This window comes from Streptomyces sp. NBC_00090 (assembly GCF_045160815.1).
GTDB lineage: Bacteria > Actinomycetota > Actinomycetes > Streptomycetales > Streptomycetaceae > Streptomyces.
On sequence record NZ_CP108224.1, the window covers coordinates 8,908,610 to 9,020,857 of the forward strand.

Sequence of the window (112,248 nt, forward strand, 5' to 3'; positions counted from 1 at the left end):
GGCTCTACCTGTACTCGACCGTGAGGGTCACCGGCGTGTCCCGGTTCACGAAGAGGTACGCGTTCCCGGTCGGCGCCGACGCGAACCCGAGGCGGAGCTGTGTGACCCCGCCCCGGTCCAGCGCCGCGAGCGCCGCCGCCGACAGGTCCGAAGACACCGCGCTCCCCGAGGTGAACGCGGCGATCTCCGCCCCGCCCGCCACCGAGGGCCCGGCCGACCAGTCGGAGGGCTCGACCGCGCAAGCGCCGAAGCAGCCCGTGCGCACGTCCACCACCAGTCGGTTGCCGGCCGGGGACGCCCACGGATCACCCGCGCCGCTCGACCGCGTGACGGTCAGCCAGGCCCGGGTGACCTCCTTCCCCGCCGGAATCCGCGAGGTGTCGAAGGAGACCACCGAACGGTTCACCCTGCCGTCCGTGCCCCGGCCGAGCGCGAGACCGTACAGGTCCTCCAGCGTGCCCACCGTCGCACCGGACCCGTCCGCCGCCGCCTTCACGTACCCGTCCTCCGAGTCCGTGCTGGCCAGCACCGTCCGCCCCGGCGCGGGCGGCGGCGTCGAACCGCCCCGGAGCGCCCGGACCATGCCCATGACCGCCTCGATCTGCTTCCCGCCGTGCCGCGCGTAGGCCGTGTCACCGAGGTAGCCCCACCAGTTCCAGCAGCCGTTGGGGTTCTCCAGGGTCGCCGTCGGCGCCGCCTGCGGGTACAGCACGATCATGTCGTTGGTGTCGGCGTACTCGTTCAGATACGCGCCCTCGACGAACCGGGTCCCGAAGACCTGGTACGCGTACCCCTGCTTACAGCCGTGCAGTGCCACGAGGAGCTTGCACCGCGCTCCGCCCGCGCAGGACGCCGGCACGTACGCGAATCCGTCCTTGCCCATCGAGAGCGCCGCCGCCGAACCGCCCGGCGCGTACACGTCCTGGTCGAAGCGGATCAGCGAGCCGCCCGTCCCGGACCCGGGCGCGGCGACCGACCCGAAGAGGTGCCCGAGCAGTGACCCCTCGGCGTCGATCCCGCAGTTGTTCAGGTAGGGACTCTGCGTCACCGTGCAGGAGTTGGGGCCGAGCGGGGTGATCCAGGCATGCCCCGCCGCCGTGGACCGGTCGTAGCGGACCCGGGCCCCGAAGCGGCCGTAGTAGTCGGCGAGCGCGTCCGCCACCGGTCGTTTCACGGTCGTGTCGCCGGAGCCGCTGAAGACGTACACCGGGTCGCCGGCGAGATTCGCCACCGGGTCGACGAGCCCCTGCGCGGACCGGTCGCGGGTGGCCTGCTCCAGAGCACCGAGCTGAAGGCTCTGCGTCGTGTCCATACAGGCGTTGAGCGCCGTGGGCAGCGAGCCTCGCGCGCAGTCGTACGGCCCCGACGCGAAGGCCGCCGACCCCTCGAACGTACCGGAGTACGCCACGTGCAACTGGGTCGCCATGTACCCGCCCGACGACACGCCGGCGCTGTACACGGAACCGATGTCGTACGACTGGAGCGTGCCTGGCACGGGCGGGGGAGCGGCGGCCCCGGCGGGGACGGCGGTCGGGAACACGGTCGCGGCGGCGCACAGCAACAACGCCGCGAGACGGCGCGGCCCGCGGGGGCGGGCGGGACGGGGTGAACGCATGGGGTCTCCCGGGCGGCTCGGTCCTGACGGAGGGTCGGCCGGGAGGCTACGGCCGGGCGGGAGGCGCCATCCATGGGCGAGGACGCCACAAACCGTCCCGCCCGGTATGGCGGCCCGTCACCTGGCCGCCGAAGCGACGACCCCGTGCGCTCTCCTCGGCCTCGGCAGCACCTACCGGATCCTCGGCCGGTACGACGAGGCGGTCACCCTCCTGACCGGGGCCGTCGAGGAGTTCCCCGAGGACGGGTCGCTCCGCGCCTTCCTCGCGATGGCCCTCCACAACACGGGCCACCACCACGACTCGGTCCGGCTCCTGCTGCGACTGCCGGCCGCGAACAGCGAGGGACCCGTCCGTGCGCGAGTACCGGCGGGCCATCGAGCACTACGCCGAGGACCTCGACGCGACCGAGTGACCACCCGGCCGTGTGACCCCCGGCCGCCGTCGCGCACCTGAGGGGCGTACGTCAGTCACCGCGCACCGGAGGGGCGTGTGCCACCCAGGGGCGTGCGTCAGTCGCCGCCCGCGTACCCCAGGGGGGTGCGTCAGTCGTTCACGGCGGTGAGGAGGACCGCCACGTCCTCCAGAGCGGTCAGCCCGTGCCGTTCCTTGGGGATCATCCGCAGTGCCCCCGCGGAGAGCTCCTCCGCCCACCCGGCCGCCGTCAGCTTCACCCGCCCCCGCAGCACCTGGAGGCTGGCGGCCGGTGGCGCGTTGTGCTCGTCCAGGGACGTGCCCGATGTCAGGGCGATGACGGTCTGCCGGAGCACCCCGTCGTGCATCACGACATGGGCGCTGCGCCCGTGCGGCGCGGTGCGGGCCGCGGCCAGATGCTCGTCGGCGAGCGCGGTGAGGTCCAGGATCATGTCACTCCCTGCGGGGTTCTCTCCTGCGAGGTGCGCGGACGGATAACCCCAGCCTCCCGTGTGGCGTCCGGGACGCAACTCGGGACCGCCGGTCGCGCGACGACCGCCACCACGAGACCGGCGACGGCGACGAACGCCCCCGCCGCCAGCAGGGCGGCGGACCAGCCGTACGCCGTGTAGAGCCAGGCCCCGGTGAGCGAACCGAGGGCCCCGCCGCCGAACGTCGCCAGCATGAAGACGGTGTTCACCCGGGCCGCCACCGCCCGGCCGATCGCGAAGATCCGTGCCTGGCTCGCCACCTGGCACGAGCTGACCCCCAAGACCAGCAGATTGGCCCCGGCCACCAGCGCGACGGGGGAGTACGGAGCGAGCCCCGCCACCAAGAGGCCGAGCCCCGCGGCCACCAGACCCCCGGTGGTCACCGCCCGCGCCCCGTACCGGTCGGAGAGACGTCCGGCCGCCGCCGAGAGCAGCGCGGCGGGCAGGGTCAGCACCCCGAAGAGCCCGGCGGCGCCCGGTCCGTACTCGAGGGGCGGGGCCGCCAGATGGAAGGCGAGCACGGCCCAGAAGACGCTGAACGCGGCGAAGACGCACGCCCCGAGCACCGCCGAGATCCGGAGCTCCCGGTGGGCGGAGAGGAGGCGGGGCAGCCCGGCCAGGAGCCGGAGGTGCGAGGAACGGCGCCGTGCGCCCTCCGGCACCTCGCCACCCGTCCCCATCCGCTCGGGCAACCGCTTCGGCAGGACCCACAGCAGCGCCGCCGTCGCCGCCGCGGCCAGCACGTAGGCCGCCCGCCAGCTCCCGCTAGCGTCGGTGACGGCCCCCGAGACCGTACGGGACAGCGTCGAGCCCAGCGTGAGGCCGAGGCCGACGAGCCCCACGACCCGTCCCCGCCTGCCCGGATCCGCGAGCACGGCGGCCACCGGCGTGAGGATCTGCGGCAGCACCGTCGTCGTGGAGAGGGCCAGCGTGGCGAGCGCCAGCGTGACCACGTCCGGCGCGGCCGCGGCGACGAGCAGCGCGACGCTCGTCAGCGCGAGCAGCACCGAGGTGAGCCGGCGCAGCCTTGCCGTGTCGGCGAGCGGCACGAGCAGCAGGATGCCGAGCGCGTACCCGACCTGGGCCGCCGAGGCGACCAGCCCCGCCGTCCGCTCCGAGACCTCCAGACCGCGTGCGACGGCGGCGAGCAGCGGCTGCGGGAAGTAGATGTTGGCGACGGTGACCGCTCCGGCCACGGCGAAGAGCGGGACGTTCACGGTGCGCGCGGGCGCGGGCGCGGGGACGGGAGCGGAGGCGGGCGGTACGGCGGCGGGGCTCGGTTCCACGGACTCTCTTCCGTATGGGGAGGGGGACGCCTCCAGGCTCCTCGCCGACACCCCGGTCGAACAAGATGCGATCATCAAATCGGCGTTGAGCCACACTCAACGATCACAAGGGGGGACCGATGCTCGAACGGTACGAACTGGAGGCGTTCCTCACGCTTGCCGAGGAGCTCCACTTCGGGCGCACCGCCGAGCGCCTCGGCGTCTCCACCGGCCGGATCAGCCAGACCGTCAAGAAGCTGGAGCGACGCGTCGGCACCCCGCTCTTCGCCCGTACCAGCCGCAGCGTCCGCCTGACCCCTGTCGGCCTGCGCCTGTACGAGGACCTCCTGCCCGCGTACCGGCAACTGCGCGCCGCGCTCGAACGCGCCACCGAGGCCGGGCGAGGCGTCCACGGCAGACTCCGGGCCGGTTTCGCCACGCCCTGGGGCGGTGAGCTGCTCACGGCCGCCGCCGACACCCTCCTCGGCCGGTACCCCGGCTGCGAGGTCACCGTCCGCGAGGTCCCGCTCGGCGGAGGAATTGGCCCCCTCCTGGACGGGACGCTCGACGTCCAGTTCGTCGCCCTCCCCGTCCGTGAGCCGGAGCTCACCACCGGCCCGGTCGTCCTCGCCTCGGACCGCGTGCTGCTCCTGCCGGCCGCCCACCCGCTGGCCGGCCGGACGTCCCTCGGCCTGGAGGATCCCGCCGGGCTGCCCCTGATCGCCCCCGAGGGCGCCAACCCCCGCTACTGGCGGGATCACCACTACCCCCGCCGCACCCCGTCGGGCGCCGCCGTCGGCCGGGGTCCGACCGCCGAGACCTGGCAGGAGGTCCTGTCCCATGTGAGCGCAGGCCGGGGCGTCGCTCCCGGGGCGGCGCTCGGCGCCCGCTACCACCCCCGCCCCGGCATCGTCTACGTCCCCCTGCGCGACGCCCCGCCCGTCGAGTACGGCCTGGTCTGGCCCACCGCCGGCGACTCCGCGCTGCTCAGGGCCTTCGTCGCGGCGGTCGGCACGCCCCGGCCCTGACACACGGGATACGCCCTACGGCGCGTCGGCGGGCGGCGCCAGCGCCCCCGTCAGATGGTCGTACGCCACGTGCGCGTGCAGACGGACCCCCGTGACGAGAGTGTCGTCGTCCGCGTAGAAGTGCGGGCTGTGGTTGGTGACGATCCCGCGTCCGCCGGGCACCGGCACCGGTCGGCCCGACGCGTCCAGGGCGGCGTCCTGGACGCCGAGCATCACGTACAGGCCGCCGAAGCGGCGTACGAACTCGGAGACGTCGTCGTACCCGAGCGTCCCGCCGGTCTCCACCACCCGCTCCGCGCCCACGACCCGGCGGAAGGTCGGCAGCGCCGACTCGACCCACGGCCGGCTGTTGTGCACGGGCGGCACGGGCTGCAGGTACTCCACCTCGGCCGTCGCCCCGTACGCCGCCGCCGAGTGCTCCACGAGCGTCGTGAGGCGCTGCTGGACCTCCGTCATGTCCGACTCGACGGCGCACCGGACCGTGCCCCACAGCGTCACCGTCTGCCCGATGATGTTGAAGCGGCCGACGTCCTCCACGTGTCCGATGGAGACAGTGACCGGGGCGAAGGCCGAGACCTGCCGGTACAGCTGGCCCACGCCCGTCAGGACCGCCCCCACCGCGGGCATCGGATCGACACCCTCCCAGGGCGTGGAGCCGTGCGTCTGCTTCCCGGTGACGACGACACGGACGAGGGTGGACGCGCCGTACTGGTTGCCGATCCGGTATCCCACGTACCCCTTCGGGTAGGGCGTCACGTGCAGTCCGAAGGCCATCGTCGGCACCGGATCGGCGAACGCGCCCGCCTCGACCATGGCCAGCGCCCCGCCCTCCTCGGTCACCGGCGGCCCCTCCTCGGCGGGCTGGAACACGAACAGCACGGTGCCCGGCAGCCGGTCGCGGACCCTGGCGAGCACCGTCGCCGCGCCGAGCAGCATCGCCGTGTGGCAGTCGTGGCCGCAGGCGTGCGAGACCGGGAACGGGCCGCCCGGATAGTCGGCGTCCACGACCTCGGAGGCGAAGTCCGTCCCGCACAGGTCCCTGACCGGCAGTGCGTCGATGTCCGCCCGCAGCGCCACCACCCTGCCCTCCGGTGCGGGTGCCGTACCGCGCAGGACGCCGACGACCCCGTGTCCGGCGATGCCGGTGCGGACCTCGTCGAGACCCAGCGCGCGCAGCTCGTCCGCCGCCAGCCGGGCCGTGTTCACCTCCCGGTTGGACAGCTCCGGATGCCGGTGCAGATGGCGCCGCCAGGCCACCACCCGGTCCGTCACCTCCCCGGCCCGCTCGTCCAGTTCGCCGTGGATCGACTCCGTACTCAACGGGGACTCCCTCTCGTTCGGCTGAAGTGCGCGACGACCGATGAGTTCCTCCGTGATCATCGGTCATAGATGATGTGGGTACGCGGCAGCCGCGTGTGCGGTCGAACGCGTACCCGCAGGACCCGCCGAGAACCGGACACGAGACACACACCGAGGAATCTTCCATGCGCACTCTCATCAGCACCGCTTTCATCTCCCTCGACGGTGTCGTGGAGGGTCCTGGCGGTGAGCCCGGCTATCGGAACTCCGGGTGGACCTTCAAGGACGTCGAGTTCCTTCCCGAGGCCTTCGAGATCAAGGGGCGGGAGCAGAAGGAGGCCGCCGCGATCCTGCTGGGCCGGACCAGCTACGAGGCGTTCAGCCCGGTGTGGCCCGACATGGAGGAGTTCGCCGACTACAAGGTGATGCCGAAGTACGTCGTCTCCACCACCCTCACCGAGGACGACCTCGTGTCGAACTGGGGCGAGACGACGATCCTGCGTTCGCTCGACGAGGTCGCCGCGCTGAAGGAGACCGAGGGCGGCCCGATCATCGTCCACGGCAGTGCCACGCTGAACCAGGCCCTGTCGGACGCCGGCCTGATCGACCGCTACCACCTGCTCGTCTTCCCGCTCCTGCTCGGCGCGGGCAAGCGGCTCTTCAGCGCCACGGACAAGGATGTCCAGAAGCTGAAGCTCGTCGAGTACGAGGCGTACGCCAACGGCCTGCAGAAGCAGGTCTTCGACGTCGTCCGCTGACACGGCGGCGGCCGGACCCGGCAGCTGTGCCCCACGACCAGGACCGCCTACCGCCTACCGCCTACCGACTCGGGTAGGCGGTAGGCGGTCGACGCCGGCCAGGACGGCGCGTCAGCGTCAGGAATTCATGGTGGCTCGGTCGGACTCACTGCGCAGAACGCAGAATTCGTTGCCTTCGGGGTCGGCAAGGACTGCCCAGCCTGAGCCGTCAGGGTTCCGGTGATCGGCGACAAAAGTGGCGCCGAGGCCCAGCAGCCGTTCCACCTCCTGATCGCGCGAGGCCTCAGGGCGCAGACACAGATGGATCCGATTCTTGATCGTCTTGGCCTCGGGCACCTGGTTGAAGTACAGCACTGGGCCCTCCGCCAGCAGCACCTCGGTCTCCCGGTCACCCGGTCTGACATCCGGATGCATCGGACGGCCCGTCACACTGCTCCAGAACCGCGCCAGCTCGTAGGCATCCGCACAGTCGATCGCCACGTTCTGCAATACCGAAACCATGCGCCCCAGCCTTCCTGACTTCCCCTCCGGACGCCACCGAGCTGCCCTCGTCGTTGGCGCACACGACCCCTCAGCCCACCGCGTCGGGCCCGCTGCGCGCGATGATCGAAGCCGTGTCCACCCCGGGCGGCAGCGTGCCGAAGGCGAGGCCGCGGTCACCGTCCAGGCGCGAGGCGCAGAACGCGTCCGCGATCGCCGGGTGTCCGTGCCGTACCAGCAGTGACCCCTGGAGGACCAGCGCGAGCCGCTCGACGAGCCGCCGCGCCCCGTACGCGGCGGACTCCGGGTCGCCGAGGCCCGCGAGGTCCTTGCGGAGCCCCGCGACCGCCGCGTCGAGCCGCCGGTCGGCGCCGGCGCCCCGGTCGACCTCCGCGAAGTACGCCTCCACCGCCTGCGGCTGACGGGCCATCGCCCGCAGCACGTCGAGCGCGGCGACGTTCCCCGAACCCTCCCAGACGGAGGGCAGCGGGGACTCCCGGTAGAGCCTCGGCAGCCCCGAATCCTCGACGTAGCCGTTGCCCCCGAGACACTCCAGCGCCTCGGCGGCGTGCGCGGGCGCCCGCTTGCACACCCAGTACTTGGTGACCGCGAGGCCCAGCCGCCGCAGCTGCTCCTCCTCCGCGTCACCGCGCGCCGCCCGGTCCACCGCCCCGGCCAGCCGCAGCGCCGCGACCGTGGCCGCCTCGGCCTCGACCGCCAGGTCGGCCAGGACGTTCCGCATCAGCGGCTGCTCCACGAGCCGCGCCCCGAACGCCTCGCGGTGCGTGGCGTGGTGCACGGCCTGGACGAGCCCGAGCCGCATCCCGGACGCCGAGCTGATCGCGCAGTCGAGCCGCGTCATGTTGACCATCCGGATGATGGTGGCCACCCCGCGCCCCTCCTCGCCGACCAGCCGGCCGAGGGCGCCCTCGTACTCGATCTCGGAGGAGGCGTTCGAGCGATTGCCCAGCTTGTCCTTGAGCCGCTGGAGACGGATCGCGTTGCGGCTGCCGTCCGGCAGGACCCGGGGGACGAGGAAGCAGGACAGGCCCCCGGGCGCCTGCGCCAGGGTGAGGAAGACGTCCGACATCGGGGCCGAGGTGAACCACTTGTGCCCGGTCAGCGCGTAGAGGCCGGGCTCGCCCGCCGGTACCGCCCGGGTCGTGTTCGCGCGGACGTCCGAGCCGCCCTGCTTCTCGGTCATCGACATCCCGGCGATGATCCCGCGCTTCTCCGTCGGTACCCGCAGACCGAAGTCGTACGACGACGAGGTGAGCAGCGGCTCGTACACCTCGGCGAGCTCCGGCTGGGCGCGCAGCGCGGGCACCGCCGCGTACGTCATGGAGATCGGGCACAGGTGGCCCGCGTCGGCCTGGCCCCAGACGAACACCTTCGCCGCGCGCGCCACGTGCGCGCCGGGGCGCTCGTCCCGCCAGGGCGCGCCGTGCAGCCCGTTGCGGACGGCCACGTCCATGAGCTCGTGCCAGTACGGGTGGAACTCGACCTCGTCGACCCGGTTTCCGTAGCGGTCGTGGGTGTGCAGGACGGGGGAGTTGCGCTCGGCGAGCCGCCCCCACTCCTGGGCCCGCTCCCCGCCGGCCAGCGCGCCGAGCTCGCGCACCTCGGTCTCGGCCCAGTCGGCGCCCTCCCTGCGCAGCCCCTCCAGGAGCGCGGGATCGGCGGAGACGTCGTAACCGGTCAGGGGCGGTGCCTGGTTGGTGACCTCATGCGTGGTCGGCATCGGGAACTCCCAGTGCTCGCAGGGTGAAGGTGACGAGTGCGGCTACGGTGCCGGGCCCGACGGACCCCTCCGCCAGCGGGCCGACGAGTGCCTCGGCGCCGGCGCCGACGAGCGCCGAGGCCGTCAGCGCCGGATCCTGCGGCGGCAGCTCGCCGCTCCGCACGCCCTCCGCGACGCGCTCGGCGAACACGTCCCGGAAGGCGCGCCGGAAGACGAGCCGCTCGGCGTCCACGGCCGGGTCGACCGGCTCGGCGAGCAGCGCGTAGGCGAGCCGCGGCGACTTCAGGGCACGCAGGGCGAAGGTCTCGATGACGGCGACCACCCGCTCGGCGGCCGAGCGGTGCCCGGGGTGCCCGGCCGCCTCGGAGACGGCCGTGACCTCCCGGCTCACCACGGTCCGGAAGAGCTCGACGGCAAGCTCGGCCTTGCTGGGGAAGTGGCGGTACACGCTGCCGGTCGCGATTCCGGCGCGGGCGGCCACGGCGGCCATCGTGCATCCCGCGTATCCCTGCTCGGCGAGGAGCCCGAGCGCCGCGTCGACGACGGAGGCGCGCTGGGCGTCGAGCCGGGCCTGGACGGCGGGGGTGCGTCGGTAGGGCATGGAAGGAGTGAAGCAGTGATTCACTGCTTCATCAAGAGGTCGGACGCCGACGCCCTCGTGTGGTGGCGGGGAGGCCGGGGTGGCCGGGCGACCGGTCCGGTCGGCGGTCCGTCGGGTCGGCGAACGGTGCGGTCATCGGCCGTCGGGGTCGGCGAACCGTTCGGCCGGCGGACGCCCGGTCAGCGGCCCGTCAGGTCGGAGAGCGTGAAGTCGTCAGGGAGTGGGGTGCCGAGCTCGTTGAGGGCCGTGACGAGCTTCTTCTCCTCGTACGTGAAGTGCGACTCCACCAGGGCGATCAGCCCGTCCAGCTCGCCGCGCACCCGCCGCACCTCGGCGGGGTCCGGGTCGGAGCCGGGCCCCGCGTCGCCGGTCGAGGGCAGTTCGTCGAGGAGGCCCTGGAGGCGCAGCAGGATCTCCTCCACCTGCTCGTGGTCACACCCCCGTCCGGGAGGGGACGGGGGTGTGCGCGGGTGTGCCGGGGCGCCGGGCGCCGGGGTGGGCGTCAGCCGGTGAAGACCTCGATCAGCGACCAGATCGCGAGGCCCGCCATGCAGACGCCGCCGACGCGCTGCACGGTCCTGAGCGGTACGCGCTTGGCGATGAACCGGCCCGCGACCAGGGCGAGGGCGGAGACGCTCATCAGTGCGGCGAGCGAGCCGATCGCCGTCGACCAGGTGCCGTTGGTGGCCGCGAGGTTGGCGGTGGTGATCTGGGTGAGGTCGCCCCACTCGCTGATGAAGACGGCCATGAAGGCGGTCGAGAAGACGGGCCAGAAGCCTGTCACCGTCCGGCCGCCCGTGTCGTCGTCCCCGTCGTCGCCCCCGCTGCGCAGCAGCATGAAGGCGCCGAAGCCGAACAGCAGGGCCGAGACCAGTTTGACGATCCAGCCGGGGAGCAGCCCGAGCAGGCTGCCGGCTCCCACGGCGATGGCGACGTGCGCCAGGAAAGCGGTCGAGGTGCCGATCCAGACGTACAGGGGACGCATCCGTGTGCCCATGGCGAGGGACGCGAACATCGTCTTGTCGGGAAGCTCGGCGAGGAAGATCAGCCCGAAGGCGGTGAGGATCGCCAAGGGGTCGAGGTGCATACCGGGGCTCTCTGCTCGGTCCGGGCCTGTGGGCTTCGCACGGCACCTCGGTGGGCGACGGGAGGACCACTCGGCCCGGCATGACGGACCACGCCCACGGAATCGCGGACGCGGTTGATGCCTGGCCGAAGGTCTCGCCCGTCCGCGTCGTGCGCGGACCCGGTCACCGGGAACCCGAGGGTTCCAGTGTGTCGACGACCGGTTCGCAGGGCTACTCCCCTTCGCTGTTCCTCAGTGTAACCGACTGGGGCGTGAGCGTGGGTAGACACTGTCTACTCGATCTTGGTAGACAGTGTCTATGAGTCATGGAGAGAGCGAAGAGAGCGCAGAGAACGAAGGGCCCGAGGCACGCGAGGAACGCGAGGACGGACTCCGTGGACGGCTCGTCCGGGCGGGCGTCGAGCTTGTGAACGCCGAAGGCGCCCAGGCGCTGTCCCTGCGTGAGATCGCCCGCCGCGCCGGCGTCTCCCACGGAGCCCCCCGCCGCTACTTCCCGACCCACCTGGACCTCCTGTCGGCCATCGCCCGTCAGGGCTTCGCCGAACTGGCCGCCCGCCTCGCCGAGGAGGACCGGGAGGACGCGGGGCCGCGCGAACGGATCGCGATCCTCGCCCGCGTCTACCTCGACTACGCGGGGGCCCGGCGCGGTATGTACGAGCTGATGTTCCGGCACGACCTGCTCGAAAGCGGCCGACTGGGACTGCGCGAGACGAGCCTGCCCCTCTTCGCCCACCTCACCGGCCTCGTAGCGCGCGTCACGGTCTCCGGATCGGGCGCCGACGCGGCCCTGCGCGCGGGCGCGCTCTGGGCCAACCTCCACGGCATCGCCCAGCTCTGGCACTGGGGCAGCCTCCGGCTCGCCACCGGCGGCGCCGACCCCGCCCCCTTCCTCGCGGCCGCCCTCGACGCCCACCTCGGCCCCGGGGAGCCGACGCCATGACGGAGACCGCCCGCCAAGCCCCGCCCGCAGACGGCCCCGTCCCCGAGACCGGCCCGGGGACCGCGAACACAACCGTCCCCGTGACCAGCCCTGTGCCCGCGCCCGGCCTCGTGCCCGCGCCCGGCCCCGGCCCCGTTCCCTCGCCCGGCCCTGTCCCTGCGCCCGGCCCCGTGACCGAGTCCGGCCCCGTGCCCCCGCGCCGGGCCTCCACCCTCGCCTGCAGCGTCGTCGGTGCCGCCGTCGTCGCCCTCGACGGCACCGTCCTCACCGTCGCCCAACCCGCCCTCCAGCGCGACCTCCACGCCGACGTCGGCCAGGTCCAGTGGACCAGCACCGCCTACCTCGTCACCGTCGCGAGCCTCCTCGTCTTCGCGGGGCGCCTCGGCGACCGCTACGGGCACCGCCGTGTCTTCGCCGTCGGCGCCCTCGGCTTCGCCGCCGCCTCCACCGGTATCGCCCTCGCCCCCGGCATCGGCGCCGTGATCGCCCTCCGGGTGCTCCAGGGCGTGTGCGGGGCGCTCCTCCAGCCCGCCACCCTCGGCATGCTGCGCACCGCCTTCCCGCCCGAGCGGCTCGCCACCCCGATCGCCGTGCGCACCGCCGCCATCGGCCTCGCCGCCGCGGCGGGTCCCCTCGTGGGAGGCGTGCTCGTCTCCTCGTACGGCTGGCGCTCGGTCTTCCTCCTCGGAGTGCCGCCGACCCTCGCGATCGGCCTGCTCGCCCTCGTCGGGCCGGAACCGCGTACCGACGGGGCACGGCGACGGCCCGCCTCCGGGATCACCTCGCTCGACCCGCTCGGCGCCGTCCTCCTGGCCACCGCCCTCGGCCTGCTCGTCCACGGACTCGTCGACGCGCCCCGCCCCGGCGGGACCGGGACGACCGTCCTCGTGCTCGCCGCCGCCCTGGCCGCCGGAGCCGCGCTCGTCCGGCACGAACGCCGCGCCCCGCACCCCCTCCTCCCGCCGGAGCTGATGAGGAGCACGCCCGTCCTCGCGGGGCTCGCCGTCCTCCTCGCCGCCTCGGCGGCACTCTTCGGAGCGCTCTTCGTCGCCACGTACTTCCTCCAGGACGTCCAGCGCCTCGACCCCCTCGACTGCGCGCTGCGCTTCCTGCCGCTCGCCGCGCTCATGGTCCTGGGCGCGCCCCTCTGCCCGCCGCTCCAGCGCCGCCTCGGCCCCCGGCTCACGGCGACCGCCGGCGCGGTCCTGCTCGCGCTCGGGGTCCTGCTGCTCTCCCAGCTCGACGCGACGGCCTCCGCCGCCTCCGTCGGCGGCTGCTCCGCCCTCCTCGGCGCGGGCTTCGTCACCCTCATGGTCACCGCGACCTCCGTCGTCGTGCACCGCGCACCCGAGGCCCACGCCGGAGTCGCCGGAGGCCTCCAGCAGACCGCGATGAACATCGGACCCGCGCTCGGCGTCACCACCGCGACCCTGCTGCTCGCCCTCGTACCGCAAGGCGGCTTCGTGCCGGACCGGGGCGCCGCCCTGCCCGCCCTCGCCGCGATAGCGGCCCTCGCCCTCCCCGCCGCCCTCGCCCTGCCGGGTGCGGCGCGCCACCGGGAGACACGCCCAGGGCCGAGGCCACCCCGGTCGGGACGACGGTTCTGCGTACGATCATGAAATGCCTGACGCCGGCCACCGGCGCCCACCCGGCAGGGCGGAGCGCCACCAGTTCAACCTCGGTCGTGCCCTGCCCTTCCTGATCATCGCCGTGACGTCCCTCGCCGATGTCCTCACCCCCGACAAGGAGCGCTTCGAGCGTCTCCTCGTCGCCGCACCCGCGCTCGCCGCCGTCACCTGGAGCGTGCGCGGGACGATCGGCATCGGGCTGCTCGCCATGGGCGTACGCGCGCTGCTCCACCTCGGCCGCTCCGAGACCCTCGTGCCCGAGCTCCTCGCCAGTGAGGTGCTGCTCGCCCTCGTCACCGCATCAGCGGCCTGGGTCAGCCGGGTCCGCACCCGGTACGAACAGGACCTGCGCGAGGTCACCGCCGTCGCCGAGGTCGTCCAGCGCGTCGTCCTGCGCCCGCTCCCCGACCGCCTCGGCCGGTTCGACCTGCACCTGCTGTACGTCGCCGCCGCCGCCAAGGCCCGGATCGGCGGCGACTTCTACGAGGCCGTCCAGGTCCCCGGAGCCGTACGGATCATGCTCGGGGACGTCCAGGGCAAGGGCCTTGGAGCCGTCGAGACCGCCTCCGTCCTGCTCGGCGCGTTCCGGGCCACGGTCAACGAGGCCCCGGACCTCGCCACCCTCGCCGACAAGCTCGACGAGGGCCTCGCCCGCTACGGAGGCTGGGACCCCGAGTCCGACGCGGCCGAACGCTTCGCCACCGTCGTCCTCGTGGAGCTGCCCGACGGCGAGGACGTCGCCCGGCTCCTCAGTTGCGGCCACCCCGCCCCGCTCGTCCAGCACGGATCCGAGGTCACACCGGTCGCCTTCGCCGACCCGTCCCTGCCCGTCAACCTCGCGGGCCTCGCCGAGAACCACCACCGGATCGAGGAGGTGCCCTTCGGCCCGGGGGACCGGCTGCTGCTGTACACGGACGGCGTCAGCGAGACCCGCGACCGGGCGGGCACCTTCTACCCGCTGCAGCTGCGCCTGCGCGGCTGGGTGCGGGAACCCGCCGCCGAGCTGCCCGAACTCCTCCATCGGGACCTCTCCGCCTACGGCGCCGACGGCCTCGACGACGATGTCGCCGCCCTGCTCGTCGCCCGTGCACCGGAGTCCCGCTGACCCTCTGGCCGAGCTTCGCGGACCCGCCCGCCCGACCTTCACGGACCACCCACCCGAGCTTCGCCGACCACCCGCCCGATCCCCGCTGACCAGCTGCCCCGCCCCCAAACATCGGGCGGGGGGCGTCTTGTGTTGTTCCCGCATGGTTGCGTGACACATGCGCCGTTCGTGCGCTCTGGCCGCTCTTGGCCTACATACGTGAGGCTTGCGACCGTCCGCATCGCGGACAGTCAGCAGTCCACTCGAGAGGAACGGGTGCACGTGCCCCAGGACAACCCCGTCACCACCGGCTCGTCCGAAGAGTTTCCCGGCTTCCCGGACGTCACGGCAGGCCTCACCGCCGCCGACACCGCCCGCATCGCCGGCAGTGGCCTCTGGGCCGCCGACGGAACGGTGAACCCCGACGCCGTCCGGCTCGGCCAGACCCTCGCCACCGCGCTCCTCGGCGGCGGCACCCCGGCCGCGGCAGGCGCCGAACCCCTGCTGCCGGCCGAACTCGCCGCGCACGTCGAGGAGGTCCGCGGCCTGGCCCTGCCCGCCTACCACCGCATCGAGGCCACGGACGGGGTCCGGCTCTCCGCCTTCAGCCTCCGGCAGCTCGGTCCGGGACCGCACCCACTCGTCGTCGTCCCGGCCGGCTGGACCCCCGTCGGCTGGCCGCTGTTCCTCTGGTCGTATCTCACCCTGGCCCGCAAGGGCTACCACGTCCTCGCCTACACGCCTCGGGGCCTCGGCATCCCCGGACTGCCCTCCACCTCCGAGGGTTTCATCGACGTCGCCGGACCCAAGGACTGGGCCGACGGCTCCGCCGTCATCGACTTCGCCGTCGAGCACCTCGCCCCGAGCACCATCGGATTCCTCGGCGAGTCCTACGGCTCCGGCATCAGCCAGCTCGTCGCCGCCCATGACGGCCGGGTCTCCGCCGTCGTCGCCCTCAGCACCTGGGGCAACCTCGCCACCAGCCTCTACGACAACGAGACCCGCCACATCGCGGCCGTGAAGGCGCTGATCGGGCTCACCGGCGGGCCGGTCGAGGACAAGTTCGACGAGGCCAACCAGCAGATCCTCGCCGACTTCCAGGCCGACAGGAACCTGGAGGAGGTCGTCAAGTGGGGCCGGCTGCGCGCCCCCGAGTCGTACCTGGAACTGACCAACGAGAACGACACGCCCACCTTCTTCTCCAACACCTGGCACGAGAGCCTCTTCGCGGTCAACCAGGTCCTGGAGACCTTCGAGGGCCTGCGCGTGCCCAAGCGGCTCAACCTCTGGATCGGTGACCACGCCGCCCCCGAGGGCGCGGGACTCATCGGCTTGGAGCCCCGCAAGGTCAACCTCCCGATGGCGGAGGCGTACGCCTGGCTCGACCACCACCTCAAGGGCGAGTCCAACGGGGTGGAGGAGTGGGAGCAGGTCAGCAACCAGGTGATGTTCACGTACGTCACCGAACCGGTGCTGGACCCCGGAACCGGCGAACCGACCGGGGAGAACCGGATCGTCGAGGCCGCGGTCCGCGAGAACCGCGCCGACTGGAGCCAGGTCACCACCGGCGTCGAGGTGTTCGGCCTCACCGGCGACGGTGCCGGCGGCGCCGACGGCCTGCTCGTGCCGCGCACGGGCGAGCAGGCACCGCCCGAGGAGACCGGCTGGCGGCGCGCGTTCGTCGCGGGCGTGGACACCGAGGCCACCGCCATGGACCTGCCGCTCATGAAGACCGGCCAGGAGGAGTGGGGTGGCAACCCCAAGATCTACGACACCCGCAAGATCGACCGCCGGCACGCCGTGGCCTGGACCACCGAACCGCTCTTCGCCCCCGAGGGGGACGGGCAGGCCGGTCGCCGGGTCAGGGGCATCCCGCGACTGCGCCTCACGGTCCGCTCCACCGCCACCTCGGCGGGCCTCGTCGCCCATCTCCTGGACGTCGCCGAGGACGACACGGCCCGGATCATCACCCACGAACCGCTCAACGTGTACGGCCTGACGCCCGAGCAGGACACCACCGTGACCTGGAGGCTCCAGGCGGCCGCGTACGACGTTCCCGCCGGCCACCGGCTGATGCTGGTCGTGGACAGCATGGACCCGCTGTACGGCGGGGCATCCATCACCTGGACGCAGACCGCCGTCGGCTCGCCGGAGGATGAGCCGTCGTTCCTGGAACTGCCCCTCGGCTGAGCCAGGGAGAGGTGGCGCCACGGACGAGGACGCGTACCGCTCGGGTACGCGCCCTCGCTCCGCCGGAGCGGAGTGTCACTCGGTGGGGGAGCGTGTCACTCCACGGGGCCGGGGCGTCACGCCACCGCGCCGGAGTGTCACTGCACCGGCGCGAGCCCCAGATGCTCCCGGAGCGTGGTCCCCGTGTACCCGGTCCGGTACACCCCACGCTCCTGGAGTTCGGGCACGAGCAGGTCCACGATGTCGTCGAGCCCGTCCGGCACCAGGTACGGCGAGACGTTGAAGCCGTCGACCGCGCCGTGCCGGACGAAGCGCGCGAACTTCTCCGCGAGCCCCGCCGGGGTGCCCACGTGCCCGCGCTGCGGGCCGAGTTCGATGACGGTCTCCCGCAGCGACCAGCCGTTGGCCTCCGCCTTCGCCCGCCACTCGGCGACCACCGCCGCGGGGTCCTTCACCGAGCGCGTCCCGAACGTCCCCTCGTACGGGGCGACCACCGGATCCTCGGCGGGCAGGGGGCCGTCGGCGTCCCGACCGGACAGGTCGAAGCCCCACAGGCGGCTCGCGATGCCGAGGGCCACGGCCGGGGTGACCTGTTCGAGGCGGACCCAGCGCTCCTTCTCCTCAGCCTCCTTCTCCGTCGCCCCGATGATGATCTCCGTACCCGGCAGGATCCGCAGCGCGTCCTCGCGCCGCCCCACCGCCCGCAGCCGTCGCCGGACGTCCTCGGCGAAGGCCAGGGCGTCGTCGAACTCCGTCCCGTGCGCGGAGAAGATCACGTCCGCGTTGCGCGCCGCGAAGTCCCGGCCCTCCCCGGAGTCACCGGCCTGGAAGATCACCGGGTGGCCCTGCGCGCTGCGCGGCAGGGTCGGCGCGAGGTCGACGTCGAACTGCGCTCCCCGCGACCGGACGCGCCCCACCGCCCCGGGCACGGACCACGACCGGGCCTCGGCGGACCCGGCCACCGCCTCCTCCGCCCAGCCGTTCCACACGGCGCGCGCCACGGAGAGGAACTCCTCGGCGCGCCGGTAGCGGTCGGCGTGGTCGAGGTAGCCGCCGCGCCGGAAGTTCTCCCCGGTCCAGGCGTTGTGCGTGGTCACCACGTTCCAGCCGGCGCGGCCGCCGGAGAGCAGATCGAGGCCCGCGAGGCGCCGGGCCAGATCGCCCGGCTCGTTGTAGGTGGTGTTGGAGGTGGAGACGAGACCGATGCGGTCGGTGCCGGCGGCGAGCGCCGACAGCTGGGTGATCGAATCCGGCCGGCCCGCCACGTCCAGCTCGTGGATGCCCCCCTCCGACTCGCGCAGCCGCAGCCCGTCGCCGAGGAAGAAGGCGTCGAAGAGCCCCCGCTCGGCGGTCCGTGCCACCCGGAGGAAAGAGGTCGGATCGATCTGCGAACCGCTCGCGGGGTCCGACCAGATCGTCCAGTGGTTGACGCCCTGGAAGAAGACCCCGAAGTGCAGTTGCGCGTCCGGGCGGGGGACGTCGGTGAGATCGGCGCGGGTCATCGGGTCTCCTCCCGGACGAGAGCGGCGGCGGTGCCGGTGCCGGTCGCGAAGCGGCCGGCGGGCCGGGGGAGGCCCAGCGAGGTACGGAGGGTGGTGCCCGGCAGCGGGCGGGCCGCGAGCCGGCGGACGAACAACTCGGGCAGGACGAGGCGCGACAGCACGGCCAGGTCCTCGTCGAGGACGAGCGGCCACAGACGCACCCCGTCGACATGCGCGGCGAGCTCCGCGAGCAGCGCCACCAGACCCTCCGCGGATCCCGTGTACCGGAGCCGGTCCGGGCGGGTCTCCCACGGCGCGTACCGCTCCAGGTCGGCGATCCGCTCCAGGGCCGTCTCGTGCGGGGTGTCGAGGGCCACCTCGATCTCGGCGAAGGCCAGCGGCGCACCGGCGGCCGCGGCCGCCTCACCCGTCTCCGCGGGGGTGGCCCCGCCGACCAGCGCGACGTCGACGAGACCTGCCGGGACGAGACCCGGACGGGCGAGGACCACGGGACGGCCCTGCGGGGGGCGCGGCACGATGGACGGGCCCTTCACGGAGTACGTCTCGCCGGTGAAGTCGATGGCGTGGAGCCGCTTCCGGTCCAGATAGCGGCTCGTGGCCACGGACCGGATCACCGCGTCGTCCTCCCAGGAGTCCCACAGGTCCTGGACGACACGCAGCCCGTCGTGTGCCTCGCGGGCGAGCGCCCCGGCGCCCTCGACGACCGGGCGGCCCCAGGCCCGCGCGGCCGCCGGGTCGTCCTCGACGCCCACGACCCAGCCGGCGCGGCCGGCCGAGACGTGGTCGAGGGAGGCCAACTGCGAGGAGACGTGGAACGGTTCCGCGTAGGTGGTGGCGAGCACCGGTGCCACTCCGACGACGCTCGTCGACGCGGCGACGAACGCGGCACGCTCGACCGCGCCGATCCGGCCCACCGGGCCGGCGCCGGAGTCCGGCGGCAGGATCGAGTCGTCGAGGGTGACGAGCGTGAACCCGGCGTTCTCGGCGGCGGCCGCGACCCGGGCGACGCGACGGGGGGTCAGCAGCTCGCCGGGGGCGTGCGCGGCACGTCGCCACGCGGCCGGATGGGCACCGTCGCCGTCGAGTTCGACGGCCAGGCGCAGGGCGGGGCGGGGCATGGGAGGAGTCCTTCCGGAAGACAGGAGTACGCGACGGGGCACGGGCGCGCGGAGACGCGCCGGCATGCGGCCGTGCGACGGGATGTCACGGAACGCGCGGACCCACGCGGGGCGGGGTCAGGCGCTGACGGAAGGACAGATGGCCGAGGAGGTACGGCAGAAGTCGACGTGCCGACGGCAGACCAGCGGCGCACCCGCCGGGACGGGGTCGCGCGTCGCCGCGATCGATGCGTGCACGTGCGCCTCCCCTCTGGTCCGGTCCCGTTCCGTCCCGTCCATGCGGGAAAGAACGTCTCACCTTAGGCAGGCGCCCTTCCGCACTGTCAAGGCCGTCCCGGCAGGTGAGAGCGCCAGCGACCCACCGGGGGAGGGGAGTTGGCCCGGGCGGGGAGCGCGGCGGGGAGCGGCCCCGGGGGGTGGCGGGAGCGGACCGGGGGCGGGGAGTCAGCCCCTAGCGATGGCGGGGAGTCAGGCCGAGCGAGGGTGGGGGTGGGGAGTGGAGCCGAGGGTGGTGGGGCCGTGGCCGGGCGTTGCGTCAGCCGCCGGTCTGACCGAACATGCGCCCACAGAAGGAGGCGCCGCCCCATCCGCCCCCTCTAGCGTGCCCGCATGACCCGACTCACCCGGGCGGCCGCGGCCGCTCTGCTCGCCTGCGCCCTCGCCTTACCCGGAGCCCTCGCCACGGCGAGCCCGTCCCTCGCGGCGCCGATCACCGCCGCTCCTCCGATCACCGCCGCTCCTCCGATCACCGCCGCTCCTCCGATCACCGCCGCTCCTCCGATCGCCGCCGCCCCGGTCGCGGCAGCGCCCGCCGCGCCGGTCGGCGCGGGAGCCGCGCTGCCCGCGCCCACCGGGCCGTACTCCCTCGGCACCACGGTCCTGCCGCTCGTCGACCGGTCCCGCACCGACCCCTGGGTCCCGACCGCCGCCGGGCGCGAACTGATGGTCACCCTGCACTACCCGGCCGCGCGCTCCGGGGACGGCCGCCCCGCCCCGTACGCCACCGGCGAGGAGGCCCGCCTCCTGACCGAGGCGCTCGGGATCGGCGGCGTCGTCCCGGGCGAGGCGCTCGCCCGGATGCGCACCCACGGCAGGACCGACGCCCGCCCCGCACCCGGCCGGTATCCCCTCGTCCTGCTCTCGCCCGGATTCGGCGGCTCGCGCTGGACGCTCACCCACCTCGCCGAGGACCTCGCCTCGCGCGGCTACGTCGTCGCCTCCGTCGACCACGCCTACGAGTCGTACGGCATCTCCGTCCCCGGGGGCCGGACCCTCACCTGCGTCGCCTGCACGGCGCTCGACGAGGGCGGCGTCCACGCGAGCGTGGTGACCGCGACCCGCGCCGCCGACATGCGCTTCGTCCTCGACCGGCTCACCGGACCCCGGCCCGCCTGGCGCCACGCCCGCGTCATCGACGCACGCCGCGTCGGCATGGCGGGCCACTCGATCGGCGGGGCGAGCGCGGCCACGGCCATGGCGGCGGACCCGCGCATCGACGCCGGGGTCAACATGGACGGCGCCTTCTGGGAGGACCTGCCGGCGGAGGGTCTGCGCGGCCGCCCGTTCCTGATGCTCGGCACCCACGACGGCATGCACCTGCCCGGTGGGCAGGACGCCAGCTGGGACCGTACGTGGCCCGCGCTCGACGGCTGGAAGCGGTGGATCACCGTGGCCGGCGCGGAGCACTTCACCTTCTCCGACTACCCCGTGATCCAGAGCCGGTTCGGGCTGCCCCAGCCGGCGCTCTCCGCCGACCGGGCGGTCGCCGTCACCCGGACGTACGTGGCCGGCTTCTTCGACAGGCACCTGCGCGGACTCCCGCGGCCCCTGCTCGACGGACCGACGCCGGACAACCCGGAGGTCCACTTCCAGCACCGCTGACCGACCCGCAGGGGGCCACCGGAGTCCGCCGGGGCGGCCGTCGCGATCAGGAGTGGTACGGGGTGTTCTCCTCCGCCCAGTCGGCCAGCGCCCGCGCGCACTCGGCGACCGAATCGCGCCAGGTACGGGCCGCACCGTCCCCCGCCTCGTCGCTGACGTGCTTCACGATCCGCAGCGGCAGCCCGGCGAGCTCCGCGGCCGTGGCCAGCGCGTAGCCCTCCATGTCGACGAGCGCCGCCCGCTCCGCGAGCCGGACGCGGGAGGCCTCGTCCGAGATGAACGAGTCCCCGGTGGCCAGCACCACGTCACCGCCGTCCGCCAGCGTCAGCGGCGCCCCGTACGTCTCACCGGTCAGCGTGGCGAGGAGCTCGCCGTCGAGGTCGTGCTGGAGCACGGTGCCGACGACGTGCGTCCCGGTCCAACCGGGGCGCAGCGCCCCGGCCGTCCCCAGGTTCACGATCCCGGACGGCCGCGGGCCCCGGCCGAGCGCCGTCGCGAGGGCGGTCGCCGCGTTCACCTTGCCCATGCCGGTGAGCAGCACCGGCAGATCCGTGTCCAGGAACTGCGCCTCCTCCTTGACGGCGAGGACGAGCAGGGGACGGCCGACGGTGATCTCTCCCAAGAGTTCCATGGGGGTCACGCTAGTTCGCGGCCCCGCCCGCCGTGCAACCGGGCCGGACCCTCACCCCAGGGAGAGCCCCCGCTCCGCCAATGCCTCGCCCAGCACCCGCAGCGCCTTCGGCCCCACCCCGTGCAGGGCGGCGAGCTCGGCGGCGGGTACGTCGGCGAGCTGGGCGAGCCGGGTGTATCCGGCCGCGACCAGGGCGCGGGTCGCGGGGGCGCCGATGCCCCGCGGGAAGTCGGTCTCGGGACGGTCTGATCCAAGGGCCATGGGCCGATCGTGCCACGCGCCGGACCGGCGTTCACGACGGACGGCCCGCCGCCGTCAGACCGGCAGCAGGCGGCCGATCAGCGCCCCGAGCTGGCGGGCGTTGCGGCACGGGCGCATGTCCACGACCTCGGCGTAGGCCGGGGCCTCCGAGTCGCCGGTGCCCCACAGCGAGGGCTGTTCGGGGTTGAGCCAGTGGACCCGGCGCGCCCGGCCCGCGACCCGTTTCAGCGCCGCCAGGTTGGGGTCCGCGCGGTTGGTCCGGCCGTCCCCGAGGACGAAGAGCACGGTGCGCGGGCCCACGGCGTCCGCGTACCGGTCGGCGAACTCCCCGAGCGCCGTCCCGTAGTCGCTCTGCCCGTGCCACCCGGTCAGCTCGGCCTCCGCGAGGATGCGGTCGCCGAGCCCCGCCGGGTCCGCCGCGCCCCGCGCGATCAGTCCTGTCACCTCGTCGACCCGATTGACGAACGCGAACACCCGGACCCGGCTGAACTGGTCGTGGAGCGCCTGCACCAGCAACATCGTGAACTGCGCGAAACCCGCCACGGATCCCGAGACGTCGCACAGCAGCACGAGCTCCGGACGCGCCGGGCGGCGCCGCCGCAGCACCGGACGGACCGGTACGCCTCCGGTCGACAGCGAGCGGCGGAGCGTCCGCCGCAGGTCGATCTCCCCGCGTGCCGCCCGCCGCCGCCGGGCCGCCAGTCGGGTGGCCAGCTTCCGCGCCAGCGGCCGTACCGTACGCCGCAGCTCGTCCAGCTGCGCCCGCCCGGCGAGGAGGAAGTCCACCCTGTCCGCCGTCCCCGCGACCGCCCGCCGCGCGACCCGGTCCCGGCCCTGCCGTTCGGCGACCCGCCGCCGGGCCTCGGTGCGCACCCGCTCGCGGAAGGCCTCGATCCGCCGCCGGATCTCGTCGTCGAGGAGCCGGTCGGCGAACTCGGGCTCCTCGCTCCGTTCCGCCGCCCGCACCCGGGCGAGCAGGGTCTCGGGGCGCAGTCGGGAGAGGGTCTGGTACGAGGACCAGCCGTCCGAATCGGAGCCGGAGCCGTAGCCGCCGAAGCCGGCCACCGCCTCGGCGGCCAGCCGGCTCAGAGCGGCCCCGTCGTCGGCGGCGAGCGCGGCGGCCAGCCGGTCCCGGAGCCCCGCGAGGTCGGTGGCGGCGCCTTCGGGCCCGGTCCGCCCGCCGCCATCGAGCGGGAAGTACAGGTCGAAGACCCGGTCGAACACCGGGCGCTGCCGCTCCCCGTGGAGCAGCGTCGCCGCCAGCGCCTCCCGCACCCGCTCCCGGTCGGTGAAGCCGACCGCCTCAAGGGCGTGGGCGGCGTCCACGGTCTCGCCGGTCCCGATCCCGAACCCGTGGTCGCGCAGCGCCCCCACGAGAGAGGTGAGCCGCTCCGCGGTCCCGGCCGAAGCGGCCGTCCCGTCGGCCGTGCCGTCTCCCGTCCCGGCGGCGGTCCCGGCGGTCCCATCAGGGGTCCCGGCCGTCCCGGCCGTCCCGGCCGTCCCGGTCCCGGTCCCGGTCCCGGTCCCGGTCGTGCCGGTCGGGCTCACACCGTGTCCAGGTCGAGCTTGGCCGCGGCCTTCACGATGTCCTCCTGGTGCTTGAGGAGGACCCCGAGGCTGTCCCGGACCACCCGCTCGTCCAGCCGGTCCGCGCCGAGCGCGAGGAGGGTGCGGGCCCAGTCGATCGTCTCCGACACGGACGGCACCTTGCGCAGGTCCATGGCCCGCAGTGCCCCCACGACCCGTACGACGGACGCGGCGAGGGCTGCGTCGAGCCCCGGCACCTTCAGGGTGACGATCCGGCGCTCCAGCTCCTCCTCGGGGAAGCCGATGTGCAGGAAGAGACACCGCCGCCGCAGGGCCTCGGACAGTTCGCGGCTCGCGTTCGAGGTGAGGACGACGAACGGCCGCCGCGCCGCCGTGATCGTGCCGAGCTCCGGGACGGTCACCTGGAAGTCGCCGAGGACCTCCAGGAGCAGGCCTTCCACCTCGACGTCCGCCTTGTCGGTCTCGTCGATCAGGAGGACGGTCGGCTCCTCGGACCGGATGGCGGTGAGCAGCGGCCGGGCGAGCAGGAACTCCTCGGAGAAGATGTCCGTCCGCGTCTCGTCCCAGGACTCGCCGCGGCCGGCCGTGATGCGCAGCAGCTGCTTGGCGTGGTTCCACTCGTACAGCGCGCGGGACTCGTCGACGCCCTCGTAGCACTGGAGCCGGACGAGTCGTGCGCCCGTCACCTCGGTGACGGCCTTGGCGAGCTCCGTCTTGCCGACGCCGGCGGGGCCCTCGACGAGGAGGGGCTTGCCGAGCCGGTCGGCGAGGAAGACGGTGGTGGCGACGGCCTGCGACGCCAGGTAGCCGGTCGTGGCGAGCCGCTCGGCGACATCGTCCACGGAGCTGAAGAATCCGTTCGTCATAGCTGTCCCCCCGGGGAGCGGAAACTCTTACTGGCCAGTAGCCTCGGTGGTACTCGATCAGATCCGGGAGCGCCGCACAACCGTCCCGCGCGAGGTCCGTGCGCGGGACGCGGCCCGCCGGTGCAATGAGGGGACCGGGTGCGCCGCCCGGCGAGCCGCGCGGCGGTGGAGGTGTCGTGGCGGAACGGGACGAGGCCCTCCTGGACAGGGTGCGGGCCATGGAGCGGGCGATCGGCGAGATCGGCACGACGCTCGACGAGACGAGCACCTGCCGGGAGCTCGCCGGCTTCCTCGCGCGACTGCTGGGCGGTTCCGTGGCGGTCGACCTCTTCGCCTGGCAGGGCGGCCCTGCGCGCCGCGCCGCGGCGGCCGGACCGGTGGGCACGGGCAGAGGCATGTCTCCGGAGCCGTACGGGCCCCACACCACCCCTGACAGCGCCCCCGCCCCCGCCATCGGACCCGCCCCCGCGATCGGACCTGGCGCCGCCCCCGCCCCTGCCATCGGACCCGGCGCCGCCCCCGGTCCCGAAGGCGCCGAACCGGGCCCCGCGCACGTCCTCACCGCCCCGCTCGCCGTCGACGACGAGAAACCCCTCGGAGAGGTCACCGCGGCCCGTACCGGCCGGGCCCCTTTCACCGTCGACGAGGCCGCCGTCCTGCGGCACGCCGCGCGGCTCGCCGCCCGGCACATCGGCCACGCGCGCCGTCTCGCCGCCACCGAGGACACCGCGCTCCACCTCCAGCGGGCCCTCGTCGCCGAGCCCGGCAGGCCGCACCCGAACCTGGAGATCGCGGGCGGCTATCTGCCCGCCGGCCCCCGCGCCCTCGTCGGCGGCGACTGGTTCGAGACGGTACGGCTCCACTTCGGCCGCACGCTCCTCGTCGTCGGCGACGTGATGGGGCACGGCCTGGACGCGGCCGTCGACATGAACGCCTACCGCACCGTGCTCCGCGAGGTCGCCGCCACGGACCTGCCACCGCACCGGGTCCTGCGCCACCTCGACTCGGTGGTCGCCGAGGACGACGCCCGCCGCCCCGCCACCTGTCTGCTCGTCCGGGTCGACCCGGCCCGCGGCGCCGCCACCTTCGCCAGCGCCGGGCACCTGCCGCCCGCCGTGTTCGGGGCCGACGGATCGGCCGAGCTGGTCGACCTCCCGGTGGGTCCGCCGCTGGGCACGGGCGTCGGCGGCTACGAACCGACCACGCGCCCGCTCACCCCCGCCGAGACCCTGCTGCTCTTCACCGACGGCCTCGTCGAGCGCCGGAGCGAGGACATCGACGTGTCGCTGGCCCGCCTCGCCGCGCTCCGGCTCCCACCGGACCCGGGTCCCGGGCAGGTCGTCGACGAGGTGCTCCGCCGCCTCGGCGCCCACCGGGCCGAGGACGACGTGGCCGTCCTGGCGGCCCGCGTCCGCGCACGTCACACGACGTGACACCACGTCACTCCCTCCCCACGAACCGTCGTGACACACGGTCACACCGGCCGGTTCCCGGCCTGTTTCCCACCTGCGCGGGAGTTCTTTCGCCAGGACGCTTGTGCACGGCCCCGACGCCCGGCACGCTCCTCGGTATGAACACGGCCAGGCATGCCAGTGAACGTCTGATGAGCTGGCCCTCGCTGACCCCCGGCCGCGCCCATTGCGGCGCCGAGCTCGGTCTGGGCACCGCGACAGAAGAAATCGTGCATTTCCACGGGGAACACGAGGCCGACGTCCACCTCACCCGCGCCATGGTCGCCAAACTCCGCCCCGCCCTCCTCGGGTCGAGCGCGGTACGGCTCCGTGCCGGATCAGGGTGGGTGACGGTCCGTCTGGACATGGGCTCGGACATCGACCTGCTCGCCACCCTGGTGAGCGCGGCCCTCCAGGCCAACGGTGTCCCCGACGTCGCCCCGGACGGCTGCACCCGCACCCGCCCGGTCCCCGGCATCCGCTGAACCCGGACCTCCGCGCGCGTGCCCGCCGGGCCATGCCCTACGCGCGCGTGCCCGCCGGGCCATGCCCTACGCGCGCGTGCCCGCCGGGCCGGGCTTACGGGTGCCCACCGGGCCTGGCTCAGGTGTGCCCACCGGGCCCGGCCCACGTGGGCCCGCCGGGCCGGACTTACGCGCGCGTGCCCCCGGAATCCTCCACCGGCATCGGGAACAGCATGCACGTGCTGGTCGCGTGAGCGAGCAGGCGGTCCTCGGAGTCGTACAGCCCCGCCTCCGCCAGCGCGGTGCGGCGTCCGCGCGACAGCACCGTGCCGATGGCCCGCACCTTGCCCGTGTCCATCGTGATCGGGCGGAGGAAGCGGGTCGACAGGTCGAGCGAGGTGTACGCCGTGCCCCGCGGGAGCGTGGAGTGCACCGCGCAGCCGGCGGCCGAGTCGAGCAGGGTCGCGTACACCCCGCCGTGCACGCTCCCGATCGGGTTGTAGTGCTCCTCACCCGGCTCCAGGGCGAACACCGCCCGACCGTCCTCGACCTCCTCGAGGGTGAAGCCGAGCAGCGCGGCGATCGGGGGCCCGGGCAACCGCCCGGCCACCATCTCGCGCAGGAAGTCCAGCCCCGCCATCGTCCCCGCGGCCCGGGCGCTGGCCCCGGCGTCCTGCCACTCGACCGTCCGTGACCGCACCGTCACCACTCCGCCTTCGCTCGAACTGCTGGCTCTGTACGGCGAAGCTAGCCCGGGCGTCAGCTGACTGTCAACGACGCAGCCAGGTGGCTAGAGTGTGACGATGAAGTGGCTGGAGACGGACACGGAGAACTGCTCGGTCCGCCGGACCCTGGACCTCGTGGGCGAGAAGTGGAGCCTGCTCATCCTGCGCGACGCCTTCAACGGGGTCCGCCGTTACGACGAGTTCCGGCGCCATCTCGGCCTCTCCGAGGCCGTCCTCGCCGACCGTCTCCGCAAGCTCGTCTCGGCCGGCGTCCTGCGTGCCGAGCCCTACCGCGAACCCGGCGCGCGCACGCGGTACGAGTACCGGCTCACCCCCAAGGGCGTCGACCTCTGGCCCGTACTCCTCGCCCTCAAGCAGTGGGGCGACACGCACACAGGCGATCCCGAGGGCCCCGTCCTCGACATCCGGCACACCGACTGCGGGGCGCCCGTCCGCGTGGTCGTCCAGTGCGAGGGCGAGGAGCGGGCCACCCTCGCCGCCCGGGACGTGACCCTCCGCCCCGGCCCCGGAGCCCGCCCGCTCACCCGCTGACGCCACGGCCCCGCCAGGACCTGTCCGGTCCCACGGCTGGGCGCAGGGGCAGGTCAGCCGGTGGGCGTGATCGCGGCAAGGCCCTTGCGCAGGTCCTCCGCGTCCATGACCGGCGAGTAATGGATCTCGGCGCCGAGCTGGAGGAAGAAGGGCTCCGAGATCTTCGGCATCTGCGACGGGTCGGCCAGGTCGAAGAACAGATAGGCCGTCCGACAGCCGTCCTCCGCGCCGAAGTAGGCGGCTTCGGGGCGGAGCTCCGACAGCGCCTTCTCCATGATCTTCTGCAACGTGCCCTGTCTGATGGCCTCGTTGGAGGCCGGTGTGTCCATCTGGACCTTCAGCAGCATGCGCATGACGCCGCCTCTCCCGACCGGGCAGGCGCCCCGTGCAGTACGCCCTCGACACCCGGACGTGCTCAGTTCCAGCGTCCCCCTTCTCCTCGGGCGGGACCACTCGGCACCCGTTCGGCGGCACATCGGAGGGTCCCGCCTCCCGGGCGGGTACCCCACGAACCATGCCCCCCAATCCCGGTCCGCCGCACGACGGTCCCCCGACCGAGCAAGGCCACTGGTTCCACCGGCTCCACACCCGCGTTCTCACCTCGCCGGTCGGTCTCGCGTGGAACCGCGGCCGCGCCATGGAACTCATGCACCGCGCCATGGGTTTCGCGGCGCTCAGCCTGCTCACCCTCGTCCCCCTGCTCATCGTCGTCGCCGCGGCCGACCTCGCCAGCGGTCAGGGCTTCGCCCGCTGGCTCGTCCAGGGTCTCGGCGTCTCCGAGGTCTCGGAGGAGGAGGTCGAGCGGCTCTTCGGGCAGCCGGGGCAGGCCCTGCAGCGCACCACCGCCTTCGGTCTCGCCGCCCTCGCCGCGTTCGGCGTCACCTTCGGGTCCGCCGTCCAGACCGGGTACGAGCGGGCCTGGGACCTCCCCACCGCCCGCTGGCACACCATGTGGCGGCACGTCGTCTGGCTCGCCGTCCTCGTCGCCGCCCTGCTCCTCTTCGTCGCCACGCCCGTCCCCGAGGAGTCCCCGGCCTCGACCACCGTCTTCGTCGCCGTCGCCGACCTCATCGGCACCTTCCTCTTCTTCTGGTGGTCGCAGCGGTTCCTCCTCTGCGGCCGCATCCGCTGGCGCGCCCTCGCCCCCGGCGCCGCCCTCACCGCGCTCGGCCTCCTGGGGCTGCGGATCTTCTCCCAGCTCGTCTTCTCCCCGCTCATCGCCTCGAACGCGGTCACGTACGGCCAGTTCGGCACCGTCCTCGTCCTCCAGTCCTGGCTCGTCGGCGTCGGTTTCGTCGTGTACGGAGGCGCCCTCGTCGGGCGCCTCGTCCACGAGAGCCTCGTCCGCCGCCGCCTGAGCCGCGACCGCCCGGTCGGCGCGTGACGCGGGCCGGTCCCTACTGGTCCCTGCGCCGCACCGCCAGCACCGTCACCACGGCCGCGCCCAGCGCCCACAGCCCGTACACCAGCCAAGCGCCGCCCGCCGTCCACGGGTACGGCTCCTCGGGCGATCCCACCGGCACCAGCCGCTGCCACGCGTGGTACGGCGTCGCATGGGCCAGCACGGCGGTGAGGTGGCGCCGGTCGGAGAGCACCGCCGGCAGCAGCAGGAGCAGCACCACCGAGCCGACGATCGAGATCGCGCTCTGCCGCAGCAGCGCGCCGAGCGCCATCCCGACCAGCGCGCAGACCGGAGCGAGCAGCGCGGACGCGACGACGATCCGCAACGCCCCCGGATGCGTGAGGGGCAGACCGGCGCCCCGTAGGTCCAGAAGCGCCTGCGTCGACCAGAACGAACCGGCCGCGACCACCGCCCCGAACGCGGTCTGCGTGGCCGCCACGACCAGCACCTTCGCGGCCATCAACGAGCCGCGCGCCGGCACCGCCGCGAACGTCGTGCGGATCATCCCGCTGCCGTACTCGCCGACCACCGTCATCGCACCCATCGCGGCGGTGCAGAGGATCAGCACCATCGACGCGTTCCCCGTGAACACGAACCACAACGCCATGTCGTTCCGCACGAAGTCGGCCCGGCTCTGCGCGTCGTACTGGAACCAGTAGCGGTAGTGGTCCCAGGCGGTTCCGGCGTTGAAGGCGACCACGGCCAGCGCGCTCAGCAGGAGCGACCAGCCTGTCGACCGCAGCGACCACAGCTTCAGCCACTCCGACGCCACCAGGTCGCGGAAGCGGGCGCGGGGCTCCAGCACGGGAGCCACACGAAGGTCGAGGGTGGTCATCGGGCGTCTCCCGCAAGGTATTCGACACTGTCGGCGGTCAGTTCCATGAACGCCTCCTCCAGGGAGGCCGTACGGGTGGTCAGCTGGTCCAGCAGCACCCGGTGCTCCAGCGCGAGTTCACCGATCCGCGCGGCGGGGAGCCCTGTCACCGTCAGCAGCCCGGCCTCCTCCTGGACCTCCGCACCCTCCGTCAGCAGCAGCGCCGTAAGCCCCGCCCGGTCCGGCGTCCCGACGGTGACGCTCAGCCGGGTCCCGCGCGCCGCGAACGCCGCCAGGCTCTCCGCCGCGATCAGCTCACCCCGGCCGATCACGACCAGTTCGTCCGCGGTGTGCTCCATCTCGGTCATCAGATGGCTGGAGACGAAGACCGTGCGGCCCTCAGCCGCCAGCCGCCGGAACAGCCCCCGCACCCACTTCACGCCCTCCGGGTCGAGCCCGTTCAGCGGCTCGTCGAACAGCAGCACCGGCGGGTCGCCGAGCAGCGCGCCCGCGATCCCGAGCCGTTGCCGCATCCCGAGGGAGTACCCGCCGATCCGCCGCCGCGCCGCCCCCGCAAGACCGACCTCCTCCAGGACCTCGTCGACCCGGGAGAGCGGGATGCGGTTGCCGCGCGCCAGGACCGCCAGGTGCGAGCGGGCGGTCCGTCCGCCGTGCACGTCACCGGCGTCGAGGAGCGCGCCGACGTGCCGGAGCCCGCGCGGCCGGTCGGTGAAGGGCCGCCCGTCGACCGTCACCGAGCCGCTCGTCGGCGTGTGCAGCCCCAGGACCATCCGCAGAGTCGTGCTCTTCCCCGATCCGTTGGGCCCGAGGAAGCCGGTCACGAGGCCCGGCCGGACCGTGAACGTGAGCGCGTCGACGGCGGTCGTGGAGCCGTAGCGCTTGGTGAGTTCCCTGACTTCGATCATGTGCACCACCGTGCCGCCCGGGGCCCTCACCGGGCATCGGACCAGCACGGACAATCAGCGGGCCGCGCTGTCACCCGTGGGTGTACATCCCCGGTCCGATGCCCCCGCCGGGAGCGGCCCTCTACGATCACCGCATGTCCGCCACCCCGTCAGCACCCTTCTTCAAGAGGCTCCCGCCCGGTGGATGGGCCGCCGTCGCCTGGGGCGCGGGCATCGCCTTCACCGCCCTCCTCCGGATCCGTGTGCCCGGCCAGGAGGGGCCGGACGTCCTGCCCGGCTTCGTCATCCTGCGCTGGGACGGCCTCTGCATGCTGGCCGTCGGCACTCTCCTCACCCTGCGCGGCAGCGCGCTTCTCGCCCGCCGCCCGACCGCCGCCCTTCACCACCTCCTCGTCGCCTCGGTCATCGCGTCCACCCCCCTCGGCGTCACCGCCATACCCTTCGCCCAGTACCTCGCGGTCGACGTCGCCCTCTACGCCATCGCCGCGGCCCGCCCCCGCCGCGAGGCCTGGCGGGCACTCCTGCTCGCCCTCGGCCTGCTCGTCGTGTACCTGGCGGTTCGGCTGCTCGCCGGCTGGAGCGCCGGCACCACGAGCGGGCTGGCCGTGGCCCTGACCGCCCTCGTGGCCTGGCTCCTCGGCCGCTCGGAAGGGCAGGCCCGGGAGTACGCCGAGCAGAGTCGCGCCCAGGTCGCCGAGCAGGCCGTCACGGCCGAGCGGCTCCGCATCGCCCGCGAGATGCACGACACGGTCGCGCACAGCATCGGCATCGTGGCGCTCCAGGCGGGGGCGGCCCGGCGCGTCATCGACACACAGCCCGAGGGCGCCCGGCAGGCCCTCGCGGAGATCGAGACGGCGAGCCGCGAGACGCTGGCGGGACTGCGCCGCATGCTCGGCGCCCTGCGCACGGCGGATCAGGCCGACGCGACCTTCGCCGACCGTACGGAGGAGGCGTTCCGTACGGAGACGGCGGTGGAGACGGCGATGGACACGGCGGCGCGCGGCGAATCGGCGCTCGGCACCGGGACCGCGGGCGGCCGCGCCACCGAGCAGCCCGGCCCCGCCCGGCCGCGCGGCCTCCCCGAGATGCCCGGCCTCGCCGCACTCGACCGGCTCGCCGAGGCCACGGGTGCCGCCGGAGTCCGCGTCGCGGTCCGCCGCGTCGGCGCCCCGCTCCCGCTTCCCCCGGACATCGACCTCTCCGCCTTCCGCCTCGTCCAGGAGTCCGTCACCAACGTCGTACGCCACTCCGGCGCCGACGCGTGCACGGTGACCGTCGACCAGCGGGACCCCGAGGCCGTCGCCCTCACGGTCGAGGACCCCGGCCCGGCCCCCGGCAGGGAGCGCGAACGCCCCGGCGGAGGCACCGGATACGGACTCGTCGGCATGCGCGAGCGGGTCGGTCTGCTGCACGGAGAGTTCGCCGCCGGACCCCGCCCCGGCGGCGGCTTCCGCGTCACCGCCCGCCTTCCCCTTCCCACCCTTCCCACAGGAGCCACCACCCGATGAACGAGACCACCGCCGCGCGGCCCGACGGCGTCGTCCGTGTCCTCCTCGCCGACGACCAGCCCCTCGTCCGCACCGCGCTCCGGATGGTCATGGCGGACACCGCCGATCTCCTCGTGGTCGGCGAGGCCGCGAACGGCGCCGAGGCCGTCCGTCTCGTCGAGGCGACCGGCGCCGACGTCGTCGTCATGGACCTGCGCATGCCCGGCACCGACGGGATCGAGGCCACCCGCCTCGTCACCGCGGGCCCCACCGGCGCCCGGGTCGTCGTCCTCACGACCTTCGACGACGACGACCACGTGTACGGAGCGCTGCACGCCGGGGCCTCCGGCTTCCTCGTCAAGGACATGGCGCTCGACGACATCCTCGCCGCCGTCCGGGTCGTCGCATCCGGCGACGCCCTCATAGCCCCCAGCGTCACCCGGCGCCTCATCAAGGAGTTCACCGACCGTCCCCGACCGGCGGCGGCCGCACCCCGCCGGGGCGCCGAGGGCATCACCGACCGCGAGAGGGAGGTCCTCACCCTCGTCGGCCGCGGTCTGTCCAACACCGAGGTCGCCGCGGAACTCCACATCAGCATCGCCACCGCGAAGACCTACGTGACCCGGCTGCTCGCCAAACTCGACGCCCGCGACCGCGTGCAGCTGGTGATCATCGCGTACGAGGCGGGCCTCGTCTCAGCGGCGTGAGCCGACCGACCCCGCGGCCCCGGCTGACCACCCCGCGGACCCGGTGACCGCGCGACCACCCCGCCGGCCCCGCCGGCAGCGGTGATCACACGATCCGGTGATCTCCCTGTCACCGGCCGGGCGGCGGCCCCGGGGCCGATTGGATGGGGACGTCCCATCGGCCCGTCGAAAGAGAGCCGCCCATGGCGAGCATCTGGCTGCCACCCGTCGAGTACGTAGCGACCCTGCCGAGAGCGACGGCGTACGCCTGCCTCTACTTCACGGACACGGGCGGCCGCCCGTTCCAGCTCCGCGCCACGTACCGCACCGAGCTCTGGCAGTGGCCCGGCGGGAACATGGACCCGGGAGAGACGCCCTGGCAGACGGCCGTGCGGGAGTGCCACGAGGAGACCGGGATCGTCTTCACCGGGGAACCGCGCCTGCTCGGCACCCACTTCGTCACCGACCGGGGCGAGGACTGGCCGGCCAACCACATCGGCTTCATCTTCGACGGCGGCGAGCTGACGGACGAGCAGATCGCCGCCGTCGTCCTCGACCCCCAGGAGCACAGCGCGTACAGCCTGCGCACGCTGGAGGAGTGGGAGCGCGAGATGGAGCCGAGAGAGTTCGAGCGCCTCGCCGAGATCGACCGGGCCCGCAGGACCGGGTCGACCGTATACGTGGAGACCGGTCACGCCACGGGCTGAACGCGGGGGTGGGGCCGTCCGGGGGGACGGCCCCACCCTCTGCTCGCCCGCCCCTGCCGTGACCCCTCAGGTCCGGCAGCCGACCGGGTGGGCGACGTCGACGACGAGACGCTCCGGGGAGTGCAGCCGGAAGGTCTTGTAGGCGGGCTTGGTGTCGAAGGCGGCTCCGATCGTGACCACGCCCTCGAAGTCGCCGGTCAGGGCGATCCCCTTGAGCGTGGGCAGATAGATCTTCAGCAAGCGGGGACCCTGGTAGACGGACCGTCCGGCGTCGTCGTGGGCGGCGGCGGGGGAGAGACCGATCTCCAGGAAGTACTTCCCCGCGAGGGGGACCCGTTGCCCCGAACCGTCGTAGTGCAGCGCGCTCACCTGTCGGACGGTGACCGGGGGCATAGTGCCCCGTACGTCGATCACGATCCGGTCGAAGGTGGCGTGCCCGCCCCAGCGGGCGTTGACGACCTGGGCGATGGTCGGTGGTGTCGAGGCCCGGGCCGGGGCGCTCGACGCGCCTGCCGGGATCGTGGCGCCGATCCCAGCGACGAGGAGCATTCCCGCGGCCGCGGCCGCGAGGGTGTGACGGTGCTGCATGGCGTCCCCCAATTTCTCCTGCTCCGGGGACAGTGGTGTCACTAGGAAAGACAGCCACCACAACCATACGGTTCCACCCGTTCTGGGGTAAAAGTGCGCTATGTGCTGGAGTGCGACGGCCGACCTCTGGGCCGGCCTCGGGATCGGCGCCGTCGGCGTGGCCTCGCTCGCCTCCGTACGCGGCGCGGGGGACGTGCCGCTCGCCGCCCTGCCCCTGCTCCTGGGCGCCCACCAGGTCGTCGAGGCGGCCGTCTGGCGCTCCGGCGGGGGAGCGGGCCCCGCCACCCTCGTATGGGCCGTGATCGCGCTGCCCCTGCTGCCCGTCTGGGTCCCCGCCGGGGTGCTGACCGCGGCCCGCCCCGCCGACGGGCGGCGCCTGCTCGTGCCGCTCGCGGCGGGCCTCGCGACCGCCGGGGTCCTCGCGTACCATCTCGCCACCCGCCCGGTCACCGCCGAGATCCGTGGACACACCCTCGGCTACGTCGTCGACCTGCCGCTCGCGCCCCTGCTCATCGCCGGCTATCTCCTCGCCACCGTCGGGGCGCTGCTCCTGGCCCGCGACCGGATCCTGCGCCTGCTCGGACTCCTGACCGGAGCGGGAGCGGTGGTCTGCGCGCTGCTGTGGAGCACGGAGTTCGTCTCCACCTGGTGCGCCCTCGCCGCTCTCGCCTCGCTGGTTCTCCTCGCGTGGGTCCGGACGTCCGCCCGCTCCGAAGTCGGACGGGTCGGAAGTCGGCCGTAACCCCTCGGCGCCTCAGTAGTTGACCAGGGCATGAAGAAGCGCAGCATGCTCGCCATCGCCTCCCTCGCCGCAGGCGTCGTCACCGCCCTCATCACCCCGCCGCCGCAGGCCAGCGCCGCCGAGAGCCCCCTCGGAGGCGCCACCGGCCTCCTCCAGGAGGACCAGGGCGTCGAGACCGTCACCCAGACGGTCGAGACCGTGCAGGGCGCCGGGGCAGGCCTCCAGGCGCCGAAGACCGGCGGACTGCTCTGACTCCCTCGCCCGGACCGCGGCGACCGGTGCCCCGCACTCCCCCGGGAGGCGCGGGGCACCGGCGCGCCGTGACCCGGGAGGAGGTAGCCCGTGCGCGCGCAGTGCGCGACTAATGACAGGATGTCCCCATGAGCGAAAACGTTTACTTCGACATCACCATCAACGACGAGCCCGCCGGGCGGATCGTGTTCCAGCTGTTCGACGAGGTCGTCCCGAAGACGGCGCAGAACTTCCGCGAGCTCTGCACCGGCGTGCACGGCTTCGGCTACGCGGGCTCCCCGTTCCACCGCGTCATCCCGCAGTTCATGCTGCAGGGCGGCGACTTCACCCGGGGCAACGGCACCGGCGGCAAGAGCATCTACGGCGAGAAGTTCGCGGACGAGAACTTCAAGCTGAAGCACGACCGGCCGTTCCTGCTCTCGATGGCCAACGCCGGCCCGAACAGCAACGGTTCGCAGTTCTTCGTCACCACGATCGTCACCGACTGGCTCGACGGCAAGCACGTCGTCTTCGGCGAGGTCGTCGAGGGCCAGGACCTGGTCAAGAAGATCGAGGGCCTCGGCTCCCGTTCCGGCGCCACCAGCGCCACCATCAAGGTCGCCGAGTCCGGCATCGTCAAGGACGCGGCGGGCGCTTGATCCAGAGGCCGGATCAGCAGCTCTGAGCTCAGCAGCACCGAAGATCAGCAGCACTGATCGGTAGCCTCCGCGGCGTACGAGCCGAGGGCCCGCGGCCCTCGCTCGCCCCGCACGGCGGGGCAGGGGAGTACCGTCCACCCGGACGTGTGGCTCCCCGCCCCGGCCGACGCGGCCCACGAGCCGCAGCCCGCCGCCGTGCAGCGCACCCCAGCGGGCAGCTCACCCCAGCGGTCCGGGGACCCCAGCGGTCCGGGTACCCTCGCGCCGGGGACGGCGCAGGCGCCCGCGAAGCCGCCGGCCCTCAGGCGAAGGCGAACGCGTTCCGCGCCGCCCACGCCGAGAACGGGCGCGGCGCCCGTCCCAGGACCCGCTCCACGTCCGGGCTCACCCGCCGCTCCTCCGCGCTCGGTTCGCCCATCACCGACAGCATGCCGTCGACGGCCTCCTCCGGCAGGAACCGCACCAGCTGGGACCGCGCCTCGGCCGCGCTCTGCGACACGAACCCCACGGGCTCGCCCACCACGTCGGCGAGGGCGCGAACCTGCTCGCGCGGCGACACCGCGGCCGGACCGGTCAGGACGTACGTCCGCCCCGCGTGCGCCGGGTCGCGCAGTGCGGCTGCCGCGACCTCGGCGATGTCCGCGGGATCCACCACGGGCAGCGCCACATCCGCGAACGGGGCGGCGACCGCACGCGCGGAGCGCACCTGATCGGCCCAGAGGTACGCGTTGGAGGCGAAGCCGCCGGGCCGCAGCACCGTCCACTCCAGCCCCGACTCCCGTACCGCCGCCTCGAATGCGCGCAGCGGGGCGTGCGACACGGAATCGGTCCGCGTCCCCACCAGCTGGGAGGACTGGAGAACGATCCTCCGTACGCCGCAGGCCACCGCCGCCGCCACGATCTCGCGCGGCCGCAGGCTGTCGCCGAGGCCCGCGACGAGCAGGTACACGGCCTCGGCACCCTCGAACAGCTCCTTGAGGCCGTCGACGTCGGCCAGGTCGCCCGGCCGGTGGGCCACGCCGGCCGGCAGCCCGTCGGCCGGACGGCGGCTCACCGCCGTGACCTCCTCGCCGGCCGCGGCCAGCGCCTCCACCAGCGGTCGTCCGACATTTCCGGTCGCTCCGGTCACCACGATCACAGCAGTTCCCTTCCCAGGGGTCCGCGGCGGAGCGTTCGTGCTCCGCCGTCTTCGTGACCTCATCCTGGAAGGTGAACTGGCCATCTTCTGGCCAGTTCTGAGAGCGGATCTCCGAGCAGGTCTCCGAGCGGGTCTCCGAACGACCGGCTCGGCTCGTCTCAGCTCGGCTCCGAGCCCTCCTCGCCGTAGCGGCGTTCGAACTTCGCGATCCGTCCCTCGGTGTCCACGGTCCGCGCCTTTCCCGTGAAGAACGGGTGGCTCTCGGAGGAGATCTCCACGTCGATCACCGGGTACGTCTCGCCGTCGTCCCACTCGATGGTCCGGTCGCTGGTCGCGGTGGACCGGGTCAGAAACGCGTACCCGGCCGACCGGTCGCGGAAGACCACGGGTCCGTACTCGGGCTGCTTGTCCTGCTGCACGTGTCCTCCTCGGGCTTCCGCCCTGACTCGTTCGCCCCGACTCGTCCGGCCTCATCGGGCACGGCACCCCCAGCCTCCCCGGGCCGGTGGCGACGGACCAGCGCCACGGGCCCGACCGGGTGACGGCCCGGCCCGGCGGCCCGCCGGCTCGGTCGTCCGGCGCCCGGCGGGAATCCGGCCGAGTGGGACTCCGGCTCAGCGGGACTCCGGCCAGCGGGCCGCGAGCAGCAGCGCGATGTCGTCCGGCCTTGCCGTGGCCTGCCGGGCCTCGCGGATCACTCGGTCCGCCGCCTCCGGCAGGGGCATCGAGCCGGTCGCGGCGAGCGCGTGGCGCAGGCGTTCGATGCCCTCGTCGATGTCCGCGCCGGGCCGCTCGATCAGCCCGTCCGTGAACAGCGCGAGCACAGCCCCGGGAGCGAGCCGCAAGCGGGTCACCGGGTACGAGGCGCGGTCGTCGACGCCCAGCACCACCCCGCCCGCGAGCTCCACCAGCTGCGTCGTCCCGTCCGGGCGCAGCAGCAGCGGCTGCGGGTGCCCGGCCCGTACCGCCCGTACCTCTCCCGTCTCCGGATCGAGCAGGACGTAGCAACAGCTCGCGAACTGGCCGGGATCCAGGTCGATCAGCAGTCGGTTGGTGCCCCGCATCACGTCCTGCGGCCGATGGCCGCCCAGTGCGAACGCCCGCACCGCGCTGCGCAGCTGACCCATCGTGGCCGCGGCGGCCACCCCGTGTCCCTGCACGTCGCCGATGACCAGCGCGAGTCGGCCGTGACCCGTCTCGATCACGTCGTACCAGTCGCCGCCCACGTCCATGCCCTCGGTGCCCGGCAGATAGCGGCCGACCGTCTCCACGCCGTCCCGCACCGGCAGCCGGTGCGGCAGCAACGCGTCCTGGAGCCCGCGCGCGACCGCCGACTCCGTGTCGTACCGCTGGGCCCGGGACAGGGCCTGTGCGATCAGGCCCGCCAGGGCCGTGAGCACGGTCCGCTCCTCCGGGCTGAACGTGCGCGGTCGATCGAAGCCGAGGATGCAGGAGCCGACCGGCCGTCCGGAGGCGATGAGCGGCAAGAAGGCACGCGCACCCGTGTGCGCGTCCAGCGCCAGACCCGGGTACGCGAGGCTCAGCTGCTCCATCGACTCGAAGAACAGCGGCCGGCCGGTCGTCAGCGTATCCACCCCCGGCATCCGGGAGTCCAGCGCGACGCCGTCGAAGGGTTCGAGGAACCCGGTCGGGAAACCCGTCTCCCAGGCCAGGTAGAGGCGCCGCTCGCTGAGCAGGTAGATCGCCAGCTGGCGTCCGCCGAAGGCAGGCAGCAGCTCCTCCGTCACCACGGCCGACACCTGGCGCGCGGTCACCGCCTCCGAGAGCGCGATGGCCAGCGCCACGGGCCGGTACATGGCTGCCACCCGGTCGCTGTGATCCCCCACTCCGTCGTCCACCGCCCGGTCCCGACGGTCTCCTCCTTGGGCCGGACCGGAGGAGGAGGGCCCCGGGCGGTCCGGTGCCGTGTCCGGCGCGGGCCGCGCGGGGTCCTTTGGGAGCCCTGCGGGTTGCTCCTCCGGGACCAGGACCATGGTCACGCCCTCCCGCCCCGGGTGCAGGGAGACCGAGAGCCACCGGCCCCGCTCCGGGCGTGCCAGGAAGCGCACCGGTTCGTCGGAGAGCAGCGCGGCCCGTAGCTGGTCCTCGTGGAAGGGCAGGCCGAACCAGGGCAGCGCCTCCCAGAGCGGCCGCCCCGCGAGCGCGCCGCGCGGGCGGCCGAGCAGCCGCTCCGTGCGCTCGTTGAGGTACGTGATCCGGCCGAGGCGGTCGATCGCCAGGATCGCCCGCGGCAGCCGGTCCGTGGCGTCCGAGCCGATCAGGCCCGTCCCCAGGTCGACGAGCGTGCCCGCGAGTCTCCGGCCGGGCGCCGGGGAGCCTGCCTCGTCCGACCCGTCCGACCCGTCCGACCCGTCCGACCCGTCGGCCTCGCCCGATTCGCCCGAGGTGTCGCGCGCACTTCGCTCGGCTCTGGCGGACACCTCCAGGAGGTGCAGACCGCCGTCCGGCCCCTTCAGTCGGATCCTGCGCACCGTCGGCCGCCCGTTCGCCCCCGTGGCCTGCAGTGCCGCCGCCCAGAGCGCGTACGCGTCCTCCGAGTCCAGCCGCGAGGTCAGTACGTCGATCGAGCAGGGCGAGGTCACCCCGGCCCCGAGGATCTCCCGCAGCCCGCCGTCCACCGTGACCGTGCCCGTGTCCAGGTCCCAGTCGAAGGAACCGAACCGCACCGGCGGCGCGGTCCCGGAGGACAGCTGCACGCATACCGGGTCGCCGGTCCACCGGGCCGCCGTCCCGTGCTCCACCAGCCCTTTCAGCGCCTCACCGAGACGGACGGCCTCGCTCGTCATCCGGCCGCGGTCGCGTGCGCTCACGGCCTCGCCCGGGGTCGGGGCCCGCAGTGCCACGAGTACGCCGAACCGCTCGCGGCCCGCGACCACGGGCGTGTACAGCGAGCTGAAGGGGAAGGGCAGGCTCGCCACGAGCTGAGGGAAGCGCCGCATCGCGTCCTCGACGTCGGCGAGGTGCACGGCCTGACCCGAGCGGTACGCCTCCGCCACCGGGAACGGCCGGTTCTCGTGCATCCGCCACCACGGCCGGAACAACGGTCCCGGGAGCCCCACGAGCACCGCGAGCCGCAGCAGGCCCGGCGTCTCGGAGCGCAGGTACACCCCGCCCGCGTACCCGCCGACGTCCTCGACGGCCCGCAGCGCCGATTCCGCGAGCGCTCGCGTGAGGGCACCCGAAACAGGCCCGTCGGCAGCCCCGTTCCCGGACGGACGCCCGGTACCGCGCGCCGGGCCGGGGCCGGACGTGCCGTGCGAGGTCACACTGCAAGGATGCGCCCGGTACGAAAGGACCCGCATCCCGGACCGGTCCGCCGCGCACCGCGCCCGCCCCTCACGGTGTTGACCGCACGCGCTCGTCCCGTCACACTCGGTCGTCGACCATTCGCCGCCGGCGTGCGGCGCCACCACCTCGCTGCCAGGGGGCACGATGACGGGCCGGGTTCTTCCGTACGACGTTCAAGGCGAAGGCCCCGGTCGGGCCCTCGTGCTCCACAACTGGTTCGGTGACCGCACCAGCTTCGCCCCGCTCCGCGCCCACCTGGACGACGCCGCCGGCACGTACGCCTTCGTCGACTGCCGGGGCTACGGCGAGGCCAAGGAGACGGAGGGCGCCTACACGATGGAGGAGGTCGCGGCCGACGCCCTCGCCGTCGCCGACGACCTCGGCTGGGACTCCTTCTCCGTCATCGGTCACTCGATGGGCGGCAAGGCGGCCCAGCTGATGCTCCTCGACGCGCCCGACCGCATCCGTTCGCTCATCGGCATCTCACCGGTCTCCGCCGCCGGGTTCCCGCTCGACGGGGAGACCTGGGAGCTCTTCGCGGGCGCCGCCGAGTCCCCGGCCAACCGGCGCGCGATCATCGACAACACCACCGGTGGCCGGTACGAGGACGCCTGGCTGAGCACGCTGGTCGAGCGCTCCGTCAACCGGTCCTCGGCGATCGCCTTCCGTGCCTACCTGGACTCCTGGTCCGGTTCCGACTTCCACGAGCGCGTCCGGGACAACCCCACCCCGGTCCTCCTCGTGGTCGGCGCGCACGACCCGGCGCTCGGCACGGAGGCGATGGAGGCCACCTGGCTGCGCTGGTACCCCAACGCGCGCCTCGAAGTCCTCAAGGACGCGGGCCACTACGCCCCCGAGGAGACCCCGCAGGCCCTCGCCGAGGCGATCGAGGCCTTCCTCGCGGCCTGACAGGACCTTCCGCGGTGTCACCGGGGACCTCCGTCCCGGGTGACACCCCGGCCGCCGGGCACCCCACGGGTGAAAGGGTGCGGCCCGTCCTGCTCGCCGTGAACGGTGGGACGACGGGGTCGATCCGAAGGTCGAAGGAGGCGAAGACTTTCGAGGACAGCGGAGTGCCCCCGGCGCGCCGGATCATCGTGCTCACATCCCCACGGGACGGTCGCCGACGGACCGCCCCATGACCGGTAGGAGCACACCCGATGGGCCTCGCACAGTCCCAGCACCGTTTCCTGGTGCGGCAGAAGGTCACGCTGATGGCCAACCGCTACCTGGTGCACACCGTGGGACCCGGGGGAGAGGAGGCGGAACTCGTCGCCTTCGCCCACCAGAAGAGGATGGCCTTCAAGGAGCACGTCACCTTCTACACCGACGAGTCCCGGCGCCAGGTCCTCTTCACCTTCTCGGCCCGCCAGGTCATCGACCTCGGCGCGACGTACGACGTCCACGGCGCCTCCGGCACGCGGCTCGGCGGCTTCCGCAAGGACTTCGGCGCGTCCCTGCTGCGCAGCACCTGGCACCTGAGCCGGGAGGGGCAGCGGCAGGAGGCCACCGGGCAGGAGCGCAACCGGACCGTGGGGCTGCTGCGGCGCGTGTGGGAGTTCCTGCCCTTCACGGAGCTGCTCCCCTTCGTCGTGCCGTACCACTTCGACTTCGCCGAGGCCGGACGTCCTGTCATGTCCGTCGACAAGCTCCTGGGAGTGCGCGACCGGTACGTCGTGGACATAGCCGACCCGGATCTGGACCGTCGGCTCGCGATAGCCCAGGCGGTCGCCCTCGACGCGCTGCAGTCCCGCTGATCTGTCCGTCCGCGGCGACCCGTCTACCCTGGAACCACGGGCAGGGGACGGGGCACACGGTTCCGCCCCGGGCCCGGGCCGCGCACGCGGAAGGGCGGCGGACCATGTACTTCAGCGATCGCATCGACGCGGGCCGGCAGCTCGCGCCCCTTCTCGACCATCTCAAGAGCCAGGACGTCGTGGTCCTCGGCCTCCCGCGCGGCGGTGTACCGGTGGCCGCGGAGGTCGCCGACGCGCTCGACGCGCCCCTCGACATCTGTCTCGTCCGGAAGCTGGGGGTGCCCCAACAGCCGGAGCTCGCCATGGGGGCTCTCGGCGAGGGCGGTGTACGCGTCCTCAACGAGCGGGTCCTGCGCGAGACGGGCGTGGGCGAGCGGGGGCTCGCGGCCGTGGAGGAACGCGAGCGCGTCGAGCTCGAACAGCGCACGCTCCGGTACCGGGGCAGCCGCCCGCCCGTGCCCCTCGACGGCAGGACGGTCGTCGTCGTCGACGACGGGCTCGCCACCGGCGCCACGGCCCTGGCCGCCTGCCGGGTGGTCCGCGCCAAGGGCGCCGCACGGATCGTCCTCGCGGTGCCGGTCGCACCGCACGGCTGGACCGCACGCCTCGGAGGCGAGGCCGACGAGACGGTCAGCGTCCACGCGCCTGACTTCTTCTACGCGATCGGCCAGTTCTACCAGGACTTCTCGCAGACCGCCGACGCGGAGGTGATCGCCTGCCTCGACCGCAGCAGGGCCGCTCGCGGCCCCGTCGTCCGGGACACGGACGTCAGGATCCCGGTGACCGGCACCACACTCGCCGGACGGCTCGCCGTGCCCGACGGCGCGACCGGCATCGTGCTGTTCGCCCACGGGAGCGGCAGCAGCCGTCACAGCCCCCGGAACCGGGCGGTCGCCGAGGCCCTGAACGGGGCGGGCCTCGGAACCCTCCTGTTCGACCTGCTCACCGAGACGGAGGCGACCGACCGGGCGCACGTCTTCGACACCCCGCTGCTCGCCGGCCGGCTGGTGAGCACCACCGAGTGGCTGACCGGACGCCCCGAGGGCGCCGGGCTGCCGCTGGGCTACTTCGGGGCGAGCACGGGCGCGGCTGCCGCGCTGTGGGCGGCGGCCGATCCCGGCTCCGGCGTCGTCGCCGTCGTCTCGCGCGGTGGCAGGCCCGACCTGGCGGGCGAACGCCTGGCGCGGGTGCGCGCCCCGACCCTCCTCGTGGTGGGGGGTCGGGACGCGCTCGTCCTGGATCTCAACCGGAGGGCTCAGGCCCTGCTGCGGTGCGAGAACAGGCTCACCGTGGTTCCGGGCGCCACTCACCTCTTCGAGGAGCCGGGGGCCCTGGAGGAGGTGTCGGAGCTCGCCACGGAGTGGTTCGCCGAGCACTTCCGGCGTCAGTAGGCCCCGTTGACGTTGTCGATGGAGCCGTAGCGGTCGGCCGCGTAGTTGCAGGCGGCGGTGATGTTGGCGACCGGGTCGAACAGATCCGTGGACGTGCCGGGCACGTGGTAGGCGTCGAAGGTCGGCTGGATCACCTGGAGCAGGCCCTTCGAAGGGGTGCCGGCCACGGCGTTGGAGTCCCAGAGGTTGATGGCCCGGGGGTTGCCGGAGGACTCGCGCATGACGTTGCGGAGGATTCCGTCGTACGAGCCGGGGATCCCGCGCTGGGCCATGATGTCCAGCGACTCACGGATCCAGCCGTCGAGGTTGTCGGCGTACCGGGCGGCGGCCGGGGCGGCCTGGGCGGCGGGAGCCGCGGCGGGAACAGCCTGTGCGGCGGAGCCGCCCGAGGTACCGGCCGCCGGGGCCGCCGCACGGCGCTCGGAGCGGTTCGCGCGGTCGGTCGTGGCAGAACTCTTCTTCTGCGCGGTGCTCTTCTTCGGCGCGGCACTCGGCGCGGGGGCAGCCTTCGCGGAATCCCGACGAATCGTCAGTTCAAGACCGGGGTGAATCAGTGACGGATTGCCACCCACAGCGGACTTGTTGGCCCGGTAAATCGCCTTCCAGCCGCCCTGAATTCCCTTCCTCTGGGCGATCAGGGAAAGCGAGTCACCGCTTACCACGGTGTACGTGCGCGCGGTGGCGGCTGCGGCGGCCGGCGCGGCCGCGGGCTGTGCGGCCAGGGCCGTGGCGGGCTGCGCGGCGAAGGACTGCGCGGCGGTCTTCGGTGCGGCCGTGACGGTCTCGGCGCCGGCCGTGGCCGGGACGACGAGCGGCAGGGCGAGGGCGGCACCGCCCGTGCCGGCGAGTGTGAGGCCACGGGAGACGGTGCGGCGGCGGGGGCGGCGGTGCTTACCGTGTGCAGGCATGACGGTTTCCTCTCCGGCGCCTGCGGGGTGAGCTGTCGGGTTCGGACGGGAGATGTCCGGCCGCGCGCACGCGGCTTCACCCCGAGCCGTTCCGGATTCCGGACCGGCGAATTCGTGGGTCCCCCGCTCCTGCCGTCGGGTGAAAGGGAGGTGTTTCAAGCGGCGGCAGGATTAGGCGTTCCGCTCGAATGGGGGTGACCGTAGGCCAGTAATGCGGCGGATAACAAGAGGAGCGGATCCACTGTGAGTCGAAAAGGATCACCGAATTCCAGAAATACAAGATCGACCGGGTTCGAGCCGCACTGAACTTCCGTGTGCGGTACGGCCTGCGGGTGTTCCGGTCCAGGGTGGTGCCCTCGGAAAGTGAACCGCGTCACCAGGTGAAGAATGTCCAAATATGCGACGTAATTCCTTTGGTGAGTGAATGGGTGGAAATTGACGCCTGTGGGTCATTCGTTCGCGCCGGCGTGCGTGCAGGGCGCGCCGGTGTGCGCAAAAGTCGCAAACTGGACATTCTTCTTGAAGGATGGGGTCACCCGACCCAGGAGTCAGCCGGATGTCACCCACCACCTCCCCGCACAGCCCGGACACCCTCGACCGCGAGGCGGCCGCTCTCTTCGAGAGCGCCACCTGGCAGCGCATCGTCACGGACTGGACAGCCCCCGCACCGGAACGGGCGCCGGAGCGCGCCGACTGGCGGTCCCTCCTCACCGTGCCCGTGGACCGGCTCGTGGCCGAGGCGCTCGACGCGCTGCCACCGGCGCCACCGGCCGAGCGCCGGCTCCCGGGCCGGATCGGGGCCGTACTCCCGGACCGTCTGCACGCCTGGCGCCGTATCGGCAGACCCGAACTGCGCCCCTCGGTCCACCTCGGCTACGCGCGCCTGGTGCTCACGGAGTGGGGCTGGCAGAACGCCCCGTACAAGCTGCGCGACGCGCGGGGAGCCCGCTGCGTCTGCGGCGCCCTCCTCGCGGCCCACCGGCTCGGCTACGGCAGCGCCGACACCATGAACGAGGCGGCCGCCTGGATCATGACCGAACTCAGATCGCAGGGGTGGCGCGAGCTGATCGGACCCTGGAACCGGGCCCCCGGTCGTACGGCCGCCGAGGCGGTGGACCTCCTCGACGCCACGATCCGCCGCGCCGCGTACGCCGGCCGCTGACCACCGCTCCGACCGGCGGTCGTCGAAGGACCGCCGGTCGGTGACGGGAGGGAGAGGGAGGTTCAGCCGGTGACGCTCGGGGCGCCCGTCTCGATGTGGCCGGTGTACCGGCGCGACCAGGTCCCGTCGATGTCGGCGAGGATCGTGAAGTCGTACCAGCCGCCGTTGTAGGCCACCGCGTTGAAGAAGTCCTCGCGGCTGGAGTTCGCCGGGACCGTGTACGTCCAGGGTCCGTCCGTGCGGTAGGCGTTCGAGCGGACGGTGAAGGTCACCGGTCCGCCGGAGGTGTTGGTCATCGTGAACCACAGGGCCGTCCGGCCCGTACCCGCGTCGGGCGCGAACCGGGCCGCGACCTCCACGGCCTTGCCCGCCTTGGACGCGTCGCCGATGAAGCGCCGCAGGAAGCGGTTGGGCCCCATCATCGAGATGTCGTACTTCCCGGAGCCCGACCCGAACCCGATGTTGAAGTAGTCGGAGGCCGTGCCGCCGGGGTCGACCGTGTACTGCCAGGCCGCCGTGTCGCGGTGCTGGTGCGGGTGGATCGAGAAGTGCGCCGCCCGCTTGGCCTCCGCCCCCTGGTTCGTCATCGAGAACCAGGCCAGGATCTTGCCCCCGGACCCGAACTCGAAGCGGTCGAGGTTGCCGTTCACCTGATACGGCAGCGCGCGTGCCGGACGCGTGCCGGACTCCTGCGCGGGCAGGGCGTTGTTCTGGGGCGCCGGGTTCGGGAGCGGGCCGCAGGTGGACTGGCCGATGACCTTCGCCGTGGAGGGGAGGCCGGCCGGCACCCCGTACACCGGGTGGGCGAAGTCGAAGACGCTCGTCAGGTCGCCCGTCACCCGGCGCCGCCAGGCGCTGATGTTCGGACAGGTGGCCGGCGTGCCGAGAGCCGCCGTCCAGGTCTCCATGAAGCGCAGGACGGAGGTGTGGTCGAAGACCTCGGAGCTCACCCAACCGCCCCGGGTCCACGGGGACATGACGATCATGGGAACGCGGAAACCGAGGCCGATCGGTACGCCGTCGAGGTACTCGCCCGGGGTCCCCGGCGGGGCGACCGGCGGCGGCACGTGGTCGAAGAAGCCGTCGTTCTCGTCGTAGTTGAGGAAGAGCACCGTCGAGTCGAAGACCTCGGCGTCGGCGGCCAGCGCGCGGTAGACGAGGTCGACGAAGTGCGCGCCGTCCCCGGGCGGGGCGTACGGGTGCTCGGAGAACGCCTCGCTCGCCACCACCCACGACACCTGCGGCAGCGTGCCCGCGACGACGTCGGCGCGGATCGCCGCGGCGATGTCGTCCGGAGTCGAACCGGTGACCTTGGGGACCGAACCCATGCCGCGGTCGTACAGCGGGTCGCCGGGGCGTGCGTCGGTGAACTTCTTGAAGTAGGCCAGGCCGTTGTCGCCGTAGTTGTCCTGCGCGTTCTGGTAGACCTTCCAGCTCACCCCGGCGCGCTGCAGTGCCTCGGCGTACGTCTCCCAGGTCAGACCCGACTCCTCGCCGCCGTCCTTGCTGGAGGCGTCGACCTTCCCGCTCCACAGGAACGTCCGGTTGGGACCGGTGGCGCTGAGCGCCGAGCAGAAGTAGGCGTCGCAGATCGTGTAGTGGTCGGCGAGCGCGTGGTGGAAGGGGATGTCCTCGCGGTCGAGATGGCCGAGCGTCCGCGTGTTGCCGACGCCCATGACCCAGTTGTCGAGACGCCCCTTGTTCCAGGCGGAGTGCTGCGAGGTCCAGCTGTGCGGCAGGTCGCCGTTGCACTGCGCGAGCGTCTCGCCGTCCACGCCTCCGGCGGGCGGGGTGTCGCTGAGCTTCCAGGGGTACTGGCGGCCGCCCCAGTTGGGCTGGTTGAACATGCCCCAGCCCCCGGGCAGATTGCCGGCGGCGCGGTCACCGAAGCCCCGTACGCCGCGGAGCGTGCCGAAGTAGTGGTCGAAGCTGCGGTTCTCCTGCATGAGGATCACCACGTGCCGGACGTCGGTGAGCGTACCGGTCGCGGCACTCGCGGCTGCCGACGCCCGGACGGCCGGCAACGCCGCCCCGGCGACGAGCCCCGCGCCGATGCCGACGAATCCCCTGCGGCTGATGGGAAGCATGCCCCGCCTCTCCTGTCACGGCGTGCCCGGGCGGCACGTCGGGAGACATGATGGGGGAGGGGAGCTTAAAGGTATACAGCCGTGCAGTAATTCCTGGGTAAACAGCCAAGGGCCAGGGAAAGTCGGAGTCGAAATTGGTCCAACCTCATACCAATAAGGCCGGAGGTCGGCGTACTCAAGGCGTTCCGAGGCAGGGCTGTGCCGGCTCCCTGGAGTGGGCACACACGGCGCACCACTCTTCTTCCCTCCACATGCCGCCGGTCACCGAGCGCCGTACCGAGTCAACCGCGGCCGGAAGGTCCCGGGCCCGCTCGGTGAAGCAGCGCGCGACCCAGAGGTCCTCGTCGCCCCACCACTTGTGCAGCTCCAGATGGACCGCGGTCCCGCCGCCGACCCACCACCTGTCGGCGGGCCCGGTCGCCTCGACGTCGACGGCGGGGAGTCCCACTCCGGCGACAGCAGGCACCCGGCCGGGCGCCATGCCGACGGCCAGCGTGATGTGGGGCCGGTCCCGGACCAGCGACAGTTGGGCATGGGACTCCATGCGCTGGCGAATGCTCCTGTTGATGACGCGGGACCGCCCCGCGAGCGTCATTGCGGTGCGCTGGTCCAGGAGGACGTCGACGGTCGAGGTCCAGTCGCCGTCGACGATGCCGGAGAAGGACCAGCCGTCGGCGCCACGGTGGACGAGGGTCCCGCCGTCCAGTCCGTGCTCCATGCCGTTGGAGCCGAGGAGCGGGTACCAGAGCCCGCCGTAGCGTTCCTCGAAACGGATCATCGCCTCGACGGCCTCGGGAGGAACGGCCGCCGCGTCCCCGGCGAAAGCCTCCGCGCGGGCCGCCAGTTCACGCACGCACTCGGCGGGGATCGCAGTGCCGCGACGGGCCCGGGCCAACAGCGTCGTGACGCGGGGCGACAGGCCCGGGTCGTCGAGTATGTGCATGTCGACACGGTAGTGGGCCGCCCGACCCGGGTAGCGGTGGGTCAGACTCGACCGGGTGTCAGGCGCGACGATAAAGCCCCCGCCCGGCGCGGATCACCGCGGAGGGAGGGGGCTTCATCGACGGAGTACGGGGTGGGCCTGGTTCCTACTCGCAGGCCACGCCGTCACCGTCACGGTCGAGATGGCTGCCGTAGCCGGGGTCGCCCCTGCGGATGGGGTCGGCGCCGGCGGCGCGGACCGCCGTGCAGTTCCGGTAGTAGACGTCGCCGCCGCCGGAGCCGGAGTCCAAGTCGTCGTCAGCGGTCGGCGTGGGGGCCGGCGCGCGGGTGGCCGTCGGCGTCGGCCTCGGCGTGGGCTTCACGGTGGGCTTCGGCGTGGGCTTGGGGGTGGGCTTGTGCAGCACCTCGTTGGGCGATCCGGGGCACGGGACACCCGGTGCGGTGAGGTAGACCACCGGGACCGTCGACGAGACCGGTTGACCGGCGGTCGGGCGCTGGAAGCAGACGAGCCAGCTGTCGTACGCCGCGGGGAGCTCGACGTCCTTGTAGGCGGCGTAGGCGCGGCCCAGGTTCTCGGTGAGGAGCGGTTCGGCGGTCTCGTAGGTGCCACCGACGAGCCGGGGCATCTTCGCCTCCTCTGACTTCAAGGGCGAAGGGGAGGGCGACGGCGACGCAGGCGGGGTGGTGGTCGCGGACTGCGTGGCGGTGGGCCGGGCCGTGGCCTTGGCGTCGTCCTTCGTCTCCTTCGGCGGGTCGGAGACGAGGAAGGAGAGGAGGAACCAGAGGGTCGCGAGCACCGTGGCGACGATCTTCTTCGTCCGGCTCCAGTGGCTGAGCCACGCCAGGGCTATGCCGCCGGGCGGGAAGACGACCAGGGCCGCGATGACGAGCGCCGGATGCTGCCACCACCGCCGGGCGGGCGGGGGGAACGGGGGCGGATACGGCGGGTGGCCGTACGGCTGGCCGTAGCCGGGCGGCGGCGGTTGCGTCATCGGGACTCTCCACGGGGGCGGTGAACTGAGCGGCGCTCAACTTACACAGGATGTTCACCTCTTCTCCGCCCGATCCGCGGATTGGTGCCCGCCCTTCCGCCTGCGGCCGACCGGTGGCGTGGGTGCCCCGTGCCATGCGTCAGGATGGAGGCATGACCGAGATCCGTACCCCCCGCCTCATCCTCCGACGCTGGACCGACGACGACCTCGTCCCTCTGGCCGAGATCAACGCCGATCCCGAGGTCATGCGCTGGATCGGCGACGGCTCGGTCCGGGACATGGAGGAGACCGCCGAGGACATCGAGCGGTACGAGGAGGAGTGGGACGACGAGGGCTTCGGGCTCTTCGCCGTCGAGCTCATCGCCTCCGGTGAGCTGATCGGCTTCGCGGGACTGTCCGTGGTGGACTCCCTGCCGGAGCTGATGTCGGACGTGGAGATCAGCTGGCGCCTGGGCAGGCCGTTCTGGGGCCAGGGGTACGCCTCCGAGGCCGCCCACGCGGTCCTGGAGTTCGCGCTCCAGGACCGCGGGCTCGAACGGGTCGTCGCCGTCGCCCACATCAGCAACTCGGCCGCCGAGAACATCATGGTCAAGCTCGGCATGACCCCGGAGCGCGAGGGGAACCACCCGCTCTTCGACGTTCCCCTGCGGGTCCACGCCATCGACCTCACCGAGTACCAGGCCTGACCCTCAGCGGTCCCGGTCCCGGTCCCGGTCCACGGTGGGCCCCGGTCTCAGTGCCGCCGGGCTCAGTGGCGCTCGGGCAGGTCCCGCTCCGCCGGCAGCGACGTGAGGTCACCGGTCGTGGGCGAGGCGGCGGCGCGCGAGGACGGCGCCGCGGCCGGCTTCTTGCCGCAGAACGCGGCCTCCAGCGTCCCGCCGAGCGCCGTGTTCGCGGCGCCGTGGTTCGAGGTGTTCGCCACCGCCGAGAGGCTGCGGCGACCGTCACGGGTCGCGAAGGCGTACGTGTAGAAGCCCTGCACGGTCCCGGTGTGCCCGAACACCTGCGTGCCGCACGAGAGGTCGTAGCGCCGCAGACCGAGTCCGTAGAACCGGGTGTTGGTGGCGTCCGTCGGCGTGACCGTCGTCATCGCCTCCAGCATCGCCGGGGACAGCAGCCGGCCCCGCATGAGCGCCGTCGTGAAGGTGTTCAGATCGGCGGGGCTGGAGATGACGGCCCCGGCGGACTGCGCCCAGGACACGGTCTGCTCCGTGGAGTCCACGAGCGGGGCGCCGGCCTCGTCGGGGTGCAGGTAGCCGCGTACGTGCAGCCCCTTGATACGGGTGTCGGGGTGGACGTACGAGGTCTTGCGCAGGTTGAGCGGCTTGAAGATACGGCGCTCGTACGCGTCGGCCACCGGCCGGCCCGTGGCCTTCTCGATGAGCATGCCGACCACCACGAGGTTGGCGTTCGAGTACTTGTACGCCACACCGGGCTCGGTGGTGCGGGGCAGCTTCAGGGAGAGGTCGACCAGCTCCTGGTAGCTGAAGACCCGGTTCCGCACCGCCTCGAAACCGGGCACGGTGCTGTTGAACATCGCGTCCGTGTAGTCGGCCAGGCCGCTGCGATGGGTGAGCAGGTGCCGGACCGTGATGCGGTCGTCGGGGAGCAGCCCCGGCAGGTACTCGTTGACGGGCGAGTCGAGCGCCAGCTTCCCCTCCTCGACCAGCTGCAGGAGGACGACGGTGGAGAACGTCTTGCTGACGCTGCCGATCCGGAACCGTGCCTGGACGTCCATGGCCGCGCCCGAGACACGGTCACGCACCCCGACGGCCCGGCTCCGCACCCCGTCGGGGCCGGTGAACCGGGCCATCGCCCCGGGTGCGCCGTTGGCCATGGCGGAGTCCAGCGCGGCGACCACACCCGCCATGTCGGGAGCGGGCACGGTGGGCGCCGGGGCGGCGGGAGTGGCGGGCGCGGCGAACGCGCTGGTGGCCGGGGCGAGGCCGGCGGCGAGCGCGGCGATCAGGGTGGCGCTCACGGCCAGACGTCGGTGCGACGACAGGGGCACGGCGGTTCCTCTACTTCTTCCGGTTCGTTCGGCGCGGCGCACGGCAGCGGTGAGCCGCGGGGCGCGGGAACGCACCACCGTCACGGCGTGGCCCCCTGTGCCCATGGATCATGAGTGCCAACGGCGGAGAAGGGTTCCTGACACGGGTCACGGGTTCTGGAGGGCGAGATTCCGATCAGGCGCGGCGTTCCGTGGTTCACGCGGCGCTCCGTGGTCCACGCGGCGACCCCTCGCTTCGCGGCTGGGTGCCCCCGCCACGTACCCTCGGACCCGTGCCGCCTTCCCACCCGTATCGCGTCGCCGTCCTCGTCCTCGAAGGCGCGAAGCCGCTCGACGTCGGTATCCCCGCGCAGGTGTTCACGACCCGCGCGAGCATGCCGTACGAGGTGCGGGTGTGCGGCGCGGCACCCGGGCCCGTCGCGGGCGGGGACGGGCTCTCGTACCACGTCGCCCACGGCCTCGACGCCCTCGAATGGGCCGACATCGTCTTCGTCCCCGGCTACCGGTTCCCCGACCGGGAGGACCCGCCGCGGGCCGTCGTCGACGCGCTGATCGCCGCCCACAAGCGGGGCGCCCGCCTCGCCGCCATCTCGACGGGCGCCTTCGCGCTCGCCGCCACCGGCCTGCTCGACGGCAAGCGGGCCACGACCCACTGGCACTACGCGCGAGCCCTCGCGGCCAAGCGCCCCCTCGTCCGGGTCGACGAGAACGTCCTGTTCGTCGACGAGGGCAGCGTGCTGACATCGGCCGGCGCCGCCTCGGGCATCGACCTGTGCCTGCACATCCTGCGCGGCGACCTCGGCGTCGCCGCTTCGAACCACGCCGCCCGGCGGCTCGTCGCCGCCCCCTACCGCAGCGGCGGCCAGGCGCAGTACGTGCCGCGCAGCGTGCCCGAGGCCCTCGGAGAGCGGTTCGCCGCCACCCGCGAGTGGGCGCTCCACCGGCTCGGCGAGCCCCTCACCCTGGAGATCCTGGCCCGGCACGCCGCCGTCTCGCCGCGCACCTTCTCCCGCCGGTTCGCCGAGGACACCGGGTACACGCCCATGCAGTGGGTGATGCGCGCCCGCATCGACATGGCCCGCGAGCTGCTCGAACGCTCCGAGAGGGGCGTCGAGCAGATCGCCGCCGACGTCGGCCTCGGCACCGGAGCGAACCTGCGGCTGCACTTCCACCGCATCCTCGGCACCACACCGAGCGAGTACCGGCGCACCTTCGCGCAGGGCGAGTAGCCCGCCGCACCACCTCCTGGCGCGATCCTTGCGGACCGTGGCGATCACGCCGCTGTCACGGGCATGTGTCGTCCGCGAGTCTTGGGTGCAACGGAACGGAAGGGACACCGCTCATGACCCGCATCGCCATCAACGGATTCGGCCGCATCGGACGCAATGTGCTGCGCGCACTGCTCGAGCGCGACAGCGACCTCGAGGTCGTGGCCGTCAACGACCTCACCGAGCCCGCGAGCCTCGCTCGGCTGCTCGCCTACGACACGACCTCGGGCCGCCTCGGCCGCCCCGTGAGCGTCGAGGGGAACACCCTCGTCGTCGACGGCCGCCGCATCACGGTCCTCGCCGAGCGCGAGCCCGCGCAGCTGCCCTGGGCCGAGCTCGGCATCGACATCGTGCTCGAGTCGACCGGCCGCTTCACCTCGGCCAAGGCCGCCCGCGCCCACATCGACGCCGGCGCGAAGAAGGTCCTCGTCAGCGCGCCGGCGGACGGTGCCGACGTCACGCTCGCGTTCGGTGTCAACACCGACGCGTACGACGCCGAGCTGCACACGATCGTCTCCAACGCCTCCTGCACGACCAACGCGCTCGCGCCGCTGGCCGCGGTCCTCGACGACCTCGCCGGCATCGAGCACGGCTTCATGACGACGGTCCACGCCTACACGCAGGAGCAGAACCTGCTGGACGGCCCGCACCGCGACGCCCGCCGCGCCCGCGCCGCCGCCGTCAACATCGTGCCGACGACGACGGGCGCCGCCAAGGCGATCGGTCTCGTCCTGCCGAACCTCGACGGCAAGCTGTCGGGCGACTCGATCCGCGTACCGGTCCCCGTCGGCTCGATCGTCGAGCTCAACACGACCGTCGCCCGCGACGTGACGCGCGAGGACGTCCTCGCCGCGTACCGCACCGCGGCGGAGGGCCCGCTCGCCGGCGTCCTGGAGTACTCGGAGGACCCGCTGGTCTCCTCCGACATCACGGGCAACCCGCACTCGTCGATCTTCGACTCGGCCCTCACCCGCGTCGAAGGCCGCCACATCAAGGTCGTCGCCTGGTACGACAACGAGTGGGGATTCTCGAACCGTGTGATCGACACCCTCCAGCTCCTCGCCGGCCACTGACCGGACGGCGGCGGCCCGCACGCCGCGCGCCTTTCCGGGGGCCACGTGCGAGCGCTCCGGCCGGCCCACCCGACAGGGTCACCGGCCGGAGCGCTCGCACTCGTGCGGGACGGTGTCCGGGGCCGTGCCGTGACCGGCCGTGCGCCTGATTGGGCAGACGCCCACTCCGGCCGCCGCAGGTCTGGGCTTCCGCGGACAGACAGCGGTGTCGGGTACCCCGACCATGGGCACTGGTCGCGATTGCGAGGACGCGCAACGCGCCGTACCCGTAAAGGAGTTCCCATGCGAGGGAAACTGAGCCGCACGCTCGGCGGTCTCCTGCTCGCCGCCGTACTTGCGGCTTACGCCACGCCCGGCACCGCCGGCGCGGCGGAGGAGCCGACCGGGCAGATCGCGTCGGTCGGCACCGACTGGGGCCGGCCCGGCCCGTACGAGGTGAACGTCGACATCGGCGTGGTGCACACCTTCTACCACCCCCGGAACATGGGGCAGTCGGGCGAGCGGCACCCCGTGATCATCTGGGGCAACGGCACCGGAGCGGTGCCCGGCTTCTACAGCGAGCTGCTCAGGCACTGGGCGAGCCACGGCTTCATCGTCGCCGCCGCCAACACCCCCACCTCGAACTTCGCGATCACCATGCGCGCCGGGATCGACGTCCTGGAGCGGTGGAACGCCGACAGCGGCAGCCCCTTCCACGGGAAGGTGGACCTGGAGAACATCGGCTCCGCGGGCCATTCGCAGGGCGGAGCCGCGGCGATCAACGCCGCGATCGACCCGCGGGTCGACACCGCACTCCCGATCCAGCCGGGTCCGATCACGAGCCCCGACCTGATGGACGAACCCACCTTCTACCTCGCCGGCCAGCGCGACCTGACGGTCTGGCCGACCCTGGTGAAGGCGCTGTACCGCGACTCCGACCACGTTCCCGCCGTGTACGGGGAGGTCCGCGGCGCCGGGCACCTCAGCTCCATCGGGGACGGCGGGAACTTCCGCGCCCCCACCACCGCCTGGCTGCGCTTCTGGCTGATGGGGGACGAGAACGCCCGGGGCATGTTCTTCGGTCCCGGCTGCACGTACTGCACGGACGGCGACCTGTGGTCCGGCTGGGACCGTAACGCCCTGGCGCTGCAGATCCCCGGCCCCACCTCCTGATCACGTAGGCGGGATACGGGAAGCGGGAGGTCCGTCCCGGAAGGGACGGACCTCCCGCCGACCGGCCGGGGCCGCCGATCGACGACCTCAGGAGCTCGTGAGGACCACGAGCCGCTGCGTCGCTCGCGTCATCGCGACGTAGCGGTCCACCGCTCCTTCGATCCCCTCGCCGAAGTTCTGCGGGTCGACGAGGACGACCAGGTCGAACTCGAGCCCCTTCGACAACTGCGGGGTGAGCGACCTGACACGGGACGTCTCCCGGAACGTCGGATCACCGATGACGCAGGCCACCCCGTCGGCGTGGGCCGCGAGCCATGTGTCGAGGACGGAGTCCCGGTCCGCGACCGATCCGTGGACGACGGGGATGCCACTGCTGCGGACGGACGTCGGCACGTTGGCGTCCGGGAGCGCGGCCCGGATGACCGGCTCGGCCTCCGTCATGACCTCCTCCGGCGTCCGGTAGTTGACGCTCAGCGAAGCCATCTCGATCCGGTCGAAGCCGACCCGTTCGAGGCGGTCCTGCCACGACTCCGTGAACCCGTGCCGGGCCTGGGCGCGGTCCCCGACGATGGTGAAGCTGCGGGACGGGCAGCGCAGCAGCAGCATCTGCCACTCCGCGTCGGTCAGCTCCTGGGCCTCGTCCACGACGACGTGCGCGAACGGGCCGGCGAGCAGGTCCCGGTCGGCACCGGGCAGCGCCGTGTCGTCGACCAGGCTGTCCTGCAGGTCCTTGCCGCGCAGCATCGTCACCGCACCCTCGCCGTCGTCGTCGGCGGCGAGCACGTTCTCGATGACGCCGGCCATCCGCTCGCGCTCGGCGGCGACGGCGGCGTCGTGCCGGCGCTTGCGCCGTGACGCCTCCGGGTCACCGAGCCGCTGCCGGGCCGCGTCCAGGAGCGGCAGGTCGGACACCGTCCAGGCCTGCGCGTCCGCGCGCTGCAGCAGCCGCACCTCGTCGCGGTCCAGCCAGGGAGCGCACATCCGCAGGTAGGCGGGGACCGACCACAGGTCCCCGACGAGGTCGGTCGGTTCGAGCAGCGGCCACGCGCCGTTGAGGGTGCTCGTCAGCTCCCTGTCCTGCGTCAACGACTTCTTGAACTGCTCCGGCGAGACGTCGACGTCGTGCTTGTCCATCAGGATCGTGACCAGCTCGTCCCAGATCTGCTCCCGTCCCTCGTTGTGCGGAGTGCCCCGCCCCGCCGCCTCGAAGGCCTCGGCCCAGTCGTCGGCACCGAGCCAGATGTCGGCCCAGTCGGTGGTGACGGTCATCCCCTCGGCCGGCGGCTCCTCGTAGAACCTGACGGCCTTCTCGATCGCCTTCACCATGTCCGCGGACGACTTCAGGCGGGCCACGTCCGGATCGGTCTCGGAGGCCGCCGCGGCGCCCTCGTCGACGAGGTCCCGCAGGGTGCAGGTCTGCACGCCCTCCTCGCCGAGGCTGGGCAGGACGTCCTCGACGTACGCCAGGTACGGGCGGTGCGGACCGACGAAGAGGACGCCGCCCCGACGGTGGCCGAGGCGCGGGTCGGAGTAGAGGAGATGGGCGGAGCGGTGCAGGGCGACGACGGTCTTGCCCGTACCCGGGCCGCCGTCGACGACGAGGGCGCCGCGGGAACCCGCCCGGATGATGGCGTCCTGGTCGGCCTGGATGGTGGAGAGCACGTCCCGCATCCGGGCCGAACGGGTGCTGCCCAGGCTGGCGATGAACGCGGACTGGTCGTCGAGCGCGGCGTGCCCGTCCAGCCCGTCGGTGGTGAACACCTCGTCCCAGTAGTCGGTGATCCGGCCGCGCGTCCACCGGTACCTGCGGCGGCTCACCTGCCCCAGGGGACCGGCGTGGGTCGCGGCGAAGAAGGGCTCGGCCGCGGGGGAGCGCCAGTCGAGCAGCAGCCGGCGCCCCTCGCTGTCGGTGAGTCCGAGTCGGCCGATGTACACGGGTCCTGAGCCGTCCGCGCTGACGATGCGCCCGAGGCACAGGTCGAGGCCGAAGCGGCGCAGCGCGCGCAGCCGACCGGTCAGCCGGTGGACCTCCAGGTCGCGCTCCATGGCCTCCCGGCCGGCGCCGCCGGGCGCCCTGCGCACGGTGTCGAGGCGCTCGGAGAGCTCGGCGACGGTCCGGTCGAGGCTCTCCGCGATGGCCGCGAAGTGCTGCTCGTCGTCGGCGATCAGCGCCGGGTCGGCCTTGTGGGACAGCTGCTCGGAAAGGTCGAAGGCGCGGGAAGTGAGAGGACTCATGCCATCAGCTCCGTTCCGGTTCGATCACCGTGCGAATCATGGACCGACAACAACACATGCACTTCGTGGATCTCCCGTTTCCGCAGGTCCTGGCCTTAGGCCGTTGATTCTGCGGTATGACGGGGGCCTTGCCGCAAGCCCCCCGGTGCGCTATAAGTTAAGAGTGGCGGAGGGTGTGTACTCCCTCTCCCCCTCTCTGTTCCTCTCCCTTTCACCCGTCGAGGAACTCGGCGCACCGGTAGGGGCCCAACGCCCCACCACCGGACGGCCGCAGGACCACCTCGACGTCATCGGCCCGGACCTTCGGCTCCAGCACGGACTGGGCCCGTGCCAGCGTGCACACCAGCTGCCCCGTGCCCTGATCCCGGCCCGTCGCCGCGTACGGGCCGTCGAGCCGCACCGTGACGCGGCTGCCCGTCGCGGTCACCGAGTAGCCGCCGAGCTCCTGGACGAGCGAGGTGAGCCCGTCGCGCTGTTCGGCGGGCGGTGGTCCCGCGGCGAGGAGCTTCACCATCGAGTTGAGGTCCTTGACCTCCCTGTCGAGCAGGGGCACTCCGCGCAGTCCGCTGTCGGACGCGTAGTACAACCGCATCCCGCGCGTCAGCCCGGACGCCGGATCGCCCGCCCCCACGACTCCGGTCGGCTGGACGCCGCAGCCGACGAGCGCGATCCCCAGCGCCGTGACAGCCGCTCCCTGACGGACCTTCACTCCGTCTCCTCTCCCGTACGTCGCAGGGGCAGCCGCAGCGTGAACACCGCGCCGCCGTGCGCCCCGTCGGCCGCTTCGATCGTCCCGCCGTGCAGCCTGGCGTTCTCCAGGGCGATCGCCGTGCCGAGCCCGCTGCCCTGCCCGCTGTCGTCCACCGCGCCACGCGTGCGGGCCGCGTCCGCCTTGAAGAACCGGTCGAAGACCCTCTCCCGGTCCTCGGGCGGCAGCCCGGACCCGTGGTCGGCGACCTCGATCACCACCCACTCCCCGTCCTCCGCGAGGACCGTGCCGAGGGTCACCGTGACCGGCGGGGCGCCGTGCCGCAGTGCGTTGCCCACCAGGTTCGCGACGATCACGTCGACGCGGCGCCGGTCGACGCTCGCCCGTACGCCCTCGGTGAGGTCGGTCCGCACCCGGTCCGACCAGCCGCGCAGCGCCAGCGACGCCCGTACGGCCTCGGCGAGGTCCGTCTCGGCCGCGTTCAGCCGCACCGCCCCGGCGTCGAAGCGGGAGATCTCCATCAGGTCCTCGACCAGCCGGGACAGCCGTGCCGTCTCCGCGCCCACCGTGCGGGCCGCCCGCGCGGCGTCCGGCGGCAGCTGGTCGGCGTCCTCCTCCAGGACGGTCGCCACCATCGTCATCGCCGCGAGGGGCGTGCGCAGTTCGTGCGACACGTCCGCCACGAACCGACGCGCCTTCGCCTCCTGCGCGCGCAGTTCCGCGTCGGAGGCCTGGAGCGCGTCGGCCGTCTCGTTGAAGGTCCTCGCCAGGTCGGCGAGTTCGTCGTGCCCGGTGACGGCGACCCGGCTGCCGAGGTCCCCGGCGGCCAGCTCCCGCGTGGCCCTGCGCAGCTCCCGTACCGGACGGAGGACCGTCCTCGCGGCGAGCAGCGCCAGGACGGCGGCGAGGAACACCACGGGCACGACGCCCGATCTCACGGAGTCCAGCAGGGCGGCGGTGTCGTCGCGCTCGGCCCGCAGATGGGTGATCGCGAACACCTCCAGGCCGGAGGCGCGACGGTCCCCGTCGGCGTACGTCACGGGCATCCCGACGACCAGATACGGCTCGCCCCGCCACATCACCCGCTGGAACTGGGCGCCGCTCCCGGTGCGCACGGCGGTGCGCAGTCCTGTGGTGATCCGGCCCTCCGTGTCGGCGAGCGAGTCGGAGACGGCGACGAGGTCCTGGTAGCGGGCGACCACGATACGGGCGCCGAGACCGTCCGAGACCTTCGCCGCGAACCGCGCCAGGGACCGCTGGTCGGGCGGAACGTCGAAGTCGGCGGCGACCGCCGTGACGCGGTCCCGCAGGTCGTTCACGGCGGCGTTCTGGGTGCGCTGGAGCACGGCGGTGCGCGCGTCCCGGTAGGCGAGGGCGGTCGCGGTCACCGCGCTGACGAGCGCGACGGCGACGAAGGCGACGACGAGCCGGGTACGCAGCCCGCCGACGAGCCGCCGGGAGCGCCGCTTCCGCGGGGCGGCGGCGCGCCCGCGGCCGCGCCCACGGCCCGCGGTGTCGCGGGCGTCCTCGCGGTCCTCGCGGTCTGCGGGGTCCGCGAGGCCGGTGGGGTCGGCGCGTTCCGTGGGGTCGGTGGGGTCCGTGGCGTCCCGGGCGTCCGCGCGACTCACAGCGGACCGAACCGGTAGCCGAAGCCCCGCACCGTCTGCACGTACCGCGGCTTCGCCGGTACGTCCTCCAGCTTGGCGCGCAGCCGTCCGACCGCCGCGTCCACCAGCCGGGAATCGCCCAGGAAGGTGTGGTCCCAGACGGACGCGAGGAGCTGCTCGCGGCTGAATACCCGGCCGGGCGAGGCCGACAGCTCAAGCAGCAGGCGCAGTTCCGTGGGTGGCAGCGCGATCGGGAGGCCGTGCTTGGTGACGGTCAGGCCCGTGCGGTCGATGACGAGACCGGCGAGGTCGGCCTCGGCTCCCCGCACCGGCCCGGAGGGCTCCGCGCGGCGTAGCGCCGCCCGGATCCGGGCCTCGAGGACGGGCGCGGTGACCGGCTTGACCACGTAGTCGTCGGCGCCGGCCTCCAGGCCCGTCACGATGTCGTGGTCGTCGCCGCGCGCGGTCAGCATGATGACCGGCAGCGTGGAGGTCCTGGCGCGGATGCGGCGGCACACCTCGAAGCCGTCCATGCCGGGCAGCATCAGGTCCAGCACGGCCAGCTCGACCCTCGCGCCGCCCGGGCCGTCCAGCAGGGCGAGCGCCTGCTCGCCGGTGGCCGCCGTGTCGACGTCGTACCCGTGCCGGCGCAGCACGAGCTCCATTCCGTCCCGTACGGACGCGTCGTCCTCGATCAGCAGTACATGCGGCATGGGATCGATTATGGGCGCCCCGAGCGCCGGTCCCGCGCCCCGGCAGGGGGCGGACGCCCAGGTCCGGGGCATTGTTACGTTCTCATCATGTGGCCATGGACCGGTCATCACGTGGTGTGGCGAGGGTGGAGCGCATGAACCCCCAGACGACCTCCCGTGCCACCGCCAGGCTGCGCCTGACCGCGCTCGTCACGCTCCCCGTCCTCCTCTTCTCGGCGGCCTGCGGCGGCGGTGACGACAGCGCCGGCGGCGCGCAGAAGAACGACGAGATCGCCTCGGTGCCCGACGTCCCGTCGGCCTCGCGGTCCACCACGGGCGACACCGGCCCCAGCACCGCACCGAGCACCGCAGCGGCCGGGAAGAGCGCCTTCTACGACGCCCAGCTGAAGTACGTCCAGTGCATGCGTGCCAAGGGCGGCTACAAGGACTATCCGGACCCCAAGCTCAGCGGCCACCTCGACTGGACGAAGATCGAGGAGATCTCGTCGAGGCCCGGCCAGAACGAGGCCGCCAAGGGCGGCAAGGACGGCGTCTGCGCCCCCGAACTCCAGCAGGCCATGCTGGCGGAGCCCAAGCGCGACCAGCAGAAGGACTTCGAGTCGATGCTCGCGCACGCCAAGTGCATGCGGGACAACGGCGTCTCCCGGTTCACCAACCCGACCATGAGCGGCGGCAACGCCCAGCCGGGCGGCGACCCGAACCCGGCGTCGCCGTCCATCGACCACAAGTCGCCGACGTACAAGCAGGCCCGTGAGGCCTGCAGGACGAAGCTGCTCGACGGCCTGGACGGCATGCAGTGAGGCGCCGTACCACCTTCCTCGTCCTCGGTGCGGTGACCGTCGCCGCCTCCGCCACCGGCGGTTTCCTGTTCCTCGGCCAGGAGGGCGAGGCGGACGCCCCGGGGAAGGGCGGCGACCTGCCGCCCGCCACCGCGACCGTCGTCCGCACCGACCTCGTACGGTCCAAGACGGTCGACGGGAAGCTCGACTTCGCGCAGCGCCGCGTCGTCAAGGCGGCTGTCGAGGGCACCGTCACGGTCGCGGCCCCCGAAGGGCGGACGCTGACCATGGGGCAGACGCTCTACGAGCTGAACGACAAACCCGTCACCCTCCTCTACGGGCCGGTCCCCATGTTCCGCGAGATGAAGACGGGCGACCGGGGCAGCGACGTCCTCCAACTGGAGCGCAACCTGCGCGACCTCGGGTACGGGGCGAACCTGTACGTCGACCCGCGGTACGACAAGGACACCGAGACCGCCGTCAAGCAGTGGCAGAAGTCCATGAACCGCGAGCCCACCGGCAGGGTCGGCAAGGGAGACGTCGTCTTCCAGCCGGGCAAGGTCAAGGTGGTCTCCGCCGACGCCGCGCTCGCCGACCAGGTCGCCCCCAACGGGCCCGTCCTCACGATCGCCTCCACCCGGCCCGTCATACGGGCGCGCCTTGAGCAGAGCGAGGGCGCGCTCACCGCACGGGGCACCAAGGCCGAGGTGACCCTGCCGAGCGGGAAGACCGTGGCGGGGCAGGTCACCGGGACCGTGCGCCCCGAGGAGACGTCCGCCGGGGACGGCGCGGCCGCCCAGGACGGCATCACCGTCGAGGTCGTCCTGGACGGCGGGGCGGGCGCCGCGAGCGGCGAGGACGCCAAGGCGCCGGCGAGCGTGAAGTTCGTCAGCGAGGCCCGCAGGGGAGTCCTCGCGGTCCCCGTCGAGGCGGTCGTCGCCCTGCGCGGCGAGAACGGCGGCTACGGCCTGCAGATCGTCCGGGGGACCGGTTCGACGACCGTGCGGGTGGAGACGGGCATGACCGCCGACGGACAGATCGAGGTCAGCGGCCCCGACGTGCGCGAGGGCCTGAAGGTCGGGGTGGCCACGTCATGACACCGACCCCGGTGATCGAGCTGCGGGACGCCGGCAAGGCCTACCCCGGTGGCGTGCACGCCCTGCGCGCCGTGAACCTCACCGTCCAGGAGGGCGAACTCCTCGCCGTCGTCGGCCCGTCCGGCTCCGGCAAGTCCACCATGCTCAACGTCATGGGCACCCTCGACAAGCCCACCACCGGCACCGTCCGGGTCGCCGGATACGACGTGTCCGCGCTCTCCGACTCCCGGCTCTCCGCACTGCGCGCCCGGCACATCGGCTTCGTCTTCCAGCACTTCCACCTCGCGGCGGGGCGCGACGCGGTGGACAACGTCGCCGACGGGCTGCTGTACGCGGGCGTGCCACTGAGGGAACGGCGCACGCGCGCGCGTGAAGCACTCGCCCGAGTACGCCTCGACCACCGCCGTTCGCACACGCCGAACGAACTCTCCGGCGGCGAGAAGCAGCGCGTGGCCATCGCCCGCGCCCTGGTGAAGGCCCCCCGGCTGCTGCTCGCGGACGAACCGACCGGGGCGCTGGACACCGCGTCCGGCGAGATCGTCATGGAGCTGCTGCACGAGCTGAACGCGTCCGGCACGACGATCTGCGTGATCACCCACGACAACGAGATCGCCGGCTCGCTGCCGCGCCGGGTGCGCTTCAAGGACGGCGAGATCGTCTCGGACTCGCGTTCCGAGGCCCCGAGGGAGCGCTCCGACTCCCCGAGGGAGCGCTCCGACTCCCCGAGGGAGCGCTCCGACTCGCCGAAGGAGCGCTCCGACTCGCCGAAGGAGCGCTCCGACTCACCGAGGGAAGGGGCCGGCTCGTGAAGTACGGCCTCAAACCCTCCCGCCTCTCTCCCGGTGACATCCTCCGCGTCGGCGCGGTCGGCCTCCGCGCGCGTCGCGCGCGCGTGGTGCTGTCGGCGCTCGGCATCGCCATCGGCATCGCGACCATGGTCGCGGTCGTCGGCCTGTCCGAGTCGAGCCGCGCGGACCTGATGGCCCGGCTGGACCGCCTCGGCACCAACCTCCTGACCGCCGAGGCGGGGAAGGACGCCACGGGGCAGGAGATCAAGCTCCCCAAGAACGCGGTCGCGATGGTCGAGCGCATCGGGCCGGTGCAGCACGCCACGGCCACCGGTGACGTCGACGCCCGCATCCGCCGCAGCGACGTGGTCCCCGAGGAGCGCACCGCGGGAGTCACCACCCAGGCCGCCGGCATCGACCTGCTGTCCGCGCTCGGCGGCGAGGTCGCCCAGGGCGCCTGGCTGGACCCTGCCCGTGAGCGTCTCCCGGTGACGGTCCTCGGCGCGGTGGCGGCGGACCGACTCGGCATCACCCGCACCGGCGAGACGATCATGATGAACGACACGCGCGTGGTCGTCGTCGGCATCCTCGCGCCGCTCGAACTGGTCCCCACCCTGGACCGGGTGGCGATCGTCGGATTCCCCGCAGCCGAACGCTACTTCGGCTTCGACGGTCACCCCACGACCGTCTTCGAGCGCTCCACGGACGCCTCGGTGGAGGACGTACGGGCGGTGCTCGCTCGCACCATCAGCCCCGGCGACTCGGCGGGCGTCAAGGTCTCCCGTCCCTCGGACGCGCTGGCCGCCAAGGCCGCCACCGACGAGGGCCTGACGACCCTGATGCTCGGCCTGGGCGCGGTGGCCCTCCTGGTCGGGGGCGTGGGCGTGGCCAACACCATGGTCATCTCGGTCCTGGAACGCCGCCAGGAGATCGGCCTGCGGCGCTCCCTGGGCGCGACCCGCAACGCGATCAGGCTGCAGTTCCTGACCGAGTCGCTGCTCCTGTCGGCACTGGGCGGCGCGACGGGCGCGCTCCTCGGCGCGGCGGCGACGTACGCCTTCGCCCGGGTCCAGGGCTGGACGGCGGTGGTCCCGCCCTGGTCCCTCGCGGGTGGCCTGGCGGCGACCCTGCTGATCGGCGTGATCGCGGGGCTCTACCCGGCGATCCGGGCCTCCCGGCTCCATCCGACGGTGGCCCTGAACGCGACGTGAGAGGCCCGGCAGGGCGCGGGGGCGGCACCGCGCGTCCCGGCCGGCCGACTTGGGAGTCGACCGACCGGGAGCCCGACTGGGAGACCGGCTGCGGTCCCTGCCACGGTCCCTGCCGCGGTCCCGACCGCGAGACCGGCCGGGACGTGAGGATCAGACCGCGTCGAACCGGTCCAGCTCCATCACCTTGTCCCAGGCGGAGACGAAGTCCTTCACGAACTTCTCCTTCGCGTCGTCGCTCGCGTAGACCTCGGCCAGCGCGCGCAGCTCGCTGTTGGAGCCGAATACCAGGTCGGCGCGGGTGCCCGTCCACCTGACCGCGCCCGTGGCGGCGTCGCGGCCCTCGAAGGTGTTCGCGTCCTCGGAGGTCGCCTTCCAGACCGTGCCCATGTCGAGCAGGTTGACGAAGAAGTCGTTCGTCAGGGAGCCCGGGGTCGCGGTGAGGACGCCGTGCTTCGACTGCTGGTGGTTCGCGCCGAGGACGCGGAGTCCGCCGACGAGGACCGTGAGCTCGGGGGCGCTGAGGGTCAGCAGGTTCGCCCGGTCGATGAGCAGGTACTCGGCCGGGAGCCGGTTGCCCTTGCCGAGGTAGTTGCGGAATCCGTCCGCCACCGGCTCGAGCGCGGCGAACGACTCCACATCGGTCTGCTCCTGCGAGGCGTCCACCCGGCCCGGCCGGAAGGGGACCTCGACCTCGAAGCCGGCGTCCTTGGCGGCCTGCTCGACGCCCGCGGCGCCGGCCAGCACGATCAGGTCGGCGAGCGAGATCCGCTTGCCGCCGGACTGGGCGCCGTTGAACGTGTCCCGGATGCCCTCCAGGGTGCGGAGCACGGTCGCCAGCTGGTCGGGGTCGTTGACCTCCCAGCCGCTCTGCGGCTGGAGGCGGACCCGCGCCCCGTTGGCCCCGCCGCGCTTGTCGCTGCCGCGGAAGGAGGAGGCCGAGGCCCAGGCGGTGGAGACCAGCTGGGAGACCGTCAGGTCCGAGGCGAGCACAGTGCTCTTGAGGGCGGCGACGTCCACGGCGTCCGCGAGCTCGTGGTCCACCTCGGGCAGCGGGTCCTGCCAGAGCAGCGTCTCGGAGGGGACCTCCGGGCCGAGGTAGCGGGCGACGGGACCCATGTCACGGTGGGTCAGCTTGTACCAGGCGCGGGCGAAGGCGTCCGCGAACGCCTCGGGGCTCTCGTGGAAGCGCCGCGAGATCTGCTCGTACGCCGGGTCGAAGCGGAGCGACAGGTCGGTCGTCAGCATGGTCGGGGCGTGCGTCTTCGACGGGTCGTGGGCGTCCGGGACGGTGCCCGCGCCCGCGCCGTCCTTCGGCCGCCACTGGTGGGCGCCGGCGGGGCTCTTGAACTGCTCCCACTCGTAGCCGAAGAGGATGTCGAAGAAGCTGTTGTCCCAGGCCGTGGGGGTGTCCGTCCAGATGCCCTCAAGGCCGCTGGTGATCGCGTCGCCGCCCTTGCCGGTGCCGTAGGAGCTGCTCCAGCCGAAGCCCTGGGCCTCGATCGGCGCGGCCTCGGGGTCGTCGCCCACGCTCTCCGCGGGACCGGCGCCGTGGGTCTTGCCGAAGGTGTGACCGCCCGCGATGAGGGCGACCGTCTCCTCGTCGTTCATCGCCATCCGGCGGAAGGTCTCCCGGATGTCGCGGGCCGCGGCGATCGGGTCCGGATTGCCGTTCGGGCCCTCGGGGTTGACGTAGATGAGGCCCATCTGGACCGCGCCGAGCGGGCTTTCGAGCTCGCGGTCGCCGGTGTAGCGCTCGTCGTCGAGCCAGGTGGTCTCGGGGCCCCAGTAGACGTCCTCGTCGGGCTCCCACACGTCCGCGCGGCCACCGGCGAAGCCGAAGGTCTTGAAGCCCATCGACTCCAGGGCGACGTTGCCGGCGAGGATCATGAGGTCGGCCCAGGAGATGTTCTGGCCGTACTTCTTCTTGACCGGCCACAGCAGACGGCGGGCCTTGTCCAGGTTGCCGTTGTCCGGCCAGCTGTTGAGCGGCGCGAAGCGCTGCTGGCCGGCACCGGCGCCGCCCCGGCCGTCGCTGATGCGGTACGTGCCCGCGCTGTGCCAGGCCATCCGGATCATGAACGGGCCGTAGTGGCCGAAGTCGGCCGGCCACCAGTCCTGCGAGGTCGTGAGGACCTCGGCGATGTCCCGCTTCACGGCCGGGAGGTCGACGCTCTCGAAGGCCTCGGCGTAGTCGAACTCCTCGCCCAGCGGGTTGGCCACGGCGGGGTTCTTGGCGAGGATCTTCAGGTTGAGCCGGTTCGGCCACCACTGGCTGTTGCCGCCACTCTGGGTCGGATGCGGGGCCCGACCGTGCGCCACCGGGCAGCCGCCCCCACCTTCCGCCTTCGCGTCTACGACGATCGCATCATGGTTCTCAGACATGGGAATCCTTCCAAAGACCTGGCGGATCACAGTGCTCAGGAAGTCCGGCGGGCATCGGGTCCGGCGGACGACGCCGGCCCTGTCTCCCGTCGTGCCGGAGTCTTCCTGTCCCTTGGCCATTAACGAAACCGATCCTACGATGGACGTAGTCCAAGTCAAGAAGCACGCCAAACTGAGCCGACGTGGAAGAGGTGAGCCGACATGAGCGACCTGCTGGAGCGACTGCGGGCGCGCGGCTGGCGGTTGACGTCCCAGCGGCGTGTCGTCGCGGAGGTCCTGGCCGGCGACCACGTGCACTTCACGGCGGACGAGGTGCACGCGCTCGCCGTCGCGCGACTGCCGGAGATCGCGCGGGCGACGGTCTACAACACCCTGGGCGAACTGGTCGCCCTGGGGGAGGTGGTGGAGCTCTCCACGGACGGGCGGGCGAAGCGCTACGACCCGAACGCGCACCATCCGCACCAGCATCTGGTCTGCTCGAACTGCGGGATCATCCGTGACGTCCGTCCGACGGGCGATCCGCTGGCCGTTCTTCCACCGGCGGAGCGGTTCGGGTTCACCGTGTCCAAGGCCGACGTGACGTACCGCGGACTCTGCCCGGCCTGTTCGTGACGTACCGCGGACTCTGCCCGGCTGCCTGTTTCCAGGGGTGTCGTGCACGACGAAGAGGGGCCCCTCCACCGACATCGGTGGAGGGGCCCCTCTTCGTGCGCCGTGGTGGCGCGGTGACTACTTGAGGACCGCGAGGGCCTCTTCGTAGCTGGGCTCCTCGGCGATCTCGCCCACGAGCTGCGCGTGCAGGACCTTGTCGTTCTCGTCGAGGACGACGACGGCGCGCGCGGTCAGGCCGGCCAGCGGTCCGTCCGCGATCTCCACGCCGTAGTTGGTGTGGAACTCGCGGCCGCGGAGCGTGGACAGGTTCTTCACGTTCTCCAGACCCTCGGCGCCGCAGAAGCGGGCCTGCGCGAACGGCAGGTCGGCGGAGATGCAGAGCACCACGGTGTTGTCCAGCTCGCCGACCTTCTTGTTGAAGGCGCGGACGGAGGAGGCGCACGTCGGGGTGTCGACGCTCGGGAAGATGTTGAGGACCTTGCGCTGGCCGGCGAAGTCCTTCAGCGACTTGTCCGCCAGCCCCTCGGCGACGAGCGTGAAGTCGGGAGCCTGGCTGCCGGGGGCCGGCAGAGCGCCGTTGACCTGCACCGGGCTGCCCTTCAGCGTGACCTGGGCCATGGGGAATCTCCTTCGGACGGTGTGAGTGGCAACGCGGGGAATCGTACGGCGTGTGGACCTTGGGGAACGACACGGGCCGTCGCCGTGAGACGGGGGACCGGTCGGACCATGGAACCCCAAGCTGTTCATGTAGGTGAACGCCCGCACCCGAACCGTGAGGGTGAGAGTCTGTCGCGGCCCGGATTCCGGTCGCACTCGCCTCCTTGACGCCTTTGGTTCAGACCTTTAGGTTCCACCCTCGACAGTCATCCAGCGTTCAGATACATGAAGAAGGGGTAACCCCTTGTCCAGATGGCGCGATGATTCCCGTACGCCCCTCACCAGCCGAGTCCGAAAGCGATCGCTGCTCGCCGCCCCCCTCCTCCTGACCGCCCTGCTCGCCACACTCGTCGCAGGCCCCGGCGGCGGCGGTGTCGCCGAGGCGGCCCCGGCCACCTTCGTCCACCCCGGCGTCCTGGTCTCCCGGGGGCAGCTCGACTTCACCCGGGAGAGGGTCAACGCCGGGGCGCAGCCCTGGAAGGGTGCCTTCGACCAGATGGCGGCGAGCAAGTACGCCTCGCTGTCCCGGGTCCCGAAGCCGCGGTCGGTCGTCGAGTGCGGCTCGTACTCCAACCCGAACCTCGGCTGCACCGACGAGCGTGAGGACGCCCTGGCGGCGTACACCCTCTCCCTCGCCTGGTACTTCACGCGCGACAGCCGGTACGCCCAGAAGGCGATCGAGATCATGGACGCCTGGTCCGGTGTGATCACGGACCACACCAACTCCAACGCGCCCCTGCAGACGGGCTGGGCCGGCTCCTCCTGGCCGCGGGCCGCCGAGATCATCCGCTACACCTACACCGGCTGGCCCCAGGCCCGCGTCGACCGTTTCAAGACAATGCTGCGCACGGTCTACCTCCCCGAGGTGACGAACGGCTCCCACTCCAACGGCAACTGGGAGCTCAGCATGACCGAGGCCGCGATCGGCATCGCCGTCTTCCTGGAGGATCGTGCCGCCTACGACAAGGCCGTCACCAAGTTCCGCGGCCGCGTCCCGGCCTACATCTACCTCGCGAGCGACGGCGCCCTGCCGAAGGCGGCGCCGGGCAGTGGCCTCGACACCCGCGACGAGCTCGTCCGCTACTGGCAGGGGCAGACCACCTTCGTCGACGGGCTGACCCAGGAGACCTGCCGCGACCTCACCCACACCGGCTACGGACTGGCCGCCATCTCGCACATCGCCGAGACGAGCCGCATCCAGGGGCAGGACCTCTATCCCGAGGTGGCCGACCGGCTGCGCCACGCCCTCGGCCTGCAGGCCAGGTACGAGCTCGGTGAGCCGGTCCCGAGCTGGCTCTGCGGCGGCACCCTCCATGACCACCTCGGACCGGTCACCGAGGTCGGGTTCAACGCGCTGCACCACCGCATGGGGTACGCGATGACGAACACGCAGCGGCTCACGGAGGCCGGCCGTCCGGCGGGCACGAACAACCTCTTCGTCGCCTGGGGGACGCTCACCCACGCCGGTAACCCCGGCTGACCGAGCCGCGCGAGGGATGACGCGCTTCGTGCGCGCCTCTTGACGGTCCCTTACTTCACTCCTTAAATCATGGGGGCGTCGAAATGGACCCCGTTCTGTGCTCCGCATACCCCGAGGGTTCGTGTCGTGCATGCATGTCATGAGCGCGACACGAACCCGTCCCCCCACACCCGACGGAAGAGAGAGCCGTGCCCTTCTCCCGCTCGCGATCGCGTCCCCTGTCCTCCGCCGTGGCGGCCCTCGCCCTGGCCCTGGCCGTCGCCGCCCTCGGCACCGGACCGGCCGGTCCAGGACCCGCCGGCCCCGCGGCCGAACTCCGTTCCGCCGCTCTGGGTCCCGTGGCCGAAGCGGCCGCGGTGACCTTCTCCGACGACTTCGACGGTCCCGCCGGCTCCGCCGTGGACGGCGCGCGGTGGCAGATCGAGACCGGCGACAATGTCAACAACCACGAACGGCAGTACTACACGGCCGGCAACCGCAATGCCGCGCTCGACGGGCAGGGCCACCTGGTGATCACCGCCCGCAAGGAGAACCCGGGCAACTACGCGTGCTGGTACGGCCGGTGCGAGTACACCTCGGCGCGGCTGAACACCGCCGGGCGGTTCACCACGCGGTACGGACACGTCGAGGCGCGCATGAAGGTGCCGCGCGGCCAGGGCATGTGGCCCGCGTTCTGGATGCTCGGTGACGACCTCGGCCAGGTCGGCTGGCCGGACTCGGGCGAGATCGACATCATGGAGAACGTCGGCTTCGAGCCGTCCACCGTGCACGGGACCCTGCACGGACCCGGCTACTCCGGCTCCGGCGGCATCGGCGCCGGGTACACCCTGCCCGGCGGACAGGCCTTCGCCGACGCCTTCCACACCTTCGCCGTGGACTGGTCGCCCGGCCGGATCACCTGGTCCGTGGACGGGGCCGTCTACCAGACCCGCACGCCCGCCGACCTCGGCGGCCGGACCTGGGTCTTCGACAAGCCGTTCTTCCTCATCCTCAACCTCGCGGTCGGCGGCTACTGGCCCGGCGACCCCGACGGCTCGACCGCCTTCCCGCAGCAGCTCGTCGTCGACCACGTCCGCGTCACCACTGCCGACGGGCCCTCCGTCGCGGGACCGATCACCGGCATCGGCGGCAAGTGCGTCGACGTGGCCGGCGCGAGCACCGCGAACGGCACGCCCGTCCAGCTCTACGACTGCAACGGCACCCCCGCCCAGCAGTGGAACCTGGCGGCGGACGGTACCGTCCGCGCGCTCGGCAAGTGCCTCGACGTCACCTCCGCCGGCACGGCGGACGGGACACCGGTCCAGCTGTGGGAGTGCAACGGTACGGAGGCCCAGCGCTGGACCGCCAACGCGGCCCGGGACCTGGTCAACCCCCGGGCCGGCAAGTGCCTGGACGCCACCGGCAACAGCTCCGCCAACGGAACCCGGCTGCAGATCTGGACCTGCGGAGGCGGCGCCAACCAGAAGTGGACGGTCACCCGTTGACAAGGGCCCGGCAGGACTCGTTGTGCACGCCCGTCCACCATCACCGGTCAGTCCACCGGCCGCACCTGCACTTCGAGATCCGCTGGATGGCCGCCGAGTATTCGCTGAGCACCCGCTGAGTACCCGCGCCCGTCCTCTGAGTTGGACACCCACCTCCTCGACGGGCGCGGGACGTGCGACAGTACTCCGACGGAGCCAGGGGGCTCCGTGAGCGAGGGGCGAGGGCCTTGGACCTGTTCGACGGTGAGCGGCACTCGCGGCCGTCCGGTTCAGCACGGACGAACGGCTGCCCCGCGAGCTGCGCGTCCTGACCGCGGAAGCCGCGCGGGACCAGGTCGCCCAGGTCCGGGAGGAGGCCGCCCGGCTCGGCGCCGCGTACGCGGAGACCACCGGCACCGATGCGGCGGAGGCACTCGCCGCCGCCGACCGCTACGAGACCAAGGCCGTCGAACTGTGGGACTTCGTCACCTCCGGCGCCCACGACGTCGGCCAGCTGATGACCTGGGTACTGATCCGGGCCAGGCTCGACGGTGAGGCCCCGCTGCTCGTCGCCGACCGGCTGCTGCGCACACCCGGGCCCCGCGCATACGTGCTGCACAGGGTGCTGATCGGAGTGGCCGACCCCGCACAGCCGCTGTGGCACTACTCCGTCGACCTGAGCGGCCGGGACTGGTGGCGGCGCGCGCGGGAGGTCGCGGACCATCCCGAACTGTCCCCGGAAGCCCGCGCGATCGGCCTCAAGGCAGCCCGCGAGCACCATCTGATCCGCTACCCCGACCAACTGCGCCCGGCTCCGACCGAGGCCGAACTCGCGGAGGCGCGAGCCTGGATCGACGGGCACGCCGACGTCTGACGCACGCCGACGTCTGACGCACGCCGATGCCTGACGGGCCCGCCGAGATTCGGCGGGCCCGCTCGTCCTCGGGCTCCCCGGCCGGAGGCCGGGCCGGTTCAGGACACGGACCTGCCGAAGAACTCCAGTTCCGCGACGGCCACCTGCTTCCGCGGGTCGGCCCGCCACGCCGTGCGGAGCACCAACTGCACCGACAGCGCGTCGCGTACCCGCAGGTCGACCCGCTGGGTGCCGCCGTCGTTGATGCGGTGCTGCGAGACGCGCGTCTCGCCGGAGGAGTCCTTGACCACCAGTTCGAAGGTGCGCGGGGTCGCCTGGCCGTCCGCCTGCGTCGTGTTCTTCGAGCTGCCCGGCGTGATCAGCAGGCTCAGCAGATCGGTCGGCTCGGCGAACCTGGCCTCCAGGTACTGGCCCGCCGAGTCGCCCGCGTAGCCCGTGCCCCACCAGGTGTTGGAGTATCCGTCACCCGCCAGCTTCGGGTCCTGCTTCGGCGCGGCGTGCGAGGCCACCCAGGCGACGGGGTGGACCGGGACCCGGGTGGCGAAGTGGTCCTGGATCGCGCGGACGGCGGGCGGGCCGCCGGTGACACCGCCGACCACCACGGCGACGATCGCCGTGGCGATGAGGGCCCGGGTGATCAAGCGGCTCCGGTCGCGGTTGAGGCCGGGCCGCCGGCCCGCGTACGGGCCCTCCGCCGTGGAGAGCCGCTCCGGGACCATGGGGGTCGCGCAGAAGCGGCAGAAGTGGCGGCCCGGGGTGTTGGCGAGGGCGCAGGCCGGGCACGGGGTGCCGCCCTCCACGGGGGCGGGTGCCGCGGCGGCCCGGACCGCGGGACGCGCGGCCTCCGGACGTGCGGGGAGCACCGGAGAGGCGACGGCCGGCTCCGCGGGCCGGCTTCCGGGGACCGGGACGAGAAGGGAGCGGGCGACCGTGTCCGACAGCCCGTCGGATGCCGTCCGCGCCGAGGAAGCGGGAGCGGGTGTGGGTACGGGTGCGGGCGCCTCCGAGGACGCGGTCACGGTGGGTATCGGGGCGGTGACGTCCTCGGCACCCGCCGGTGCGGCGACGCGCGGAGCGTCCGCTTCCGGGACCTCCGGAGCTTCCGTGGCTGCCACGGCATCCCCGGCTTCCACCGCATCCCCGGCACCCATGGCTTCCGGGGCGGGACGGGCCGCGGGGACGGTACCGGTCCGCGGGGACTCGCCGGCGGGCGCGGCGACCGGCTCGTCCCGGTCCGCGCGGATCGACGGCGACGCGGCGGACACGGTCCCGGGCGCGGTCGTGGACACCGTTCCGGACGCCGGGGCCGACCGCTCGGCCGAGGACGTCGCCGGGGCCGGGGTGTCCCAGCGCAGGAACGCTCCGCAACTGTCACAGAACGACTGGTCCACCGCCCGCACCGGGCTCGCGCAGTCCGGGCAGGGACGGGACTGGGGCGCGTCACTCATGGGGGTCAAGCTCCTTCGGATGAACGGGAAGTGGTCACCGAGACCGTGAACGGCAGGTGCGCGGGGCGGGCCGCCGCCACGACCGCGCGCAGGCGTTGCGGATCGACGGCGGCCGGGTCGGCGACCCGGAGGACGACGTGCAGCCCGGCCCCGGGCGTCCCGGGGAACGGGCCGAGCGGGCGGGCGGACCAGCTCGCACCGCCGCTCTCGGTGATCTCCGCGGGGACGCCGAAGGCGAGCCGGACCGCCGCGGCGAGACCCTGCCGGGTGCCGCGGACCCGGTGCAGGGCCACGGCCGAGGCGACCGCGTGCCGGCGCAGCGCGAGCGACTCGGTGCCCTCCAGCTCCGCGCCGACCCAGGTCGCCAGATAGTCCACGAAGTCGGCGGGGGCCAGCGCGGGCGAGAAGTACGCCTCCAGCGAGTCCAGGACGTTGAAGAGGGGAGCGAGGACGACGTCCAGGCCGGCCACGAACCGCTGCCCGAACTCGCCCTCCGCGTAGACGGCGGGCAGCGCCGCACCCAGCGGGTGCGGGGTCGCGAGCCCGGGAACCGTGCCCCGCGCGGACCCGCTCACCGCGCCTCGATCACACGCACGCGGTGGTCGAACGGGAACAGCAGCGCGGACGGCAGCAGCTCGATCCGGTCCGTCGTGTCACCCCTCCGGCCGGTCAGCGGATCGGCCGGATGCAGCAGCACCTCGTCCACCAGCTCCACGCCCGGCACCCGCTGGAGCGCCGCGAAGACCTCCCCGGCCCGCAGCGGCCGCCCGAACGGCCACCCCTCGCCGTGCGCCCCGCCGGTCAGCGGGTCCAGGTACGCGTACAGCGTGTCCAGCGCCTCGGCACGTACGCGCTCCGCCTCCGCCGCCCGGAAGGAGTGCAGCGTCGCCACCACCGTCACCCCCTGGTAGAACGGCGGGCCGACGGCCAGCCGGGTGCCCAGCGGACGCCGTTCGTCGAGGAAGCCCGTCACCCGGGACAGCAGCTCCTCGCCCGGGACGAGCTGCTCGAACCGCAGCCGCCCGCCCCGGTCCGGCACCGCCTGCGGCACGACCAGGACCCGGACCGCGTTCTCGCCCGCCTCGGCCGAGTCCGCCGCCAGGCACGCGATCCGCGCGGCCTCGGGCGCGGCCCGCCGCGCCAGCTCCTCGTAGTCGCGGGCGGTGACGGCCCGTTCCTGCGCCCGCAGGGTGATGGGCGCGCGCGCCTTGGCCTCCTCGACGGTCTCCCCGTCCACCCCGCCCCGCGCCGCCTCACGGTTCTCGACCCGCGCGATGTACGGGATGGAGCTGCGCAGCACGGTGATCGTGGAGCGGGCCACATTGCCCGCCCGGCCGCCCCCGGTGCCGTAACGGACCGCGCGGATCGCCGCGCCCTTCGGCGGTACGGCCCCGAACTGCCGCAACGTGCCGTCCGGTTGGCGCACGCACGGCCCGAAGGCGAGCTCGCCGGTCGTCGCGTCCAGGGTGAAGTGCCGGTCGCCGGGGCGTGAGGAGGCGAAGTCGCGGACGACGGTCCACTCCTGCCAGCCGGCCTCCGGGTCCTCCTCGTCCCCACCGCCGTCCGCCCGCTCCGCGACCTGGAGCAGCAGCGGCGGCCGGTCCACGACCGGCGCGTGCGCGAGCCGCACCCGCTGCCCCGGGACGCCCTCGGACTCGCCGAGCCCCTCGTTCCGGACCGTCTCGGCGTGCGCCGCGCGCACCGTGCCGCCGATCGTGAACGCGCCCGCCGCCCGTACGGTCGGCGACTCGCTGTAGGACGGAAGACCTTCGACGGGCTCCACGACGCGGCAGCGGACCCAGCCCGCCTCGTGCCCGCCCAGCCGGGAGACCGCGTGCCCGGACGGCATGTGCAGCACCACCTCACCCGGCCGGTTGAGCCCGCCCGTGGTGTCCTCGTCGACCTCGCACGCGGTCCACCCCTCGGCGGCCGTCCACGCCTCCCACACCAGCGGCGGCCGACGCGGGTCCACACCGACGCCGTCCACCCGGCTGTCCAGGTCGAGGACGAGGACACAGTCCGGGACGGCCGCCGAGAGGCCGAGGAGCAGCAGGTCGCCGACGCGCGGCAGCGGCGCGAAGACGGAGACGTCCTCGCCGCCCCGCAGGTCCTGCGAGCGGTCCTCGGGCGTGCCCCCGGCCTCCTGGCGCAGGAGGTGGGTCAACGCGCAGGGCACGACGGTCAGATCGGCGGAGGTCGCGAAGACGACCGCCTCCTCCGTCTCCGTACGCCCGGTGGAGACCTCCGTCCCGGCGGGCAGCAGCACCGGCTCGGGCTGGGGCGCGGAGAGCCGGAAGGTGATCTCCGCGCGGGCGGCGGCGGGCGGGAAGAGCGTCACGCCCAGCAGGTCGAGGAAGGCCAGGTGGTTCTTCTCCGGGACCCGGTTGAGGCGGTAGACGAGCTGGTCCGCCATGTGCGCGACGGCCTCCACCAGGGTGACCCCCGGGTCGGAGACGTTGTGGTCGGTCCACTCGGGGCACGCCTGCTGGATGTAGCGCTTGGCGTCGTCGACGAACTGCTGGAAGCGCCGGTCGTCGAGATGGGGTGCGGGCAGGGCCATGGCGGCTCTTTCAGTCCTCGGAGGGGATGACGTAGAAGGGGAAGACGAGGTTGCGCGGGTTGTTGGCGCCGCGCACCCGGTAGCGGATGTCGATGTACAGCGTGGTCGGCTCCGCGGGCGCGGGGGCGACCGTGACCTCCTCCACCTCGATGCGCGGCTCCCAGCGGTCGAGCGAGGACATCACCTCGTACCGGACCCGGCCCATCGTCGCGTCGTTGACCGGGGCGAACACCAACTCATGGACGGCACAACCGAATTCGGGTCGCATCGGCCGCTCGCCCGGCGCCGTGGCGAGGACCAGGCGCATCGACTCCTCGATCTCGCGGTCGCGGCGGACGAGGGCGATGGAGCCGCTCGGACCGGTGCGCAGCGGGAAGGCCCAGCCGGCGCCGACGAAGTGCTCACTCAAGGGAAGGTCCTCCTCGGAAGGTCGAAACGCGGCTGGTCTGCACGTCGAAATGGCAGTACGTCGGAACGGAACCGCAGTACGTCGGAACGGAACCGCAGTACGTCGGAACGGAACGGCAGCACGTCAGAACGGCAGGTTCGCCGCGACGGGGTTGGGCATCGGGACGGTCGACGTGACGAACATCGGCGCGTTGACGACCGCCTGGGTCAGCGCCGACACCTTGAACTTCGCGCCGGCCTTGATGTCCACGCCGAGCCCCGCGTTCAACTGGATCCGCCCCGTGGCGGAGAGCGTCAGATCGGCACCCGACTCGACCGTGACGCCCCGGGCCCCCGAGATGGTGACCGTGCCGTCGCTGTCGATGGTGAGCGTGGTGCGGGCCTCGTTCAGCTCGACGCTCAGTCCCCCCTTCGCGGTGCGCAGCCGGATGCCGTGCGAGGCGCGCGTCCGGCCGCCCTCCTCCCGCAGCTCCACGGTGTGGCCGGTACGCGAGGTCAGGGCACGCCACTGGACCCGCCCGCTGGTCGGATCGACGGGCGGCACCCGGTCGGTGGCCGGGGTGTGCCGGTCGACGCCGTTGTAGAGCCCGGCCAGGACGTACGGGTGTTCCAACGACCCCCGGTCGAAGGCGCACAGCACCTCGTCGTCCACCTCGGGCAGGACGAGACCGCCGCCGCCGCGACCGCCGAGCTGGGCGACCCGGCACCAGCCGCTCTCGTACGTCGCCGAGAGCCACGGGAAACGGAGTCTGACCCGGCCGAGCGAGAGCGGGTCCTTGGTGTTGGTGACCAGGGCGACCGCGACACCCGGCATGGGCGGCGCCGGCTCGCCGCCGCCCGAGGCAGTCCCGTACAGGGAGCGGAACTGCCGCCCGGACACGGTCAGCCAGGTGGTGAACTGCCGCCCTGAGGCGAAGACATGACGCACCCCGGTGGCGGTGTAGCGCCCCTCGAAGGGGAAGCCCGCGCCCTTCACGGCAACCGGCTGCCCCGGCTTCAGCGCCGGATTCCCGGTGACGGCGACCTCCACCTCCGCGAACGACCCGGTGACGTCGTCGGCGAGCGCCCTGGCCGCCTGCGTCACCTGCGACTGCGTGGTGAACGGGGTCCCGGTCGCCGCGAGTTCGGCGGGACCGAACGGCGCGGAGAGCTGCGTCGGGGTGATGTCGGAGACGATGTCCGGGCTCGCGACGGCGGGGGTCGGCGAGGACAGCGCCTGCTTGGTACGGGGGTCCCAGCCCCGCACGTCGACCTTCCCCACCTGCCCGGCGGCGGTCACGGACACCCGGCTGTGCAGGGTGTTGGACCCGAAGTCCAGGACGTACGGGCTCTGCGCGGCGGGCGTGGTGTCGGCCGGGGCGGAGGAGGCCGGGGGCAGCGCGGCGAAGACGAGCCTGCCGGCCGGGTCGAGCGAGAGCCGGACGTCGTTCTCGCGCGCGAGCCGGGAGAGGAAGTCCCAGTCGGTGATGTTGGGCTGGGTGGCCAGCTCGTACACCGTGGGCGTGGCGTCGACCTTGCCGAGGGGCACGCGGTTGAGGCCGGCGAGCTTCCGGACGATGTCGGACGCGGTCATGTTCGGGTAGCCCTCGACCCGCCGGTTGCGCAGGAGGCGGTGGCCGGGGTCGTAACCGCGCACGATCAGGTACCGGCCGTGGCCGGGCGCCGCGTCCACCTCGACGGCGGTGACCTCGCCCGTGAGCATGGGCTCGCCGAGCCGTCCGTCGGTGAAGGGGGACAGCACCGCCATGGCGCCGACCTTCAGATAGGGGAACTTCGCGGTGAGGGTGCCGTCCTTGTCGCTGAACGTCAGCTGGAAGGCGGAGGGGACGTTGACGCTGGCGTCCACCCAGCCCTCGGTGAGACGGACCGCGAGCGGGTCCGGGAGCGGCGTGCCGTCGAGCTGCACGTGCAGGACGGTGGTGAAGGTCTTCTCGCTCATGAGGTGCCCTCGGTCTCCGGCGTTTCGGTGGTGGACGGGAGCAGCAGTTCGGTACCGGGGCGCAGTCGCATCGGGTCGTCGATGCCGTTCGCCTCGGCGATGACCCGCCAGCGGGTCGCGTCGCCGTACTCCCGCCAGGCGAGAGACGCGAGGGAGTCCCCGGCGACCGTGCGGTGCACCCGACGGGCCGAGAGCGCCCCGGAGGTCGGGTTCTGCCCCTTGGTCGCGGTGGAGACCTCGGTGAGGGAGAGCGAGCAGGTGGCGCGGATCGGTATGCCGCTGGGGCTGAAGAGGGTGTACGTCGCGGAGACGGAGGTGACGTACGCGACGAACTGCACGGTCGAGAACGACCCCCAGGAGAACTTCACCCACGGCGGCGACGGCGCCTTCGCGCTGATGCTCTGCTGGGTCACCTCGCAGCAGGAGAGCAGCAGTTCCACCTGCTGCTGCACGTCGTTGGAGGACGGGGCGCCGGAACGGTCCAGGAAGACCTCAAGCTGGAGCTGGGCGGGCTCGCTGCCGGTGAACTTCGGCGGCGCGCCGCGGGTGTACGCGACCGCCGGCTCGGTGTGCCAGTTCGCGGACCGGCTGAGCTGCAGCTGGTCCGGGTTGAACTGGAACTTCACCTCACCGAGCCGGCCGCCCATGGAACCGCCGAGATCGGTCGGGGGCTGATGGATGGCGAGCGAGGCGCGGGAGAGTCCGCTGGCCACCAGCCCGCCCAGGAACCCGGGCATCTCAGGCGCCCCCCGCGTCGGTGAACCCGTGGTGCGCGATCTCCAGCGTCTCGGTGGCGACGGCCGGGCTCGCCGGGTCCAGCGTCGGCCCCGTCCAGCGGACCGGCAGCACCTCGACGAGACCCCACTGGGCGACGACCGACCCGTCGGCGCGCAGGGCGGCGATCTGCGCCGTCGGACGGGTGATGCCCGTGGCGAGCGACGAGATCCAGGCGGCGACCTTGGTGGTGTCGGGGGTGAGAGGGCGGGTGAGGCGGATGGTGGAGAAGGTGACGCGGGTGGGGAGCTGCCAGATGAAGCCGTTGTTTCCGCCCTCCTGGCGCTGCTCCACCTCGACTTCGGAGGAGAGACCGTCGCAGCCGTTGAACAGGCCGAGGTCCTCGCCGTCGATGGTGAGCTTGAAGAAGACGGTGGATGCGGGGTCCAGCTGCGTGGGCATGGTGGCTGGTCTCTCGGGTCGGCGGTGGCGGTGGCGGCGGTGGGAGTGGGAGGGAGACTGGGAGGGGCCGGTCGTCAGTGGCCGTGGTCCCTGAGGCGGCCCACCCGCTCGCGGTCGGCGCGGAGCTCGGCGCGCAGGAGACGGGAGAGCGGGGTCACGAGTCGCCGGGCCAACTCGTCGAGCTGAGTGGGCGATGCGGCGTCGGCGGAGGGCGGGCCTGCCGACGGGCCGGCGGTGCGCTGTACGGGGGTCGTGCCGGGAGCGGTACGGGCGGCAGTGGCGGCGCGAGGTGCGGATGAGGCCTGCCGCGGCTGCGGGGCCGGGGCGGGGGCCGACGCGCGGGTTGGAGCCGGACTCGGAGCGACGGCTTGGGTGCGCTGGAGTGGGGCGGGGGTGGGCGACGAGGGCGCGGGCGTCGGGGGCTCGGGGGCACTTCGACGCTGGACGGCCACCGGGCGTGCGACGGGACGGGCGGCGGCGGGCGAGCCGATCGGCACGACGGGACGGGCGGTGCCGGGCCCCGCGGTGGCTGCCGTGGTGCTTCTCGTGGTGGGCGGAGTGGCGGCACTGCGCTGGACGGTGGGGGCGGGGCCTGCGCCGGGGGAGGGCGTGAGGGTGGACGCGGGCTTGAAGAGAGGCACGGCGGGGCGCGGCGCGGCAGGGGCGCCTGACGCGACGAGGGGGGCGACGCTCGGTGTGACGCCGGGCATGGCGAGGGGCGCGGCCGGGCGGTGGCCGGGTGCGGTGCGTGGGGTGGGGCCGGTGGAGGTACGGGGCCCGGCGGCCGGGCTCGCGGTGCGCGCGAGACTCGGGGTGAGCGGCCGGGTGGTGGCGAGCGGAAGTGAGGACCGCCGCTGCACGGTGGGCGCGGTGGCACGGGGGAGGTCGGTGACGGTGACCAGCGGCACGGGGGTGGGCGCGGTGGCTTCCGTCGGCGCCTTCGTCCGGGGACGGGCCGGGGAGTCGGGGGAGGCCTGAGTGGGCGTCGCGTCGGTGGTCCGCTGCAGGACGGGAAGCGGCTCGGCGGGGCCGGGGCCGGGGCCGGGCGTGGGGGTGGCGACGGGGGTAGGACCTGAGGTCGAGGTCGAGACTGAGGTGGAAGTCGAGGTCTGCGCGGTTGCACGCGGCGTGGCCGGGGCCTGAGATGTGATCGGGGCGGCCGGGACATGCGTGGCGGGGGTGCCGGGAACGGTGGCGCGCTGGACGGCCGGGCCGGACGGTGGCAGCGGCGTCGCCGGAGTGCGAGGCTCGGCCGTGCGCGGAGCATCCGGAACAGGAACCGGAACGGGAAGCGGCACCGGGGGCTTGGGCTGTGCCGCCCGCTGGACGGACGCCGACCCGGGCGAGCGGGTCGGGACAGGCGCGGTCGGCTGGGGCGACACCGGGGTGCCGGGGGCGGGGGCGGCCTTGGTCGGAGTGGGTCCGTTCGAGGCCGATCCGTTGGGGGCCGAGCCGTTCGGGGTGGCGCCCTCCGGGGTCGTGGACGTGCGCGTGATCGGCGCCCCGATCGGGGACCGTCGCGGTGCCGGGGTCGCGCGCGGCGGAGGTGTCGCGGCCGTGGCGCGCTGCACGGGGGCACCGAGGCCGGGTCGGGTCGGGGGTGCCGTGGTGACCGGACCGGGTCGGGTCGCCGGGTCGGCCCGGGGCACCTGTGCGGTCGGGGATGCCGGAGTCGCGGGCTGTACCGGAGCGGCCTTCTGCACCGGGGCGGCCGCCGTGGTCGCCGGGGGCACGGGCGCGGTGGCCGGTGCCGGACTCGCCTGGGGCGCCGGGGCAGGAGTGACCGGGGCAGGAGTGGCCGGAGCAGGAGTGGCCGGGGCGGCGGCCGGCGGCGCGGAAGCCGTCGTGCTCCAGTCGGCTCCCGGGGCGCGCCGCGAACGGCGTACAGGGGGCCGACGCTGCACCGGAGGGACCGGCGTCCCGGCCGGGGTGGTCGGCATCCCGGGCCCCGTGGGGGAAACGGGGCCCGGGACGTTCTGGGGCCGTCCGGCAGCCGAGGGCTCCGGTGCGGCGGTGTCGGGCGTGACGGTGGGCGTCACGCCGACCGGGTCGGTGGATCCGTTCTCGGGAGTGCGCGCCGGGGCCGTCGCCCGTTGGACGGGTCCGGCGTTGGGCGTGGCCGTGCCGCCGGACCGGGCGGCACCGGCCGGGGCCAGGAGGCGGGGAGGCTGCACGGGACGCGCGGAGACCAGTGGCGAACGCCGAACAGGCGCGGGCCGTACGGGCCCTCGGGGCGCGGCACCCGTCGTCGGCACCGCCGTGCGCGGTGCGGCACCGGCCTCGGGGGCGGGCGTACCGGTGCCCGTGACGGCCCGGGGGACGGTGGGCCCGGAGGGCCGGACCGGACCGGCCGCCGACGTGGCCGAACGCTGGACGGTGGGAACCGACCGGGACGAGTCCGGGGAAGCGGAAGGAGAAGTGGAACTGGTGGGAACAAGAGACGTGTCCGAGGAGCCGGACGCACGTACCGGAGCGGCCGCGGCCCCATCCCGTACCGGGCGAGGCGCTCCCGCTGCCGGTCGGTCCGGCGCCGAGGACACCTGACGCTGAACGGCCGACGGTGTACCGCCACCGCCTCGCGACGCCCCTTCGGCAGGGACCCCGGTGCCGCCGCCGACGGCGGACCCCGTACGCGAACCCGTACGCGAGCCCGAGCCCGATCCCGATCCCGTACGCGAACCCGATTCCGATCCCGTACGCGAGCCCGATCCCGTACGTGAACCCGCACTGGAACCCGTACCCGAAGCGGAACCCGAATCCGCACCCGCGCCCGCACCCGTACCCGCACCCGAGGTCGTCGTCCCCGCCACCGGCAGCCGCAGCCCCGGCAGTTCCGGCGCCTCGGCCCCGTCGGAGCGGGGCACCCGCTGGACGGGCCGTACGGCGTCAAGCAGTACGCCGCCGGGCGCGTCCGGCACAGCGCCGTGGCCCAGGTCGCTCTGGAAGGAGGGGTTCCAATGGGTAGCGAGGGACGCGGCGAAGCCGTGCTCCGCGATGGTGCGCGGAGCGTCGAGCACCCGCTGCACGGGCGGCAACGCCATCCACGCGTCCCCGGGTGCCGCCGCGCGGGCGACGGGCGCCGCGCTCTCCGCGGAGGCACCGGCCTCCGCTCCGGACGCCTTCCGCGCCCGCCACTTCTCGAACATCCCCACCGTCTCCAACCTCCTTTCCCGTTCCTGCTCCTACGCCTGCGACCGCTCCACCAGCGAGGCCACCTGAGCCACGTACCTCCGCCGGTCCGCGTGCTCCAGATCGAGGATGTCGTCCATGCCCCAGTGGAAGTGGAAGGCGAGGTACGCGGTCTCCTCCTCGATCCGGTCGGCCGCGTACGTCACGATTCCCCCAGGCGGCTCCCGGCGAGCTCGACCTCGAAGGACTCCTCGCAGTGCGGGCACGCCACGGCGGCCCTCGTGTGGCCCTCCGCGTTGATCTGCCGGTAGAAGTCCTGGAGGAACGCCAGGTCGGAGGCGAACATGTTCTCCACCGTCCCGTCGTGGACCGACGGGAGCGTGCCCAGCCGGGTGATCACCCGGCCGAGCAGCACCACGGACAGGTAGGCCGGGTTCTCGCGCACCCTGATGTCCCGCAGCGGGAGCAGCTCGTCCCTGGCCGTGGCCAGCCGCATCGCCCCGCCGCGGTGCACGGTGCCCGTCTCGTCGACGAACCCGCGCGGCAGCTCGAACTCGAACTCCGTACGGAGCGGCTCCTGTTGGCGGTGCTGCTGCGTTCCCGCCGATCCTTCGCGTCGCATCAGCCGAGCGTCAGCTCTTCGAAGGTGATCGTGACCTGCTCGGTCAGGGCCGCGGCGTCGCCGGCCTTGGTCGCGCTCAGCTCCACCTTGGTGCACCAGGCGTTGCGGAGGTTGTACCGCTTCACCTCGCTGAGCTGGTAGTCCAGGAAGATGATGGAGGCGTCCTTGCGGGCCGAGCCCATGTCGCCGGCGATCGAGGACGCGATCCACTCGGTGAAGGCGGCGGACTGCGTGGCGCCACGGGTCACCGTGCACTCGCCGGCCTTCTTCACTCCGGGGAGCTTCTTGATGATCGGCTTGCCGTCCGCCGAGACCTGCTGGAACTCGATGACGTCCTGCTCCATCGAGAGGCCGCTGATCTCCTGCAGGGTCTCGACCATCACGCCGTCGATCTGCAGGCCGAAATTGTGGGTAGTGAGGGCGTCACCGGTGTCGAGGGACATGGGAGGTCACTCCTGTTCATGGGGCGAAGTGGCTGGGTGAGGGGAAGGGCGGGGGAGGGGCCGGGCGGCCTGTCGGGCCGGCTGCCGGGCCCCGTGCGACGCGCGCAGGAGGACTTACTCCTCCAGGTCGCCGCCGCCACCCTGGAACTGCGCGAGGCGGAAGACCACGAACTCGGCGGGCTTCACCGGGGCGATGCCGATCTCGCAGACGACGCGGCCGAGGTCGACCGACTCCGGGGGGTTGGTCTCGGCGTCGCACTTCACGTAGAAGGCGTCCTCTGCGCGCTGGCCGAACAGGGCACCCTGCCGCCACTCGTTGACGAGGAAGGCGGAGATGTTGCGGCGGATACGGGCCCACAGCGACTGGTCGTTGGGCTCGAAGACGACCCACTGCGTACCGACGAGGATGGACTCCTCGAGGTAGTTGAAGTAGCGGCGGACGTTCAGGTAGCGCCAGGCCGGGTCGGAGGCCAGCGTACGGGCGCCCCACACGCGGATGCCGCGGCCCGGGAAGGCGCGGATGCAGTTCACACCGATCGGGTTGAGCAGGTCCTGCTCGCCGCGCGTGATCTGGAGCTCCAGGTCGACCGCGCCGCGCACGATCTCGTTGGCGGGGGCCTTGTGGACACCGCGCTCGGAGTCGTTGCGTGCCCAGACGCCGGCCATGTGGCCGGACGGCGGAACCGTGCGGGTCTGGCCGGTCGCCGGGTCGAACGACTTGATCCACGGGTAGTAGAGCGCCGCGTACCGGGAGTCGTAACCGGCGACCTCCTGGCGCCACTTGCGGATGTCGCGGGCGTTGAGCGCGGGCGGCGGGTCGAGGATCGCCATCCGGTCGCCCATCAGCTCGCAGTGCGCGATGAGACCGAGCTGGACGGCCTTGACCTGCTCCAGATCGATGAGCCCCTGCTGGTAGGCGGCCATCAGGTCGGGCACGGCGACCATGTTGATCTCGTCGAGGGCCTCAAGGCCGCCGAAGCCCGTGCGGTCGGCGGAGTCGCCGATGAACTGGCCGGACTCCAGCGCGGCGGCACCCGCGGCCCGCGCCGCGACCGGCACGGGCGCCTGCGCGGGCGGGGCGAGCGTCACGGCCTGGGCCTCGGGCCTGGCGAGCTGCCCGCCGGCCGTGGCCTCCTCCAGCACGATGGTCTTGGAACGCTGCTTGACCTGCGCGACGACGTAGTTCCGTGCGCTCTTCTTGGCGGAGGCGTCGAAGCTCTCGACGACCTTCTCGCCGTCCTTGACGACCAGCTTGAAGCGCTCGGTGTCGCCCTCGACGTCCTGCACCTCGACGGTGAGCGCGCCGCCGGCCTCGGACCCGGCGGCGATGGCGGCGACCCGGAAGGCGCCGAGCGCGACGGCGTCACCGGCGACGAGCTGCGGCGCGGTCACCGGAGCGGACCCGACGGCCTGCGTGGCGCCCTGCGCGTCCCCGCCGCCGACCCGCACGACGTACGCCGCGGTGCCGCCGTTGTTGAAGAACCCGTACACGGAGTGGGCGAGGTAGTACCCGTCCGTGAAGTCACCGAACGACGCGACGTACTGCGACCAGTTGGTGACCAGCACCGGCTCGTTGAGCGGTCCCACGGGCGACAGCCCGACGAACGCGGCGACGGAGGTCCCGACACCCTCGATGGGACGGGAGCCGCTGGCGACTTCCTCGACATAGACGCCGGGGGACAGATAGGTGGGCACGGTCGGTAGCTCCTCGCTGGTGGGGTCTGTCGGCCGGTGACCGCGCGGAGGCGGCGGTTCGTGGCTGAGGCGTCGGCGTCGTCGCGGCGCAGCGCTCCGACGCGGTCGACTCTCCCCTGACGGCGTCCGCCGGGGGAGGAGTGAACGGGCGGGCGCGAGGGCAGGACGGTGTGCCCGAAAGTCCCGCGCCCGACGGGCCTACCGGCCCGGGGACTGACGGATGTCCTCGTAGAGCTTCTTGGGGAGGTACGTGGAAGTGGGGATGGCGTTCGCCCGGCAGTACTGGCTGAGCGTCGGATCCGTGGATTCCACGGTCGGCGCCAGCTTCTTGTTGTCGTACACGCCCTTGGGCATGGTGACCGTATCGCCGTTGATCTGCGAGCAGACGATGTTCTCCGACGCGTATCCAGTCAGTGCGAACTGCTTCTTCTTGCCCTGGGAGGTGTCGGTGAACTGATGGGGCGGGAAGGCGATGGTGGCCTGCGGGCCGTTCACGACGACAGTGCCGTTCAGGCCCGTGATGACATCCTTCAGCGGCACCGGTGTGACAGGAGCGGGCAGGGGTTTGGTGTCGTCGCTGATCTTGATGTAGACGTACTCCCCTCGGACCTGGGCGGCGAAGGCCTTGCGGCCGTAGGTGAAACTGCCTCCGCCCGCGTCGACGATCTCCGGGAACACCTTGTCGCGGACCTGCGCGGCGGTGAGCCTGAAGAAGGTGTACTTGGTGAGGTGCTGCCGGTTCAGGAGGCCGTTGCTCGCCAGGTCCTCGACCTGCTTCACATCCTCGATCTCCTGCCAGGCGGAGGGGTCGAACGAGGCCGGCGTGACGTCCTTGGTGAGCGCCAGCATGTTCGTGAGGTTCCTGGCCGTCGCGCCGGCCGGGGTCTTGAGCTCCTCGCCGATCCGGGTCAGTTCGTCGAAGTCCTGGACACCGGAGAAGTACTTTCCGTCGTAGTCGATGTCGTCCTTCGCCTCCGACGGCTCGGGGCGAATGGCCGTGTTCGGTCCCAGGAACTGGTTACCGCCCTGCCATTCGAAGAAGGAATGACGAACGTCCTGGATGTTCACACCGTGGAAGGAATCGCCGTCGCGTGACGTGTCGAGCAGCCTTTCGCGCAACTCGGCGAGGAATTCCGGGTCGTCCACCTTGGTGCGGTCGATCTTGAGGTTGATGGCCATCGACTTGGTGATGACCGCGGGAATCGACGCCAGGAGGACGGCCTGCTGTTCCGCCGGGGGCAGATCCTCAAGGGTGCTGACCAACGTGGTGTGCGGAACGATGTGGTGTGCCGTGAGGTCCCAGCCCTTGTGGGCCTTCGTCTGCCCCTCCGTCGGCGCGTACGGGTTCTCGCTGCGGCTCCGCTGGACAGACGCGGGAGCGTGCGCGCCGGCCTGCTCCGTGTGCGCTCCGTGCTCCGTGTGCGCTCCGTGCTCCGCGTGTGCTCCGTGCTCCGTGTGGGTCGGCGACGGCCCGCTCAGCACCCTGGTGGCGTTCGCCTCCGCATCCCGCTCGAAGCGGTCCGAGGGGTCGGAGACCTTGAGACCGCTGCCGTTGTCCGTGCCCGCGACGGGCCCCCGGCGCTGCTGGATGACGTGGGTCAGCTCGTGCGCGAGGGTGTGCCGGTCCGCGCCGCCCTCCCCGATCACCACATGGTTCCCCGAGGTGTACGCGCGGGCACCGATCTCGGCGGCGGAGGCCTTCGCGGCCCCGTCCGTGTGCACCCGGACGTCCGAGAAGTCGGCGCCGAGCCGCGCCTCCATGTCCGCGCGGACCGCGCTCCCCATCGGGGTGCCCGAGGAGCGGAGGACGTCGGGGACGGCGGAGCGCTGCACGTCGGGGGCTGCCGAACCCCCGGAGCCGGGGCCGGCCGAGCGCCCATCCTCGGGGACCGCCGAACGCTGGGCCGAGGTCTCGGCATGCCCGCAGCCGGGCCCGTGCGCGTGCTCGTCGCGCTGGAGCGCCGCCATGAACGCGGCGTTGCCCACGGCCCGTTGGAGCGCTGTAGCCGCGCCGGGCGACAGCTGGTCCGCCCTCCCGGCCGAGGCGAGGAGGGCCGCGGCGTCGGCCGGACGCGGTCCGGGACCCTTCCGCGCCGGGCCGCCGCCCCGGGAAGCGGGATCGGACTTGCTGCTGTCCTGTGCATGCATGGACAGGAGTCTGGTCAGGGCGCGCGGCGCGGGGGAGGGGCGTCCGGCCGACGCGGGGGCAGGGCTGGTTGCCCGTTCGGACAGGAGGCGGGCCGTCACGGTCCGTCAGTAGGTCGCTGCCTTCATGGTGACCGACTTGAAGGCGCCGGGCACCCACTGGGCGCAGTTGCGGCAGGCCGCCACGGCGTCGACGCCGCTGTCGTACGTCGTCAGGTGGAAGTTCTTGGGGTGCTCGCCCGCCATCTGGATCAGGGCGTAGAGCCGCGACTCGGCGCAGTTGCCGAAGCCCCAGCTCTCGATCCGGGTCTTGCCGCTCCAGGGGAAACCGGTCTCTTCCTTGAGGTACCCCTCCAGCCGGTCGTCCTGCGCCAGGCCCGGCGGCCCGCTGAACGCCTCGAACTCCCGCGCGCCCCGGCGCGCGACAGCGCGTTTGGTGGTCGGTCCGCCGACCGGGTCCCTGGTCTGCTTCCGGAGCTCCGCGGACTTGTCCGCCCGCTTGCGGGCCCCTTGCTCGCCCCTGGCCTTACCGCCCGTGGGCGGATTGGCCCCGCCCGCCACCAGCGACGTCTCCGCCTCGGTCCTCCTGCACTCCTGGACGAGGCTCTCGGCCAGGGCGTCCCAGGTGGCGAACGTCGCCGTGCCCCGTTCCAGCAGCTCCGTCAGCCGATGGTCCAGCTCCTCCTGGCGCCACGCCCGCCGCTTGGCGTCCGACAGGTACTCCTCGGCGGCCTGCGTCTCCAGCAGCAGGATCCTGGCGACCTTCCTGTCCCTGAGGGTGAAGTCGTCGTCCGTGGCCGTGATCGACACCGCCCGCTGGACCGACAGCGCGGCGAGGAGGGCGCGGTTCCCCGCCGCCCGCTGGATCGCGGCCGCGGTGGCGGCAGGTGTTTCGGGGCCGACGCGGCCGGGCACAGCCCCCGGCGCGGCCCGCCGCCGCGGTCCGGTCCGGTCGGGCAGGGCGTGGGAAGGGTCGTGTGCGCGCATCCTCCGAACCTGCCGTACGGCCCCTCGGGGCTGAAGAGTCAAAAGGGCACGGCTGCGGGACCGAACGCCCGACCCGCCCGCACCGCTGACCGGCCGGGTCGCCCCGAGGGCCCTCGGTACCCCCCCGTGGTGGCACGGGGGCACGCCATGCTGCCCCCGAACAGGGACTTTCGGGCAGCCGCGCACCCACCCCGCGCATCTAACGTTCGCCCATGACCATGTGGACCTCTCTGGACCCGGCCGATCTGACCGTCGCGCCAGGGGCCCGGACCTCCGCCCGCCTGCGGGTACGCAACACCGGGGACACCGTGGAGGAGTACCGGCTCTCGCTCGTCGGCAAACCGTCGGGCTGGTCCCGGGTGGAGCCGGACGTTCTCCGCCTCTACCCGGGCAGTGAGGGGACCGCCGAGATCTCGTTCGCCCCGCCCCGCTCGTCGGACGTGGAGGCCGGACCGGTCGCGTACGGAATCCGCGTCGACCCCCGGGAGAACTCCGCCGCCCGCGACGTGGTGGAGGGCCGGCTGACCGTCACGCCCTTCACCGAGGTGCGCGCCGAACTGCTGCCTCCCGCGCTCCTCGGGCGCTTCCGCGGCCGGGCCCGAATAGCCGTGGACAACCTCGGCAACACTCCGCTGACCGCGTCCCTCGTGGCCCGGGACGAGGCGAACCGGCTGACCTTCGACGTCCGGCCGAACGCCGTGCAGATCGCCCCGGGCCGTGCCGCCTTCGGCGAACTCGAAGTGCGGCCGCAGGCCGTCCGGTGGACCGGCGGCGAGGAGTCGCACCGGTTCACCGTGGCCGTGCGGCGGGCCGGCGACGACACCTCCCTCGACCTCGACGCCACCTTCGACCAGCGCCCGGTCTTCGGGAACTGGCTGGTGGTGGCGGGCGGACTCCTGATGACCGCCGTGATCGCCTTCGTCGTGCTCTGGTTCAACTTCTCCCCGAAGATCGTGAGCGCGGCCAAGGAGATCCGGGCGTCGGGCGCGCCCAGGCCCGTGCCACAGGGCAGCGGGGAGGCGCTTCCCGACGCGCCCCCGCCGCCCAACGACACCGGCGCACCCCCGCCGGGCGAGGACGCGCCCGGCGGACCCCCGCCCGCCTCGGACGGCGGACCGCCGCCCGTAGGCGGAGACGAGGGGACGGGCGACAACTCCGGAGGCGGCGGACCGACCGACCCGGGACAGGGCGGCGGCGCACCCACCGGGAGCGGACCGGAGACCGCCGCCCCGACCGGCGCCGGGCCGGACCCGGGCGACGGCGGGAACGAGCAGCAGCCGCCTCCGCCCCCGCCCCCGCCCGCTCCCCAGAAGACCGGGCCCGACTGGGGCACCGGCTACAAGGCGGACATCGTCGTCGAGTTCGCCCAGGAGCGGCTGGCCTCCCTCAACAACGCATGTGCGCTCAAGCCGGGTTGGACCAGGGGCGTCATCGACGGGCCGACCCGTACCTCGCTCATCTGCTACCAGGACGCCGTCGTGAGGGACGGCAGGGAGAACGGGAAGAACTCGGCCGCGATCTTCGACACCGACACGAGGGGCATGCTCGGCCGGGCCACCCTCACCTCGATGTGGGCCCAGGGAATCACGCCCGACAGCGTGAAGCCCGGCACCACCGGCTGGCAGACCACCAAGCTGATGGCGGGCTACTGGTGGGCGATCAACCGAGGCTTCGACGACGGCGACATGGCCCGGGTACGCACCGACGCCCAGTACGGCATCGACAACTTCCGTACGAACCGGCAGAAGACGAGCACGTACAGCACCGAGGTCGCCGCGCACATCAAGCAGTACCAGTCGGCCGTCGGGCTGCCGGCGACCGGGACCGTCGACTGGCCGACGCTCCGCAAGATGGTCGGCGGCAGCGTGAAGAAGTGAACTGACACGCAAGGGACATGAACGAACGAGGGGGCCACCCGCACGGGTGGCCCCCTCGACGACGTCAGGGCGTCTCGCCCTCCACGCGGCTACGGTGCCCAGGGCACGCCCGCGTCCAGCACCAGCCGCCCCGACTTCTGGTACTCGCGCCGCGCCCCGGCCCGTACGTCCTCGCCGGTCACCGCCGAGCCGCGCGCGGCCGCCAGATATCCGGCCGTCACCGCGGCCGAGCGGATCGCGCCGCCCGCGAGCTCGAACTCCGCGGCGCAGCGCGTGATCTCCTCGTCCAGACCCTCCGCCTTCGGCGTGCCCGCCAGACAGGAGCGCCAGAGCGAGACCCGCTGCTCGGCGTCCGGGAACGGAAAGTCCACGACCAGGTCGAGCCGCCGGGTGAACGCCTCGTCGATGTTGGCCCGGAGATTGGTGGTGAGCACCGCGATCCCGGCGAAGGACTCGAGCCGCTGGAGCAGATACGCGCTCTCCAGGTTGGCGTACCGGTCGTGCGAGCTCTTCACCTCCGACCGCTTGCCGAAGACCGCGTCGGCCTCGTCGAAGAGAAGCACGCAGTCCGTGCGATCCACCTCGACGAAGATCCGCTCCAGGTTCTTCTCGGTCTCGCCGACGTACTTGTCGACCACCGACGAGAGGTCCACCACATAGAGGTCCAGGCCCAGTTCGCCCGCGACGACCTCGGCGCCCAGCGTCTTGCCGGTACCGGACTCCCCGGCGAACAGCGCGACGACACCGCGCCCGCGCCCGCCGCCCGTGCGCAGCCGCCACTCGCCCAGCACGCGGTCCCGGTGGCGGGCCCGAGCGGTCAGTTCGTGCAGCAGCCCCAAGGGCTCCTCGGGAAGGACGATGTCGGCGAAGCCCACGGCCGGCCGGATCCGCCGCGCATGGCTGTCGAGGAGCGGTGCGGAGACGAGCCGGGCGCTGTGCTGCACCTGCGCGAGGGTCGGCGCGGTGCCCTCGAAGGCGGCGAGCGCCCGGGCCGAACGGGCCGCGCGGCGGACCTGGTCGCCGCTGAGACGGTACGGCGCGACGGCCTCGGCCAGGTCGAAATCGGCGTCCAGCAGGCCGAGTTCACGGTGCCAGAGCTCGCCGGAACCAGCCTCCTCGTCGGGTGCGTCCAGCGCCAGCAGCTCCGCGTCCGGCGCCCACCGGGGGTCGGGCGCATCGGTTCCGATGAGCACCACGGTCGCCCCGGTCGAGGCCAACACGCGCACCAGCGGCCCAGGTTGCGGCGGCAGCGGCTCGACCACCACGGCGGCACCGCGCAGCCGGGCCTCACGCAGCAGCGCACGCGCCGCCGACGCGTCGGCCGACTCCGGCCGGTACCGGAGCACGGGCCGGCCGGCGCCCCGCAGCGCGGCCACCACGGAGGCGGTGGCGGACCCGGGGACACGCTCCCGCAGATGTACGGTGACGGGCCCGGCGGCCGCGACGCGCGCACCGAGGGCCGGCGGCCCAGCGGCCTCGACCGCGGCCTCGGGACCCGTCGGCGCCAACAACTCCACTCCCGCTCCGAGGAGTTCCGCGTCCAGGCGACTGTCGTCACCCAGCAGGTGCGCCACCACCCGCTCCGGCACGCGCAGCGCCCGCCCGGGCAGTGGCCGGTCCTCGTCCTCGACGTCCAGCAGGCCCCCGGAGCGCAGCGGAGCGGCCGGGTGGAAGCGGTCGCGGGCAGCCGCGTCGAAGGGCCCGGTGCCCGCCAGGTCGAGGGTCAGCGCCACGGTGGCGCGCCGCCGGCCGACGTCGTCGTTGAGGTACCCGTACAACGCCTCGAAGCCCCGGTCCACATCGGGCGCGAGCGCCGCGACGAGGATGTGCGCGTCGAGCCCGGACAGCCCGAAGGTCCGCGCCAGGGCGGCGAGCCGGTCCGTGCCCGCGGTGTCCGGCAGCGGGACACCGTCGGCGTGCGCCGCCGCCCGGTCCGGCTCCACCGCGATCCGGCGGGCCGTCTCCTCGGTGATGTAGAGGCCGCGCAGCGGATCGGCAGCCGTCGGGTCCCCGGCGCTGCGGGCGTCCACGACGGCGGCGACCCGGGCGCGCAGCGCGGTGATCATCTCCAGCACGCCGGGAGGGCTCGTACCGGCACGGTTCGCAGGATCATCGCTCATGCCTCTGCTCCGACCTCGGACCCGGACGCGTCCTTGTCCCCGGACGCGGTGCTCATGGTCACGGAGCGCCGCATCGTCCGGGGCCTGGAGTCGCCGGGCAGTCCGTCGACCCCGCGCTCGCGCACGACGATCTCGCCCTCGGTGACCGGCGGCGCCACCCCGTACACCGGGGTGACCGGGAACGGCGTGGTGACGACGACATCCAGCGAGGGCTTGAGCTCGCCACCGAGAGCCGACCAGATGTCCGCGAGCGACCGCGACTCGGCGGGCGGCGTCGCGACGCTGAGCGGAAGGGACGTGGCGATCGAGCGCACCGACTCCGGCACGGCCTCGCCCGTCAGCATCTCGTGGGGCAGCAGCAGAGCCAGCGCGCCCGACAGCAACCGGTGCTCGTCCTCCGGGCGGGAGGTCCAGGCGGTCACCAGATACGAGAGCCGGAACCAGCGCGGGGGCTGCCGCCTGCGCGTCACGATCCCGTTGGCGTCCCGCTCGGCGTAGGCGCCGCGCTCCCGCCGCGCCACGTCCTCCCGGATGTCGTACAGATAGGCGTTCAGGGTCGGGGCGTTGCGGCGGGCCGCCCAGTCGCGGGTCGGCGCGTCGAAGGCGATGTCGCCCGTGACGACGGGCGCGAGCAGGCGGCGCAGTGCCTCGTCGATCTCATGGATCATCAGATGTAGCCTTCGCGGAGCGCGTACGCGACGGCATGCGCCCGGTTGGTGAGCTGGAGACGCGTCATCAGCGCGTGCAGGATGTTCTTGACGGTGCGCTCGGAGTAGGCGAGCTTCTCGCTGATCTGCCGGGTGTCCAGGCCCTCGGCGAGCAGTCGCAGGACGTCCACCTCGCGCGGGGCCATCCCGAAGAGCGGCACCGCCCCGCCGGTCGTGGTTCCCGCCGTCGTCGCCCTCTGCAGCCGCCCCACCTGGTTCAGCAGGCGGCTGACCAGGTCGGGCGGCAACTCTCCCTCGCCGCGCGCCGCACTGTGCACGGCGCTCAGCAGGCGCTGCTCGGTGGCCTGGTGGCGCCAGATGATGGCGCGCACCCCGTACTCGACGACCGCGAGGAGGTCGGGTTCGCGCAGCTCGCGTGCGACGAGGACGACGCGCTGGTCCCGCCCCCGCAGGAGGCGCCGCAGCTCGGCCGTGGTGGGTTCGTCGATCCGGTCCGCGAGCATGACGGCGACCGCCGGGGTGTCCCGGCTCCCGTCGTCCTGCTCGGGGACGTAGTCGATCGTCGGTTGGTGCCGCAAATGGCTGATGAGCCCGGCCCGGCTGAGTGGATCGGATGCGTGGACGGACACGGTCACCCGCGTGGTGAGCATTTCCGTTACCCGCTCTTTCCCACTCGCCGCGATGACCCGGGCGTGGTCGGGCGCCCGGGTGTCGCCGGTGGAACAGCCGCCGTGACGGTGGTTCGCGGCCGCTGGTCGGCACGCATGGTGAGGCCCCCCTGGGTCTACTGGTCAGTGGCCGGCGAGCCGGCCACTGTGGTCCCTCCCAGGTTCCCGCGCGGTGCTCACGTCCCGCTGCCGTCGCGCTAACGTTCCACTGCCGCAACCCCGACATGCCGTACTCCGGCCCGTCACCCGTTCTCCCGTGTGGATCACGTCACTTGAGGAACGGCCCCCCGTAGCCCGTAGCCCGTAGCCCGTAGCCCGTAGCCCGTAGCCCGTGGCCGACGGCTGCGTGTCCCGCCTCAGCCGACGACGGGGGCGCCGAACCACTTCGGCAGGTGGTCGAGCAGCTCCTGCTGGTCGTCGCCGACCCAGGCCACGTGACCGTCCGGGCGCAGCAGCACCGCGGGCACGTCCAGTTCCTCGCTGACGTCGACGACGTGGTCGACCCGGTCCGCCCAGCCCTCCACCGACAGCTGCCCGGTCCCGTCGAGCAGGATCCCGCGGCCGCCGTGCATCAACTCGTAGAGGCGGCCCTGCTTCAGCGTCACGTCCCGCATCCGCAGGCCGAGGAGCTCATGGCCCTCGCCGAGGTCGTAACGGACCCCGACCGCGGTGATCATCTCGGTCACGTAGTGGTTCACCTCCTCGAAGTCCAGCAGCTTCGAGAACAGGTCACGCATCGCCTTCGAGGCCGCGCCGCCCTCCAGCAGCACGCCCTGCGCGAGGGTGCTGGTCAACACGCGGGCGCCCTCCGGGTGCCGTTCGGCGTGGTACGTGTCGAGCAGCCCCTCGGGAGCCCAGCCGGCCACCTCCGCGGCCAGCTTCCAGCCGAGGTTGAACGCGTCCTGGACACCGAGGTTGAGGCCCTGCCCGCCCGTCGGAGGGTGGATGTGCGCCGCGTCGCCGGCCAGCAGCACCCGCCCGACCCGGTACTGCTCGGCCTGGCGGATGGCGTCGCCGAACCGGGTCAGCCAGCGCGGCGAGTGCACGCCGAAGTCGGTCCCGGCGACCTCCCGCAGCCGCTGCTTGAACTCCTCCAGGGTCGGCGCGGTCGCCCGGTCCTCGGACACCTCCGCGGCGGGCACGATGACGCGGTACGTCCCGTCGCCGTTGGGGATCGTGCCGAACCGCACCTGGGTCCTGCGGATGTCGGCCGTGACGGCGGCCACCGTCGCCGGGTCCTCGGTCAGCTCCACCTCGCCCAGCATCGTCTCGTTCCGGGCGGGCTCACCGGGGAAGCCGACGCCGAGCAGCTTGCGCACCAGGCTGCGGCCGCCGTCGCAGCCGACGAGATAGCGGGCCTGCAGACGGGAGCCGTCGGCCAGTTCGACGGTCACCCCGTCCTCGTCCTGGCTCAGGCCGACGAGTTCGTGGCCGCGCCGGATCTCGGCACCGAGTGCGACGGCGTGCTCGGTGAGCAGCTGCTCGGTGACCGTCTGCTGGATCGTGAGGCCGTACGGGTGCGCGGTGTCCAGCCCGTCGGGCCACGGCTTGATGATGGCGGCGAAGAACCCGCCGACCTGGAACTTCTCACTGACCGCGAGGAAATTGTCCAGCAGGCCGCGCTGGTCCATCACCTCGACGCTGCGCACGTGCAGGCCCCGCGCACGGGCCTGCCCGGACGGCTCGGTCAACTTCTCCAGCACGACCACGTTCACACCGTGCAGTCGCAGCTCGGCGGCGAGCATCAGGCCGGTCGGCCCACCACCGGCAACGATCACGTCGATCTTCATACGTCCCCCGTTTTCGCAGGTCCTGGCTTTGATCGTTGATTCTGCGTCATGACCCGGGCCTTGTCGCAAGCCCCCCGGTGCGCTATACATTGATCACGGCAAGGAGGGGACAACCTCCTTGCCTTCGTGCTTGGTTGTCCTCTCCACGGAGGGGTGACCGCCCGCGTCCGCGACCATCTACGGCGTGACGCCACCCGCGCCACCCGCGCCATCCACGCCGCTCGCCCCGGCCGCCGGGTCGTGGTCCTCGCTCCACGGCCCGAGCTTCTCGGGGTTGCGTACGGCCCAGATGTGCGTGATCCGGTCCTCGGCGAGGCCGAACGCGGCCACCGTCATGGTGACGCCGCCGTGCTGGGCCACCAGACCTGGACGGCCGTTGACCGAACGTTCCAGAAGCGTGAGGCCCGGTGCCCGGTCGCCGATGTCGACGAGGTAGCGGGCGATCAGCTCGCTGCCCACGACCGGCCGGAGCGTCGCACCGACCAGGCCGCCGCCGTCGGCGACCATAGTGGCCTCGGGGTCGAGCAGGCCGACGAGCGCGGCGATGTCCTTGGCCTCCCACGCCTGCTTGAAGTCCCTGACGACACCGGCCTGTCGGACCGCCGACGTCGCCGGAACACGCGCGGCGCCGACACGCCGACGGGCCGACGACGCCAGCTGGCGGCATGCCGCCGGCGTCCGGCCGACGATCGCGGCCACTTCGCCGAAGGGGTACCGGAAGACGTCGTGCAGGATGAACGCGACCCGTTCGGCCGGCGTCATCGATTCGAGGACGACGAGGAAGGCCATGTCGACCGACTCGTCCAGCGTGACCCGGTCGGCGGGGTCGGCCGGATCGTCCCTGTCGCCCGGCCGACGCCCGTTCATCCACTCCGTGTGGTCGGGCAGCGGTTCCGGCACCCATTCGCCGACGTAGCGCTCGCGCCGCGCCCGTGCCGAGCCGAGAACGTCGAGGCAGATGCGGCCGGCCACGGTCGTCAGCCAGGCGCCGGGGGATTCGACGGCCTTCCGCTGCTGCGGGGACATGGCGTACCAGCGGACGTACGTCTCCTGTACGGCGTCCTCGGCCTCGGCGAGCGAGCCGAGGAGCCGGTAGGCGATGTTGAGCAGCTGCCGCCGCTCTCCCATGATCGCGTCGAGACCGGCGTCGGGTCGGCCGTCCCGGGGCCGGTCGTGCTCGGGTCGGCCGTGCTCGGGCGCGGGCTCGGATCGGATGGTCATGGTTCGGACGGCTCCCTCGTTCAGGTTCGTCCTCATCCTGTCCGACGATCAGGCCACGCCGAAGGGCGGGGCGGCCCACCGCCTCACATTCCCGACGGCTGCGCCGTCGAACAACTGAGACCGGCGGGACACCGGGGAACGACTTCAGCCGGCCTCACGGGGAGTCGCCGAAGTGACGTGCACCTGCGCGAGCAGCCCGTCGACGAGCGCGCGGAGTCCGCGCGGGTAGATGTCCCGCGCGGCCAGTGCGGCCCACTGGCCGCCGACAGCGGCCAGGTGGGGCACCTGGGATGCGTCGAAGGTCTCCCGGAAGGTGAGTGCCCGGCGTCGGTCCGGCGCGCCGACCGTGTCGTCTTCCTGGACGGCGGCCGGATCGTGGAGGAGGGCGACCACGACGAACTGCTGCGCCTCGGTGGCCGCTACGCCGGCTTCTGGAACCTGTCCCTGACACCGGCGGCGCGCGCCGACTGAGCCTGCACCCAGGTCGATCCGGTGGCGCGGGGAGTCGCCGCAGGGGCGTTGTCAGTGCCGTGAGCAAGGATGTTCCCCATGACGACCTTTTCCGCCGTTGAGGCGCTGTCCGGCATGTCCAGCCTGCCGAGCCTGTCCAGCCGTGCCGAGTACGAGGCCGGCCTCGACCGCCTGCGCGAGGCGTCCCGCACCTACTACGGCGCGGGCTACAGCCTCATGGACGACGTCACGTACGACAGGCTCCGACTGGCCGTGAAGGCATGGGAGGAGGAGAACCCCGACGAGGTCGTCCCGGCCTCGCCCATCGACCGGGTCGCCGACGGAGCCGCCCCCGCCGGCGACGTCGCGCACACCACGCGCCTGCTCAGTCTCGACAACGTCTTCACCCCGGAGGAGCTCGTGGCCTGGGGGGCGTCGCTCCAGCGGCGCCTTGGCCACGAGCCGACGGGAGGGTTCACCGTCGAGCCGAAGATGGACGGCGCCGCCGTGGCCGCCCGCTACCGCGACGGACGTCTGGTGCAGATCATCACCCGGGGAGACGGCGCCCAGGGCGAGGACGTCAGCCACGTCATCGGCACCGTCGTGGGCCTGCCCGAGCAGCTGACGGTCCCCGCCACCTTCGAGGCGCGGGGCGAAGTCCTCTTCACCCAGGAGCAGTTCGAAGCGGCGAACGAGGTCCGCACCGCGCACGGCGGCGCCGTCTTCGCCAACCCGCGCAACGGCGCCGCCGGCACGCTGCGCGCGAAGGACCGGCCGTACCGGCTGGCGATGACGTTCTGGGCGTACGGCGCGGTCGAGCTCGACGGCGAGGCGTTCCTCCCCGCCGGGGCCACCCACGCCGAGACCCTGGCCGCGGTGGCCCGGGCGGGCGTCCGGACCACCGCGGAGACCCCGGCAGGACTGCACGTCGTCGCCACGCTCGACGAAGCACAGCAGCGGGTCGACGCCATCGCCGCGATGCGCTCCGGCCTGCCCTTCGGCATCGACGGCGTCGTCGTCAAGGCCGACAGCGCGGCCGAACAGGCGGCGGTGGGCTCCGGCACCCGCTTCCCGTACTGGGCCATCGCCTTCAAGCTCCCGGCCGTCGAGCGGCAGACCGTGCTGCTGGACGTGGTCTGGGAGGTCGGCCGTACGGGCGTGCTCGCGCCCACCGCGGTGCTCGCCCCGGTGGAGCTCGACGGGTCGACCGTCACCCGCGCCACGCTGCACAACCCCGCCGACATCCTGAGGCGCGACCTCCACCTCGGCGACACCGTCACCGTCCACAAGGCCGGCGACATCATCCCGCGCGTCGAGGCCGCCGTCGTCGAACTCCGCCCCCAGGACGCCACGCCGGTCCCGCTGCCCGCGGAGTGCCCCAACTGCGGCGGGGAGATCGACAAGAGCCAGGAGCGGTGGCGCTGCGCGAAGGGCACCACCTGCGCTCTGGCTCCGCTGATCGAGTACGTCGCCGGTCGCGACATCCTCGACATCGACGGACTGGGCAGGAAGTACGTCGACGCCCTGATCGCCTCCGGCGACGTCGGGGACGTGGCCGACCTGTTCACCCTCACCGAGGAGCAGCTCACCGCCGCGTCCGGCAGCGCCAAGCGCGGCGCGAAGCTGGCCGAGCAGATCCGGCTCGCCAGGTCCCGCCCGCTCAGCCGCGTCTTCTGCGCCCTGGGCATACCGGGCACGGGCCGCAGCATGTCCCGGCGCATCGCCGCCCACTTCGGCACGATGGAGGCCATCCGCGCGGCCGACGCCTCCGTCCTCCAGGACGTCGAGGGCATCGGCCCCGAGAAGGCCCCGGTCATCGTCGAGCAGGTCGCCGCCTCCGCCGGGGTGATCGACAAGCTGATCGCGGCCGGCGTCACCATGACCGAGCCGCAGCAGCAGAAGTCCGAGGAGGCCGCTGACGGGCCGCTGACCGGCAGGACCGTCGTCGTGACGGGGAAGATGACCGGTCCGCTGGACGGCTGGGGACGGTCCGAGATGGGCGCGCTGATCGAGAAGGCCGGCGGCCGCGTGGGCAGCGGCGTCAACTCCCGGACCACGTACCTCGTCGCGGCACCGTCCGCGAACGGAAAGCCGAGCTCGAAGGCGGTCAAGGCCCAGGAGCTCGGCGTCGAGGTCCTCACCCCGGAGGCCTTCGCGACGCTCGTCGCCGACTACCTGGACTGAGCTCCCGGCGGCACGACGCCGCCACCGACCCGCATCACGCCACCCTGCCGGCCGTCCCCGTCACGCGGGCGATGCCAGTCGTGCCAACTGGGCGGCCGCGCTGTCCAGAAGCATGTCCAGGGCGGTCGGGTAGGCGCTGTGGTTCATACGCGCGGCCAGCAGACCGGCGGTGGCGGCGATGTGCGGGTGCGAGCTGTCCGGCAGCCGGGCGTAGGTCGATTCCCACATGCGCTCGTCGGCCTCGCGGGCGGCCGAGGGCAGGGCGAGTGAGGCCGCGTCCAGGGCGGCGAAGGCCAGACTCTGGTCGATGAAGGCGTGGTAGATCCGTACGGCGTCCGTGTCGGGGAAGCCGGCGGTACGCAGCACGGCGAGGACGGCCTCGTCCACGGCGATCTCCTGCTCCCGCCCCGTGACACGACTGGCGGTGAGCGCCGCCGCCTGGGGATGAGCGAGGTAGGCGCGGTGGATGCGCAGACCGAGCCGGCGCAGGTCGTCGCGCCAGTCTCCGGTGGCCGTCCAGCCGTCCAGCGCCCGCCCGATCAGCTCCGCCCCGACAGCCAGGGTCAGGTCGTCCATCCCGGCGAAATACCGGTACAGAGTGCTGGGATCGGCGCCCAGCGCGAGCCCGAGGCGCCGGGCGGTCAGGCCCGCGCCGCCGTGCTCGGCCAGCATCCGCAGAGCCGTCTCCACGATCAGCTGCTCCGAGAGCACGTCTCCGCTCTTGGTCGGACGGCGCCGTCTGCGCGCCGATTCGGGCACCACCTGCTTGGCCATGGCCTGACTCCTTCCCCCCGGCCCGCACCTTATGCCAACACCATGGACGTTAGCGAGGGATCGAGGGTTACATCGCCTGCACCAGAGGTGACCGCCTCGAAGGAGCCTCCGGCGTCGCCGGAGCGAAGAGGGAGATTTCTGCCATGCGTGTACTGCTTGTCGGGGCCGGTGGCGTGGGTACGGCGATCACGCGGATCGCCGCCCGCCGCCCGTTCTTCGACCACATGGTCGTCGCCGACTACGACCTCGCCCGCGCCGAGGCCGCCGTCGCCGCCCTGGGCGACGGCGGAACCCGGTTCAGCGCCTGCCGAACGGACGCCTCCGACGAGGGCGCGGTCGCCGCCCTGCTCAAGGAGCAGCGCTGCGACGTCCTCCTGAACGCCACCGACCCGCGCTTCGTCCTGCCGCTGTTCAACGCCGCCGCCGCGGCCGGCGCGCACTACCTGGACATGGCCATGTCGCTGTCGAGTCCGCACCCCGACCGGCCGTACGAGCTGTGCGGGGTCAAGCTCGGCGACGCCCAGTTCGAGCAGGCCGAACTCTGGGAGAAGGCCGGCCGGCTCGCCCTGGTCGGCATGGGCGTCGAGCCCGGTATGTCCGATGTCTTCGCCCGCTACGCCGCCGACGAACTCTTCGACGAGATCGAGGAGATCGGCATCCGCGACGGCGCCAACCTCACCGTCGAGGGCTACGACTTCGCGCCGTCGTTCAACATCTGGACGACCATCGAGGAGTGCCTCAACCCGCCGGTCGTGTACGAGGCCGACCGCGGCTGGTTCACCACCGAGCCGTTCAGCGAGCCCGAGATCTTCGACTTCCCCGAGGGCATCGGCCCCGTCGAATGCGTGAACGTCGAGCACGAGGAGGTCCTGCTCGTGCCGCGCTGGATCGACGCGGCGCGGGTCACGTTCAAGTACGGCCTCGGCGAGGACTTCATCGGCAAGCTCAAGACCCTCAGCGCGCTGGGCCTGGACAGCACGGTGCCCGTCACGGTGACCACCGGCCTCGGCCCGGCCGAGGTCTCGCCCCGGGACGTCGTGGCGGCCGTCCTCCCGGACCCGGCGACCCTGGGCGACCGGATGACCGGCAAGACCTGCGCGGGCACCTGGGTCAAGGGCGTCAAGGACGGCGAACCGCGCGAGGTGTACCTCTACCACGTGGTCGACAACGAGTGGTCGATGCGCGAGTACGGCTGCCAGGCCGTGGTGTGGCAGACCGCGGTCAACCCGGTCGTCGCCCTGGAGCTGATGGCCTCCGGCACATGGGCCCGGTCCGGCGTCCTCGGCCCCGAGGCCTTCGCTCCACGCCCCTTCCTCGACCTGCTCACCGCGTACGGATCCCCTTGGGCCATGCGCGAGCAGCTTCCGGCACAGGCTGAATCCCGCAGATGACGGACAGGAGGTCGAGGTGGCCGGGACGACACCGTTGGCCGAGGTGATGGCCGAGCTGGCCGAGCTCGAGGACCCGAGGGCACGCGCGGTCAACGAGAGACACGGTGACGACCACGGTGTGAACCTCGGCAAGCTGCGCGCGCTCGCGAAGCGCCTCAAGGCGCAGCAGGAGCTCGCGTACGGGCTCTGGGAGACGGATGACACCGCGGCCAGACTGCTGGCCATCCTGATCTGCCGCCCGAAGGCGTTCGGGCGGGACGAGCTGGACACCATGGTGCGCGAGGCGCGCGCACCCAAGGTCCACGACTGGCTCGTGAACTACGTGGTGAAGAAGAGCCCGCACTCCGAAGAGCTCCGCGTGGCCTGGACGGCCGATCCGGATCCCGTGGTCGCGAGTGCCGGCTGGGCGCTGACCACCGAACGCGTCGCGAAGAAGCCCGAGGGCCTCGACCTCGCGGGACTGCTCGACGTCGTCGAGGCGGAGATGAAGGACGCCCCGGACCGTCTGCAGTGGGCGATGAACCACTGCCTGGCTCAGATCGGGATCGAGCACGCCGAGTACCGCGCCCGGGCGATCGGCATCGGCGAGCGTCTGCGGGTGCTCGAGGACTACCCGACCTCACCGGGCTGCACGTCTCCGTTCGCGCCCGTCTGGATCACCGAGATGGTGCGCCGACAGCACGACACGTAGGACGACACGCGGCACGACACGTGGGAGGTCCGCCGGGCCGGTGACTCCGCCGGCGCCGGCGCTCCTCCACGGGGGTCACCCGCGTGCGAGGCAACCGGCCCCTTCCCGTGGGCCACGCGGGCGACCTCTCGGCCCCGGCTTCCGCCGCCGCCGGGCGGCCCGGCGGCACGCTCCTCCAGGCGCCGCGCTTCCCGGCGCCTCGCGTCCTGCCAAGGAGAGGTCAATGTTCCGAGTCCTACGTCCGGCCGCCACGGCCACGGCTGCCGTCGCCCTCACCGTGCTCGTGTCCGGCCCCGCGGCGGCCGGCGACCCGGTCGTGTCGGACCCGCGGGTCGTCGCCCACTTCGACTTCGCCCTCGGGCAGACGCCGGAGAACATCGCCCTCGAACCCGACGGCTCCGCGAACCTGACCCTGTCCTTCGCCCGGCAGGTCGTCAACGTCGACAAGCAGGGAACCAAGCGGATCCTCGCGACCCTGCCCGCCGTGGCGAACCCGAACACACCCGTCATCGGCGCGGCCGCCGCCCTGGGGATCGCGCGCGCCCACGACGGCACCCTCTACGTCACATACGCCACCGGTACGGCCGAGACCGGCATCTGGCGCATCAAGACCGACGGCAGCGCGCCCGTCCAGATCGCGACGCTGCCGGCCACCGGGTTCCCCAACGGCCTCGCCCTCGACGAGGAGTGCGGCACGCTCTACGTCGCCGACTCGGTCCTGGGGACCGTCTGGCGCGTCCCCCGCGAAGGCGGGAGCCCCACGGCCTGGGCCACGGGCGAGGCGCTCCGGCCCCTGCCCGCCCCCGACGGCGTGGTCGGCGCCAACGGCCTCAAGGTCCACAACGGCGCCGTGTGGGTGTCCAACACCGACCGGAAGACGCTGCTGCGCATCCCCGTCCGGTCCGACAAGAGCGCCGGGGCGATCGAGACCAGGGCGACCGGGCTCGACGGGATCGACGACTTCGCCTTCACCGGGCGCGACGACACGGCCCTCGCCGCGCTGAACACGGACAACGTCCTCGCCCTCGTACGACCCGACGGCACGCACAAGCCCGTGCTCACCCAGCAGGACGGGCTCTCCAACCCGACCTCCGTGGCGGTGGGCGGCAGGACCGTCTACGTCCCCAGCGCGTCCTATTTCACCGAGGTGAAGGACCCCAACCTGCTCCTCGCCAAGCTCGACAAGCGCCACGGTCTCCCGGGCCTGCCGAACCGATGACGGACCTCGGGTCGTCTCCCTACACTGACGGGCATGGCATGCCGCATCAGTGAGCTCATCCTCGACGCCGCCGACCCCGACCGGCTCGCCGCCTTCTGGAGCGAGGTCCTCGGCTACGTCGAACTCGGTCGCGAGGACGACGGAAGCATCGAGATCGGGCCGCCCGACGCCGGCTTCGGCGGCCCGCAGCCCACCCTCGTCCTCAGCCCCAGCAGCGCCCCGCGGCGGGAGAAGCTCCGGCTGCACATCGACGTCAACCCGACCGACCGGGACCAGGACGCCGAGCTGGAGCGGCTGCTCGCGCTCGGCGCCAAGCCCGTCGACATCGGCCAGACCGGCGCCGAGAACTGGCACGTCCTGTCCGACCCGGAGGGCAACGAGTTCTGCCTCCTGAACGCCCGGCTCCGGCCCCTCTGAGTGCGGAGGTGAGGAGTCCGCCGCGGGCGGGCAGGGTGCGTCGTTCAGGCGGAGCCGGCCCGGCTGCGACAGCCGTAAGGGGTCCGTAGGGACGACGGCGACCGCGCCCGCGCGGGACTCCGTCAGGGCTTCAGGAGCGCGGCTGCCTCTCGGGCGGCGTCGACGGCTCCGGCGCGGGCGGCCCCACGGTCGTCGTCGCTCCGGGCGTAGGCGACGGAGATCACCTGTGCGATCGCCGAGGCGAAGGCACGACGTGAAAGCTTGACGGGGGTGGTCACCGCCGAAGCATATGTGCCACGGCCCCGGAGGAAACGAGGTCGGCCGGCGTCCGGGTCGGTGTGGGGCGGAAGAGGAACTTCCGCCCCTGTCGCAGGTGTTGACGGTGTCGCAGAGGGTCAGGGTTCAGGGATCAGCCGCTGTGGTCGGGGGTTTCACCGGGCTTGTCCGTGACGCCGCGGGTCAGTACGGCCGTCGTGGCGGTGACCTGACCGGCCTTGGCCCACGGGGTGTCCTTGACCATGACGCCCCGCTCGCCGAGGAATTCGAGGGTCTTCCTGTCGAAGATCCACTCGGTGCGGATGCCGTCGTCGTGGACGCGGGCGACCGCGATGCCGTGTCGGCCGGCCGCGTCCACGGCGTCGTCGACGACGGTGACACCGGGGATGCCCGCGGCCGCCTTGTACAGGGCGGCGCTGACCTTCGGCGGAGCCAGCTGCTCGCGCAGCAGGTCGCCGATCGTCACGAACGCCTCCTGGTCCGGGTTGGGACCGGAGCCCTCGGTGTCGTCGTAGATCTTCTTGAGGAGCACGCCGGGGTCGGTGGGCAGCGCCTCCAGGAGGCGGTACGTCGGTGAGTTCAGCGTGGGGTCGGGGTTTCCGGCGGGCCGTTCGGGGACAGGCGCTCCGATTCCCTCCGGATGGTGGTCGGCCAGCTCGATGTTCTTGTCGTACTCACGGAGCAGGCCGGGCCGGCTCCCGTCGACCGAGAGCCAGATCCTCCGGCTGTGGGGCTTGGCCAGACGCATGACGATGTCGCTGTCGCTCTGGCTGGAGTACGCGACCGTACTGGCGATGTACACGAACTGGTCGTCCCGGACGGTGGGTGCGGGCCTGGACGCGGCGACGGTCGCGATCCGGTCGAGGAGCACCGCGGCCGACGTGGCCGCGGTCCCCTTCCCGCCGGAGCCGGAGCCGGAGCCGGAGCCGGAGCCGGAGCCGGCTCCCGAGCTGGGGGCCGCGGCCGCACGGCGGTCGACGGGGGGCTGCTGCCCGTCGAGCAGTCCTCCCGTCGCGAGCAGCGTGACGGCGAGCGCGCCCGCGGCGAGCGGCACGGCGGCGAGCGTCAGGCGGCGGACCCCGCGGCGGGGCTCGGCGGCGGCGGACGTGGTGTCGTGCCGGATCTCGCGCAGCAGGTGGGCCTTGAGGATCTCGTGGCGGTGAACGGGCAGGTCCCGGTCGGACGGCACCTGCAAAAGCCGTGCGATCTCGTCGCGTTCGGCCGGGGTGGGCTCGGGCTGGGTGGGCTCGGGCTGGGTGGGCTCGGGCTGGGTGGGCCGGGACGGGGTGGTGCTCATCGGGCTTCCTCCTGGGTGGGCCGGACCGCGGGGACGCGGTCACCATCTACCTGTCCTCGGCCCGGAACCGAGTTCCCGTTCCCTGACGAGAGATCGGTGCCGGCGTACGTGTGGAGCTTCTTCCGGGCGCGCGAGAGGCGGGAGCGGACGGTCCCCACCGGGACGGCCAGGGCCTGGGCCGCGGCCGCGTAGTCCAGGCCGGACCAGACGCAGAGCGCGACCACCTCCCGCTCGGGACGCCGCAGTCGGGAGAGCGCCGCCCGTACCGCGGCCAGCCGGCCCGCGTCGTCGATCCGGCCGACCAGCTCATCGGCGAAGTCGGGGAACACCTCCTCGCGCGGCAGACGGCTCATCGCCGCCTCGTGACGCCGGGCGGCCCGGCGGGTGTTCCTCGCGACGTTGGTGGCGATCCCGAGCAGCCACGGCCGCAGTGATCCCCCGTCCGGGTCCACCGAGGTCCGCAGCCTCCAGGCCTCCAGGAACGTCAGCGACAGCACGTCCTCGGCCGTCGACCAGTCGCCCGTCAGCCGAAAGGCGTGGTGGTGCACCGCGCGGGCGTAGTCGTCGAAGAGGGAGCCGAACGCGTCGGAGTCCCCCGCCCGTATTCGGGCACGCACACTCATCTCCATATCAACGGACTGTCCGGCCGCTTCGCGCGAGTTCCCAGAACGTGACGCGCGCCACAGTGGCCCCCGGTGACCGTGGAGGCGCGTGGCGCGCGGCTCCCACGACCCGCCGCCGGGTCAGGGCCCGGCGGCCGTGCGTACCGCGTCCGTGAGGGGCATGGTCGCGCCCGCCTGGAACGCGGTGGCGTACTCGGACGGGCCGAGGACCGTGATGATCGCCGCCATGGCGCGGCGCACATCGGCGCTCTCGGCCTCCGGGAGCGGTGCGCCCACGCTCCTTCGGGCCGTGTCCGCGGCGCCCAGGAGCACGGCGGCGCGGGTGAGGCCGGCACCGTCGCCCATGGCCGCGGCGACGGCGGCGGTGCCTTCGAGGGAGAGCGCGAGGGCGCGCGGGTCCGCCAGCCGCTCGGCGAACTCCAGTCCGCGTGCCTGATACGCGGCGGCCTCCTCCAGCCGGCCACGGAGCTCGGCCACGAAGCCGAGCTCCACATGGATCAGGTGCTTCCCCGCGGTCGACGACGGGTACGCGTCGCGCATCGTCCGGAAGTGGTGCTCGGCGGCGTCGAGGTCGCCGGAGCGGCGTGCGCCGAGGGCCAGGCCCATGAGCGCGAACACCTCGCCGAACATGTGGCCCTGCTCCGCGGCCGCCCGCCGGGCCTGCTCGTGAAGCACGCGGGCGCGCTCCCAGTCGCCGGCCAGGAGCGCGAGGCGACCCAGTCCCGCGAGGCGCGCCGAGGCCTCCGCGGCCAGGCCCAGACCCTCGGCGAGGCGCAGTCCTTCGGTCTGGCGGGAGGCGGCCGTGGCGTAGTCGCCCTCGATCTCGGCAAGGGCGGCCAGTACCGGGACGGTCAGCAACTCGCCCCATCCGTCGCCGAGTTCATGGAAGGACGCCGAGCTGTCCAGGCCGTCGTGGCGCGCGGTGCGAAGGTCTCCGGCGGCGAACGCGGTATGCGCGCGCAGCGCCCGGGCGGCGGCCGTGCCCCAACGGTCGGCTGCTTCGGTGAAACGGTCGAGGGCGCGGGCGTTGACCTCCTGCGCCGCTGCCGGGTCGCCCGCGTGGTGGAGGCCGTACGCGAAGAGCCACAGCGCGCGACCTCGCCGGGCGGGATCGGCGATGTCCGCCTCCGGGCATTCCGCGTCCGGTACGCGGCCGCCCGTCAGCATGGCGAAGGCACCGTGCAGGAGGCGGAGTTCGGCCGACGCGTGTGCCGGGACCGCCTCCACTGCCGCGGCGAGGGTGCGTCGCGCCTCGTGCAGACGGCCGCGGAGCAGCCACCAGGGGCAGAGGGCGGCGGCCAGGCGCACGACGCCGTGCGGATCGCCCGACCGCAGGGCGTGGTCGAGAGCCGCGCGCGTGTTGGCGGACTCCGCGTCCAGCCGGGCGAGCCAGAGCCGCTGGCCCGCGCCACGCAGGTGGGGTTCGGCCCGCTCGGCGAACTCGCGGAAGTACGAGGCGTGACGGTCCATCGCGGACCCGAACTCCCCGGCCTCGTACAGCCGTTCACGGGCGTACGCGGCGACGGATTCGAGCAGGCGGTAGCGCGGGCCGTCGGCGGTGACGGTCACGGACACGAGGGAGCGGTCGACCAGGCGGCCCACCAGGTCGAGCACCTCGCCGCGGGGGCCGACCTGATCGCCCTCGGCCGTTCCTTCCTGGCCAACCCCGACCTCGTCGCCCGGATGCGTACCGGCGCCCCCTCAATCCGATCCGCGACGCCCACCTGATGTACGTGGGCGGGGAGACGGGCTACACCGACTACCCGACGCTCAGCGGTCGGGCAGCGTGACCAGGACGCGTCCGCGGCCTCCCGCGTCGACGCGTTCGTGGGCCTTGGCGATGTCCTCCAGAGGGAAGCGTTCGCCGACGTCCACGCGGAGGGCGCCGACGGCGGCCGCCGCGGTGAGGTCGCGGGCCGCCAGCCGCCTGGCCGCGGCGGGAAAGTCGTCGCTCCCCAGCAGGCGAAGGGTGACGTTGTTGAACAGCAGCGGCCAGAAGGGGAGTTCGGTGCGGTCCTCGTGGGTGCCGTAGGCGGCGATGACGGCGTCGAGCGCGGTGACCGCGTTGTCGAGGTCGGCGTTGGCGGACAGGGACACCTCGACGACCCGGTGGACTCCCTCGGGCGCGTACGAGCGGATCGCCGCCGCCGGGTCGTCCGTGTCGAGCGCGACGGCGTGGGAGACGACGGCCGGGTCGACACGGTCCAGGTCGCCGCCGTGCCGGACGGTGCCGAGCACGGTCGCGCCGCCCCAGCGGGCGAGCTGGGCGGCGAGCGAACCGACGCCCCCGAGGACGCCGTGCACGAGGACGAGCCGGCCGTCGACCGGACCGTCCGCGAAGACCGCGCGGTGGGCGGTGATGCCGGGGATACCGAGGCTCGCGCCGAGGTCGTCGTCGAGATGGTCGGGGAGCCGGACGGCCTGCTGGTCGGGGACGACGGTGTACTGGGCGGCGGTGCCGAAGGCACGGTAGGACTGGGCCCCGTACACCCACACCCGCTCTCCCACGCGGTGGGCGTCGACTCCTTCGCCCACGGCGTCGACGACCCCGGCGGCGTCGCTGTGCGGAATCACGCGGGGGTAGGGCATGGACGAGCCGAGCCAGCCGCGCCGCTTCTTGGTGTCGCCGGGGTTGACGCCCGACACGGTCACGCGGACGCGGACCTCGCCGGCGCCGGGGTGGGGGTCGGGCAGGTCGCCGACGTGCAGGACGTCGGCCGCGGGGCCCTGCCGGTCGTACCAGGACGCGAACATGGAAGTACCTCCGGTGTCCTGTCGATGCTACGGCCGACGGCTCCCTGACGGCAGGCCGTGGGGGGTGAGGCCGGCGAGGGCGAGGGCCCTGGCGACGGCCGGCAGGTCCAGCGGTTCGTCGTCCGGGGTCGTGGGGAGCAGCCGCTCCAGCAGCCGGGCCGGATCCAGGCGGTGTGCCTCGGCGTCGGCCAGCAGGGTGTCCGCGCTCGGCCCGTCGGCGGTGCCGTCGACGTACTCCGACAGCTCGCCCAGGATCCGGTCCCGGTGGACGAAGCCGCTCATGCCGCAGTCCAGGCCGTCGTCACCGAGGTCGTCGGGGTAGGACGCGCGGGCCCAGGCCCCGTTCTCGTACCAGTAGACGCAGCCCAGTTCGTACCCCTCCAGCCGGTCGCGCAGCTCCTCGTACGGGAGCCAGTCCGGGCCGCCCGCCAGCATGTCGATCGGCGGCTCGTGCCACTTCACGCCGCTCGACTCGTCCTCGCCGTAGAGCACGAACCGGCCCTCGCCCAGCCGGGACATGGTCCACCAGGTGCAGCCGCAGTCGTCGTAGTGGAGTCCCTCGTCGTCGATCCAGCGGCCGGTGCGGTAGCCGCTCTTGCGCGACTCCTCCGCGGTGGTCGCCCCGACGGCGGCGAGCAGCGCCCACCGGGCCCAGAGCACCTCGCCCGGCGGAAGGTCCCCGGGCAGTCCCGGACGGTGAATGGTCATGCGTGTCCCCGTGTGTGTCGTCGTTCCGCTGGTGATCGCGGCAAGAGTACGGCCCCCGACGGGGCGGGTGCTGTCCCGTCAGTCGGCCGGCCTGCCCGTGGCCGCCGTGACAGGGAGCGGGATCTCGAAGTGGACGGTTCCGTATCCGCCGTGCTCGCCCGTCGTCCGCGCGTCGCAGACCTCCTCGGCCATGCTGCGCCAGAACCCCTCCGCGCCGGGGACGTCGACGTTCGTGTGGAGGTAGACCGTGTCGTATCCGGGGACGCCCGCCGCGAACTCGCAGGCGGCCCCGACCATGGCGCGGGCCAGTCCGTGCCTGCGGTGGTCCGGACGGACGTAGACCCGTAGCAGCTGGGCCGTGCGGCCGGACGGGTAGCGCTCGGTGAGCCGGCGGGGGTGCGGGGGATGGGCGGGGCCCCGGGAGTTCAGGGCCGTGGTGCCGACCACCTCGTCGCCCAGGACCGCCACGACGAGGGTGTGGCGCGGGTGGTTGAGGTAGGTGCTCTCGATGTCGACGACGTCGTCGTGCCACCGGGGCACGTACCCGTAGTCGAACTCCCGGTAGAACGTGTCGAGCATGACGCTCCGCGCGCCGGTCACGTCCTCCCGCCGGGCGTGCCGGATCACGTACGGCCCGATCTCTTGCCCCTGCGTCAGGTCTCTCATGGCGCGGTGGTTCCCTTCCGGCGCTCCGGTCTCGTGAGCGGCAGGCTACCCCGGAAACAGCACTATTGGAAATGAAAACTATTTCGGATAGCTTCCTTCTCGGTCCGGTGCGGCCGCCTCCCGTCAGGCGGTCGCTTCGCAGGTATGCCCGTCGGTCCCGGCGGCATCGTGAGAGGAACTTCCGTGGCGCATCTGTTGGTTGTCGAGAGCTGGGTGGGGTCGATGAGCAGGCTGCTGCCCAGGGCGATCCGTGAGGGCGGGCACGAGTTCACCTTCGTCACCCGCGACCTGCACCACTATCTGCGCGGCGCCGACGCCGGCGGCCGCGCCGGGCCGCACCCCCTGCTCGCGGCGCGCAACATCATCACCGCGGACACCAACGACCTCGACGAGCTGCTGCCCCACCTGGAACGGCTCCACGGGGTGCTCGCCTTCGACGGCGTGGTCTCCTCCTGTGACTACTACCTGCCCGCCGTGGCCCGAACGGCGGAACGGCTCGGCCTGCCCGGCCCGGCGGCAGGGGCGGTCGAGGCGGCCTGTCGCAAGGACCTGACCCGCCGGGTACTGGCGGAGGCCGGAGTGCCGGGCCCGCGCTACGCGCTCTGCGCGGACACGGGGCAGGCCGCCTCGGCCGCCCGCGAGATCGGCTACCCGCTGGTGGTCAAGCCCGTGGACCTCTGCGCCGGGATGCTCGTACGCGAGGTCCGCGACGAGCACGAACTGGAGGCGGCCTGCCGGGCACTGGCCGCGTTCCCGGTCAACGCGCGCGGCCAGGACCGCATGCCCGTCGTCCTCCTCGAAGAACTCCTCACCGGGCCCGAGGTGAGCGTCGAGACCGTCTCCTTCGACGGCGCCACGCACGTGGTCGGAGTCACCGACAAGAGCATCGGCGGCGCCCCGGCCTTCATCGAGACCGGCCACATGTTCCCGGCGGGCATCGCTCCGGAACCGGAGCGGGAGGCGGCCGACACGGCCGTGGCCGCGATCAGGGCCCTCGGCCTCGACCAGGTCGTGTGCCACACCGAGATCAAACTGACCCCCGAGGGACCCAGGGTCGTCGAGGTCAACCCCCGCCCGGGCGGCAACCGCATCACCGAGCTCGTCCGCCACGTCACGGGCGTCGATCTGGCCGCCGCCTGCGTGGACGTGGCCCTCGGCCGTACGCCCGACCTCGCTCCGCACCCGACCGGGGTGCGCAGCGCCGCCATCGCCTTCCTGCTTCCCCGTGCCACCGGCACCCTCGTCGGCATCGAGGGCGCCGACGAGGTCCGGTCGCGGCCCGGGGTGCTGGAGCTCACCCTCGCCGAAGCGGGCCGCGCCGTGCGCGCGGCGACCAGCAACAACGAGTACCTCGGCCACGTCATGACCGCCGACACCGGCGGAAGTGGAGCCCGGGAGGCGGCCGAACGGCTCCTCACACACCTGCGCCCCGTCGTTGAGACGCAGGACGCCCCGTCGGTCCCATCGGCTCCGTCGGCTCCGTCGGCTCCGTCGGTCCCGTCGGTCGCTTCGGCTCCCTCGGCCCCGGCGGTGCTCGCGTGACCGTGCCCGTCCCTCACGCGACCGCCCTGGACGTTCCCGTCGCTCACGCACCTGCCCCGCACACGGACGCCCCGCACCCACCCGCCCCGCACGAGCCCGCCGTAAGTACCCTCGACCAGCTCGTCGCGCACGTCCGCGCCGGCGACTACGGCCCCGACCCCGCCCGGGAACGCGTCGCGCTCGCCTTCACCACCGCCCAGGCGGTCCGCCACGCCGGCCGCAACAGCGGATACCGCAACGAGGTCCTCAGCCTCCGCCTGCACGCGGCCGTCGGATCCTGCGCCGTGGAGCCGGGCGCCCTGCCCGCCGCGGCGCTCGACGACTGCGTCGGCGCCTCGGTGGCCGAGCTGCTCGACCACCCGCTGCTTCCGGTCCGGATCGCCGCGCTCGACGCCTACCTCGGCCACACACGCCCCCACACCTCCCGCCACGGCGCCCGGCCGTACGCCCTCCCGCCCGGCAACTCCCTCCGGCGGTCGCGGGCCCGGGCCCGCGCCGTCGTCGGTCTCCTGCCGACGCCCGGCCCGCGCCGTGTCCTCGTCGTCGGCGTCGTCAACTCCCTGCTGGAGAGCCTGCGCGAGCGGGGCATCGGCTACGTGCCCTGTGACCTCAAGGGCGGCGCCACCGAGTGGGGCGAGCCCGTACGGACCGATGCCCTCGCGGAGCTGGAGCACTGCGACGCGATCCTCGCCTCCGGCATGAC

104 protein-coding genes, 3 pseudogenes and 1 riboswitch (1 of these 108 running past the window's edge) are annotated in these 112,248 nt (G+C 73.0%); of the genes and pseudogenes, 46 read left to right on the forward strand and 61 right to left on the reverse strand.

Annotated elements, in window-relative coordinates; genetic code table 11:
• Window positions 1-4 precede the first annotated feature (4 nt).
• Window positions 5-1,615 (reverse strand): PHB depolymerase family esterase, encoded by a 1,611-nt coding sequence (locus tag OG361_RS39435; protein WP_405861480.1) that lies wholly within the window; start codon window positions 1,613-1,615, stop codon window positions 5-7.
• A gap of 148 nt (window positions 1,616-1,763) precedes the next feature.
• Here OG361_RS39435 and OG361_RS39440 point away from each other — a divergent pair.
• Window positions 1,764-2,028 (forward strand): annotated as a pseudogene (locus OG361_RS39440) (tetratricopeptide repeat protein); the annotation flags it as partial.
• 130 nt (window positions 2,029-2,158) lie between these two features.
• Here OG361_RS39440 and OG361_RS39445 read toward each other — a convergent pair.
• Both OG361_RS39445 and OG361_RS39450 read right to left on the reverse strand, forming a co-directional pair.
• The gene (locus OG361_RS39445; protein WP_384575639.1) at window positions 2,159-2,479 is read right to left on the reverse strand and encodes a cupin; all 321 of its coding nucleotides are present in this window, start codon (window positions 2,477-2,479) and stop codon (window positions 2,159-2,161) included.
• The gene (locus OG361_RS39450; protein WP_405861483.1) at window positions 2,476-3,804 is read right to left on the reverse strand and encodes an MFS transporter; all 1,329 of its coding nucleotides are present in this window, start codon (window positions 3,802-3,804) and stop codon (window positions 2,476-2,478) included. Before OG361_RS39450 ends, OG361_RS39445 begins: the two co-directional genes overlap by 4 nt.
• Before the next feature lie 119 nt (window positions 3,805-3,923).
• Here OG361_RS39450 and OG361_RS39455 point away from each other — a divergent pair, with 119 nt between their 5' ends.
• The gene (locus OG361_RS39455) at window positions 3,924-4,811 is read left to right on the forward strand and encodes a LysR family transcriptional regulator (protein WP_405861485.1); all 888 of its coding nucleotides are present in this window, start codon (window positions 3,924-3,926) and stop codon (window positions 4,809-4,811) included.
• Window positions 4,812-4,826: 15 nt separating this feature from the next.
• Here the strand turns inward: OG361_RS39455 and OG361_RS39460 are convergent, their stop codons facing one another.
• Window positions 4,827-6,131, reverse strand: a complete 1,305-nt coding sequence (locus OG361_RS39460) for a M20 family metallopeptidase (RefSeq protein WP_405861487.1) — start codon at window positions 6,129-6,131, stop codon at window positions 4,827-4,829.
• A 164-nt stretch (window positions 6,132-6,295) separates the two neighbouring features.
• Between OG361_RS39460 and OG361_RS39465 the strand changes: the two genes are divergently transcribed.
• The gene (locus OG361_RS39465) at window positions 6,296-6,868 is read left to right on the forward strand and encodes a dihydrofolate reductase family protein (RefSeq protein WP_405856231.1); all 573 of its coding nucleotides are present in this window, start codon (window positions 6,296-6,298) and stop codon (window positions 6,866-6,868) included.
• A gap of 117 nt (window positions 6,869-6,985) precedes the next feature.
• On the opposite strand, the gene OG361_RS39470 is transcribed toward OG361_RS39465, so the two are convergent.
• The 5 genes from OG361_RS39470 to OG361_RS39490 all read right to left on the reverse strand — a co-directional run bounded on the left by OG361_RS39470 (window position 6,986) and on the right by OG361_RS39490 (window position 10,777).
• The gene (locus OG361_RS39470; RefSeq protein ID WP_405861489.1) at window positions 6,986-7,369 is read right to left on the reverse strand and encodes a VOC family protein; all 384 of its coding nucleotides are present in this window, start codon (window positions 7,367-7,369) and stop codon (window positions 6,986-6,988) included.
• 70 nt (window positions 7,370-7,439) lie between these two features.
• Window positions 7,440-9,089: an acyl-CoA dehydrogenase family protein gene (locus OG361_RS39475; protein ID WP_405861491.1), complete on the reverse strand. Its 1,650-nt coding sequence runs from the start codon at window positions 9,087-9,089 to the stop codon at window positions 7,440-7,442.
• Window positions 9,073-9,690, reverse strand: a complete 618-nt coding sequence (locus OG361_RS39480) for a TetR family transcriptional regulator (RefSeq protein ID WP_405861493.1) — start codon at window positions 9,688-9,690, stop codon at window positions 9,073-9,075. The genes OG361_RS39475 and OG361_RS39480 overlap by 17 nt, the downstream gene beginning before the upstream one ends.
• A gap of 179 nt (window positions 9,691-9,869) precedes the next feature.
• Complete coding sequence (locus tag OG361_RS39485) at window positions 9,870-10,112, reverse strand: hypothetical protein (protein ID WP_405861495.1); 243 nt, start codon at window positions 10,110-10,112, stop codon at window positions 9,870-9,872.
• 80 nt (window positions 10,113-10,192) lie between these two features.
• Window positions 10,193-10,777: a TMEM165/GDT1 family protein gene (locus OG361_RS39490; RefSeq protein WP_405861497.1), complete on the reverse strand. Its 585-nt coding sequence runs from the start codon at window positions 10,775-10,777 to the stop codon at window positions 10,193-10,195.
• A gap of 298 nt (window positions 10,778-11,075) precedes the next feature.
• On the opposite strand from OG361_RS39490, the gene OG361_RS39495 reads away from it, so the two are divergent.
• The 4 genes from OG361_RS39495 (at window position 11,076) to OG361_RS39510 (ending at window position 16,619) form a co-directional block, all read left to right on the forward strand.
• A complete protein-coding gene (locus tag OG361_RS39495; RefSeq protein WP_405861499.1) occupies window positions 11,076-11,717 on the forward strand; it encodes a TetR/AcrR family transcriptional regulator in 642 nt (213 codons plus the stop codon).
• Between the two features lie 188 nt (window positions 11,718-11,905).
• Entirely contained in the window at window positions 11,906-13,336 is a 1,431-nt protein-coding gene (locus OG361_RS39500) for an MFS transporter (protein ID WP_405862682.1), read from the forward strand.
• Between the two features lies 1 nt (window position 13,337).
• A complete protein-coding gene (locus OG361_RS39505; protein WP_405861501.1) occupies window positions 13,338-14,450 on the forward strand; it encodes a PP2C family protein-serine/threonine phosphatase in 1,113 nt (370 codons plus the stop codon).
• Window positions 14,451-14,711: 261 nt separating this feature from the next.
• Window positions 14,712-16,619 (forward strand): CocE/NonD family hydrolase, encoded by a 1,908-nt coding sequence (locus tag OG361_RS39510; RefSeq protein WP_405861503.1) that lies wholly within the window; start codon window positions 14,712-14,714, stop codon window positions 16,617-16,619.
• A 137-nt stretch (window positions 16,620-16,756) separates the two neighbouring features.
• On the opposite strand, the gene OG361_RS39515 is transcribed toward OG361_RS39510, so the two are convergent.
• Window positions 16,757-18,121: an NtaA/DmoA family FMN-dependent monooxygenase gene (locus OG361_RS39515; protein ID WP_405861505.1), complete on the reverse strand. Its 1,365-nt coding sequence runs from the start codon at window positions 18,119-18,121 to the stop codon at window positions 16,757-16,759.
• Window positions 18,118-19,239 carry an LLM class flavin-dependent oxidoreductase gene (locus tag OG361_RS39520; protein WP_405861507.1) on the reverse strand — a complete coding sequence of 374 codons (1,122 nt, stop codon included), beginning with the start codon at window positions 19,237-19,239 and terminating at the stop codon, window positions 18,118-18,120. Before OG361_RS39520 ends, OG361_RS39515 begins: the two co-directional genes overlap by 4 nt.
• Before the next feature lie 609 nt (window positions 19,240-19,848).
• Here OG361_RS39520 and OG361_RS39525 point away from each other — a divergent pair.
• Entirely contained in the window at window positions 19,849-21,120 is a 1,272-nt protein-coding gene (locus OG361_RS39525; RefSeq protein ID WP_405861509.1) for an alpha/beta hydrolase family protein, read from the forward strand.
• A gap of 46 nt (window positions 21,121-21,166) precedes the next feature.
• Here OG361_RS39525 and OG361_RS39530 read toward each other — a convergent pair whose 3' ends face one another.
• The 4 genes from OG361_RS39530 to OG361_RS39545 form a co-directional block, all read right to left on the reverse strand.
• A complete protein-coding gene (locus OG361_RS39530; protein ID WP_405861511.1) occupies window positions 21,167-21,751 on the reverse strand; it encodes a nucleosidase in 585 nt (194 codons plus the stop codon).
• A 51-nt stretch (window positions 21,752-21,802) separates the two neighbouring features.
• Window positions 21,803-22,012, reverse strand: a complete 210-nt coding sequence (locus OG361_RS39535; RefSeq protein ID WP_405861513.1) for a DNA-binding protein — start codon at window positions 22,010-22,012, stop codon at window positions 21,803-21,805.
• Window positions 22,013-22,066: 54 nt separating this feature from the next.
• Window positions 22,067-23,386 carry a VWA domain-containing protein gene (locus tag OG361_RS39540; RefSeq protein ID WP_405862684.1) on the reverse strand — a complete coding sequence of 440 codons (1,320 nt, stop codon included), beginning with the start codon at window positions 23,384-23,386 and terminating at the stop codon, window positions 22,067-22,069.
• Between the two features lie 170 nt (window positions 23,387-23,556).
• The gene (locus OG361_RS39545) at window positions 23,557-24,426 is read right to left on the reverse strand and encodes an AAA family ATPase (RefSeq protein ID WP_384572944.1); all 870 of its coding nucleotides are present in this window, start codon (window positions 24,424-24,426) and stop codon (window positions 23,557-23,559) included.
• Window positions 24,427-24,602: 176 nt separating this feature from the next.
• Between OG361_RS39545 and OG361_RS39550 the strand changes: the two genes are divergently transcribed.
• Both OG361_RS39550 and OG361_RS39555 read left to right on the forward strand, forming a co-directional pair.
• Entirely contained in the window at window positions 24,603-25,859 is a 1,257-nt protein-coding gene (locus OG361_RS39550; RefSeq protein ID WP_405861515.1) for a PP2C family protein-serine/threonine phosphatase, read from the forward strand.
• Between the two features lie 137 nt (window positions 25,860-25,996).
• Window positions 25,997-26,362 (forward strand): luciferase family protein, encoded by a 366-nt coding sequence (locus tag OG361_RS39555; protein WP_384572949.1) that lies wholly within the window; start codon window positions 25,997-25,999, stop codon window positions 26,360-26,362.
• Between the two features lie 166 nt (window positions 26,363-26,528).
• Here the strand turns inward: OG361_RS39555 and OG361_RS39560 are convergent, their stop codons facing one another.
• On the reverse strand, window positions 26,529-27,047 hold the full coding sequence (locus OG361_RS39560) for a PaaI family thioesterase (protein ID WP_384572952.1): 519 nt from the start codon (window positions 27,045-27,047) through the stop codon (window positions 26,529-26,531).
• A gap of 97 nt (window positions 27,048-27,144) precedes the next feature.
• Between OG361_RS39560 and OG361_RS39565 the strand changes: the two genes are divergently transcribed.
• Entirely contained in the window at window positions 27,145-27,618 is a 474-nt protein-coding gene (locus tag OG361_RS39565; RefSeq protein WP_384572955.1) for a winged helix-turn-helix transcriptional regulator, read from the forward strand.
• 53 nt (window positions 27,619-27,671) lie between these two features.
• Here OG361_RS39565 and OG361_RS39570 read toward each other — a convergent pair whose 3' ends face one another.
• Window positions 27,672-27,971, reverse strand: a complete 300-nt coding sequence (locus OG361_RS39570; RefSeq protein WP_384572957.1) for a hypothetical protein — start codon at window positions 27,969-27,971, stop codon at window positions 27,672-27,674.
• A gap of 161 nt (window positions 27,972-28,132) precedes the next feature.
• Here OG361_RS39570 and OG361_RS39575 point away from each other — a divergent pair, with 161 nt between their 5' ends.
• A complete protein-coding gene (locus OG361_RS39575) occupies window positions 28,133-29,002 on the forward strand; it encodes a YhjD/YihY/BrkB family envelope integrity protein (protein WP_405861519.1) in 870 nt (289 codons plus the stop codon).
• 13 nt (window positions 29,003-29,015) lie between these two features.
• On the opposite strand, the gene OG361_RS39580 is transcribed toward OG361_RS39575, so the two are convergent.
• Both OG361_RS39580 and OG361_RS39585 read right to left on the reverse strand, forming a co-directional pair.
• A complete protein-coding gene (locus OG361_RS39580; RefSeq protein ID WP_405861521.1) occupies window positions 29,016-29,855 on the reverse strand; it encodes an ABC transporter permease in 840 nt (279 codons plus the stop codon).
• The gene (locus tag OG361_RS39585; protein ID WP_384572965.1) at window positions 29,852-30,760 is read right to left on the reverse strand and encodes an ATP-binding cassette domain-containing protein; all 909 of its coding nucleotides are present in this window, start codon (window positions 30,758-30,760) and stop codon (window positions 29,852-29,854) included. The genes OG361_RS39580 and OG361_RS39585 overlap by 4 nt, the downstream gene beginning before the upstream one ends.
• 134 nt (window positions 30,761-30,894) lie before the next feature.
• Between OG361_RS39585 and OG361_RS39590 the strand changes: the two genes are divergently transcribed.
• The 3 genes from OG361_RS39590 to OG361_RS39600 all read left to right on the forward strand — a co-directional run bounded on the left by OG361_RS39590 (window position 30,895) and on the right by OG361_RS39600 (window position 33,640).
• Entirely contained in the window at window positions 30,895-32,268 is a 1,374-nt protein-coding gene (locus OG361_RS39590) for a sensor histidine kinase (protein ID WP_405861523.1), read from the forward strand.
• Window positions 32,265-32,954 (forward strand): response regulator, encoded by a 690-nt coding sequence (locus tag OG361_RS39595; protein WP_405861525.1) that lies wholly within the window; start codon window positions 32,265-32,267, stop codon window positions 32,952-32,954. The genes OG361_RS39590 and OG361_RS39595 overlap by 4 nt, the downstream gene beginning before the upstream one ends.
• 182 nt (window positions 32,955-33,136) lie before the next feature.
• Entirely contained in the window at window positions 33,137-33,640 is a 504-nt protein-coding gene (locus OG361_RS39600) for an NUDIX domain-containing protein (RefSeq protein ID WP_405861527.1), read from the forward strand.
• Window positions 33,641-33,706: 66 nt separating this feature from the next.
• On the opposite strand, the gene OG361_RS39605 is transcribed toward OG361_RS39600, so the two are convergent.
• A complete protein-coding gene (locus OG361_RS39605) occupies window positions 33,707-34,228 on the reverse strand; it encodes a hypothetical protein (RefSeq protein WP_405861529.1) in 522 nt (173 codons plus the stop codon).
• Between the two features lie 100 nt (window positions 34,229-34,328).
• On the opposite strand from OG361_RS39605, the gene OG361_RS39610 reads away from it, so the two are divergent.
• From OG361_RS39610 to OG361_RS39620, 3 genes are all read left to right on the forward strand, one after another.
• Window positions 34,329-34,970 (forward strand): DUF6629 family protein, encoded by a 642-nt coding sequence (locus tag OG361_RS39610; protein WP_405861531.1) that lies wholly within the window; start codon window positions 34,329-34,331, stop codon window positions 34,968-34,970.
• 30 nt (window positions 34,971-35,000) lie between these two features.
• Window positions 35,001-35,222: a hypothetical protein gene (locus tag OG361_RS39615; protein ID WP_384567323.1), complete on the forward strand. Its 222-nt coding sequence runs from the start codon at window positions 35,001-35,003 to the stop codon at window positions 35,220-35,222.
• Between the two features lie 128 nt (window positions 35,223-35,350).
• Window positions 35,351-35,860, forward strand: coding sequence for a peptidylprolyl isomerase (locus tag OG361_RS39620; protein WP_384567325.1), 510 nt, complete (start codon window positions 35,351-35,353; stop codon window positions 35,858-35,860).
• Between the two features lie 301 nt (window positions 35,861-36,161).
• Here the strand turns inward: OG361_RS39620 and OG361_RS39625 are convergent, their stop codons facing one another.
• From OG361_RS39625 to OG361_RS39635, 3 genes are all read right to left on the reverse strand, one after another.
• Window positions 36,162-36,998 (reverse strand): NAD(P)H-binding protein, encoded by an 837-nt coding sequence (locus tag OG361_RS39625; protein ID WP_405861534.1) that lies wholly within the window; start codon window positions 36,996-36,998, stop codon window positions 36,162-36,164.
• 158 nt (window positions 36,999-37,156) lie between these two features.
• A complete protein-coding gene (locus OG361_RS39630; RefSeq protein ID WP_384567331.1) occupies window positions 37,157-37,417 on the reverse strand; it encodes a type B 50S ribosomal protein L31 in 261 nt (86 codons plus the stop codon).
• Window positions 37,418-37,612: 195 nt separating this feature from the next.
• Window positions 37,613-40,285 (reverse strand): SpoIIE family protein phosphatase, encoded by a 2,673-nt coding sequence (locus OG361_RS39635; RefSeq protein WP_405861536.1) that lies wholly within the window; start codon window positions 40,283-40,285, stop codon window positions 37,613-37,615.
• A 166-nt stretch (window positions 40,286-40,451) separates the two neighbouring features.
• Between OG361_RS39635 and OG361_RS39640 the strand changes: the two genes are divergently transcribed.
• From OG361_RS39640 to OG361_RS39650, 3 genes are all read left to right on the forward strand, one after another.
• Complete coding sequence (locus tag OG361_RS39640; protein ID WP_405861538.1) at window positions 40,452-41,216, forward strand: alpha/beta fold hydrolase; 765 nt, start codon at window positions 40,452-40,454, stop codon at window positions 41,214-41,216.
• 251 nt (window positions 41,217-41,467) lie between these two features.
• Window positions 41,468-42,064: a hypothetical protein gene (locus OG361_RS39645; protein WP_405861540.1), complete on the forward strand. Its 597-nt coding sequence runs from the start codon at window positions 41,468-41,470 to the stop codon at window positions 42,062-42,064.
• Window positions 42,065-42,168: 104 nt separating this feature from the next.
• Window positions 42,169-43,455 carry a phosphoribosyltransferase family protein gene (locus tag OG361_RS39650; protein WP_405861542.1) on the forward strand — a complete coding sequence of 429 codons (1,287 nt, stop codon included), beginning with the start codon at window positions 42,169-42,171 and terminating at the stop codon, window positions 43,453-43,455.
• Here the strand turns inward: OG361_RS39650 and OG361_RS39655 are convergent.
• Entirely contained in the window at window positions 43,449-44,363 is a 915-nt protein-coding gene (locus OG361_RS39655) for a transglycosylase SLT domain-containing protein (protein ID WP_405861544.1), read from the reverse strand. The two genes, OG361_RS39650 and OG361_RS39655, sit on opposite strands and share 7 nt — an antisense overlap.
• Before the next feature lie 4 nt (window positions 44,364-44,367).
• A riboswitch (cyclic di-AMP (ydaO/yuaA leader) is annotated at window positions 44,368-44,551 on the reverse strand.
• A 368-nt stretch (window positions 44,552-44,919) separates the two neighbouring features.
• On the opposite strand from OG361_RS39655, the gene OG361_RS39660 reads away from it, so the two are divergent.
• On the forward strand, window positions 44,920-45,525 hold the full coding sequence (locus OG361_RS39660; RefSeq protein WP_405861546.1) for a hypothetical protein: 606 nt from the start codon (window positions 44,920-44,922) through the stop codon (window positions 45,523-45,525).
• Window positions 45,526-45,587: 62 nt separating this feature from the next.
• On the opposite strand, the gene OG361_RS39665 is transcribed toward OG361_RS39660, so the two are convergent.
• The 3 genes from OG361_RS39665 to OG361_RS39675 form a co-directional block, all read right to left on the reverse strand.
• Window positions 45,588-47,612: a phosphocholine-specific phospholipase C gene (locus OG361_RS39665; protein WP_405861548.1), complete on the reverse strand. Its 2,025-nt coding sequence runs from the start codon at window positions 47,610-47,612 to the stop codon at window positions 45,588-45,590.
• A 175-nt stretch (window positions 47,613-47,787) separates the two neighbouring features.
• Window positions 47,788-48,555: a hypothetical protein gene (locus OG361_RS39670; protein ID WP_405861550.1), complete on the reverse strand. Its 768-nt coding sequence runs from the start codon at window positions 48,553-48,555 to the stop codon at window positions 47,788-47,790.
• Between the two features lie 145 nt (window positions 48,556-48,700).
• The gene (locus OG361_RS39675) at window positions 48,701-49,546 is read right to left on the reverse strand and encodes an excalibur calcium-binding domain-containing protein (protein WP_405861552.1); all 846 of its coding nucleotides are present in this window, start codon (window positions 49,544-49,546) and stop codon (window positions 48,701-48,703) included.
• A gap of 152 nt (window positions 49,547-49,698) precedes the next feature.
• Here OG361_RS39675 and OG361_RS39680 point away from each other — a divergent pair, with 152 nt between their 5' ends.
• Window positions 49,699-50,232, forward strand: a complete 534-nt coding sequence (locus OG361_RS39680) for a GNAT family N-acetyltransferase (protein WP_384567360.1) — start codon at window positions 49,699-49,701, stop codon at window positions 50,230-50,232.
• A gap of 62 nt (window positions 50,233-50,294) precedes the next feature.
• Here the strand turns inward: OG361_RS39680 and OG361_RS39685 are convergent, their stop codons facing one another.
• Window positions 50,295-51,557 carry a serine hydrolase domain-containing protein gene (locus tag OG361_RS39685; protein WP_405861555.1) on the reverse strand — a complete coding sequence of 421 codons (1,263 nt, stop codon included), beginning with the start codon at window positions 51,555-51,557 and terminating at the stop codon, window positions 50,295-50,297.
• 272 nt (window positions 51,558-51,829) lie between these two features.
• On the opposite strand from OG361_RS39685, the gene OG361_RS39690 reads away from it, so the two are divergent.
• The 3 genes from OG361_RS39690 to OG361_RS39700 all read left to right on the forward strand — a co-directional run bounded on the left by OG361_RS39690 (window position 51,830) and on the right by OG361_RS39700 (window position 55,050).
• Window positions 51,830-52,786 carry a GlxA family transcriptional regulator gene (locus OG361_RS39690; RefSeq protein WP_405861557.1) on the forward strand — a complete coding sequence of 319 codons (957 nt, stop codon included), beginning with the start codon at window positions 51,830-51,832 and terminating at the stop codon, window positions 52,784-52,786.
• Between the two features lie 113 nt (window positions 52,787-52,899).
• Window positions 52,900-53,898, forward strand: coding sequence for a type I glyceraldehyde-3-phosphate dehydrogenase (gene gap, locus OG361_RS39695; protein ID WP_405861559.1), 999 nt, complete (start codon window positions 52,900-52,902; stop codon window positions 53,896-53,898).
• Window positions 53,899-54,180: 282 nt separating this feature from the next.
• Complete coding sequence (locus OG361_RS39700; RefSeq protein ID WP_405861561.1) at window positions 54,181-55,050, forward strand: chlorophyllase/cutinase-like alpha/beta fold protein; 870 nt, start codon at window positions 54,181-54,183, stop codon at window positions 55,048-55,050.
• An 87-nt stretch (window positions 55,051-55,137) separates the two neighbouring features.
• Here OG361_RS39700 and helR read toward each other — a convergent pair whose 3' ends face one another.
• The 4 genes from helR to OG361_RS39720 all read right to left on the reverse strand — a co-directional run bounded on the left by helR (window position 55,138) and on the right by OG361_RS39720 (window position 60,314).
• Window positions 55,138-57,285, reverse strand: a complete 2,148-nt coding sequence (helR, locus tag OG361_RS39705; RefSeq protein ID WP_405861563.1) for an RNA polymerase recycling motor ATPase HelR — start codon at window positions 57,283-57,285, stop codon at window positions 55,138-55,140.
• A 211-nt stretch (window positions 57,286-57,496) separates the two neighbouring features.
• A complete protein-coding gene (locus OG361_RS39710) occupies window positions 57,497-57,994 on the reverse strand; it encodes a hypothetical protein (protein WP_405861565.1) in 498 nt (165 codons plus the stop codon).
• A complete protein-coding gene (locus OG361_RS39715) occupies window positions 57,991-59,622 on the reverse strand; it encodes an ATP-binding protein (RefSeq protein WP_405861567.1) in 1,632 nt (543 codons plus the stop codon). Before OG361_RS39715 ends, OG361_RS39710 begins: the two co-directional genes overlap by 4 nt.
• Window positions 59,619-60,314, reverse strand: a complete 696-nt coding sequence (locus tag OG361_RS39720) for a response regulator (RefSeq protein ID WP_405861569.1) — start codon at window positions 60,312-60,314, stop codon at window positions 59,619-59,621. The genes OG361_RS39715 and OG361_RS39720 overlap by 4 nt, the downstream gene beginning before the upstream one ends.
• A gap of 134 nt (window positions 60,315-60,448) precedes the next feature.
• Here OG361_RS39720 and OG361_RS39725 point away from each other — a divergent pair, with 134 nt between their 5' ends.
• Genes OG361_RS39725 through OG361_RS39740 form a run of 4 tightly spaced genes read left to right on the forward strand, consistent with a single transcriptional unit; the run spans window position 60,449 to window position 64,189 of the window.
• Window positions 60,449-61,114 carry a hypothetical protein gene (locus OG361_RS39725; protein ID WP_405861571.1) on the forward strand — a complete coding sequence of 222 codons (666 nt, stop codon included), beginning with the start codon at window positions 60,449-60,451 and terminating at the stop codon, window positions 61,112-61,114.
• Window positions 61,111-62,190 (forward strand): peptidoglycan-binding protein, encoded by a 1,080-nt coding sequence (locus OG361_RS39730; protein ID WP_405861573.1) that lies wholly within the window; start codon window positions 61,111-61,113, stop codon window positions 62,188-62,190. Before OG361_RS39725 ends, OG361_RS39730 begins: the two co-directional genes overlap by 4 nt.
• Window positions 62,187-62,999 (forward strand): ABC transporter ATP-binding protein, encoded by an 813-nt coding sequence (locus tag OG361_RS39735; protein ID WP_405861575.1) that lies wholly within the window; start codon window positions 62,187-62,189, stop codon window positions 62,997-62,999. The genes OG361_RS39730 and OG361_RS39735 overlap by 4 nt, the downstream gene beginning before the upstream one ends.
• Window positions 62,996-64,189 carry an ABC transporter permease gene (locus OG361_RS39740; RefSeq protein WP_405861577.1) on the forward strand — a complete coding sequence of 398 codons (1,194 nt, stop codon included), beginning with the start codon at window positions 62,996-62,998 and terminating at the stop codon, window positions 64,187-64,189. The genes OG361_RS39735 and OG361_RS39740 overlap by 4 nt, the downstream gene beginning before the upstream one ends.
• Window positions 64,190-64,339: 150 nt before the next feature.
• Here OG361_RS39740 and katG read toward each other — a convergent pair whose 3' ends face one another.
• Window positions 64,340-66,571 carry a catalase/peroxidase HPI gene (gene katG / locus OG361_RS39745; protein WP_405861579.1) on the reverse strand — a complete coding sequence of 744 codons (2,232 nt, stop codon included), beginning with the start codon at window positions 66,569-66,571 and terminating at the stop codon, window positions 64,340-64,342.
• A gap of 201 nt (window positions 66,572-66,772) precedes the next feature.
• Here katG and OG361_RS39750 point away from each other — a divergent pair, with 201 nt between their 5' ends.
• Window positions 66,773-67,183 (forward strand): Fur family transcriptional regulator, encoded by a 411-nt coding sequence (locus OG361_RS39750; RefSeq protein ID WP_384567386.1) that lies wholly within the window; start codon window positions 66,773-66,775, stop codon window positions 67,181-67,183.
• A gap of 117 nt (window positions 67,184-67,300) precedes the next feature.
• Here OG361_RS39750 and tpx read toward each other — a convergent pair whose 3' ends face one another.
• Window positions 67,301-67,801, reverse strand: coding sequence for a thiol peroxidase (gene tpx / locus OG361_RS39755; RefSeq protein WP_384567387.1), 501 nt, complete (start codon window positions 67,799-67,801; stop codon window positions 67,301-67,303).
• Between the two features lie 343 nt (window positions 67,802-68,144).
• Here tpx and OG361_RS39760 point away from each other — a divergent pair, with 343 nt between their 5' ends.
• The 3 genes and pseudogenes from OG361_RS39760 to OG361_RS39770 form a co-directional block, all read left to right on the forward strand.
• The gene (locus OG361_RS39760) at window positions 68,145-69,320 is read left to right on the forward strand and encodes an alginate lyase family protein (protein WP_405862686.1); all 1,176 of its coding nucleotides are present in this window, start codon (window positions 68,145-68,147) and stop codon (window positions 69,318-69,320) included.
• A 188-nt stretch (window positions 69,321-69,508) separates the two neighbouring features.
• Window positions 69,509-70,804, forward strand: coding sequence for a ricin-type beta-trefoil lectin domain protein (locus tag OG361_RS39765; protein ID WP_405861582.1), 1,296 nt, complete (start codon window positions 69,509-69,511; stop codon window positions 70,802-70,804).
• A 433-nt stretch (window positions 70,805-71,237) separates the two neighbouring features.
• Window positions 71,238-71,657: pseudogene (locus tag OG361_RS39770) on the forward strand (hypothetical protein); the annotation flags it as partial.
• Between the two features lie 98 nt (window positions 71,658-71,755).
• Here OG361_RS39770 and OG361_RS39775 read toward each other — a convergent pair.
• The 8 genes from OG361_RS39775 to OG361_RS39810 form a co-directional block, all read right to left on the reverse strand.
• Complete coding sequence (locus tag OG361_RS39775) at window positions 71,756-73,105, reverse strand: NADase-type glycan-binding domain-containing protein (RefSeq protein ID WP_405861584.1); 1,350 nt, start codon at window positions 73,103-73,105, stop codon at window positions 71,756-71,758.
• Between the two features lie 5 nt (window positions 73,106-73,110).
• Entirely contained in the window at window positions 73,111-73,680 is a 570-nt protein-coding gene (locus tag OG361_RS39780; RefSeq protein WP_405861586.1) for a phage tail protein, read from the reverse strand.
• Complete coding sequence (locus tag OG361_RS39785) at window positions 73,677-75,665, reverse strand: putative baseplate assembly protein (protein ID WP_405861588.1); 1,989 nt, start codon at window positions 75,663-75,665, stop codon at window positions 73,677-73,679. Before OG361_RS39785 ends, OG361_RS39780 begins: the two co-directional genes overlap by 4 nt.
• A 10-nt stretch (window positions 75,666-75,675) precedes the next feature.
• Window positions 75,676-76,074 (reverse strand): GPW/gp25 family protein, encoded by a 399-nt coding sequence (locus tag OG361_RS39790; RefSeq protein ID WP_384567396.1) that lies wholly within the window; start codon window positions 76,072-76,074, stop codon window positions 75,676-75,678.
• A gap of 123 nt (window positions 76,075-76,197) precedes the next feature.
• Window positions 76,198-78,012 carry a VgrG-related protein gene (locus OG361_RS39795; protein ID WP_405861591.1) on the reverse strand — a complete coding sequence of 605 codons (1,815 nt, stop codon included), beginning with the start codon at window positions 78,010-78,012 and terminating at the stop codon, window positions 76,198-76,200.
• On the reverse strand, window positions 78,009-78,749 hold the full coding sequence (locus OG361_RS39800; protein ID WP_405861593.1) for a LysM peptidoglycan-binding domain-containing protein: 741 nt from the start codon (window positions 78,747-78,749) through the stop codon (window positions 78,009-78,011). The genes OG361_RS39795 and OG361_RS39800 overlap by 4 nt, the downstream gene beginning before the upstream one ends.
• Window position 78,750: 1 nt before the next feature.
• Window positions 78,751-79,188, reverse strand: a complete 438-nt coding sequence (locus OG361_RS39805; protein WP_384567402.1) for a phage tail protein — start codon at window positions 79,186-79,188, stop codon at window positions 78,751-78,753.
• A 74-nt stretch (window positions 79,189-79,262) separates the two neighbouring features.
• On the reverse strand, window positions 79,263-80,759 hold the full coding sequence (locus tag OG361_RS39810) for a hypothetical protein (RefSeq protein ID WP_405861595.1): 1,497 nt from the start codon (window positions 80,757-80,759) through the stop codon (window positions 79,263-79,265).
• Between the two features lie 37 nt (window positions 80,760-80,796).
• On the opposite strand from OG361_RS39810, the gene OG361_RS39815 reads away from it, so the two are divergent.
• Entirely contained in the window at window positions 80,797-81,732 is a 936-nt protein-coding gene (locus tag OG361_RS39815) for a hypothetical protein (RefSeq protein ID WP_405861597.1), read from the forward strand.
• 60 nt (window positions 81,733-81,792) lie between these two features.
• The gene (locus OG361_RS39820) at window positions 81,793-82,407 is read left to right on the forward strand and encodes a hypothetical protein (RefSeq protein WP_405861599.1); all 615 of its coding nucleotides are present in this window, start codon (window positions 81,793-81,795) and stop codon (window positions 82,405-82,407) included.
• On the opposite strand, the gene OG361_RS39825 is transcribed toward OG361_RS39820, so the two are convergent.
• From OG361_RS39825 to OG361_RS39850, 6 genes are all read right to left on the reverse strand, one after another.
• Complete coding sequence (locus tag OG361_RS39825) at window positions 82,371-82,523, reverse strand: DUF6760 family protein (protein WP_167346856.1); 153 nt, start codon at window positions 82,521-82,523, stop codon at window positions 82,371-82,373. The two genes, OG361_RS39820 and OG361_RS39825, sit on opposite strands and share 37 nt — an antisense overlap.
• Window positions 82,520-82,939: a hypothetical protein gene (locus OG361_RS39830; protein ID WP_405861601.1), complete on the reverse strand. Its 420-nt coding sequence runs from the start codon at window positions 82,937-82,939 to the stop codon at window positions 82,520-82,522. The genes OG361_RS39825 and OG361_RS39830 overlap by 4 nt, the downstream gene beginning before the upstream one ends.
• A complete protein-coding gene (locus OG361_RS39835) occupies window positions 82,939-83,382 on the reverse strand; it encodes a phage tail protein (RefSeq protein WP_384567414.1) in 444 nt (147 codons plus the stop codon). The genes OG361_RS39830 and OG361_RS39835 overlap by 1 nt, the downstream gene beginning before the upstream one ends.
• A gap of 114 nt (window positions 83,383-83,496) precedes the next feature.
• Complete coding sequence (locus OG361_RS39840) at window positions 83,497-85,077, reverse strand: phage tail sheath family protein (RefSeq protein WP_405861603.1); 1,581 nt, start codon at window positions 85,075-85,077, stop codon at window positions 83,497-83,499.
• A gap of 198 nt (window positions 85,078-85,275) precedes the next feature.
• Window positions 85,276-87,225 carry a DUF4157 domain-containing protein gene (locus tag OG361_RS39845; protein WP_405861605.1) on the reverse strand — a complete coding sequence of 650 codons (1,950 nt, stop codon included), beginning with the start codon at window positions 87,223-87,225 and terminating at the stop codon, window positions 85,276-85,278.
• A gap of 105 nt (window positions 87,226-87,330) precedes the next feature.
• Window positions 87,331-88,209, reverse strand: a complete 879-nt coding sequence (locus OG361_RS39850; protein WP_405861607.1) for a hypothetical protein — start codon at window positions 88,207-88,209, stop codon at window positions 87,331-87,333.
• 212 nt (window positions 88,210-88,421) lie between these two features.
• Between OG361_RS39850 and OG361_RS39855 the strand changes: the two genes are divergently transcribed.
• Complete coding sequence (locus tag OG361_RS39855) at window positions 88,422-90,086, forward strand: hydrolase (RefSeq protein WP_405861609.1); 1,665 nt, start codon at window positions 88,422-88,424, stop codon at window positions 90,084-90,086.
• A gap of 89 nt (window positions 90,087-90,175) precedes the next feature.
• On the opposite strand, the gene OG361_RS39860 is transcribed toward OG361_RS39855, so the two are convergent.
• The 5 genes from OG361_RS39860 to sigJ all read right to left on the reverse strand — a co-directional run bounded on the left by OG361_RS39860 (window position 90,176) and on the right by sigJ (window position 96,553).
• Entirely contained in the window at window positions 90,176-92,206 is a 2,031-nt protein-coding gene (locus tag OG361_RS39860) for an ATP-binding protein (RefSeq protein WP_405861611.1), read from the reverse strand.
• Complete coding sequence (locus tag OG361_RS39865) at window positions 92,203-92,874, reverse strand: DUF4255 domain-containing protein (protein ID WP_405861613.1); 672 nt, start codon at window positions 92,872-92,874, stop codon at window positions 92,203-92,205. Before OG361_RS39865 ends, OG361_RS39860 begins: the two co-directional genes overlap by 4 nt.
• Complete coding sequence (locus OG361_RS39870; protein ID WP_384567431.1) at window positions 92,874-93,524, reverse strand: LuxR C-terminal-related transcriptional regulator; 651 nt, start codon at window positions 93,522-93,524, stop codon at window positions 92,874-92,876. The genes OG361_RS39865 and OG361_RS39870 overlap by 1 nt, the downstream gene beginning before the upstream one ends.
• Before the next feature lie 374 nt (window positions 93,525-93,898).
• On the reverse strand, window positions 93,899-95,332 hold the full coding sequence (gene rox / locus OG361_RS39875; protein WP_405861615.1) for a rifampin monooxygenase: 1,434 nt from the start codon (window positions 95,330-95,332) through the stop codon (window positions 93,899-93,901).
• Window positions 95,333-95,509: 177 nt separating this feature from the next.
• Entirely contained in the window at window positions 95,510-96,553 is a 1,044-nt protein-coding gene (gene sigJ, locus OG361_RS39880; protein WP_405861617.1) for an RNA polymerase sigma factor SigJ, read from the reverse strand.
• Between the two features lie 177 nt (window positions 96,554-96,730).
• Between sigJ and OG361_RS39885 the strand changes: the two genes are divergently transcribed.
• Both OG361_RS39885 and ligA read left to right on the forward strand, forming a co-directional pair.
• Window positions 96,731-97,024, forward strand: a complete 294-nt coding sequence (locus tag OG361_RS39885) for a hypothetical protein (RefSeq protein WP_405862754.1) — start codon at window positions 96,731-96,733, stop codon at window positions 97,022-97,024.
• A gap of 78 nt (window positions 97,025-97,102) precedes the next feature.
• Window positions 97,103-99,187 carry an NAD-dependent DNA ligase LigA gene (gene ligA / locus OG361_RS39890; RefSeq protein ID WP_405861619.1) on the forward strand — a complete coding sequence of 695 codons (2,085 nt, stop codon included), beginning with the start codon at window positions 97,103-97,105 and terminating at the stop codon, window positions 99,185-99,187.
• Between the two features lie 60 nt (window positions 99,188-99,247).
• Here the strand turns inward: ligA and OG361_RS39895 are convergent, their stop codons facing one another.
• Window positions 99,248-99,961, reverse strand: a complete 714-nt coding sequence (locus OG361_RS39895; protein WP_405861621.1) for a TetR/AcrR family transcriptional regulator — start codon at window positions 99,959-99,961, stop codon at window positions 99,248-99,250.
• Window positions 99,962-100,104: 143 nt separating this feature from the next.
• On the opposite strand from OG361_RS39895, the gene OG361_RS39900 reads away from it, so the two are divergent.
• From OG361_RS39900 to OG361_RS39915, 4 genes are all read left to right on the forward strand, one after another.
• Complete coding sequence (locus tag OG361_RS39900; RefSeq protein WP_405861623.1) at window positions 100,105-101,352, forward strand: saccharopine dehydrogenase family protein; 1,248 nt, start codon at window positions 100,105-100,107, stop codon at window positions 101,350-101,352.
• Window positions 101,353-101,398: 46 nt separating this feature from the next.
• Window positions 101,399-102,043, forward strand: coding sequence for a DNA alkylation repair protein (locus OG361_RS39905; protein WP_405862688.1), 645 nt, complete (start codon window positions 101,399-101,401; stop codon window positions 102,041-102,043).
• Between the two features lie 223 nt (window positions 102,044-102,266).
• Window positions 102,267-103,262 carry a hypothetical protein gene (locus tag OG361_RS39910; RefSeq protein WP_405861625.1) on the forward strand — a complete coding sequence of 332 codons (996 nt, stop codon included), beginning with the start codon at window positions 102,267-102,269 and terminating at the stop codon, window positions 103,260-103,262.
• 33 nt (window positions 103,263-103,295) lie between these two features.
• On the forward strand, window positions 103,296-103,679 hold the full coding sequence (locus tag OG361_RS39915) for a VOC family protein (protein WP_384567452.1): 384 nt from the start codon (window positions 103,296-103,298) through the stop codon (window positions 103,677-103,679).
• 122 nt (window positions 103,680-103,801) lie between these two features.
• Here OG361_RS39915 and OG361_RS39920 read toward each other — a convergent pair whose 3' ends face one another.
• The 4 genes from OG361_RS39920 to OG361_RS39935 all read right to left on the reverse strand — a co-directional run bounded on the left by OG361_RS39920 (window position 103,802) and on the right by OG361_RS39935 (window position 107,477).
• The gene (locus tag OG361_RS39920) at window positions 103,802-103,957 is read right to left on the reverse strand and encodes a hypothetical protein (RefSeq protein WP_405861627.1); all 156 of its coding nucleotides are present in this window, start codon (window positions 103,955-103,957) and stop codon (window positions 103,802-103,804) included.
• A gap of 131 nt (window positions 103,958-104,088) precedes the next feature.
• Window positions 104,089-105,252, reverse strand: a complete 1,164-nt coding sequence (locus OG361_RS39925) for a CU044_5270 family protein (RefSeq protein WP_405861629.1) — start codon at window positions 105,250-105,252, stop codon at window positions 104,089-104,091.
• Window positions 105,249-105,881 carry an RNA polymerase sigma factor gene (locus OG361_RS39930; protein ID WP_405861631.1) on the reverse strand — a complete coding sequence of 211 codons (633 nt, stop codon included), beginning with the start codon at window positions 105,879-105,881 and terminating at the stop codon, window positions 105,249-105,251. The genes OG361_RS39925 and OG361_RS39930 overlap by 4 nt, the downstream gene beginning before the upstream one ends.
• Before the next feature lie 114 nt (window positions 105,882-105,995).
• Window positions 105,996-107,477, reverse strand: a complete 1,482-nt coding sequence (locus OG361_RS39935; protein WP_405862756.1) for an ATP-binding protein — start codon at window positions 107,475-107,477, stop codon at window positions 105,996-105,998.
• A 12-nt stretch (window positions 107,478-107,489) separates the two neighbouring features.
• On the opposite strand from OG361_RS39935, the pseudogene OG361_RS39940 reads away from it, so the two are divergent.
• Window positions 107,490-107,665: pseudogene (locus OG361_RS39940) on the forward strand (alkene reductase); the annotation flags it as partial.
• Here the strand turns inward: OG361_RS39940 and OG361_RS39945 are convergent.
• From OG361_RS39945 to OG361_RS39955, 3 genes are all read right to left on the reverse strand, one after another.
• Window positions 107,646-108,629: an NADPH:quinone reductase gene (locus OG361_RS39945; RefSeq protein ID WP_405861633.1), complete on the reverse strand. Its 984-nt coding sequence runs from the start codon at window positions 108,627-108,629 to the stop codon at window positions 107,646-107,648. The pseudogene OG361_RS39940 and the gene OG361_RS39945 sit on opposite strands and share 20 nt — an antisense overlap.
• A gap of 27 nt (window positions 108,630-108,656) precedes the next feature.
• Complete coding sequence (locus OG361_RS39950) at window positions 108,657-109,337, reverse strand: hypothetical protein (protein WP_405861635.1); 681 nt, start codon at window positions 109,335-109,337, stop codon at window positions 108,657-108,659.
• 78 nt (window positions 109,338-109,415) lie between these two features.
• Window positions 109,416-110,003 carry a GNAT family N-acetyltransferase gene (locus OG361_RS39955; protein WP_405861637.1) on the reverse strand — a complete coding sequence of 196 codons (588 nt, stop codon included), beginning with the start codon at window positions 110,001-110,003 and terminating at the stop codon, window positions 109,416-109,418.
• Window positions 110,004-110,186: 183 nt separating this feature from the next.
• On the opposite strand from OG361_RS39955, the gene OG361_RS39960 reads away from it, so the two are divergent.
• Together OG361_RS39960 and OG361_RS39965 are read left to right on the forward strand one after the other, a co-directional pair.
• A complete protein-coding gene (locus tag OG361_RS39960; RefSeq protein ID WP_405861639.1) occupies window positions 110,187-111,545 on the forward strand; it encodes an ATP-grasp domain-containing protein in 1,359 nt (452 codons plus the stop codon).
• A gap of 2 nt (window positions 111,546-111,547) precedes the next feature.
• A protein-coding gene (locus tag OG361_RS39965; protein ID WP_405862690.1) for a Rossmann-like domain-containing protein crosses the window boundary here: on the forward strand, window positions 111,548-112,248 show its 5' portion. The gene runs 202 nt beyond the window's last position; 701 of the gene's 903 nt are visible here — the first part of the coding sequence; its start codon is at window positions 111,548-111,550; its stop codon lies beyond the right edge, outside the window.

Bases quoted from the DNA above. Each gene is read 5' to 3' on its own strand.
- OG361_RS39675 (WP_405861552.1), bottom strand. From the start codon at position 49,546: ATGACGCAACCGCCGCCGCCCGGCTACGGCCAGCCGTACGGCCACCCG.
- OG361_RS39670 (WP_405861550.1), bottom strand. From the start codon at position 48,555: ATGCACATACTCGACGACCCGGGCCTGTCGCCCCGCGTCACGACGCTG.
- OG361_RS39535 (WP_405861513.1), bottom strand. From the start codon at position 22,012: ATGGCCCTTGGATCAGACCGTCCCGAGACCGACTTCCCGCGGGGCATC.
- OG361_RS39615 (WP_384567323.1), top strand. From the start codon at position 35,001: ATGAAGAAGCGCAGCATGCTCGCCATCGCCTCCCTCGCCGCAGGCGTC.
- OG361_RS39570 (WP_384572957.1), bottom strand. From the start codon at position 27,971: ATGCGCATGCTGCTGAAGGTCCAGATGGACACACCGGCCTCCAACGAG.
- OG361_RS39950 (WP_405861635.1), bottom strand. From the start codon at position 109,337: ATGACCATTCACCGTCCGGGACTGCCCGGGGACCTTCCGCCGGGCGAG.
- OG361_RS39800 (WP_405861593.1), bottom strand. From the start codon at position 78,749: ATGCCCGGGTTCCTGGGCGGGCTGGTGGCCAGCGGACTCTCCCGCGCC.
- OG361_RS39795 (WP_405861591.1), bottom strand. From the start codon at position 78,012: ATGAGCGAGAAGACCTTCACCACCGTCCTGCACGTGCAGCTCGACGGC.
- OG361_RS39915 (WP_384567452.1), top strand. From the start codon at position 103,296: ATGGCATGCCGCATCAGTGAGCTCATCCTCGACGCCGCCGACCCCGAC.
- OG361_RS39640 (WP_405861538.1), top strand. From the start codon at position 40,452: ATGACGGGCCGGGTTCTTCCGTACGACGTTCAAGGCGAAGGCCCCGGT.
- OG361_RS39475 (WP_405861491.1), bottom strand. From the start codon at position 9,089: ATGCCGACCACGCATGAGGTCACCAACCAGGCACCGCCCCTGACCGGT.
- OG361_RS39515 (WP_405861505.1), bottom strand. From the start codon at position 18,121: ATGACCCGCGCCGATCTCACCGACGTCCCCCGCCCGGACGCGCAACTG.
- OG361_RS39925 (WP_405861629.1), bottom strand. From the start codon at position 105,252: ATGAGCACCACCCCGTCCCGGCCCACCCAGCCCGAGCCCACCCAGCCC.
- OG361_RS39720 (WP_405861569.1), bottom strand. From the start codon at position 60,314: ATGCCGCATGTACTGCTGATCGAGGACGACGCGTCCGTACGGGACGGA.
- OG361_RS39945 (WP_405861633.1), bottom strand. From the start codon at position 108,629: ATGTTCGCGTCCTGGTACGACCGGCAGGGCCCCGCGGCCGACGTCCTG.
- OG361_RS39870 (WP_384567431.1), bottom strand. From the start codon at position 93,524: ATGCTCACCACGCGGGTGACCGTGTCCGTCCACGCATCCGATCCACTC.
- OG361_RS39775 (WP_405861584.1), bottom strand. From the start codon at position 73,105: ATGAGTGACGCGCCCCAGTCCCGTCCCTGCCCGGACTGCGCGAGCCCG.
- OG361_RS39620 (WP_384567325.1), top strand. From the start codon at position 35,351: ATGAGCGAAAACGTTTACTTCGACATCACCATCAACGACGAGCCCGCC.
- OG361_RS39495 (WP_405861499.1), top strand. From the start codon at position 11,076: ATGAGTCATGGAGAGAGCGAAGAGAGCGCAGAGAACGAAGGGCCCGAG.
- OG361_RS39650 (WP_405861542.1), top strand. From the start codon at position 42,169: ATGTACTTCAGCGATCGCATCGACGCGGGCCGGCAGCTCGCGCCCCTT.
- OG361_RS39785 (WP_405861588.1), bottom strand. From the start codon at position 75,665: ATGGCCCTGCCCGCACCCCATCTCGACGACCGGCGCTTCCAGCAGTTC.
- OG361_RS39505 (WP_405861501.1), top strand. From the start codon at position 13,338: ATGCCTGACGCCGGCCACCGGCGCCCACCCGGCAGGGCGGAGCGCCAC.
- OG361_RS39590 (WP_405861523.1), top strand. From the start codon at position 30,895: ATGTCCGCCACCCCGTCAGCACCCTTCTTCAAGAGGCTCCCGCCCGGT.
- OG361_RS39830 (WP_405861601.1), bottom strand. From the start codon at position 82,939: ATGCGACGCGAAGGATCGGCGGGAACGCAGCAGCACCGCCAACAGGAG.
- sigJ (WP_405861617.1), bottom strand. From the start codon at position 96,553: ATGACCATCCGATCCGAGCCCGCGCCCGAGCACGGCCGACCCGAGCAC.
- OG361_RS39610 (WP_405861531.1), top strand. From the start codon at position 34,329: ATGTGCTGGAGTGCGACGGCCGACCTCTGGGCCGGCCTCGGGATCGGC.
- OG361_RS39865 (WP_405861613.1), bottom strand. From the start codon at position 92,874: ATGATCCATGAGATCGACGAGGCACTGCGCCGCCTGCTCGCGCCCGTC.
- OG361_RS39655 (WP_405861544.1), bottom strand. From the start codon at position 44,363: ATGCCTGCACACGGTAAGCACCGCCGCCCCCGCCGCCGCACCGTCTCC.
- OG361_RS39455 (WP_405861485.1), top strand. From the start codon at position 3,924: ATGCTCGAACGGTACGAACTGGAGGCGTTCCTCACGCTTGCCGAGGAG.
- OG361_RS39490 (WP_405861497.1), bottom strand. From the start codon at position 10,777: ATGCACCTCGACCCCTTGGCGATCCTCACCGCCTTCGGGCTGATCTTC.
- helR (WP_405861563.1), bottom strand. From the start codon at position 57,285: ATGAGTCCTCTCACTTCCCGCGCCTTCGACCTTTCCGAGCAGCTGTCC.
- tpx (WP_384567387.1), bottom strand. From the start codon at position 67,801: ATGGCCCAGGTCACGCTGAAGGGCAGCCCGGTGCAGGTCAACGGCGCT.
- OG361_RS39645 (WP_405861540.1), top strand. From the start codon at position 41,468: ATGGGCCTCGCACAGTCCCAGCACCGTTTCCTGGTGCGGCAGAAGGTC.
- OG361_RS39530 (WP_405861511.1), bottom strand. From the start codon at position 21,751: ATGGAACTCTTGGGAGAGATCACCGTCGGCCGTCCCCTGCTCGTCCTC.
- ligA (WP_405861619.1), top strand. From the start codon at position 97,103: ATGACGACCTTTTCCGCCGTTGAGGCGCTGTCCGGCATGTCCAGCCTG.
- OG361_RS39580 (WP_405861521.1), bottom strand. From the start codon at position 29,855: ATGACCACCCTCGACCTTCGTGTGGCTCCCGTGCTGGAGCCCCGCGCC.
- rox (WP_405861615.1), bottom strand. From the start codon at position 95,332: ATGAAGATCGACGTGATCGTTGCCGGTGGTGGGCCGACCGGCCTGATG.
- OG361_RS39555 (WP_384572949.1), top strand. From the start codon at position 25,997: ATGAACACGGCCAGGCATGCCAGTGAACGTCTGATGAGCTGGCCCTCG.
- OG361_RS39435 (WP_405861480.1), bottom strand. From the start codon at position 1,615: ATGCGTTCACCCCGTCCCGCCCGCCCCCGCGGGCCGCGCCGTCTCGCG.
- OG361_RS39930 (WP_405861631.1), bottom strand. From the start codon at position 105,881: ATGGAGATGAGTGTGCGTGCCCGAATACGGGCGGGGGACTCCGACGCG.
- OG361_RS39805 (WP_384567402.1), bottom strand. From the start codon at position 79,188: ATGCCCACGCAGCTGGACCCCGCATCCACCGTCTTCTTCAAGCTCACC.
- OG361_RS39660 (WP_405861546.1), top strand. From the start codon at position 44,920: ATGTCACCCACCACCTCCCCGCACAGCCCGGACACCCTCGACCGCGAG.
- OG361_RS39955 (WP_405861637.1), bottom strand. From the start codon at position 110,003: ATGAGAGACCTGACGCAGGGGCAAGAGATCGGGCCGTACGTGATCCGG.
- OG361_RS39700 (WP_405861561.1), top strand. From the start codon at position 54,181: ATGCGAGGGAAACTGAGCCGCACGCTCGGCGGTCTCCTGCTCGCCGCC.
- OG361_RS39480 (WP_405861493.1), bottom strand. From the start codon at position 9,690: ATGCCCTACCGACGCACCCCCGCCGTCCAGGCCCGGCTCGACGCCCAG.
- OG361_RS39585 (WP_384572965.1), bottom strand. From the start codon at position 30,760: ATGATCGAAGTCAGGGAACTCACCAAGCGCTACGGCTCCACGACCGCC.
- OG361_RS39850 (WP_405861607.1), bottom strand. From the start codon at position 88,209: ATGCGCGCACACGACCCTTCCCACGCCCTGCCCGACCGGACCGGACCG.
- OG361_RS39895 (WP_405861621.1), bottom strand. From the start codon at position 99,961: ATGGCCAAGCAGGTGGTGCCCGAATCGGCGCGCAGACGGCGCCGTCCG.
- OG361_RS39855 (WP_405861609.1), top strand. From the start codon at position 88,422: ATGACCATGTGGACCTCTCTGGACCCGGCCGATCTGACCGTCGCGCCA.
- OG361_RS39845 (WP_405861605.1), bottom strand. From the start codon at position 87,225: ATGCATGCACAGGACAGCAGCAAGTCCGATCCCGCTTCCCGGGGCGGC.
- OG361_RS39750 (WP_384567386.1), top strand. From the start codon at position 66,773: ATGAGCGACCTGCTGGAGCGACTGCGGGCGCGCGGCTGGCGGTTGACG.
- OG361_RS39735 (WP_405861575.1), top strand. From the start codon at position 62,187: ATGACACCGACCCCGGTGATCGAGCTGCGGGACGCCGGCAAGGCCTAC.
- OG361_RS39520 (WP_405861507.1), bottom strand. From the start codon at position 19,239: ATGCCCCGCCCCGCCCTGCGCCTGGCCGTCGAACTCGACGGCGACGGT.
- gap (WP_405861559.1), top strand. From the start codon at position 52,900: ATGACCCGCATCGCCATCAACGGATTCGGCCGCATCGGACGCAATGTG.
- OG361_RS39525 (WP_405861509.1), top strand. From the start codon at position 19,849: ATGACCCGACTCACCCGGGCGGCCGCGGCCGCTCTGCTCGCCTGCGCC.
- OG361_RS39565 (WP_384572955.1), top strand. From the start codon at position 27,145: ATGAAGTGGCTGGAGACGGACACGGAGAACTGCTCGGTCCGCCGGACC.
- OG361_RS39665 (WP_405861548.1), bottom strand. From the start codon at position 47,612: ATGCTTCCCATCAGCCGCAGGGGATTCGTCGGCATCGGCGCGGGGCTC.
- OG361_RS39600 (WP_405861527.1), top strand. From the start codon at position 33,137: ATGGCGAGCATCTGGCTGCCACCCGTCGAGTACGTAGCGACCCTGCCG.
- OG361_RS39445 (WP_384575639.1), bottom strand. From the start codon at position 2,479: ATGATCCTGGACCTCACCGCGCTCGCCGACGAGCATCTGGCCGCGGCC.
- OG361_RS39910 (WP_405861625.1), top strand. From the start codon at position 102,267: ATGTTCCGAGTCCTACGTCCGGCCGCCACGGCCACGGCTGCCGTCGCC.
- OG361_RS39465 (WP_405856231.1), top strand. From the start codon at position 6,296: ATGCGCACTCTCATCAGCACCGCTTTCATCTCCCTCGACGGTGTCGTG.
- OG361_RS39545 (WP_384572944.1), bottom strand. From the start codon at position 24,426: ATGACGAACGGATTCTTCAGCTCCGTGGACGATGTCGCCGAGCGGCTC.
- OG361_RS39860 (WP_405861611.1), bottom strand. From the start codon at position 92,206: ATGAGCGATGATCCTGCGAACCGTGCCGGTACGAGCCCTCCCGGCGTG.
- OG361_RS39595 (WP_405861525.1), top strand. From the start codon at position 32,265: ATGAACGAGACCACCGCCGCGCGGCCCGACGGCGTCGTCCGTGTCCTC.
- OG361_RS39680 (WP_384567360.1), top strand. From the start codon at position 49,699: ATGACCGAGATCCGTACCCCCCGCCTCATCCTCCGACGCTGGACCGAC.
- OG361_RS39725 (WP_405861571.1), top strand. From the start codon at position 60,449: ATGAACCCCCAGACGACCTCCCGTGCCACCGCCAGGCTGCGCCTGACC.
- OG361_RS39575 (WP_405861519.1), top strand. From the start codon at position 28,133: ATGCCCCCCAATCCCGGTCCGCCGCACGACGGTCCCCCGACCGAGCAA.
- OG361_RS39470 (WP_405861489.1), bottom strand. From the start codon at position 7,369: ATGGTTTCGGTATTGCAGAACGTGGCGATCGACTGTGCGGATGCCTAC.
- OG361_RS39605 (WP_405861529.1), bottom strand. From the start codon at position 34,228: ATGCAGCACCGTCACACCCTCGCGGCCGCGGCCGCGGGAATGCTCCTC.
- OG361_RS39900 (WP_405861623.1), top strand. From the start codon at position 100,105: ATGCGTGTACTGCTTGTCGGGGCCGGTGGCGTGGGTACGGCGATCACG.
- OG361_RS39835 (WP_384567414.1), bottom strand. From the start codon at position 83,382: ATGTCCCTCGACACCGGTGACGCCCTCACTACCCACAATTTCGGCCTG.
- katG (WP_405861579.1), bottom strand. From the start codon at position 66,571: ATGTCTGAGAACCATGATGCGATCGTCGTAGACGCGAAGGCGGAAGGT.
- OG361_RS39905 (WP_405862688.1), top strand. From the start codon at position 101,399: ATGGCCGAGCTGGCCGAGCTCGAGGACCCGAGGGCACGCGCGGTCAAC.